95 protein-coding genes, 8 tRNA genes, 3 rRNA genes and 4 pseudogenes (2 of these 110 only partly in view) are annotated in these 115,343 nt (G+C 59.9%); 51 read left to right on the top strand and 59 right to left on the bottom strand.

Features of this window, described 5'->3' with window-relative positions:
* The 4 genes in view from GKKCFE_RS03020 to hemA are tightly spaced (at most 14 nt apart) and all read right to left on the bottom strand, a layout consistent with a single transcriptional unit that may run on beyond the window.
* Positions 1 to 341: the 5' end (the start) of a molybdopterin-synthase adenylyltransferase MoeB gene (locus GKKCFE_RS03020; protein ID WP_139051145.1), read on the bottom strand. Its footprint begins 418 nt before the window's first position; 341 of the gene's 759 nt are visible here — the first part of the coding sequence; it begins with the start codon at positions 339 to 341; its stop codon lies off the left edge, out of view.
* Positions 335 to 1,165, bottom strand: coding sequence for a peptide chain release factor N(5)-glutamine methyltransferase (gene prmC, locus GKKCFE_RS03015; RefSeq protein ID WP_445577465.1), 831 nt, complete (start codon positions 1,163 to 1,165; stop codon positions 335 to 337). The genes GKKCFE_RS03020 and prmC overlap by 7 nt, the downstream gene beginning before the upstream one ends.
* Before the next feature lie 14 nt (positions 1,166 to 1,179).
* Positions 1,180 to 2,262 carry a peptide chain release factor 1 gene (gene prfA / locus GKKCFE_RS03010; RefSeq protein WP_047229398.1) on the bottom strand — a complete coding sequence of 361 codons (1,083 nt, stop codon included), beginning with the start codon at positions 2,260 to 2,262 and terminating at the stop codon, positions 1,180 to 1,182.
* Positions 2,259 to 3,548 carry a glutamyl-tRNA reductase gene (gene hemA, locus GKKCFE_RS03005; protein WP_047229397.1) on the bottom strand — a complete coding sequence of 430 codons (1,290 nt, stop codon included), beginning with the start codon at positions 3,546 to 3,548 and terminating at the stop codon, positions 2,259 to 2,261. Before hemA ends, prfA begins: the two co-directional genes overlap by 4 nt.
* Positions 3,549 to 3,719: 171 nt before the next feature.
* Between hemA and GKKCFE_RS03000 the strand changes: the two genes are divergently transcribed.
* The 8 genes from GKKCFE_RS03000 (at position 3,720) to ychF (ending at position 10,640) form a co-directional block, all read left to right on the top strand.
* Complete coding sequence (locus GKKCFE_RS03000; RefSeq protein ID WP_047229396.1) at positions 3,720 to 5,444, top strand: tetratricopeptide repeat protein; 1,725 nt, start codon at positions 3,720 to 3,722, stop codon at positions 5,442 to 5,444.
* Positions 5,445 to 5,448: 4 nt separating this feature from the next.
* Positions 5,449 to 6,066 carry a lipoprotein insertase outer membrane protein LolB gene (gene lolB, locus GKKCFE_RS02995; protein ID WP_047229395.1) on the top strand — a complete coding sequence of 206 codons (618 nt, stop codon included), beginning with the start codon at positions 5,449 to 5,451 and terminating at the stop codon, positions 6,064 to 6,066.
* Position 6,067: 1 nt separating this feature from the next.
* Positions 6,068 to 6,919: a 4-(cytidine 5'-diphospho)-2-C-methyl-D-erythritol kinase gene (gene ispE, locus GKKCFE_RS02990; RefSeq protein WP_047229394.1), complete on the top strand. Its 852-nt coding sequence runs from the start codon at positions 6,068 to 6,070 to the stop codon at positions 6,917 to 6,919.
* Between the two features lie 36 nt (positions 6,920 to 6,955).
* Positions 6,956 to 7,030 (top strand) — tRNA-Gln (locus GKKCFE_RS02985).
* 47 nt (positions 7,031 to 7,077) lie between these two features.
* Entirely contained in the window at positions 7,078 to 8,019 is a 942-nt protein-coding gene (locus tag GKKCFE_RS02980; RefSeq protein WP_003171603.1) for a ribose-phosphate pyrophosphokinase, read from the top strand.
* 143 nt (positions 8,020 to 8,162) lie between these two features.
* The gene (locus GKKCFE_RS02975; protein ID WP_076386312.1) at positions 8,163 to 8,765 is read left to right on the top strand and encodes a 50S ribosomal protein L25/general stress protein Ctc; all 603 of its coding nucleotides are present in this window, start codon (positions 8,163 to 8,165) and stop codon (positions 8,763 to 8,765) included.
* Between the two features lie 167 nt (positions 8,766 to 8,932).
* Entirely contained in the window at positions 8,933 to 9,517 is a 585-nt protein-coding gene (pth, locus tag GKKCFE_RS02970; protein ID WP_003185374.1) for an aminoacyl-tRNA hydrolase, read from the top strand.
* A gap of 22 nt (positions 9,518 to 9,539) precedes the next feature.
* The gene (gene ychF, locus GKKCFE_RS02965) at positions 9,540 to 10,640 is read left to right on the top strand and encodes a redox-regulated ATPase YchF (protein WP_047229391.1); all 1,101 of its coding nucleotides are present in this window, start codon (positions 9,540 to 9,542) and stop codon (positions 10,638 to 10,640) included.
* A gap of 159 nt (positions 10,641 to 10,799) precedes the next feature.
* Here the strand turns inward: ychF and GKKCFE_RS02960 are convergent, their stop codons facing one another.
* From GKKCFE_RS02960 to GKKCFE_RS02935, 6 genes are all read right to left on the bottom strand, one after another.
* Positions 10,800 to 12,347 (bottom strand): TerC family protein, encoded by a 1,548-nt coding sequence (locus GKKCFE_RS02960; RefSeq protein ID WP_076386314.1) that lies wholly within the window; start codon positions 12,345 to 12,347, stop codon positions 10,800 to 10,802.
* Between the two features lie 374 nt (positions 12,348 to 12,721).
* Entirely contained in the window at positions 12,722 to 13,747 is a 1,026-nt protein-coding gene (locus tag GKKCFE_RS02955) for a sensor histidine kinase (RefSeq protein WP_445577464.1), read from the bottom strand.
* A 9-nt stretch (positions 13,748 to 13,756) separates the two neighbouring features.
* A complete protein-coding gene (locus GKKCFE_RS02950; protein WP_439125483.1) occupies positions 13,757 to 15,217 on the bottom strand; it encodes an RAD55 family ATPase in 1,461 nt (486 codons plus the stop codon).
* The gene (locus GKKCFE_RS02945; RefSeq protein WP_445577463.1) at positions 15,214 to 15,648 is read right to left on the bottom strand and encodes a hypothetical protein; all 435 of its coding nucleotides are present in this window, start codon (positions 15,646 to 15,648) and stop codon (positions 15,214 to 15,216) included. The genes GKKCFE_RS02950 and GKKCFE_RS02945 overlap by 4 nt, the downstream gene beginning before the upstream one ends.
* Positions 15,649 to 15,821: 173 nt before the next feature.
* On the bottom strand, positions 15,822 to 17,984 hold the full coding sequence (locus GKKCFE_RS02940) for a methyl-accepting chemotaxis protein (protein WP_445577462.1): 2,163 nt from the start codon (positions 17,982 to 17,984) through the stop codon (positions 15,822 to 15,824).
* A 533-nt stretch (positions 17,985 to 18,517) separates the two neighbouring features.
* Positions 18,518 to 19,735 carry an MFS transporter gene (locus GKKCFE_RS02935; RefSeq protein WP_445577461.1) on the bottom strand — a complete coding sequence of 406 codons (1,218 nt, stop codon included), beginning with the start codon at positions 19,733 to 19,735 and terminating at the stop codon, positions 18,518 to 18,520.
* A gap of 327 nt (positions 19,736 to 20,062) precedes the next feature.
* Between GKKCFE_RS02935 and GKKCFE_RS02930 the strand changes: the two genes are divergently transcribed.
* The 3 genes from GKKCFE_RS02930 to ggt all read left to right on the top strand — a co-directional run bounded on the left by GKKCFE_RS02930 (position 20,063) and on the right by ggt (position 24,285).
* Entirely contained in the window at positions 20,063 to 22,120 is a 2,058-nt protein-coding gene (locus tag GKKCFE_RS02930) for a methyl-accepting chemotaxis protein (protein WP_322834610.1), read from the top strand.
* A 103-nt stretch (positions 22,121 to 22,223) separates the two neighbouring features.
* Positions 22,224 to 22,300: transfer RNA gene (locus GKKCFE_RS02925), tRNA-Met, on the top strand.
* A gap of 143 nt (positions 22,301 to 22,443) precedes the next feature.
* Positions 22,444 to 24,285, top strand: a complete 1,842-nt coding sequence (gene ggt / locus GKKCFE_RS02920) for a gamma-glutamyltransferase (RefSeq protein WP_107322931.1) — start codon at positions 22,444 to 22,446, stop codon at positions 24,283 to 24,285.
* Between the two features lie 73 nt (positions 24,286 to 24,358).
* Here the strand turns inward: ggt and GKKCFE_RS02915 are convergent, their stop codons facing one another.
* The 4 genes and pseudogenes from GKKCFE_RS02915 to GKKCFE_RS02900 form a co-directional block, all read right to left on the bottom strand.
* Entirely contained in the window at positions 24,359 to 24,583 is a 225-nt protein-coding gene (locus GKKCFE_RS02915; protein ID WP_047229383.1) for a helix-turn-helix domain-containing protein, read from the bottom strand.
* Positions 24,584 to 24,590: 7 nt separating this feature from the next.
* Positions 24,591 to 25,145 (bottom strand): DUF2975 domain-containing protein, encoded by a 555-nt coding sequence (locus tag GKKCFE_RS02910; RefSeq protein ID WP_107322932.1) that lies wholly within the window; start codon positions 25,143 to 25,145, stop codon positions 24,591 to 24,593.
* A 91-nt stretch (positions 25,146 to 25,236) separates the two neighbouring features.
* Positions 25,237 to 25,668 (bottom strand): annotated as a pseudogene (locus tag GKKCFE_RS02905) (methyl-accepting chemotaxis protein); the annotation flags it as partial.
* Positions 25,669 to 25,824: 156 nt separating this feature from the next.
* Positions 25,825 to 26,397, bottom strand: a pseudogene (locus GKKCFE_RS02900) (PAS domain-containing protein); the annotation flags it as partial.
* A gap of 376 nt (positions 26,398 to 26,773) precedes the next feature.
* Here GKKCFE_RS02900 and GKKCFE_RS02895 point away from each other — a divergent pair.
* The 3 genes from GKKCFE_RS02895 (at position 26,774) to GKKCFE_RS02885 (ending at position 30,162) form a co-directional block, all read left to right on the top strand.
* Positions 26,774 to 28,192: a short-chain fatty acid transporter gene (locus tag GKKCFE_RS02895; protein WP_076386741.1), complete on the top strand. Its 1,419-nt coding sequence runs from the start codon at positions 26,774 to 26,776 to the stop codon at positions 28,190 to 28,192.
* A 110-nt stretch (positions 28,193 to 28,302) separates the two neighbouring features.
* Complete coding sequence (locus tag GKKCFE_RS02890; RefSeq protein WP_339489765.1) at positions 28,303 to 29,460, top strand: hypothetical protein; 1,158 nt, start codon at positions 28,303 to 28,305, stop codon at positions 29,458 to 29,460.
* Positions 29,461 to 29,634: 174 nt separating this feature from the next.
* Positions 29,635 to 30,162, top strand: coding sequence for a lysine methyltransferase (locus GKKCFE_RS02885; RefSeq protein WP_160893574.1), 528 nt, complete (start codon positions 29,635 to 29,637; stop codon positions 30,160 to 30,162).
* A gap of 10 nt (positions 30,163 to 30,172) precedes the next feature.
* On the opposite strand, the gene can is transcribed toward GKKCFE_RS02885, so the two are convergent.
* On the bottom strand, positions 30,173 to 30,817 hold the full coding sequence (gene can, locus GKKCFE_RS02880; RefSeq protein WP_047229378.1) for a carbonate dehydratase: 645 nt from the start codon (positions 30,815 to 30,817) through the stop codon (positions 30,173 to 30,175).
* 134 nt (positions 30,818 to 30,951) lie between these two features.
* Here can and GKKCFE_RS02875 point away from each other — a divergent pair, with 134 nt between their 5' ends.
* Positions 30,952 to 31,356: a hypothetical protein gene (locus GKKCFE_RS02875; protein WP_047229377.1), complete on the top strand. Its 405-nt coding sequence runs from the start codon at positions 30,952 to 30,954 to the stop codon at positions 31,354 to 31,356.
* A gap of 280 nt (positions 31,357 to 31,636) precedes the next feature.
* Here the strand turns inward: GKKCFE_RS02875 and rimI are convergent, their stop codons facing one another.
* Positions 31,637 to 32,089: a ribosomal protein S18-alanine N-acetyltransferase gene (gene rimI / locus GKKCFE_RS02870; protein ID WP_047229376.1), complete on the bottom strand. Its 453-nt coding sequence runs from the start codon at positions 32,087 to 32,089 to the stop codon at positions 31,637 to 31,639.
* Positions 32,082 to 32,867: an energy transducer TonB gene (locus GKKCFE_RS02865; RefSeq protein WP_107322935.1), complete on the bottom strand. Its 786-nt coding sequence runs from the start codon at positions 32,865 to 32,867 to the stop codon at positions 32,082 to 32,084. Before GKKCFE_RS02865 ends, rimI begins: the two co-directional genes overlap by 8 nt.
* A 180-nt stretch (positions 32,868 to 33,047) precedes the next feature.
* Here GKKCFE_RS02865 and mksB point away from each other — a divergent pair, with 180 nt between their 5' ends.
* Genes mksB through mksF form a run of 3 tightly spaced genes read left to right on the top strand, consistent with a single transcriptional unit; the run spans position 33,048 to position 37,856 of the window.
* Positions 33,048 to 34,328: an Mks condensin complex protein MksB gene (gene mksB / locus GKKCFE_RS02860; protein ID WP_047229374.1), complete on the top strand. Its 1,281-nt coding sequence runs from the start codon at positions 33,048 to 33,050 to the stop codon at positions 34,326 to 34,328.
* Positions 34,318 to 35,019 carry an Mks condensin complex protein MksE gene (gene mksE, locus GKKCFE_RS02855; RefSeq protein WP_047229373.1) on the top strand — a complete coding sequence of 234 codons (702 nt, stop codon included), beginning with the start codon at positions 34,318 to 34,320 and terminating at the stop codon, positions 35,017 to 35,019. Before mksB ends, mksE begins: the two co-directional genes overlap by 11 nt.
* On the top strand, positions 35,016 to 37,856 hold the full coding sequence (mksF, locus tag GKKCFE_RS02850; RefSeq protein WP_047229372.1) for an Mks condensin complex protein MksF: 2,841 nt from the start codon (positions 35,016 to 35,018) through the stop codon (positions 37,854 to 37,856). Before mksE ends, mksF begins: the two co-directional genes overlap by 4 nt.
* Before the next feature lie 175 nt (positions 37,857 to 38,031).
* Here mksF and GKKCFE_RS02845 read toward each other — a convergent pair whose 3' ends face one another.
* From GKKCFE_RS02845 to GKKCFE_RS02780, 14 genes are all read right to left on the bottom strand, one after another.
* The gene (locus tag GKKCFE_RS02845) at positions 38,032 to 40,335 is read right to left on the bottom strand and encodes an MlaD family protein (RefSeq protein ID WP_445577460.1); all 2,304 of its coding nucleotides are present in this window, start codon (positions 40,333 to 40,335) and stop codon (positions 38,032 to 38,034) included.
* On the bottom strand, positions 40,328 to 40,951 hold the full coding sequence (locus tag GKKCFE_RS02840; RefSeq protein ID WP_047229371.1) for a paraquat-inducible protein A: 624 nt from the start codon (positions 40,949 to 40,951) through the stop codon (positions 40,328 to 40,330). The genes GKKCFE_RS02845 and GKKCFE_RS02840 overlap by 8 nt, the downstream gene beginning before the upstream one ends.
* The gene (locus GKKCFE_RS02835; protein ID WP_047229370.1) at positions 40,938 to 41,597 is read right to left on the bottom strand and encodes a paraquat-inducible protein A; all 660 of its coding nucleotides are present in this window, start codon (positions 41,595 to 41,597) and stop codon (positions 40,938 to 40,940) included. Before GKKCFE_RS02835 ends, GKKCFE_RS02840 begins: the two co-directional genes overlap by 14 nt.
* Before the next feature lie 149 nt (positions 41,598 to 41,746).
* Positions 41,747 to 41,862: ribosomal RNA gene (rrf, locus tag GKKCFE_RS02830) — 5S ribosomal RNA — on the bottom strand.
* Between the two features lie 150 nt (positions 41,863 to 42,012).
* Positions 42,013 to 44,904, bottom strand: a 23S ribosomal RNA gene (locus GKKCFE_RS02825).
* A gap of 247 nt (positions 44,905 to 45,151) precedes the next feature.
* Positions 45,152 to 45,227, bottom strand: a tRNA-Ala gene (locus GKKCFE_RS02820).
* A gap of 27 nt (positions 45,228 to 45,254) precedes the next feature.
* Positions 45,255 to 45,331, bottom strand: a tRNA-Ile gene (locus tag GKKCFE_RS02815).
* Positions 45,332 to 45,396: 65 nt separating this feature from the next.
* Positions 45,397 to 46,933 (bottom strand): 16S ribosomal RNA (locus GKKCFE_RS02810).
* Together the 16S, 23S and 5S rRNA genes with 2 tRNA genes alongside form the textbook arrangement of a ribosomal RNA operon.
* Positions 46,934 to 47,475: 542 nt before the next feature.
* Positions 47,476 to 48,096, bottom strand: coding sequence for a protein-methionine-sulfoxide reductase heme-binding subunit MsrQ (gene msrQ / locus GKKCFE_RS02805; RefSeq protein ID WP_047229828.1), 621 nt, complete (start codon positions 48,094 to 48,096; stop codon positions 47,476 to 47,478).
* On the bottom strand, positions 48,096 to 49,109 hold the full coding sequence (gene msrP / locus GKKCFE_RS02800; protein ID WP_445577459.1) for a protein-methionine-sulfoxide reductase catalytic subunit MsrP: 1,014 nt from the start codon (positions 49,107 to 49,109) through the stop codon (positions 48,096 to 48,098). The genes msrQ and msrP overlap by 1 nt, the downstream gene beginning before the upstream one ends.
* Positions 49,110 to 49,172: 63 nt before the next feature.
* Positions 49,173 to 50,030 (bottom strand): CDP-diacylglycerol--serine O-phosphatidyltransferase, encoded by an 858-nt coding sequence (gene pssA / locus GKKCFE_RS02795; RefSeq protein WP_047229830.1) that lies wholly within the window; start codon positions 50,028 to 50,030, stop codon positions 49,173 to 49,175.
* A 143-nt stretch (positions 50,031 to 50,173) separates the two neighbouring features.
* The gene (ilvC, locus tag GKKCFE_RS02790; RefSeq protein ID WP_003228216.1) at positions 50,174 to 51,190 is read right to left on the bottom strand and encodes a ketol-acid reductoisomerase; all 1,017 of its coding nucleotides are present in this window, start codon (positions 51,188 to 51,190) and stop codon (positions 50,174 to 50,176) included.
* Between the two features lie 45 nt (positions 51,191 to 51,235).
* A complete protein-coding gene (gene ilvN, locus GKKCFE_RS02785; protein ID WP_003205610.1) occupies positions 51,236 to 51,727 on the bottom strand; it encodes an acetolactate synthase small subunit in 492 nt (163 codons plus the stop codon).
* 2 nt (positions 51,728 to 51,729) lie between these two features.
* On the bottom strand, positions 51,730 to 53,454 hold the full coding sequence (locus GKKCFE_RS02780; protein WP_047229879.1) for an acetolactate synthase 3 large subunit: 1,725 nt from the start codon (positions 53,452 to 53,454) through the stop codon (positions 51,730 to 51,732).
* Positions 53,455 to 53,854: 400 nt separating this feature from the next.
* Between GKKCFE_RS02780 and GKKCFE_RS02775 the strand changes: the two genes are divergently transcribed.
* Complete coding sequence (locus GKKCFE_RS02775) at positions 53,855 to 54,277, top strand: DUF4124 domain-containing protein (RefSeq protein WP_409078025.1); 423 nt, start codon at positions 53,855 to 53,857, stop codon at positions 54,275 to 54,277.
* A 7-nt stretch (positions 54,278 to 54,284) separates the two neighbouring features.
* Here GKKCFE_RS02775 and GKKCFE_RS02770 read toward each other — a convergent pair whose 3' ends face one another.
* Genes GKKCFE_RS02770 through mrcB form a run of 3 tightly spaced genes read right to left on the bottom strand, consistent with a single transcriptional unit; the run spans position 54,285 to position 57,668 of the window.
* Complete coding sequence (locus GKKCFE_RS02770; RefSeq protein ID WP_047229832.1) at positions 54,285 to 54,614, bottom strand: YqcC family protein; 330 nt, start codon at positions 54,612 to 54,614, stop codon at positions 54,285 to 54,287.
* Positions 54,614 to 55,333, bottom strand: a complete 720-nt coding sequence (locus GKKCFE_RS02765; protein ID WP_047229833.1) for a tetratricopeptide repeat protein — start codon at positions 55,331 to 55,333, stop codon at positions 54,614 to 54,616. The genes GKKCFE_RS02770 and GKKCFE_RS02765 overlap by 1 nt, the downstream gene beginning before the upstream one ends.
* A gap of 16 nt (positions 55,334 to 55,349) precedes the next feature.
* Complete coding sequence (gene mrcB / locus GKKCFE_RS02760; RefSeq protein WP_047229834.1) at positions 55,350 to 57,668, bottom strand: penicillin-binding protein 1B; 2,319 nt, start codon at positions 57,666 to 57,668, stop codon at positions 55,350 to 55,352.
* A gap of 127 nt (positions 57,669 to 57,795) precedes the next feature.
* Between mrcB and GKKCFE_RS02755 the strand changes: the two genes are divergently transcribed.
* The 3 genes from GKKCFE_RS02755 (at position 57,796) to GKKCFE_RS02745 (ending at position 60,267) form a co-directional block, all read left to right on the top strand.
* Entirely contained in the window at positions 57,796 to 59,352 is a 1,557-nt protein-coding gene (locus GKKCFE_RS02755) for a bifunctional aminoglycoside phosphotransferase/ATP-binding protein (protein ID WP_445577458.1), read from the top strand.
* Positions 59,353 to 59,443: 91 nt separating this feature from the next.
* On the top strand, positions 59,444 to 59,785 hold the full coding sequence (locus tag GKKCFE_RS02750; RefSeq protein WP_047229836.1) for a pentapeptide repeat-containing protein: 342 nt from the start codon (positions 59,444 to 59,446) through the stop codon (positions 59,783 to 59,785).
* Between the two features lie 209 nt (positions 59,786 to 59,994).
* Positions 59,995 to 60,267, top strand: coding sequence for a TfoX/Sxy family protein (locus tag GKKCFE_RS02745; RefSeq protein ID WP_047229837.1), 273 nt, complete (start codon positions 59,995 to 59,997; stop codon positions 60,265 to 60,267).
* Between the two features lie 182 nt (positions 60,268 to 60,449).
* Here the strand turns inward: GKKCFE_RS02745 and GKKCFE_RS02740 are convergent, their stop codons facing one another.
* From GKKCFE_RS02740 to GKKCFE_RS02725, 4 genes are read right to left on the bottom strand one after another with little or no spacing between them, the layout of a single operon-like run.
* The gene (locus GKKCFE_RS02740) at positions 60,450 to 61,337 is read right to left on the bottom strand and encodes a ChaN family lipoprotein (protein ID WP_445577457.1); all 888 of its coding nucleotides are present in this window, start codon (positions 61,335 to 61,337) and stop codon (positions 60,450 to 60,452) included.
* A 21-nt stretch (positions 61,338 to 61,358) separates the two neighbouring features.
* A complete protein-coding gene (locus GKKCFE_RS02735) occupies positions 61,359 to 62,126 on the bottom strand; it encodes a heme ABC transporter ATP-binding protein (RefSeq protein ID WP_445577456.1) in 768 nt (255 codons plus the stop codon).
* Positions 62,126 to 63,109 carry a FecCD family ABC transporter permease gene (locus GKKCFE_RS02730; protein ID WP_445578024.1) on the bottom strand — a complete coding sequence of 328 codons (984 nt, stop codon included), beginning with the start codon at positions 63,107 to 63,109 and terminating at the stop codon, positions 62,126 to 62,128. Before GKKCFE_RS02730 ends, GKKCFE_RS02735 begins: the two co-directional genes overlap by 1 nt.
* A gap of 50 nt (positions 63,110 to 63,159) precedes the next feature.
* Positions 63,160 to 64,038, bottom strand: coding sequence for a heme/hemin ABC transporter substrate-binding protein (locus GKKCFE_RS02725; RefSeq protein WP_445577455.1), 879 nt, complete (start codon positions 64,036 to 64,038; stop codon positions 63,160 to 63,162).
* A 264-nt stretch (positions 64,039 to 64,302) separates the two neighbouring features.
* Here GKKCFE_RS02725 and GKKCFE_RS02720 point away from each other — a divergent pair, with 264 nt between their 5' ends.
* Positions 64,303 to 64,626, top strand: coding sequence for a Rieske (2Fe-2S) protein (locus GKKCFE_RS02720; protein ID WP_047229841.1), 324 nt, complete (start codon positions 64,303 to 64,305; stop codon positions 64,624 to 64,626).
* Here the strand turns inward: GKKCFE_RS02720 and sfsA are convergent.
* Positions 64,576 to 65,316 carry a DNA/RNA nuclease SfsA gene (gene sfsA / locus GKKCFE_RS02715; RefSeq protein ID WP_107322945.1) on the bottom strand — a complete coding sequence of 247 codons (741 nt, stop codon included), beginning with the start codon at positions 65,314 to 65,316 and terminating at the stop codon, positions 64,576 to 64,578. The genes GKKCFE_RS02720 and sfsA overlap by 51 nt on opposite strands.
* On the bottom strand, positions 65,316 to 66,488 hold the full coding sequence (locus tag GKKCFE_RS02710) for a pyridoxal phosphate-dependent aminotransferase (protein WP_139051179.1): 1,173 nt from the start codon (positions 66,486 to 66,488) through the stop codon (positions 65,316 to 65,318). The genes sfsA and GKKCFE_RS02710 overlap by 1 nt, the downstream gene beginning before the upstream one ends.
* 342 nt (positions 66,489 to 66,830) lie before the next feature.
* Here GKKCFE_RS02710 and dksA point away from each other — a divergent pair, with 342 nt between their 5' ends.
* The 15 genes from dksA to GKKCFE_RS02635 all read left to right on the top strand — a co-directional run bounded on the left by dksA (position 66,831) and on the right by GKKCFE_RS02635 (position 86,955).
* A complete protein-coding gene (dksA, locus tag GKKCFE_RS02705; RefSeq protein ID WP_047229844.1) occupies positions 66,831 to 67,274 on the top strand; it encodes an RNA polymerase-binding protein DksA in 444 nt (147 codons plus the stop codon).
* A 233-nt stretch (positions 67,275 to 67,507) separates the two neighbouring features.
* On the top strand, positions 67,508 to 68,398 hold the full coding sequence (gluQRS, locus tag GKKCFE_RS02700; RefSeq protein ID WP_445577454.1) for a tRNA glutamyl-Q(34) synthetase GluQRS: 891 nt from the start codon (positions 67,508 to 67,510) through the stop codon (positions 68,396 to 68,398).
* Positions 68,399 to 68,475: 77 nt separating this feature from the next.
* Complete coding sequence (locus GKKCFE_RS02695) at positions 68,476 to 68,652, top strand: hypothetical protein (RefSeq protein WP_003176118.1); 177 nt, start codon at positions 68,476 to 68,478, stop codon at positions 68,650 to 68,652.
* The gene (locus tag GKKCFE_RS02690) at positions 68,636 to 71,590 is read left to right on the top strand and encodes a sensor histidine kinase (protein WP_160893587.1); all 2,955 of its coding nucleotides are present in this window, start codon (positions 68,636 to 68,638) and stop codon (positions 71,588 to 71,590) included. The genes GKKCFE_RS02695 and GKKCFE_RS02690 overlap by 17 nt, the downstream gene beginning before the upstream one ends.
* Positions 71,591 to 71,612: 22 nt before the next feature.
* Positions 71,613 to 73,043, top strand: a complete 1,431-nt coding sequence (locus GKKCFE_RS02685; protein ID WP_076386346.1) for a sigma-54-dependent transcriptional regulator — start codon at positions 71,613 to 71,615, stop codon at positions 73,041 to 73,043.
* A gap of 716 nt (positions 73,044 to 73,759) precedes the next feature.
* Positions 73,760 to 75,157 carry a polynucleotide adenylyltransferase PcnB gene (locus GKKCFE_RS02680; protein WP_047229847.1) on the top strand — a complete coding sequence of 466 codons (1,398 nt, stop codon included), beginning with the start codon at positions 73,760 to 73,762 and terminating at the stop codon, positions 75,155 to 75,157.
* A gap of 3 nt (positions 75,158 to 75,160) precedes the next feature.
* Positions 75,161 to 75,646, top strand: a complete 486-nt coding sequence (gene folK, locus GKKCFE_RS02675; RefSeq protein ID WP_316912591.1) for a 2-amino-4-hydroxy-6-hydroxymethyldihydropteridine diphosphokinase — start codon at positions 75,161 to 75,163, stop codon at positions 75,644 to 75,646.
* A gap of 402 nt (positions 75,647 to 76,048) precedes the next feature.
* Positions 76,049 to 76,849: a 3-methyl-2-oxobutanoate hydroxymethyltransferase gene (gene panB / locus GKKCFE_RS02670; protein WP_316912590.1), complete on the top strand. Its 801-nt coding sequence runs from the start codon at positions 76,049 to 76,051 to the stop codon at positions 76,847 to 76,849.
* Positions 76,846 to 77,706, top strand: coding sequence for a pantoate--beta-alanine ligase (gene panC / locus GKKCFE_RS02665; RefSeq protein WP_445577453.1), 861 nt, complete (start codon positions 76,846 to 76,848; stop codon positions 77,704 to 77,706). Before panB ends, panC begins: the two co-directional genes overlap by 4 nt.
* A gap of 241 nt (positions 77,707 to 77,947) precedes the next feature.
* On the top strand, positions 77,948 to 78,328 hold the full coding sequence (gene panD / locus GKKCFE_RS02660; protein WP_047229851.1) for an aspartate 1-decarboxylase: 381 nt from the start codon (positions 77,948 to 77,950) through the stop codon (positions 78,326 to 78,328).
* Positions 78,329 to 78,645: 317 nt separating this feature from the next.
* On the top strand, positions 78,646 to 80,310 hold the full coding sequence (gene pgi / locus GKKCFE_RS02655; RefSeq protein WP_047229852.1) for a glucose-6-phosphate isomerase: 1,665 nt from the start codon (positions 78,646 to 78,648) through the stop codon (positions 80,308 to 80,310).
* Between the two features lie 205 nt (positions 80,311 to 80,515).
* Complete coding sequence (gene acs / locus GKKCFE_RS02650) at positions 80,516 to 82,453, top strand: acetate--CoA ligase (RefSeq protein ID WP_047229853.1); 1,938 nt, start codon at positions 80,516 to 80,518, stop codon at positions 82,451 to 82,453.
* A 134-nt stretch (positions 82,454 to 82,587) separates the two neighbouring features.
* Positions 82,588 to 83,604, top strand: a complete 1,017-nt coding sequence (locus GKKCFE_RS02645; RefSeq protein WP_445577452.1) for a class I SAM-dependent rRNA methyltransferase — start codon at positions 82,588 to 82,590, stop codon at positions 83,602 to 83,604.
* Between the two features lie 119 nt (positions 83,605 to 83,723).
* Positions 83,724 to 86,657, top strand: coding sequence for a DUF748 domain-containing protein (locus GKKCFE_RS02640; protein WP_047229855.1), 2,934 nt, complete (start codon positions 83,724 to 83,726; stop codon positions 86,655 to 86,657).
* Between the two features lies 1 nt (position 86,658).
* Positions 86,659 to 86,955, top strand: a complete 297-nt coding sequence (locus GKKCFE_RS02635; protein WP_047229856.1) for a DUF2845 domain-containing protein — start codon at positions 86,659 to 86,661, stop codon at positions 86,953 to 86,955.
* Positions 86,956 to 87,277: 322 nt separating this feature from the next.
* Here GKKCFE_RS02635 and GKKCFE_RS02630 read toward each other — a convergent pair whose 3' ends face one another.
* Complete coding sequence (locus GKKCFE_RS02630) at positions 87,278 to 87,631, bottom strand: BON domain-containing protein (RefSeq protein ID WP_047229857.1); 354 nt, start codon at positions 87,629 to 87,631, stop codon at positions 87,278 to 87,280.
* 319 nt (positions 87,632 to 87,950) lie between these two features.
* Positions 87,951 to 88,397 (bottom strand): pilin, encoded by a 447-nt coding sequence (locus GKKCFE_RS02625; protein ID WP_445577451.1) that lies wholly within the window; start codon positions 88,395 to 88,397, stop codon positions 87,951 to 87,953.
* Positions 88,398 to 88,622: 225 nt separating this feature from the next.
* Between GKKCFE_RS02625 and pilB the strand changes: the two genes are divergently transcribed.
* Genes pilB through yacG form a run of 5 tightly spaced genes read left to right on the top strand, consistent with a single transcriptional unit; the run spans position 88,623 to position 93,246 of the window.
* Positions 88,623 to 90,323, top strand: coding sequence for a type IV-A pilus assembly ATPase PilB (gene pilB / locus GKKCFE_RS02620; RefSeq protein WP_047229859.1), 1,701 nt, complete (start codon positions 88,623 to 88,625; stop codon positions 90,321 to 90,323).
* A 2-nt stretch (positions 90,324 to 90,325) separates the two neighbouring features.
* Positions 90,326 to 91,543 carry a type II secretion system F family protein gene (locus tag GKKCFE_RS02615; RefSeq protein ID WP_445577450.1) on the top strand — a complete coding sequence of 406 codons (1,218 nt, stop codon included), beginning with the start codon at positions 90,326 to 90,328 and terminating at the stop codon, positions 91,541 to 91,543.
* Position 91,544: 1 nt separating this feature from the next.
* Positions 91,545 to 92,414: a prepilin peptidase gene (locus GKKCFE_RS02610; RefSeq protein ID WP_047229861.1), complete on the top strand. Its 870-nt coding sequence runs from the start codon at positions 91,545 to 91,547 to the stop codon at positions 92,412 to 92,414.
* Positions 92,415 to 92,425: 11 nt separating this feature from the next.
* A complete protein-coding gene (coaE, locus tag GKKCFE_RS02605; protein ID WP_139051186.1) occupies positions 92,426 to 93,049 on the top strand; it encodes a dephospho-CoA kinase in 624 nt (207 codons plus the stop codon).
* Positions 93,046 to 93,246 (top strand): DNA gyrase inhibitor YacG, encoded by a 201-nt coding sequence (gene yacG, locus GKKCFE_RS02600; protein WP_047229863.1) that lies wholly within the window; start codon positions 93,046 to 93,048, stop codon positions 93,244 to 93,246. Before coaE ends, yacG begins: the two co-directional genes overlap by 4 nt.
* Positions 93,247 to 93,278: 32 nt before the next feature.
* On the opposite strand, the gene GKKCFE_RS02595 is transcribed toward yacG, so the two are convergent.
* A complete protein-coding gene (locus GKKCFE_RS02595; protein ID WP_076386357.1) occupies positions 93,279 to 93,494 on the bottom strand; it encodes a hypothetical protein in 216 nt (71 codons plus the stop codon).
* Between the two features lie 63 nt (positions 93,495 to 93,557).
* Positions 93,558 to 94,244 (bottom strand): energy-coupling factor ABC transporter permease, encoded by a 687-nt coding sequence (locus GKKCFE_RS02590; RefSeq protein ID WP_047229865.1) that lies wholly within the window; start codon positions 94,242 to 94,244, stop codon positions 93,558 to 93,560.
* A gap of 145 nt (positions 94,245 to 94,389) precedes the next feature.
* On the opposite strand from GKKCFE_RS02590, the gene GKKCFE_RS02585 reads away from it, so the two are divergent.
* From GKKCFE_RS02585 to GKKCFE_RS02570, 4 genes are read left to right on the top strand one after another with little or no spacing between them, the layout of a single operon-like run.
* On the top strand, positions 94,390 to 95,016 hold the full coding sequence (locus GKKCFE_RS02585; RefSeq protein WP_047229866.1) for a DUF1780 domain-containing protein: 627 nt from the start codon (positions 94,390 to 94,392) through the stop codon (positions 95,014 to 95,016).
* Positions 95,013 to 95,540 carry an MOSC domain-containing protein gene (locus GKKCFE_RS02580; protein WP_107322954.1) on the top strand — a complete coding sequence of 176 codons (528 nt, stop codon included), beginning with the start codon at positions 95,013 to 95,015 and terminating at the stop codon, positions 95,538 to 95,540. Before GKKCFE_RS02585 ends, GKKCFE_RS02580 begins: the two co-directional genes overlap by 4 nt.
* Positions 95,541 to 95,592: 52 nt before the next feature.
* Complete coding sequence (locus GKKCFE_RS02575; protein WP_076386361.1) at positions 95,593 to 95,766, top strand: DUF3094 family protein; 174 nt, start codon at positions 95,593 to 95,595, stop codon at positions 95,764 to 95,766.
* Positions 95,767 to 95,826: 60 nt separating this feature from the next.
* Positions 95,827 to 97,125, top strand: a complete 1,299-nt coding sequence (locus GKKCFE_RS02570) for an NAD(P)/FAD-dependent oxidoreductase (protein ID WP_316912584.1) — start codon at positions 95,827 to 95,829, stop codon at positions 97,123 to 97,125.
* 157 nt (positions 97,126 to 97,282) lie between these two features.
* On the opposite strand, the pseudogene GKKCFE_RS02565 reads toward GKKCFE_RS02570, so the two are convergent.
* The 9 genes and pseudogenes from GKKCFE_RS02565 to rluD all read right to left on the bottom strand — a co-directional run.
* Positions 97,283 to 97,882: pseudogene (locus GKKCFE_RS02565) on the bottom strand (methyl-accepting chemotaxis protein); the annotation flags it as partial.
* A 303-nt stretch (positions 97,883 to 98,185) separates the two neighbouring features.
* Positions 98,186 to 98,908 (bottom strand): annotated as a pseudogene (locus GKKCFE_RS02560) (MCP four helix bundle domain-containing protein); the annotation flags it as partial.
* Positions 98,909 to 99,052: 144 nt separating this feature from the next.
* A tRNA-Pro gene (locus GKKCFE_RS02555) sits at positions 99,053 to 99,129 on the bottom strand.
* A 94-nt stretch (positions 99,130 to 99,223) separates the two neighbouring features.
* Positions 99,224 to 99,299, bottom strand: a tRNA-Lys gene (locus GKKCFE_RS02550).
* 5 nt (positions 99,300 to 99,304) lie between these two features.
* Positions 99,305 to 99,381: transfer RNA gene (locus GKKCFE_RS02545), tRNA-Pro, on the bottom strand.
* Between the two features lie 7 nt (positions 99,382 to 99,388).
* Positions 99,389 to 99,464, bottom strand: a tRNA-Asn gene (locus GKKCFE_RS02540).
* A 316-nt stretch (positions 99,465 to 99,780) separates the two neighbouring features.
* A complete protein-coding gene (clpB, locus tag GKKCFE_RS02535) occupies positions 99,781 to 102,345 on the bottom strand; it encodes an ATP-dependent chaperone ClpB (protein WP_047229871.1) in 2,565 nt (854 codons plus the stop codon).
* A gap of 130 nt (positions 102,346 to 102,475) precedes the next feature.
* On the bottom strand, positions 102,476 to 103,201 hold the full coding sequence (gene pgeF, locus GKKCFE_RS02530) for a peptidoglycan editing factor PgeF (protein ID WP_107322956.1): 726 nt from the start codon (positions 103,199 to 103,201) through the stop codon (positions 102,476 to 102,478).
* A complete protein-coding gene (rluD, locus tag GKKCFE_RS02525) occupies positions 103,198 to 104,160 on the bottom strand; it encodes a 23S rRNA pseudouridine(1911/1915/1917) synthase RluD (protein WP_047229873.1) in 963 nt (320 codons plus the stop codon). The genes pgeF and rluD overlap by 4 nt, the downstream gene beginning before the upstream one ends.
* 151 nt (positions 104,161 to 104,311) lie before the next feature.
* Here rluD and GKKCFE_RS02520 point away from each other — a divergent pair, with 151 nt between their 5' ends.
* The 4 genes from GKKCFE_RS02520 to GKKCFE_RS02505 all read left to right on the top strand — a co-directional run bounded on the left by GKKCFE_RS02520 (position 104,312) and on the right by GKKCFE_RS02505 (position 108,610).
* The gene (locus GKKCFE_RS02520) at positions 104,312 to 105,328 is read left to right on the top strand and encodes an outer membrane protein assembly factor BamD (protein ID WP_047229874.1); all 1,017 of its coding nucleotides are present in this window, start codon (positions 104,312 to 104,314) and stop codon (positions 105,326 to 105,328) included.
* A 123-nt stretch (positions 105,329 to 105,451) separates the two neighbouring features.
* A complete protein-coding gene (locus GKKCFE_RS02515) occupies positions 105,452 to 105,685 on the top strand; it encodes a PP0621 family protein (RefSeq protein ID WP_047229875.1) in 234 nt (77 codons plus the stop codon).
* Complete coding sequence (locus GKKCFE_RS02510; RefSeq protein WP_139051188.1) at positions 105,675 to 107,267, top strand: two-component system sensor histidine kinase NtrB; 1,593 nt, start codon at positions 105,675 to 105,677, stop codon at positions 107,265 to 107,267. Before GKKCFE_RS02515 ends, GKKCFE_RS02510 begins: the two co-directional genes overlap by 11 nt.
* Positions 107,264 to 108,610, top strand: coding sequence for a sigma-54-dependent transcriptional regulator (locus GKKCFE_RS02505; RefSeq protein ID WP_274090858.1), 1,347 nt, complete (start codon positions 107,264 to 107,266; stop codon positions 108,608 to 108,610). The genes GKKCFE_RS02510 and GKKCFE_RS02505 overlap by 4 nt, the downstream gene beginning before the upstream one ends.
* Positions 108,611 to 108,705: 95 nt before the next feature.
* On the opposite strand, the gene GKKCFE_RS02500 is transcribed toward GKKCFE_RS02505, so the two are convergent.
* The 6 genes from GKKCFE_RS02500 to GKKCFE_RS02475 form a co-directional block, all read right to left on the bottom strand.
* Entirely contained in the window at positions 108,706 to 109,071 is a 366-nt protein-coding gene (locus tag GKKCFE_RS02500) for a DUF6124 family protein (protein WP_139051190.1), read from the bottom strand.
* Positions 109,072 to 110,054: 983 nt separating this feature from the next.
* Positions 110,055 to 110,291 carry a nucleoid-structuring protein H-NS gene (locus GKKCFE_RS02495; RefSeq protein ID WP_445578081.1) on the bottom strand — a complete coding sequence of 79 codons (237 nt, stop codon included), beginning with the start codon at positions 110,289 to 110,291 and terminating at the stop codon, positions 110,055 to 110,057.
* On the bottom strand, positions 110,292 to 111,467 hold the full coding sequence (locus GKKCFE_RS02490; protein ID WP_139051192.1) for an integrase core domain-containing protein: 1,176 nt from the start codon (positions 111,465 to 111,467) through the stop codon (positions 110,292 to 110,294).
* 329 nt (positions 111,468 to 111,796) lie between these two features.
* Complete coding sequence (thiO, locus tag GKKCFE_RS02485; RefSeq protein ID WP_047230179.1) at positions 111,797 to 112,897, bottom strand: glycine oxidase ThiO; 1,101 nt, start codon at positions 112,895 to 112,897, stop codon at positions 111,797 to 111,799.
* A 55-nt stretch (positions 112,898 to 112,952) separates the two neighbouring features.
* The gene (locus tag GKKCFE_RS02480) at positions 112,953 to 113,354 is read right to left on the bottom strand and encodes a type IV pilin protein (RefSeq protein ID WP_076386375.1); all 402 of its coding nucleotides are present in this window, start codon (positions 113,352 to 113,354) and stop codon (positions 112,953 to 112,955) included.
* A gap of 10 nt (positions 113,355 to 113,364) precedes the next feature.
* Positions 113,365 to 115,343 carry the 3' portion of a pilus assembly protein gene (locus GKKCFE_RS02475; RefSeq protein ID WP_160893360.1) on the bottom strand. It continues 1,123 nt past the right edge of the window, so 1,979 of the gene's 3,102 nt are visible here — the last part of the coding sequence; the start codon falls outside the window, past its right edge — the gene reads right to left on this strand; its stop codon occupies positions 113,365 to 113,367.

The following is a 115,343-nucleotide window of genomic DNA, read 5'->3' as shown; positions in this document are numbered from 1 at the left end:
GACAGACTGTCTTCGTCCATGGCCTGTGGGTGAGGCACCAGGCTGATGTCGGGGTTGAGCGCCGTCAGGCGACGCATCGCCGAATCGACCTTGCTCAGGCCCACACTGTCGGTGTCGTGGATGATCTGGCGTTGCAGGTTGGTCAGGTCGACCGTGTCAAAATCCGCCAGGTGCAACTCACCGACGCCAGCAGCGGCCAGGTACAACGCCACCGGAGCGCCAAGTCCGCCGAGGCCGACAATCAATACGCGGCTGTGCTTGAGTCGCAGTTGCCCGTCGATGTCGACGTGCTGCAACAGAATCTGCCGGCTATAGCGCAACAACTCCTGATCGTTCAGCACGGCAGGCGCCCCAGGCTGATGCGCTCATGCCCACCCAGGTCCTGGCGGCTGTGGACTTCAGTAAACCCTTGGGTTTGCAGCAGATCACGCACCGCGTCGGCCTGATCGTAACCGTGCTCGAGCATCAACCAGCCACCCGTTTCTAGATGATCGGGGGCCTGGGCGATGATTGTGCGCAAATCATCAAGTCCGTCGTGCCCTGCCACCAGGGCACTGGCCGGCTCGAACCGCACGTCGCCCTCCGCCAGATGAGGATCGGTGGCGGCTATATAAGGTGGGTTGCTAATGATCAGCTCAAAACGCTCACCGTCCAAAGCGCTGAACCAGTGGCTGCTCAGTACCGTGACGTTGCGCAGGTCCAGGCGCTGGCGATTGCGTTCGGCCAGGGCCACCGCCTCCAGCACACGGTCGACCGCGGTGACTGTCCAGGCCGGGCGCTCGCTGGCCAATGCCAGGGCAATCGCGCCGCTGCCGGTGCCCAGATCCAGAACCCTCGCCGGTGCGGCCGGCAGCAAGGCCAGCGCGGTTTCCACCAGCAGTTCGGTGTCGGGGCGCGGAATCAAGGTGTGAGGCGCCACTTCCAGGTCCAGGTTCCAGAAGCCTTGCTGCCCGAGGATATAAGCCACTGGCTCGCCAGAACGACGGCGGCGCAGGTATTCAGAGAACAACAACGCCGCTTCGCTTGGCACGATTCGCTCGGGCCAGGTGTGCAGGAAGCTGCGGGGCTTGCCCAGTGCCGCGGCCAGCAGCAATTCGGCATCCAGTCGGGACGTGGGCGAATCCGGCAGCTCGGCGGCGCGTAACAAACTGGCGATGATGGTCATATGTTCACCTGTGCTTACTCGCCAATCGCGGCCAACTGGTCGGCCTGGTATTCGGCCAGCAACGGTTCGATTACTGCGTCGACGCCGCCGGCGAGAATTTCGTCGAGCGAATACAGCGTCAGGTTGACTCGATGGTCGGTGACCCGACCCTGGGCAAAGTTGTAGGTACGAATCCGCTCCGAGCGATCTCCCGAGCCCACCAACAGCTTGCGTTCGCTGGCGATGGCGTTGGCCGCAGCGCTGGTCTGTTGATCATTGAGCTTGGCCGACAACCACGACATGGCGCGCGCACGGTTCTTGTGCTGGGAACGTTCTTCCTGGCACTCGACCACAATGCCCGAAGGCAGGTGAGTGATACGGATAGCCGAATCGGTCTTGTTGACGTGCTGACCGCCCGCACCCGAGGAGCGGTAGGTGTCGACCCGCAGGTCCGCCGGGTTGATCTCGATGGCTTCCTGCTCGTCCGGCTCGGGCAAAACCGCCACGGTACAGGCCGAAGTGTGGATACGCCCCTGGGATTCGGTGGCCGGGACACGCTGCACGCGGTGGGCGCCGGATTCGAATTTCAGCTTGCCGTAGACGTTGTCACCTTCGACCCGGGCGATGACCTCTTTATAGCCACCGTGTTCGCCTTCGTTCTCCGAGAGGATCTCCACCCGCCAGCCGCGACGCTCGGCGTAACGCGAATACATGCGGAACAGGTCCCCGGAGAATATCGCCGCTTCGTCGCCGCCGGTGCCGGCACGGATCTCGAGAAACACATTGCGACCGTCATTCGGATCCTTGGGCAACAACATGCGTTGCAGGTTGCTTTCAAGCTCGAGCAACTGCTCCTTGGCTTCACGGACTTCCTCGACCGCCATTTCGCGCATGTCCGGATCGCTGTCCTTGAGCAACGCCTGGGCGCCTTCAAGGTCGCCCTGCACTTTGAGCAACTGTTTATAGGTGGCGACGATCGGCTCGACTTCGGCGTATTCCTTGGAATACGTGCGGAACTTGTTCTGGTCGGAAATGACTTCACCATCGCCCAGCAGGGCGGTCAGTTCCTCGAAACGGTCCTGGAGAATGTCCAGCTTATTGAGCAGTGACGCTTTCATTGCGATTTTTTATCCGAAAAACTATCCGGTGAACCCTCACCGAGGGCAAAGAGTTCCTGGGCCATGGCCAACGCATCGAGGCGGCCTTCGGCGGTCAGCTTCTTGAGCTGGACACTGGGCGCGTGAAGCAATTTATTGGTCAGGCCGCGAGCCAGTTGCACCAGCACCTCTTCGGCGCTGCCACCGTTGGCCAGCAGGCGCTGGGCCTTTTGCAGCTCTTCGTCGCGCAGGCGTTCGCTCTGCTGACGATAAGCCTTGAGCACATCCACCGCCGCCAGCTCGCGCAGGCGGACCATGAAGTCCTCGGCGCCAATGGTGATCATTTCTTCGGCCGCCTGGGCCGCCCCTTGCCGGCTCTTGAGGTTCTCGGCGACCACTTCGTGCAGGTCGTCGACGCTGTACAGATAAACGTCGTCGAGCTCGCCCACTTCCGGCTCGATGTCCCGGGGAACGGCAATATCCACCATGAAAATCGGCTTGTGCTTGCGCAGTTTCAGGGCGCTTTCCACCGCGCCTTTGCCCAGGATCGGCAACTGGCTGGCGGTGGAGCTGATGACGATGTCACTGTGCACCAGCTCGGCCGGGATGTCCGACAGCAGCACAGCATGGGCGCCGAACTGCTCGGCCAGGGTACTGGCGCGCTCCAGGGTACGGTTGGCAACCACGATACGCTTGACCCCCAGGTCGTGCAGATGGCGCGCCACCAGGGTGATGGTCTCCCCCGCGCCGATCAGCAGCGCCTGGCTGCGTTGCAGATCGCTGAAAATCTGTTTCGCCAGGCTGACCGCGGCAAATGCCACGGACACCGGGTTTTCGCCGATGGCGGTGTCGGTGCGCACCTGTTTGGCGGCATTGAACGTGGCCTGGAACAAGCGCCCCAGCAGAGGCCCGACCGTGCCGGCCTCACGGGCCACGGCGTAGGCCGACTTCATCTGGCCGAGAATCTGCGGTTCGCCCAGCACCAGCGAATCGAGCCCGGAGGCAACGCGCATCATGTGACGAACGGCCGCATCGTCTTCATGCACATAGGCACTGGCGCGCAGCTCTTCAAGACTCAGATCGTGATATTCGGCCAGCCAGCGCAGCACGGTATCGGCCGAAATGTGATCCTGCTCTATATAAAGCTCGCTGCGATTGCAGGTGGAGAGGATGGCAGCCTCGCGGCTCTCGGTGAGTCGGCAAAGCTGCTGCAGGGCCTCAACCAGTTGCTCAGGCGTAAAGGCCACGCGCTCGCGGACGTCTACGGAAGCAGTCTTGTGGTTAATACCAAGTGCAAGGAAGGCCATTCAAGGTCGCTGATAGTGACGTGAAGCCGGCAATTGTCCTACTTCGCCAGATTCAGAACAACCACTCGATATCTATCGCCCTGCCCCGTGCCGTAAATCGACGGGCCGGTTATGTTTGACCGAAGGCTGTGTCATGATGATCCGACCGCAGGTTAGTCGTCCTTTTCCTATATGAATAGATCTTCCGCGTTGCTCCTCGCTTTTGCCTTGCTCGGCGGCTGTCAGTCCATGGCCCCCGTGTCGACAGACGGTACGCCGCCGGTCGAAGACAGCACCCAGGCCCCTGAAAAGCCCAAGGTCTATAGCTCATTCAGCGAAGAAACCATTTTCAGCCTGTTGAGCGCCGAACTGGCAGGCCAGCGCAATCGCTTCGACATTGCGCTGGACAACTACGTCACCCAGGCCATCAACACACAGGACCCGGGCATCTCCGAGCGGGCGTTTCGCATTGCCGAATACCTGGGTGCCGACCAGCCCGCCCTGGATACCGCACTGATCTGGGCCAAAAACGCCCCGCAAGACCTCGAAGCGCAACGCGCCGCCGCCGTGCAACTGGCCCGGGCCGGACGCTACGACGACTCCATGGTGTATATGGAGAAAGTCCTGCTGGGCAAGGGCGACACCCATTTCGACTTCCTTGCGCTATCAGCGGCCGATACCGACCAGGAAACCCGCGACGGCCTGACTAAAAGCTTCGACCGACTGCTGCAGCGCCATCCCGATAACGGTCAGCTGATTTTCGGCAAGGCCCTGCTGCTGCAACAGGATGGTGACATCCAGGGCGCCCTTTCCCTGCTGGAAGACAACCCTCCGCAAGCGGGCGAAGTGGCGCCGATTCTGCTGCGCGCTCGCTTGCTGCAAGGGGCGAACCGCGGCGACGAAGCCCTGCCGTTGCTGGAAAAAGCCATCAGGCAATACCCGGACGACAAGCGCCTGCGTCTCACCTACGCGCGCATGCTGGTGGAAAACGACCGCATGGACGACGCCAAGGTGGAGTTTTCCAGCCTGGTCCAGCAGTACCCTGAAGACGATGAATTGCGCTATTCCCTGGCGTTGGTCTGCCTGGAAGCCAAAGCGTGGGAAGAAGCCAAGGGTCACCTGGAAGACCTGATTGCGCGGGGAACGCATGTCGACTCCGCCCACTTGAACCTGGGCCGCATCGCGGAAGAGCGCAACGATCCCGAGAGTGCACTGCTCGAGTACGCCCAGGTCGGCCCAGGCAACGATTATCTGCCGGCCCAGTTGCGCCAGGCCGATATCCTGATGAGCAACGGCAAAACGGCCGAGGCCCAGAGTCGCCTCGCCGTGCAGCGGGACACCCAGCCGGACTACGGCATCCAGTTGTATCTGATCGAGGCTGAAACCCTGTCGGCCAATAATCAGGGCGACAAAGCCTGGACCGTGCTCGATCGGGCGTTGAAGCAGTACCCGGACGACCTGAACCTGTTGTATACCCGCGCCATGCTGGCGGAAAAACGCAATGACCTGGCGCAAATGGAGAAAGACCTGCGCCTGATCATCCAGCGCGACCCCGACAATGCCATGGCCCTCAATGCCCTGGGCTACACCTTGTCTGATCGCACCACCCGATACGCCGAAGCCAAGGTGCTGATCGAACAGGCCCACCAGCTCAACCCGGAAGACCCGGCGGTGCTCGACAGTCTTGGCTGGGTGCATTTCCGCCTGGGTAACCTCGACGAGGCCGAACGCCTGCTGCGCCAGGCCCTGGAGCGCTTTCCCGACCAGGAAGTCGCCGCGCACCTGGGCGAAGTCCTGTGGGCCAACGGCAAACAGCGCGAAGCCCGGCAGATCTGGAGCAAGTTCCTCAAGGAACAGCCCGACAGCCCCATCCTGCGCAGCACCATCAAACGCCTGACCGGATCAGAGACCCTTTAAAATTATGCTTTTGCGCCACTTCATCGTTTTCAGCTTTATCGCCCTGCTCGCCGGTTGCGCCGGCTTCGGCGCCCGAGAATCCGTCCAGGGCCACGGCAACACGGCCCAATGGCGAGAGCACAAGGAACAACTGAGCGGTCTCGACGGCTGGCAGATCGACGGCAAGATCGGCATACGCGCACCGAAAGACTCGGGCAGTGGCACGCTGTTCTGGCTGCAACGCCAGGACTACTACGACATTCGCCTGTCCGGTCCGCTGGGTCGTGGCGCGGCGCGCCTGACCGGCCGACCAGGCCAGGTTTCGCTGGAAGTGGCCAATCAGGGTCGCTACGAATCACCCTCGCCGGAAGCCTTGCTGGAAGAACAACTGGGCTGGAAGCTGCCCGTATCCCACCTGACCTGGTGGGTTCGCGGCCTGCCGGCACCGGACAGCAAAAGCCGCCTGACCCTCGATGCCGACAGTCGTCTGTCCAACCTGGAGCAGGACGACTGGCAGATCGAATACCTAAGCTACGCCGAGCAAAACGGTTACTGGTTGCCCGAGCGCATCAAACTGCACGGCAGCAACCTGGACGTCACGCTGGTGATCAAGCAATGGCAGCCGCGCAAGCTGGGGCAATGACATGACCGCTGCGCGCCTGACCCTGCCCTCCCCGGCCAAGCTCAACCTGATGTTGCACATCCTGGGCCGTCGCCCGGACGGCTATCACGAGTTGCAGACGATTTTTCAGTTTCTCGACTACGGCGATGAAATCACCTTTGCCGTGCGTGACGACGGCGTGATTCATCTGCACACCGAATTCGAAGGTGTTCCTCACGACAGCAACCTGATCGTCAAAGCCGCGAAAAAACTTCAAGAGCAATCCGGGTGTTCGCTGGGCATTGATATCTGGATCGAAAAAATCCTGCCCATGGGCGGCGGCATCGGCGGCGGCAGCTCAAACGCGGCGACGACTTTGCTGGGGCTCAACCACCTGTGGCAGCTGGGTTGGGACGCCGATCGCCTGGCCGCATTGGGCCTGACGCTGGGTGCCGACGTGCCGGTTTTCGTACGGGGCCACGCGGCTTTTGCCGAGGGCGTCGGGGAAAAACTCACACCGGTAGAGCCCGAGGAACCCTGGTACTTGGTGCTGGTGCCGCAAGTATCTGTAAGTACAGCAGAAATTTTTTCAGATCCACTGTTGACACGTAACTCTCCTCCCATTAAAGTGCGCCCCGTTCCCAAGGGAAACAGTCGAAATGACTGCTTACCGGTGGTAGCAAGGCGTTATCCAGATGTTCGTAACGCTTTGAATTTGTTAGGTAAATTTACCGAAGCAAAACTCACCGGAACTGGAAGTTGTGTGTTTGGGGGCTTCCCAAGCAAAGCTGAAGCTGATAAAGTCTCGGCCCTTCTGACAGAGACCCTTACAGGGTTTGTAGCAAAAGGAAGCAACGTTTCGATGTTGCATCGCAAGCTGCAAAGTCTGCTCTAACGGAATCGAGTGCTGGGCACTCGAAGCAACAGATACAGGGGCGTCGCCAAGCGGTAAGGCAGCAGGTTTTGATCCTGCCATGCGTTGGTTCGAATCCAGCCGCCCCTGCCATTTTCCTATACTCATCCAGGTATACCCTCAGCCTTCAGGTACTGCGCGTGTCCAAGATGATGGTCTTTACGGGGAACGCTAACCCCGATCTGGCTCGGCGTGTTGTACGTCAGCTGCATATCCCTCTCGGTGACATTTCTGTCGGTAAGTTCTCCGACGGCGAGATCACTGCCGAGATCAATGAAAACGTTCGCGGTAAAGACGTCTTCATTATTCAGCCGACTTGCGCTCCGACCAACGATAACCTGATGGAACTCGTCGTGATGGCTGATGCCTTCCGCCGCTCCTCGGCTACTCGTATTACTGCTGTTATTCCTTACTTTGGTTATGCCCGTCAGGATCGCCGTCCGCGTTCCGCACGTGTGGCAATCAGCGCGAAAGTCGTGGCTGACATGCTTACCGTAGTCGGCATCGATCGTGTGCTCACGGTCGATCTGCATGCTGACCAGATTCAGGGCTTCTTCGATATTCCCGTGGATAACATCTACGGCTCCCCGGTTCTGGTGGATGACATTGAAGATCAGCGCTTCGAAAACCTGATGATCGTGTCCCCGGACATTGGCGGCGTCGTGCGTGCACGGGCCGTTGCCAAATCCCTGGGCGTTGATCTGGGTATCATCGACAAACGCCGTGAGAAAGCCAATCACTCCGAAGTGATGCATATCATCGGCGACGTCGAAGGGCGTACCTGTATTCTGGTCGACGACATGGTCGATACCGCCGGCACCCTGTGCCACGCGGCCAAGGCCCTGAAAGAGCATGGCGCTGCCAAGGTCTTTGCCTACTGCACACACCCTGTGCTGTCGGGTCGAGCGATCGAAAACATTGAAAATTCCGTGCTGGACGAGCTGGTGGTCACTAACACCATCCCGCTGTCCGCTGCAGCACAAGCCTGTGCGCGTATCCGCCAACTGGATATCGCACCGGTTGTTGCCGAGGCGGTTCGCCGCATCAGCAATGAAGAATCGATCAGTGCGATGTTCCGTTAAGGGCCCTGCCCTTTCCATTACATCTCGTTGACGAAAAGCGCCCCGCCCCGACATTACCTGCCGGGGCGGGGCTTTTTTGCCCATATCGCCTTTAGCGCTGGTCGCAAGCGCTGGGGTGAATGTGGTTACTTTGGAGATACAACATGAACGAATTTACCCTGAATGCTGAAGTGCGTTCCGACCTGGGGAAAGGTGCGAGCCGCCGCCTGCGTCGTCTCGCAAGCCTGGTTCCAGCTGTAGTCTACGGTGGCGACAAAGCCCCTGAGTCCATCAGCATGCTGGCCAAAGAAGTTGCCAAACTGCTCGAAAACGAAGCGGCCTACAGCCACATCATCGAGCTGAACGTTGGCGGCACCAAGCAAAACGTCGTGATCAAAGCCCTGCAGCGTCACCCGGCCAAAGGCCACGTGATGCACGCTGACTTCGTACGCGTTGTTGCCGGTCAGAAGCTGACTGCTGTTGTTCCAGTGCACTTCATCAACGAAGCTGCTCCGGTCAAGAAAGGCGGCGAAATCTCGCACGTAACTTCCGAGCTGGAAGTTTCCTGCCTGCCGAAAGACCTGCCTGAATTCATCGAAGTCGACCTGGCTGACGCCGAAATCGGCACGATCATTCACCTGTCCGACCTCAAGGCCCCTAAAGGCGTTGAGTTTGTTGCCCTGGCGCACGGCGATGACAAGGCTGTTGCCAACGTCCACGCTCCACGTGTTGCTCCAGAAGCGACTGAAGAAGAAGCTGCAGAGTAATTTCACTCTGTCGCCGGAGTGACCGGAAACATCGCGGACTGGAACGTAGCGAGACAGCGGGCGAGAACGCGAAGTTTACTTAACGGTAGATCCGCCATTTTCGTCCCACTGTCGCAACACCGTTTGAGCGCGACGTTGTTATCCACACTCCAGGAAGGGCCCCTATCGTGACTGCCATTAAACTGATCGTTGGCCTGGGAAATCCAGGCGCTGAATACGAACAGACCCGGCATAACGCAGGGGCCCTTTTTGTTGAGCGCATCGCGCACGCACAAGGCGTCAGCCTGGCGGCCGATCGCAAATATTTCGGCCTGACCGGGCGTTTCTCACACCAGGGTCAGGATGTTCGTCTGTTGATTCCCACTACCTACATGAACCGCAGCGGCCAGGCCGTGGCGGCATTGGCCGGTTTCTTTCGCATCAAACCTGAAGAAATCCTGGTGGCCCACGACGAACTCGACCTGCCTCCGGGCGTCGCCAAGCTCAAGCAGGGCGGCGGCCATGGCGGTCACAACGGATTGCGCGACATCATCGCGCAACTGGGTAATCAGAATACCTTTCACCGCCTGCGGCTCGGCATCGGCCACCCGGGCGTTGCCAGCATGGTTTCAAATTTTGTCCTGGGTCGTGCGCCTCGCGCCGAACAGGAAAAACTCGATGCCAGCATCGACTTTGCCCTCGGCGTGCTGCCGGATATCCTCGCCGGTGAATGGAACCGCGCGATGAAAAACCTGCACAGCCAGAAGGCCTGACTCTACTCCGAGGGGAAACACCATGGGATTCAATTGCGGCATCGTCGGCCTGCCTAACGTCGGCAAGTCCACCCTGTTCAACGCCCTGACCAAGTCCGGTATCGCGGCCGAAAACTTCCCCTTCTGCACCATCGAGCCTAACAGCGGCATCGTGCCGATGCCCGACCCACGCCTGGAAGCGCTGGCGGCCATCGTCAATCCCAAACGCATCCTGCCGACCACCATGGAATTCGTCGACATCGCCGGTCTCGTCGCCGGCGCCTCGAAAGGTGAAGGCCTGGGTAACAAGTTCCTGGCCAACATCCGTGAAACCGATGCAATCGCCCACGTGGTGCGCTGCTTTGAAGATGAGAACGTCATTCACGTCTCCAACAGCGTCGACCCCAAGCGTGACATCGAGATCATTGACCTTGAGCTGATCTTCGCCGACCTCGACAGCTGTGAGAAGCAACTGCAGAAAGTCGCTCGCAACGCCAAGGGTGGCGACAAGGACGCAGTGGTCCAGAAGGGCCTGCTGGAGCAGTTGATCGCCCACTTCACCGAAGGCAAGCCCGCGCGCAGCCTGATGAAGAACATGAGCACCGATGAGAAGCTGGTGATCAAGGGCTTCCACCTGCTGACAACCAAGCCGGTCATGTACATCGCCAACGTCGCTGAAGACGGTTTCGAGAACAACCCGCACCTGGACGTGGTCCGGGCCATCGCCGAAGAAGAAGGCGCCATGGTCGTTCCGGTCTGCAACAAGATCGAAGCGGAAATCGCCGAGCTGGACGATGGTGAGGAGAAAGACATGTTCCTCGAGGCCCTGGGCCTGGAAGAGCCCGGCCTGAACCGCGTGATCCGCGCCGGTTACGAAATGCTCCACCTGCAGACTTACTTCACTGCCGGTGTCGAAGAGGTCCGCGCCTGGACCGTACGCGTCGGCGCCACTGCCCCGCAAGCCGCTGGCGTGATCCACACCGACTTCGAAAAAGGCTTCATCCGCGCCGAAGTCATCGCCTACGCAGACTTCATCCAGTACAAGGGTGAAGCTGGCGCCAAGGAAGCCGGTAAATGGCGCCTGGAAGGCAAGGAATACATCGTCAAGGATGGCGACGTGATGCACTTCCGCTTCAACGTCTAAGAGAGCCCGTGGAATCACACGGACTTCCCTAGACGAAAAAATCCCCGTAATCATGACTGATACGGGGATTTTTTTCGTCTAGGGATTTCCACCGGTGACAGAGGCTCGCCATACGCTTCAAACAAACGAGGCCGCGGATGCGGCCCCAATTCTTCCACGTTAGCTTTTACGCAACAGCACCCTAGTCACTCGACGCTCTTCAACCTCGACAACGGTCATGCTCCACTCTTGCCAATCGAGTTTGTCTCCGATGATCGGCAAGCGGTCCAGCAAGCTCATGACCAACCCGGCGAGCGTCTGATAGTCATCCGTCGCTTTTGCCTGGAAGCCGATGTGTTCGCGCACCTGGCTGAGATTCAGCGCGCCGCTGACCAGAAATCCGTCATCCTGGGCCACGATGTTCGGACCCTCTATTTCACTGGCATCGGGCAGTTCACCCGCGATGGATTCGAGAATATCGGTCATGGTGAGAAGACCAATGAAATCACCGAACTCGTTCACCACGAAGGCGATGTGGGTCGACTCTTTGCGCATCTGTTCCAGCGCGTTGAGAATCGTGAAGTTGTCCAGCAGGTTGATGGCCTTGCGAGCCATGGCTTCCAGATTCGGCTCGTTGCCCGCCAACAGTTCCTTGAGCAACTCCTTCTTGTGGATGAACCCCAGAGGCTCATCCACACGGCCGTCGCGGATCAACGGCAACCTGGAATACGACGAGTGCATCAGCCTGGTGCGGATCTCGTCTGGGGAATCGGCCAGGTCGAGGTGGTCGATTTCCGCACGATGAGTCATGACACTGCGTATTGGGCGCTCCGCCAACTGCAGCACACCACTGATCATGACCCGCTCACGTCGGTGGAAGACCTGTTCGGCTTCGTCGCCTGACAGCATGTCAGCGATCTCTTCACCGACTTCATCAGCCCCCAACTTGTGCCCACCCAGTAAACGCATGACCGCATGGGCAGTGCGTTCGCGCATAGGACGATGCCCCTGCATGCTCTTCTTGCGACGAGAGCGAGCCAACTGGTTGAACAGTTCGATCAGGATCGAAAAACCGATCGCGGCATAGAGGTAGCCTTTCGGAATGTGGAAGCCCAGGCCCTCAGCCGTGAGGCTGAAGCCGATCATCATCAGAAAGCCCAGACAGAGCATGATGACGGTTGGGTGGCTGTTGACGAACTGGGTCAGGGGCTTACTTGCGATGATCATCAGGCCGATGGAGAAAATCACCGCGATCATCATGACCGACAGATGTTCCACCATGCCCACGGCCGTGATCACGGCGTCCAGGGAGAAGACCGCGTCCAGCACCACAATCTGCGCAACGATAGGCCAGAACATCGCATAGGCGGCGTTACCTGTACGCTCGGTGACATGCCCCTCGAGTCGTTCATGCAACTCCATGGTGGCCTTGAACAACAGGAATACACCACCGAACAGCATGATCAGGTCCCGGCCCGAGAACGTCTTGTCGAAGACCTCGAACAACGGCTCGGTCAGGGTCACCATCCAGGAGATGCTGGCCAGCAGGCCAAGGCGCATCAACAATGCCAGCGACAGGCCAATGATCCGGGCACGATCGCGCTGCTCCGGCGGCAGCTTGTCAGCCAGGATGGCAATAAACACAAGGTTATCAATGCCGAGCACCAGCTCCAGCACGATCAGGGTCAGCAGGCCAAGCCATGCCGTCGGATCAGCAATCCATTCCATAAGGGTTATTCAACCTCTCGTAGAGTCGGGGCGAAAGGTGCCAGGGAAAGAAGCTTTATCGAGCGGATAGAGCAAGGCATGACTTGGGAGGCGACACTGTTGGTCTCACTGGGAGAAATCGATGAGAAGCCTACGGATGGGATTTGGATGTCCAGCGATCCAGAAAAACCGGATATACGTTCGGTAACGAAGAGCGGACTTGTAGAGGGCGCGGATTGAAAAAAACGACTGGGAGGCTCCAGAAGGGTGTTCATATAGACCTGAAAATAATTGGGGAAGTGATCCTATAATGTTTCCGAACGCGTCATACGCATCGAATTATTACAGAATCTGACATCCCCGCACGCGGCGGCAGATGGGACGACCGCGCAGCTTCATGGATTTGCCAACGGCAACCTCACCACGAACTCGCTCCCCTTGCCATCCCCCTCACTCTTGCCGACCACTGTGCCACCGTGGCTTTCGACCAACTCGCGCACCACCGTCAAACCAATGCCCAGGCCAACGCCGTTGAAGCCGATGGCGTGAACATCCTGCACAAAGGGTTCAAAAATAAACGGCAGCGCCTTGGCCGAAATACCTATGCCGGTATCACGGATGCTGACCTGCAAGACACTCCCTTCGACGATAACCGACAATTCGACGGTGCCGCCCACAGGGGTGTATTTGACCGCATTACCCAGCAGGTTGCCGAGAATCTGAGCAAGCCGTACCGGATCGCCGTACACCAGCAGGGCACACTCGGGCAGTGTGGCGCTGAACATCAACTTGCCGCTAATCATGGCCGGTTTACAGATATCGATGGCCTCGCGAACGATCTGCACCATATCGACAATCTGGCAATCTAGGCGAAACTTGCCGGTGCTGACGCGGGAGACATCGAGCAAGTCCTCCACTAATCGAGACATGTGCCGGACCTGACCTTCGATCAGCTTCTGCATGCGCGGCAACTCCTCACTGGGCACCCGCACCAGTCGGCCGGCAATCATGCTGATGGGCGTCAGCGGATGACGCAGTTCGTGGGCAACCAAAGCGAGAACGCTACGCTGGCGCTCCAGCGCCCGTTCGGCCGCGTCTTGCAGATGCTGTGCGCTGAGGGCAGCAATGACCAATTGCTCATTGGCCTCGCGCATCTGCCGATACAGTTGTTGTTCTGCCTGCGTGGAAGGTGGCTTTTCAGCCTCGGACTGGGCCGACAGGATCGCCAGGACCAGTTGCTGATTGGCCTCGATCAGTTGCTCGACATGTTGCTTGTCGGCAAGTTGGGTGTTGGCGTCGTTCAGCTCCTTGCGCAGCGCGGCCAGCACCGCACGCGCCTCGACAGTTTTCTGGCCGAGCAGGAACAGCTCGCGAGCGGCCATCGCCTTCGCCTGCTCATTCCCGCCATTGGCCTCATTCATGATGATGCCTCATCCAGTACCTTTGCCAGACATCTGCCGGGTAGGCCGGCCTCCGAGCAAACCTTCCTGATCCGGCAACATGTCACCGATCTGCAAACCGCTATCGTCAATGCTGTAAAGGCGTAACTCATCGGAGTGAGCGCTGGCCCGCACCTTGACCACGGCCATGATGCGCAATAAACGGCTTTGCACTTCAATGTAGCGCTGAACGATGATTGCGTCGGTAAGAAAAGCCGTGCCGTAAGGACTGAAACGCAGATCCGTGTAGCGATCCTCCAACTCCGAGGTCAGCAATACACTGACACCGGCGCTGGTCAACGCGGTGACCATGCGCGACAGCGACTCGCGAAAGTCTTCGCGAAAGGTCGGCGCCAGGGCCAGTTCGAACCCCGACAGCGAGTCAATCACCACCCGCGTGGCGTTCAGGCGAGCAATCTCGCTCAACAGCAACTGCACGATCTCGTCGATGGACAGATCTGGAGCACGGCTATCCACCAGCCCGACTTTGCCGCTTTTAATCAAGTTTGAAAGGGTGGCGTTCTGGGAGTGATTCGGGCGCTGCTCGAACACGGCGATCACGCCGTTTTCACCGTTTCGCGCGCCTTCAGCGAGAAACGATGCCGCGAGAATGCTTTTTCCAGAACCCGACGGGCCAGCAACCAACAGGGAGTAACCGCGCGGCAGGCCACCGCCGAGCATTTCGTCGAGCTGTGGCACACCCATTCCCAAGCGTTTGATGGGGAACTCCAGCGGGGCTTCGATCGGATTGTAGGGCGCAGGGGCAAATACCTTGATTCCCGATGGGGCGATACGGAAAGTGTGCAGACCCGGCAGCGTTGGCTGGCCACGCATCTTCATGATTTCCATCTTGCGCACCATGGAATTGCGCTGAACGCTCTGGCGCAGCCAGATCAGTCCGTCGGCCACGGTGAAAATCGGGTTGGTATCGGTTTCGGTAAAGTACTCACCAATCAGGAAAGTCGTGGCCTGCCAGGTGGTCATCAACATGCCCAGTTGCTGGACGAACTGCGGCAAGTTGTTGTTCGGGTTGTCCTGGGTCTGGCTGGCCAGCACCACCGAGCGGAACGAGTCAACGAACACCAGCGCCGGGGAGTGCGCCTCCACCTCGCTGACAATGCGCCGCAGCACTTCGTCCAGATCCCCGGCCAGGGTATCGTCAGCCAGGTTGACGTAGCGGATCGAATGATTGATCGCGTCGCTATCGAAGAAATCGAACTGCTGCTGATAGCGCAGCATCTTCAGTGGCGGCTCACCCAGCACGGTAAAAAACAGCGCCGGACGTGAGGGGGTCGCCAGGGCAAACATCATCTGGTGCGCGAGGGTGGTCTTGCCGCAACCGGGTGGGCCGGCGATCAGATTGAACGAAAACTCCGGCAATCCTCCGCCCAAGACCTCGTCCAGTCCTGGCACGCCGGTGGCCAAGCGGTTGATAGTCACTTTGCTGCTCATGGCGAATTTTCCTGCGAAGGGGTGTCGCTCAAAGAAGAATCCCACACGCCACGAAGCAAACGTGCGGTAAGCGAGGGTCCGATCAGCGTGGTCAGCAACTCATAGAAAGTGGTCAGCACCATTTCACCGAAAAACAGCGCATCGGCTTCGCTTTGCTCAACAAGCACTGAATTCAGGGCGGTCAGAACCATGCCGGACGGCACCTTGTTGCAGGTGCTGGTCAGGCGCGGATGAGCGGCCCCACACAGATGCAGGCTGCGGCGATACAACGCGACAACCCCTTGCTGACCAATGACAGGCGTCAGGGCCACTTCTATATCCTGCAAAATGGAAACGATCGCGTGGGCGGTCTTTGCAATGTCAGCGTTGGGGCCAACGCGGTGCGCCAGAGAAGCTACGATCTGACGGCTCTCTTCGCTTAGCGTGGACATGGCTAACTGATATCCGATGGGCGAGTATCGATAGTACACCCTCGGGGGCGTTATCGAGACCCTATTGGACAAAGCAATGCAAATGCGGTCATTCAAGAACTGGATTGAACTGTGGCGAGGGAGCTTGGTCCCTCGCACAATAAATCTTGAGTCACGCGTGGCCAGGAAACCCACTACCCCCTTTTGACTTTGAAGCGCCCCAGCACGCGCTGCATCAAAGATGCTCGCTCCGAAAGATCCTTGGCCGCCACCGCGCACTCTTGTGAGTTGGACTGGTTTTTCTGCGTCACTTCATCGATCTGCTCCAACCCGATGCTGGCCTGTTGCAGGCCTGAGGCTTGCTCGCTGGAGGCTTGATAGATCAATGAAACCAGGTTGGAAACAGCACTGGTTCCGCTGACGATGTTTTTCAGCGATTCGGCGGTCCGGCCCGCGATGATCATGCCGCGTTGCGTTTTGCTCGAGGAGTCGGCAATCAATGCAGCCGTCTGCTGGGCGGCCTCGGCGCTGCGGGCGGCCAGGCTACGCACCTCATCCGCCACCACAGCAAAACCACGCCCCAGCTCACCTGCCCTGGCGGCTTCAATAGCCGCGTTCAACGCCAACAGGTTGGTTTGTGCGGCGATATTATCGATGGTGGTGATGATTGCGGTAATGTCTTTGCCCGAATTGTCGATTTCGGCCATGGCGGCAATCAGCTCACTCATCAATTTGTCGCTTTCCCCGGCATCGGCCCGTGATGCCTGGGACTGCTCATCGGCCTTTTTGGCATTGGCGGCGTTGTCCCGGGTCTGTGCGGCCATTTGTGTCATCACCGCGCTGATTTCAGTGATGGACGACGCGGAATTGGACGCCCCATCGGACAATGACTGGCTCAGGTCGGTAACCTGCGCCGAGCTGCCGGTGATCTGGGTGGCGCTGGCCTGAACTTCGCCAATCAGTTGGTTCAGATTACCCACCATCTTCTCCAGTGACCTGCCAAGGGTATCGTGGGGCGAGGACAACCGGACCTCCAGGTCCAGATCTCCCTCGGAAATGCGCTCGGCCACCCTGACCTGCCGTTGCAGGCTTTCAGACATATCGTTGAGCGCGACAGACAACTGGCCCACTTCGTCCTCGGATTTCTGCACCAGGCGACGCGAGAAGTCCCCCAGGCTGATGTTGGCTGCCAAGGCGGCGGCTTCGCGAATTGGCCCGACGATTTTTGCAGCGGCAAACCACAGGGCGACCAGCGCCAGTAGCGAAACGCCAAGGCCAACCGACACCTGCCAGATGCTGTTGCTGATACTGCGCGCCTGTAGCTCCTGCTCCAGGGCAATGGCCTGAGTCATGACCACTGCCTTTGGCAGGCGAATCAGCACCGCCCAGGGTTTACCTGTGCGCCCCAGCTCAATGGGCATCAGCACTTCGATATGCTGGGTGTGCGGATTGAGCAGACCGTCACCACGACCACTCTGGATATCGCGCAGCACTTTCTCCCAAGAGTCAGGCAACAAGGCCTTGATGGGCTGGCCAATCAGGTCGGTACGCTGACTGTCCGCGACCACCAGCCCCTGGTTACTCAGAATCGACACCGTGCCCTTGCCACCGTAGAGATCGGCCGACATCTGCTCGCTGAGTTTCTGGATAAAGTCGATATCGAAGTCAGCGCCGACCACGCCGTAGAACTTGCCATCGGATACGATCGGCACCGACAAAGTGGTCAGCCATACGTTTTTGCCCTGAACCACATAAGGAATGGGGTCCAGCACGCTTTCCTTCAGAGTGTCGCGTGGGCCGCTGTACCAACCCCCTTTGGGTACACCGTTCGGGTGACGATCCGGGGAGTCATACTCGACCAATGGCTGTACTGCCACATGTCCGCCAGCGCTGCGCGTCCAGTAAGGCGTGAAGCGCCCGGTCAACGGATTACTGCCGTCCTGAGCATTGCGCAACACAAGATCCTGACCATCCAACGCGTCCGGTTCCCAGCAGGAGTAAGTGCCATTGAAGTCCGGGTTATCTTTTAGAACGCTGAGCAATACCGTGTTGATCTGCTCACGTCCCAACGCCAAAGGGCTCTGCGAAGCCTTGCTGGAGGCAAAGGTATTGGCCATGGTGCGGGCCGCATCCAGAGCATTTTGCAACTTGGCCTGAATGGCATTGGCACGGGACTCGGCCAGGTTCTGAATTTCCCGGATCGTTGATTCTTCAACCAACGCCGAGACTTCGGTCGCCACGTATTGCTCATTAGCCCTGGCGGTAAAGAGCCCGTAAATAACCAGGCTAATTGATGAAACAAACAGACATACGCCTGCCGTGACACAAATGCGTGCCTGCAACGACTTGAACTTCATATCATCCCCTGCCTGATTATTTTTATTGCCAACGTTTAAGACGACAGCCTCAAACTTGTGCACGACACGGCAAATAACAATCGCTCACGGCTGTTTACGCTGTCCACGAGGCAATCGCCTTGAACGGACGCGGCGATACAACTGCTTTATAAGTATTTGAAGCGTGGCAGGTAGGGGCGTGAGTCACCTCACCCGAGGGGTGAAGGTATTCAGATCAAGAGCCGAAGGCCTTATGTCCCAAGACAATAAGAGCGGCGGGTGGAAAGAATGTGGAAAGCTGCTTTCCGGTCACCCCAGCGGACTCCCTTGAAGATTGCCGCTGCGTCCATTCAATCCATCAACCACAGCAGCAAATTAACATGACCGACTTTTATACAAAATCAAACTTAAGACTTATACAAAACGGTACTTTAGTCGCGGTTCCAAGCAACTAATCAAATCGCTCTGGTGGGCGGGTATTTTTCAATGCTTTGAAATTCAGTTGTTTCGCAACGACCGGCGGGGCCCACTCGCCTCCGCCGGTTGAGTACACGTCAGTTTTTTCTGCTTTTGGGCAGAAAAATCGCCAGGGCTCCAAACAACGGCAAAAACGAGCACAACCAATACACATACTCGATGCCGCGGATGTCGGCCAGATGCCCCAGCAGCGCGGCGCCAATCCCGCCGAAGCCAAACATCAAGCCAAAGAACACGCCGGCAATCATGCCGACGTTACCCGGCACCAGTTCCTGGGCATACACCACGATGGCCGAAAATGCCGAAGCCAGGATGAAGCCGATGACCACGCTGAGAATGCTGGTCCACAGCAGGTCAACGTGAGGCAGGATCAGCGTGAACGGTGCCACGCCAAGGATCGAGAACCAGATCACCGCCTTACGTCCGATCCTGTCGCCTATCGGACCGCCAAAGAAGGTCCCCGCCGCCACAGCGCCGAGGAACAGGAACAGATACAACTGCGACGACGCCACCGACAGGTCGAACTTCTCGATCAGGTAGAAGGTGAAGTAGCTGGTGAAACTGGCCATGTAGAAATACTTGGAGAACACCAGCAAACCCAGCACCGCCAATGCACTCAAGACCCGGCCCCTGGACAGACCGTGAGTAGCCGCCTGGCCTTGCTTGAGCTTGAACAGGTTCAAGTGATTGGCGTACCAGCGGCTGATGCGGTACAGCACGAACAGCGCAAACAGTGCGAACAGGCCGAACCAGGCCACATTGCCTTGCCCGAAAGGAACGATGATCGCCGCTGCCAGCAACGGGCCGAAAGCCGAGCCGGCGTTACCGCCGACCTGGAACGTCGACTGCGCCAACCCATAACGCCCGCCCGACGCCAGGCGTGCGACTCGCGAGGCTTCAGGGTGAAAGGTCGAGGAGCCAATACCGATCAGACCGGCGGCCAGCAGGATCATGGCAAAACTGCCAACCATGGACATCATCACGATCCCGATCAGCGTGCAGACCGTACCGGCCGGCAGCAGCCAGGGCTTGGGGTGCCGGTCCGTGTGATAACCCACCCAGGGCTGCAGCAGCGATGCCGTCAACTGGAAGGTCAGCGTAATCAAGCCAACCTGGGTGAAGGTCAGCCCATAACTGGCCTTGAGCATCGGGTAAATAGACGGCAGTACCGCCTGGATCAGGTCGTTGATCAAATGCGCCAACGCCACGGCACCGATGATGCGCATGACCAAAGGGCTGCTTTGAGGTGTGGCAGGGATAGACGCGGTATCGACCTGGGTATCGCTGATAGCCATGGGAGTTTCCATACGGGGTTTGCACAGGAAGCGGATTCATCAATGTGCCATTTTTCGGTGCAGCAAGGCTATCCCCTTAGCTTGCTATCGACTTGAAATATTGTCAGCGAGCTCGGTAATAGCGCAAAGCCATGGTCTGAATCTTGCCTTGTTAACGGTCTACAACGCGGCCCCTTACAAAGGGGACCGAGAATGGGAAGTTTCGCTACAGAGCCAGCCTACAGAGCGGGCCTGGACAAACTTTCGAGGCCTTTTAAAAGGGCACCTGTTTCGGCACTGTGTCGAAACGCACAAAAATAGTGCAAAGGTGTTCAGGGGAGTATGGGCATGCAGGCTTTTCTATCACCGGGAATCAGGTTGCTGGGGCGTTTCGGCTTTGCCCGCAAATTTCAGTTGCTGTTCCTGCTTTTCATCCTGCCACTCATGGGCAGCCTGTGGATCATCGGCCAGGACTATCGCGACAAACTCAGCCTGATTTCCGAAGAACGCGCCGGGGTTCGCCAGTTGCTGGCCCTGGATAACCTGGACAATCTGCTCGCCGCCCAGCGCAACCGCGCGGCCCGTTGGCGAGCCACGGAAACCAATCGCCAGGCAACACCCGCAACGCTTGCCGCGATGGCGGCTTTCGATGCCGTGCAGCCAGCCCTCAACCAGGCCGCCAATGATCTGGGCAGCACCTTGCAAACCGAAGGTGCCGAAGCCGACACCCTGGCTCGCTTCCAAACGTTGCAAACCAGTCTCAATGGTCTTGATTCGAAAAGCCTGGGCACCGTCGGTTGGTGGCCGGACGGCTATGACCGCTTCACTGCGGCCTTGAGTGCCCTGCAAGCCTTGCGCGAGCAGATCGTCATGGACAATCGCCTGACCCTCGCCTCCTGGCTGGAAACCTACCTGCTGATCCAGATCTCGACCCAGCAGACACCGGACCTGATCGAGCGGGTCGGTCGCCTGGCCAGCGTTGGCCAGGCCTCCGTTGTGTCGGGTCAGTTCACCCTGCAAAGCCGCCTGCAATTGCGCGACCTGCGCAGCCGGATCGGCGATGCCCGGGATCAACTGGTCAAAACCGGTGGAGTACTGCAAGCGCGCCTGCCGAACGAACTGCAAGCCTGGTCCGGACAATTCCAGGACAGCCTCAAGCATCTGGATTCCGGCCTGAAAGTCCTGGATGAAGGGGTCTTCGCCGGCTCCATCAGCCTCAAGCCGGAAGAATTCGAGAAACACATGGATGCGCTCCTGGCGGACTTGGCGACCTTGCGCCAGCAGTCTCTGATGGCTCTGGATGCGCGACTGGACCACTACCACTCCTCGGCCATCCGCCAATTCACCCTGGTGGCCACGGTGCTGGGTTGTCTGCTGTTGGCCGCGCTTTACCTCTTCGTCTGCCTGCAAGCGTCCATCCGCCGCAGCGCCAGTGGCATCACATTACTGGCCGAAGCCCTGCGTGACGGCAACCTCAGTCTGCAAGTGCCGGTGCAAGGACGCGACGAACTGGCGGCCATCAGTACCGCTCTCAACGTTGCAGTGGTGCAGTTGCGCAACAGCCTGTTGGGCGTGGACCACGAAACATTGCAGTTGAGTAATGCCGTTCGCACCCTCAACACGCACTCCAGCGGCGCCCTGGGCGAAGTCGAAGCCCAACAGATGCAGATCAGCCAGATCGCCGCGGCCGCCACGCAACTGGCCGCCACCTCTCAAGGGGTCGCCAGAAGCTGTGAGCAGGCCTCCGACAGCGCCCAGCAGACCCGGCGTATCGCCGCCGACAGCAGCCGCGACAGTCAACGCACTACGGCGAGCATCCAGCAACTCAACCAGCGCCTCAACGAAACCGCCGCCGCATTGGGCCGGGTCAGCGAACAGGGGCAACAGATCCAGATGGTGGTCGACACCATCCGCGGCGTGGCCGAGCAGACCAACCTGCTGGCCCTCAATGCCGCCATCGAAGCCGCTCGCGCTGGGGAACAGGGCCGTGGTTTCGCGGTGGTGGCCGATGAGGTACGCAGCCTGTCGCAACGCACCCAGTCCTCCACCCAACAGATTGCTGGCACCGTCGACAGCCTGCGCGCTACGGTCAACGAAGCGGTCAGCCTGATGGAAGCCGCATGCGGCCAGGCCCAGACCGACGCGCAAGCCGTTACCGGCCTTGGCGAGCGCCTGGGAGAAATTGCCAGCGCCGTGCAGAGCGTCACCGATACCCTGGCGCAAATCGCCACCGCGGTGGACGAACAAGCCAGCACCGCCGACGAGGTCAGCGGCAATATCCAGCAGGTCGACCAGGCGGCCATGCGATTGCTTGAAGGGGCACGCGCCGTGAACCTCGCGGCGGATACTTTGAGCCAGGGCAGCCAGGCCCTGAGCGCCAACACAGGGAGATTTCAACTCGGTTGACGGCTATTTGCGGCGAGGATTGATAAGCGGTTGAAAGCGCTGAGAAATATTTCAGATTTACGCTTGACACATCTTCGTTACCGGCGAATAATGCGCGCCACTTGGCTACATAGCTCAGTTGGTTAGAGCATAGCATTCATAATGCTGGGGTCCGGGGTTCAAGTCCCTGTGTAGCCACCAAGTACTAAAAACGGCTTATCGAAAGATAAGCCGTTTTTTTATGCCTTGATAAAAGCCGTCCCCCAAGTCCGCGCTGATTTGCGCCCGACGCCTCGCATCGCTACAGTCGATCCCTATCCCCTGGCCCACGGATGGAGCGACACATGCTTGCAGATCTGAAACCAAATCTTCATCGCCTGTCAGCCGTTTCGCTGCTGGCTGTCGCCCTGGCACTCGTTGCCTGTAAGGCCCCGCCCTCCTCCACAACCCCAGTATTGCCCGTCGCACCGGAGATCGCCTCCGGCTATCGCACCGACCTGCAGACCCGCCACGCCGACAAGCACATGGCCGCAGCGGCCAACCCGCTGGCGGCCGAAGCCGGGCGGCAGATGTTGCGGCGCGGCGGCTCGGCCATCGACGCGGCGATTGCCATGCAGGCGGTGCTGACCCTCGTGGAGCCGCAGTCCTCCGGGATCGGTGGCGGTGCATTCATCGTGTTGTGGGACGGCAAGGCAGTACGTACTTACGACGGTCGCGAAACGGCACCGGCCGGCGCCACCGAGAGACTTTTCCTGCAAGCAGATGGCAAACCCATGCCGTTTACCGCCGCGCAGATAGGCGGCCGTTCCGTGGGCACTCCGGGCGTGTTGCGGGCACTGGAACTGGCCCATCGCAAACATGGCCGACTTGAATGGGCCACGCTGTTCGAGCCAGCCATCGCATTGGCCGAACAGGGTTTTGCGATCTCGCCCAGGTTGCACTCGATGATTGCGTCCGACGCATCCTTGCCGGGGTCGCCGGACATGGCCGCCTATTTCCTGAACGCCGACGGCAGCCCGAAGGCGGTCGGCACCCTGCTGAAAAATCCCGCTTTGGCCGACGTGCTCAAGCGCATCGCCCGCGAAGGTCCCGACGCCTTGTACAAAGGGCCGATTGCCGAAGAAATCGTCGCCAAGGTGCAGAAGCATGCCAACCCCGGCAGCCTGTCATTGAATGACCTCCAGGGCTACGCCGCCCGGGAGCGTGCGCCGCTTTGTACTGACTACAAGCGCTGGCAAGTCTGTGGCATGGCGCCCCCGTCTTCGGGCGGGATCGCCGTGGCGCAGATCCTCGGGACCTTGCAGGCATTGGAACAGCGCGACCGCCGCACGGCCCTCGCGCCCATGAAACCCGTCAAGACCGATAAACCCGCCGGCATTGAGCCGACGCCCGAAGCAGTGCACCTGATCGCCGAAGCCGAACGCCTGACCTACGCTGACCGCGCCCTGTATGTCGCTGACTCGGACTTCGTCCCCGTACCGGTCAAAGGCCTGGTCGATCCCGGTTATCTGGCCAGCCGCGCGAGCCTGATCGGTCCACGCAGCATGGGCATCGCCAAACCCGGCACACCACCGGGCGTCCAGGTGGCCTACGCCCCGGACCGTTCGCCCCTGCGCATCTCTACCTCGCAAGTGGTGGCAGTGGATGACCAGGGTGGCGCCGTGTCGATGACCACCACGGTGGAGTCAGCGTTCGGCTCACACCTGATGGTCCGGGGTTTCATGCTCAACAACCAGATGACCGACTTCTCGTTCATCCCCGAAGAAAATGGGCAAAAGGTCGCCAACCGCGTCGAACCCGGCAAACGCCCCCGCTCGTCCATGGCGCCGACCCTGATCTTCGATCGCCAGAGCGGTGAACTGCTGGCCGCTGTTGGCTCACCGGGAGGCTCCCAAATCATCGAATACGTCGCCAAGTCAGTGATCGGCCTGCTGGACTGGGACCTGGACGCGCAAGCCGCCATCAATCTTCCCAACTTCGGCAGCCGCAACGGCCCCACCGAACTGGAACAAGGTCAGTTCAGCCCGACGCTGATCCAGGCGTTGAAAAACAAAGGCCATGCCGTGAGTGAAATCGACATGACCAGCGGGACCCAGGCAATCGTCCGAGTCCGTGATGCCCAAGGCAAAACCTCACTGGCCGGTGGAGCGGACCCGCGGCGTGAGGGGCAGGCGCTGGGGGATTGAGCGTCGCGGCTATCTGGCCAGTCTGCGAAGTCGCGTCGCCGGCCATCGCGGGCAGGCTCGCTCCCCCAAGGGGTCAGGCCTTGGGGGGATCGCTCTGCGGTTGGTAAATCAGCAAATCGGCGGGCTGACATTGCAGATGGCTGCAAATGGCTTCGAGGGTAGCCAGGCGAATACCCTTGACCTTTCCTTGCTTCAACAAGGAAAGGTTGGCTTCCGTAATGCCTATCGCGGCGGCAAGGTCCTTGGATTTAACCTTGCGCGTCGCCAGCATCACATCAAGTTGAATAACGATAGGCATAGGGCTCTCAAACAAAAGTCCGGTTTTCTGAATCGACTTCACTGGCCCGGGACAATATCCGGGCAATGATTGCAATGCAGGCTGCAAGAAACAACGCGACAAACGACGGGGCGGTAACGCTGAGGGTAAGCAGACGCTGACCGACCGGTGCATTGATCGTCACCAGCAGGCTGAGAAACGGCTCACACAGGAAATCCAGCAGCACCCACAGCGCCACAGCGCGACCTACCTTCCCCAGGCAAACGGCTGCTTCGCTGGAAAAATACTCGCCTTGGGCATATCGCTGGAACAACTGCCGCAAATGGCCCAGCCCGAACGCCAGGGCCAGCAGCGGTATGCTCGACAACAGCATTGCGCCAAGGCATTGCCAACCAGTCAAGCGCATAGCCTCTGCTGACAAGCTCGACAGCTGTCGCTCGGTCAGGGCAAAGCCCAGACCGTATTCTGAAGCAACGTCAGGAAACAGCCAGACCCCGGCGTTGAGGACCATCATCGTGATAATGAAGACAAGTGTGATGACAGCCATGCGCTGGCTGTACAGGGCGAGACGATTCGAGGACATGGAAGGCTCCACAGAACAAAGGAAGCGCAAACCATAGCGGTGAAATTATCGCAGAACAATAATTAATATGTAAAAAACGATAACATCAAACTCAAGTCGACAACTGATTGGCAAACTGGCTCACGGCATCGACCACCTTCTTCGCGCCATCCTGAATCTCGACGATCACCGTCCCCGCCTCCGCTGCCAGGGCCAGACCCTGTTCGGCCTGGTGCTGGCCGTCGGTCATCAGTGCCACGGCGTTGCGGGCCATGTCCTGGTTCTGGCGAACCACGCCGACGATCTCATCAGTGGCCTGACTGGTACGCGACGCCAATTGCCGCACTTCATCGGCCACCACCGCAAAGCCCCGGCCCTGCTCACCCGCCCGGGCGGCTTCGATGGCCGCGTTGAGCGCCAGCAGGTTGGTCTGTTCGGCAATGCCGCTGATGGTCTTGACGATGGTGCCGATCACCAGGGATTGCTCATTCAGGGCCTCGATGCCTTCGCCGGCGGTTTGCATGTGCCGGGCCAGGTCACGCATCACGCCCACGGCCTGGGTCACCACGGTGGTGCCGCGCTGGGCGCTGTTGTCGGTTTGCAACGAGGTGCTGTAGGCAATGCCGGCCGCCTCGGAGACAGCTTTTTCCTGGTTGACCTGATCAGTGATGTTCGTGGCGAACTTGACCACTTTGTACAGTCGCTCGTTGGCATCAAGCACCGGGTTGTAAGAGGCTTCCAGCCAGACTTCACGGCCGTTGCTGTCCAAGCGTTTGAAGCGACCGGCGACGAACTCGCCGCTATTGAGACGCTGCCAGAACTGCTGGTAGGTGGCGCTGTTGTACTCCTCCGGTTCGCAAAACATGCGGTGATGCTTGCCCTTGATCTGCGCCAGGCTGTAACCCATGGCATTGAGGAAGCGATCATTGGCTGTCAGTACGTGACCGCCCAGGTCGAATTCGATCACCGCCGTTGAGCGCACCAGCGCACCAATGAGGTTTTCATGCTCGCGCGACGCCTCGATGGTACGGGTCAGGTCGCTGGAGTACATCGAGAAATAGCGGATTCGGCCATCAGTCGCCCGAACCGGTTGGAGAATCGAACGCAACCAGGCTTCCTTACCGTTGCCCCGGAGCAGCCGTACGGCGCCGGAGAAATGCTCGCCTCTAGTCAGCGCCGTCTTGAAACGCAACTGGAACTCATTGGATTTCAGGTAAGCCGGCACCAGCTCTTCGACAGACCGGCCGATGAGGTCCTGGGTCTTGTAGTGCATTTCGTCGAGAAAATTCTGATTGACCGTCTGCACCCGCCCTTCGGCATCCAGAGTGAGGGCCAGCATCTCGCGGTCCAAACTCTCCTTCACCTGCACAAGGCTGGACAGTTCCTGGCGAAGAGCCGAAAGCTCCTGCTTCAAGCGTTTATTGAACATGGCATGCTCCGAGAGCAGGAGAGTTAGGTGGCCTGTTCTCTTGCCATCGGCTCGCCGATTTTTTTCTAAAGAGCGCCCCGGGCCGCTTCTGAAAATAATCCTGCGCGCTCGCGAACCCCGATTAGCCTCCCATGGTCACTGGAATGTTCCAGTGTTGGCGCCTGACGCCAAGACCCTGCCGCACCCAATACCCATAACCATAAAAATCGAGGTAATTGCCGTGACCACCGACATACAAGACAGCCGTTCCGCCCGCTTCGCCTTACGCTGTTCCAGTTTTGCCGAGCGCTGGTTCCCTGACTCCTGGGTATTTGCCGCCCTGGCAGTATTGGTAGTCGCGGTGGCGACACTGTTCATCGGCGCCAAACCCACGGCCGCCGCCATGGCGTTCGGCGATGGCTTCTGGAGCCTGATACCGTTCACCATGCAGATGGCCTTCGTGGTGATCGGCGGTTACGTGGTCGCCAGCTCGCCGCCCGCCGTCAAACTGATCGATCGCCTGGCACGCATCCCGAAAAACGGTCGCTCCGCGGTGGCCTGGGTCGCACTGATCTCCATGGTCGCGTCGCTGCTCAACTGGGGGCTTTCCCTGGTATTTGGCGGTTTATTGGTACGTGCCCTGGCCCGTCGCACCGATCTGAAAATGGACTACCGCGCCGCGGGCGCCGCCGCGTACCTGGGCCTGGGCGCGGTTTGGGCACTGGGTTTGTCTTCCTCGGCGGCGCAATTGCAGGCCAACCCGGCCAGCCTGCCACCGTCTATCCTGTCGATCACCGGGGTCATTCCGTTCACCCAGACCATTTTTCTCTGGCAATCGGGAGTGATGTTGCTGGCGTTGATCGTGATCTCGCTGATCGTGGCCTATGCCACCGCTCCCGGCCCGAACAGTGCCCGTGACGCCGCCGCCTGCGGGATTGATCCCAGCTTCAGCATGCCGGCATTGCAGCCTCGCACCCGCCCGGGAGAATGGCTGGAACATAGCCCGCTGCTGACCATTGCCCTGGCGCTACTGGCCGCCGGCTGGCTGTTCCACGAGTTCTCGACCAAACCTGCGATAAGCGCCATCTCCGGACTCAACACCTATAACTTCCTGTTCCTGATGCTTGGCGCGTTGCTGCATTGGCGGCCGCGCAGCTTTCTCGATGCCGTGGCGCGCGCGGTGCCGACCACCACCGGCGTGCTGATCCAGTTCCCGCTGTACGGCTCGATTGCCGCGCTGCTGACCACGGTCAAGGGTAGCGACGCCCAGACGCTCGCCCATCACATATCCACCTTTTTCGTACAGATCGCGTCCCACGATACCTACGCCGTGTTGATGGGCGCCTACTCGGCGGTGCTGGGCTTTTTCATTCCTTCGGGAGGCGGCAAATGGATCATCGAAGCCCCCTATGTCATGCAGGTGGCCAATGATCTGAACTATCACCTGGGGTGGGCGGTGCAGATCTATAACGCCGCCGAAGCGCTGCCAAACCTGATCAATCCGTTCTACATGCTGCCGCTGCTGGGAGTGTTGGGGCTCAAGGCCCGGGACCTGATCGGTTTCTCCTTCGTGCAATTACTGGTTCACACGCCATTGGTGCTGGTGCTGCTGTGGGCGCTGGGGACGACATTGTCTTATCTGCCGCCCGTGATGCCATAAAGCCATAAAAAGGGCCGATATTTTCGTCGGCCCACTTTTTCTTCGCTCCGGTCTGTTTCAGTATGGCTACACCCTGTTCGAGGGGTCCACACGCTGAAAAGGATCTGAGCATGTCCAAACTCGCCGTACTTTCTCTTGCCACCCTGGCCTTCAGTGCCGCCGCCCATGCCGACATCGATGTTCAGTTGGGCAGTACCGAACGCGTCACCCGTCTCTTCGCCTACCCCAACAACTGCAACGTCATTTGTTTTCGCGACTGGACGCTGGAGCAGACCGTTGAGCATTACCTGACCCAAAGCGTGCAGCGTGACGGCTACAGCACGGCCAAGGTCAGCGTCAAAAGCGACAACGATAAGGTCTACGCCAGTATCAGCGGCGTGCCGCAAGACTACGGCAAACCGTTGACTGCGCTGCTGGATGCCGGTGATCTGGCATACAAGGGCGCCACCAAACTCAACAGCGATAACAAGTGGGCCTACGACTGGTACCTGTTCCTGCCTCTGGGCATGGCCCTGGAGAACCGCAAGAGCATTGAGTTGCTGCACTTCCCGCCGGATTACTCCCTGACCCAGGCGCAGGACTACCTGGAATCGGCCACCACCGATCGCTGGGCCACGCTGCTGACCGCCAACGGCATCGCCGCCGAACAGACCCCGGCCTTCCAGACCATTGTCGACATCGCGCCGATTGCGGCGCCATCCAATGCCGGCCAGGCGCTGGGCGGGGTCTACGACTATTTCAATGACTACCAGACCACCATGGTCAAGCAAGTCAGCCAGAACGCCAGCGGCGACGCCCTGCCGATGGTGGCCTTCGGTGCTCCCGTGCGGAACTGGATCAAGACACAGTACGGCCAGACCGTGGACGTGCTGGGTCTGGCGACCATTACGCCGACTGCGGGTGTCAAGGTTCCGGTCCTGGGCTCCAACCACCCGAGCTACATCTGGTATGCCGCCGACCCTGACAGCTACAACGGTGATCAGGCCAAGGCGGATGCGGCAGGTTTGAAAGTCATGGGGCAGGACCTCAGCGCTGCATGCTGGCAAGCCGGCATGGGCAGCAAACCGGGCACCGATCCGAGTGCGCAATTGAATCAATGCACACAGACCTGGCAGGTCACGCAAAAGGAAGAAACCTGTGAGCTGTTCTATACCTCGATCCGCAAGCTGTCTGCGGACGAAGCGGCGAAAAAATGCGCGGAGCCGGCGATCAAATCACAACTTCCACAATTGAAAGTCCCCATGCCAGCGCTGCCTGACGCGGTGTAAACCCCAAGGACTTTCCTGCGTAAGCCTGGGCTCACGCAGGAAAGCGCCTTTGGCTCCTGTCAGAGTCGACAGTAGATGTCGTTTCAAGGTTGCGCGAAGCTAGGCAGGTTTCAATGATCGCTGGCAGGATCGCCAGCGCCAGAAGGCCGAGCGTCCTACGCGACAGGGACCGTCATGACCACCTTCCTTGCAGACAGCGCATCCTCACCGAACGGGGACGGCATCTACCCCGAGAAACAACTCAGCACGCGCATGGGTTATCCATCCAGGCGCGATTTCGAAGTGCGCCAGACGACTAACGGCCGCGGCAATGGCATCGTCGCCCGCAAGCGGTTTGCGCCGTTGGAAAGGATGTGCAGGGTATCGGGACTGATCGTCAGCCGACGACGCCTGCATACACTGCAGATCCTGCCGGACATCCACATGTATGACCCGCGCTTCGCCGGATTGCTGCAGCACTCCTGCAGCCCGAACGTTTTCCTGGACATGAGCGAACTGTGGTTATGGGCGTTGACCATCATCGAGGAAGGTGACTGCCTGACGATGGATTACGCCAGTACCGAGCAGAAATTGTATCGACAGTTCGCCTGCCGGTGCGGTTCGTCCAACTGTCATGGCTGGATCACAGGCTATGACGAACCGCCCAACGAGCGAGGGATGAAATTTCTACGGCACTGGCGTCGCCGCTGTCATCGCGACTGAATGAGCCGAATCAGGGCGCGCCGACCGGACGTAGCCGATACTGCGGCGGCAACTGCTCGAAACCGCTGATCGTCGTGTCCAGGCTTTTCCAGCGGCCGTCCTTGATCCCGTAGATGCAGCCGTGGATCGACAGTTTCTGCCCGCGATGCCAAGCGTTCTGCACAATGCTGGTGTGGCCGACATTGGCCACCTGCTGGATCACATTGAGCTCGCACAAGCGATCCACGCGCTCTTCTTCGGTCGGCAATTGGGCCAACGTTTCGCGATGCTCGTAGTACAGGTCGCGAATCGAACGCAGCCAGCCGTCGATCAGACCCAGTTGACGATCCTGCATCGAGGCACGCACGCCGCCACAGCCGTAATGCCCGGTGACCAGGATATGTTTGACCTTGAGCACGTCCACCGCGTACTGGATCACCGACAGGCAGTTGAGGTCGGTGTGCAGCACCACGTTGGCCACGTTACGGTGCACAAACAGATCGCCGGGCAGCATGCCGACGATCTCGTTGGCCGGCACCCGCGCATCGGAACAGCCGATCCACAGATACTCAGGGGTTTGCTGACGGGCCAGCTTGGAAAAGAAATCAGGATCTTCCTGCTTGATCGCATCGGCCCAGCGCGCGTTGTTATCAATCAGATCTTGTAATTCGTTCATGCTATCTAGCCCTCGAGAATAGTGCGCAACTTTGACAGACGACCGCCCGTCGAGGTCACGTCCAGAATGCCGTTGGAATTCTCGCCACGGCTGTGGGTCCACCCCCAGTAAGCCCCACAGTATGAGGAATTGCCATGAATGATTCACGACGTCCTTTCGACGCGGTCCAGCCGGAACCCATCGACGATAACGAAGACCGCATGGGCTCGATGCATGAACTGGAATTCGACGAACAAGAGCCCAGTGCGAAAATCGGCGACGAACTGCCGGAAAATGAACGCGAACAGTTGATGCCGCGTGAACGCGTGCGTGAAGCCGGGCTGACAGGGGCTTCAACGGATGATCACGACCCCACCGACGACGACATGAGCCCGGAAACACTGATCCGCGAAGACGGTGCCCGGGACGCCCATGAAGCCGGTGACGACAAACGGGCGGACTGGGACCTGAGCGTGGTGGATGAAAATGACATAGGCGGGGGTGACGGGCTCGACGAAGCGGAAATGGCCGATATCGATCCGTTGGATGGCAAGCGGTAAGTGTCGATAGAGCTGACGCCATCGCGAGCAGGCTCGCTCCCACAGGTTCTGCGTCATAACCCAATGTCTTGAGCGATGCAGATCCAATGTGGGAGCGAGCCTGCTCGCGATAGCGGTGGATCAGTTTGCACTGGGGTTGAATGTGCCGCCGTCATCGCGAGCAAGCTCGCTCCCACAGGGTTTTGTGTTCGAGCGCAAATTTGATGCACATCGCCAAGCTCTCTGTGGGAGCGAGCTTGCTCGCGATGACGGCGTTGCGGTTAACCTCGATGTGGCAAGTTCAGTCCACCAAGGTACACGCCATGACCACCGCATCTTCGCGTCCGCCCACCGCAGGGTAGTAATCGCGGCGACGGCCGACTTCATTGAAGCCATAGCGCTCATACAGCCGGAACGCTGTGCGGTTGCTGTCACGCACTTCCAGGAAGCACTCCCGAGCCTCGGCCTTGTAGGCAATGGACATAAGATGCTCCAGCAGCCGCAAACCCAAGCCGCGCCCCTGGTTTTCCGGTTTGACGGTGATGTTGAGCAAGTGCGCTTCATCCAGGATGATCTGCACCACGCCGTGGCCCACTTGCTGCTGGCCTTCGAACATCAGCCAGATCTGGTACTTGCCCAGCCCGTCGAGAAAGATCCCTCGGGTCCAGGGGTGGCTGTAGGCCGCATATTCGATTTTCAGCACAGCGTCGAGGTCCGCCTCGGTCATCGGGCGGAACGATACAGCGTCACTCATTCGATTCTTTCCAACGCGCCATCAGCCGGCGCATGGCTTGCCAGACATCAGCCTTGCGCTGTGGCGTCTCCATTAACAATTCCAGGCCGGGCAACGCCCAGGCCGAGCCCAGGCCTTCGACCTGCAGTTCGCGATTGAACGCTTGAGCATCCACCTCACCAGCAAATTTCACCGCCGGCAGGCCGATCAGCCAAAGGCACACGCAGGGCTCATCCTCAAGCCGCGCCGAGACAAAACCCTGGACAAAATCCCGCGCCGCTTCTGGTCCCTGGTCCATGGTCCCGCGTGACAGCAACGGCCAGCGCACTGGCTCGCCAATGATCTGTGGGCTGTCCGGCAGACCGGCGGCGCGCAGCATGTCCTTGAGCAACAGATACGCCGGATCGCGGCTTTGAAACGGTTCGCCCGTGGGCAGTTCCACCAGTAGCAGGCAACGTCCTGCCCGTAGCAGTTGCAGCGCGAAACGCGGTGGTGCGACGTAAGGTGCCTTGACCGGGGCCGGGGTCTCATCGGCGGCCTCTACCGGTTTGGCGTTGGTGCGGGTCGAAGCCAGGCTCGGGCGCGGAACCTCGATCTTCGGCCGTTCGACCACGGGCGCCACCGGCTCGGCCACCGTCCTGGCCACGGGCGCGCTCACGACCGGCTCGATATCCAGCGGCTCGGGCGTTTCCAGCAGCTCGGGCCGCGACGGGGCGGCAAACGGCAATTCGGTACGCGGCAGCCAGTTGACCACCTGCATGGCGGTCAGATAGGCGCGGCGGCGGGACTCGATAAGCAAGGGTCGGCCACTTGTGGATAACTGAAAGTGGAAGGGATTCTACCGCCCTTCGAGACAGATCGCTTCCCTGTTGAATCAATAGTTGAGCGATTCAACCGACAGTCCGTCTCAGGGGTGAATCGCAACCGGCCTGATGCAGTACAATCGCCCCTTTTAATTGCCAACCCGACGGCCATTGCGATGATCGAACCCAAGCGCGTCTTGCGCGCCCTCGCTGAACACTGGGCATTGCTGGAACCTTTGTGCGAGCACTTCGACCAGGGCACCCTGAGCCTCAACGAATTGCGTTCACAATTGGCCGCCCAACAACTGGACAGCACGCCCCAGGACATCACCAACCTGCTGGACGTGTGGATCCGCCTGGACATCCTCGTACCGGTGGCGAAAAGCCCGAACCGTTTCGAGCTCAACGCCCAGATCCATGACTTCCTCGCCTACCTGCGCCGCGAACACCGCCTCGGCCTGTGCCTGGAAATCGAAGCCTACCTGCGCCACCTCGAGCGCCTGGCCGGTTATATTCAGGACGCGTTCGACATTCGCGACGGCAACGATCTGGCCCGCCAGTTGCGTCTGCTGGACATGCGCGTGCGCGACGTACTCAAGAAACTCGCCAACGACGAACAGGCCCTGGTAGCGGTGGCCGAACGGGCCAAGACCAGCGACCGGCAGATTCCGTTGCGCCAGCGCTACGCCGAAGTACTGGCGACCTGGGATGAATACGTCGAACCGATGATCCAGTTGGTGAACGCCGACGGTGCGTTCGAGCAAGGCGTGCGCAAGGTCGAGAATGTGCTTTTACGCATGCTCACCGAACAGCAGCGCCTCGGCCATCTGGTGGACGACGACATGCTGCTGCGCACCCACGCGCGCATCCTCGAGATGCAGACCAGCGCCCAGTTGACCCTGCGCCATGCCCGCGAATTGCTCCTGCCGCTACGCGAAGAGGCCCGCCGTCACAACGCGGTGACCCGTGGCGCCGCCCTGGCCCTGGCCGCCATTCGGCGCAAAGGCCTCGATGCCGTGCCCCAAGCCGCCATGCCGCTGTTCACCCGTCCGCAAAGCACCTTCCTGGGCAGCGCCAGTCAGGTCGAAGCCTACGTGTACGCCCTGGCCCGTTTCGAGCCGAAACCGGCGCGCTTCCCCAAGTCCCACAAGACCCACAAGGGCGGCGAGGCTCCTCGCGCGCCACGCACCGTACGCGAGATGGTCGAGCGTTGCGAAGACGCGCTGCCAATGCCGGACCTGATGACCTGGTTGCTGGAGCAGGAGCCGGACGGCGCCACCGACGAATTGCTGTACTGGTTCTCGCGTCTGTCGCGGGAAAAACGTTTCAAGCGCGAGCGTCTGGAACGCCGCGACTACCACACTCACGAGCATCAGGTCAGCCTGCGCTCCTTCGCCCTGCTCTCGGCCCGCGACACCGCCGCCGAGGATTCTGCGAGCATCCCCCATGCATCTTGATCTATCCGAACTGTCCCAACTGGCGCCGATTTTTCGCGAGCTGTTCAAGGGTTACCACGTCAGCCGCCGCGACCCGGAGCTGTACGCGCAACTGTCGAACTTCCAGGACCAGTACCGCACGCTGTTCAAGGCCCTGGGTTTCGAACTGGTGTGCGACACCCGTGGTTTCTACTACTTCGTGCCGGACCTCGCCGCCGCTGCGGTGAACAAGACCGCCCAACGCCTGGCGCTGTTCACCTTCATCCTCGTCGAGCACCTGGCCGACCAGGGCCGCGACCCGATTGCCGTGCTCGACGGTGGTAGCCTGGGCCGCGATGAGCTGCCCTCGCTTCTGGAAAAGTACCGCGACCTGTTCCTTCAGGCCGAAGTGCAGACCCAGGAAGAGCTGGAAGAAAAAATCATGCGCCGCATGACCCAACTGGGTTTTGCCGGCGAAGAGAACGGTGTCTACCGCTTCCTGCCACCGATGCACCGTTTCCTCGACGTCTGCCTGTCGGTCCAGCAGGACCGCGACCTGGCCGCCAGCCTGCACAGCGTGCTGCCGTTGCCTGCACCGGTACTGATCGACGAAGACAGCGACGAAAAGTTGCTGCAAACCGATGATCCGCTGGATCTGAGCGAATTCGAAGGTGAAAGCGAAGAAGACGCACTGGCCCGTGCCATTGCCGAAGAACAGGAGACCGACGCATGAGCAAGGAACGCTACGGCATCCGCCGCTTTGCCCTTTTGAACACCGCAGGCTACAGCCTGGGCCTGTTCCCGCTGGAAGAACCGCTGTCGGTGTACGGCGCGAACAACCTCGGTAAATCCGCGTCGATCAACGCCTTGCAGTTCCCGATCCTGGCGCGCATGTCGGACATGAGCTTCGGCAAGTACAGCCTGGAGCAATCCCGGCGGTTCTACTTTGCCTCGGACACCAGCTACATCCTGGTGGAAGTCGCCCTGCCCCACGGCCCGCACGTGATAGGTGTGGTCGGGCGCGGCCCCGGCGGCGGTTTCGGCCACCAGTTCTTTGCCTACGCCGGCAAGCTGGACCTGGCCCATTATCAGAAAGACGACACCTGCCTGCGTCAGAAAGAGCTGTTCACCAACCTGGAGCGCGAAGGCCTCAAAGCCTACGAACTCAAGCCTGATGAACTGCGACGCCTGCTGGTGGGCGGTCATACCTCGATTCCGCTGGACCTGACGCTGATCCCGCTGCGCTCCACCAGCGAGCAAAGCCTCAAGACCTTCCGCGCGCTGTTCATCAACCTGTTGCACATGCGCGAAATTACTGCGGCCAAGCTCAAGCAACTGTTCCTCGACGCGTTCGAGCACAGCCTGCGTTCCGGTAGCGTGGATTACATCGCCGCGTGTGAAGAGGCCTTCCGTGATGTACGACGCATGGAACAGGACTACAACTCCCTGGTGGCTGCCGGTCCGCTGGTGGAGGCCCTGGCCAATGGCGTGAAGCAGCGCGATGTACTGCGCGGCAAACTGCATCGCCTGTCACCGTTGCTCGACTCGCTGCTCGGCACTTGGTCGGACTACGCCAGTGCGCGCAAGGAAGAGCTGACCATCCAGGCCGAACACTACCGTAACGAGCAGGATTCGCTGCAGAACGACCAGCGCGGCGGCACTCAGGAGTTGATGCGCCTGGAACGGGAAATCAGCGGCATCCAGCGCTGGATTGGCGAACTGTCGGTGCTCAAGAACCGCTTTGCCCTGGTGGATGACGTCAAGGTCCTCGAGCAACAACTGCTCGCGGCCAAGGATGCCCACGACGAACTGGCCGGTGCCCTGGCCCAGTCCCGGCAGTTCAGCGCCGAAGACCTGGATGAGCGCCTGCGGGATCTGGAAAAACGCCTGAAGTCGGTCAAGCAGCAACTCGATCACGCCGATAACAACAGCTACGCCCGCCTGCGGGAAGAATTCTCGCAACAGGACGTTGAACGCCTGATGCGCCTGTTCAACAGTGCGCTGTTCAGCCTGCCGCTGGGCGAGCACGGTATCGCGCTGGACGAGAACGGCGAGTGGGTCAAATCCATGGAGCTGATCCTCGACGGCTTCAAAGGTGAGCGTTTCGAAGTACCGGGCCTGTCCATCGACCTGTCCCACATCGAACCGCCGGCCCTGCAAGCCCTGGCCGATCGCGCCGCACTGCGGGACCAGAAAGAACGCCTGGAAAAAGAACTCAAGCAGCTCAAGACCCAGCAAGCTGTGGCCGCCGACCGCGCCGCGAGCAAGACCCAGACCGAGGCGCTGTACCAGCAGGTTCTGGATGCGCAGAAAGCCCTGGAAGACTTCCGCCGCACCCAGACCCTGAGTGCCGAGGAAGGCGAAAAGCTTGAGCAACTGGCGCAGATGGAAGCCGCCCAGGACGAACTCAAGCGCTCCAGCGATGCCTTCACCGAACGTGTCCAGCAGTTGTCCGCCAAGTTGCAACTGGTGGGCCGGCAGATCGCCGACATGGAAGCCAAGCAACGTACCCTCGACGACGCCCTGCGCCGTCGTCAATTGTTGCCAGCGGACCTGCCGTTCGGCACACCGTTCATGGACCCGGTCGACGACTCCATGGACAACCTGCTGCCACTGCTCAATGATTACCAGGACAGCTGGCAGGGTCTGTTGCGGGTCGATGGCCAGATCGAAGCACTGTACGCCCAGGTCCGCCTCAAGGGCGTGGCCAAGTTCGACAGCGAAGACGACATGGAGCGCCGCCTGCAACTGTTGATCAACGCCTATGCCCACCGTACCGACGAAGCCCTGACCCTGGGCAAGGCACGGCGTGCGGCGGTGACTGACATTGCCCGGACCCTGCGCAACATCCGTAGCGACTACGACAGCCTCGAGCATCAACTGGCGTTGTTCAACCGCGAGATCAACAAGCGTCAGGTGTCCAACCTGCAGAGCTTCCGGATCGTCCTGGCGCCGAACAAGGAAGCGCTCAAGCACATCGACCAGATCATCCACAGCGCCGGCCAGTACGAGGAAGGCGAGACCCTGTCGGTGTTCGACCTCAGCCAGAGCGCCGAGCAGGACAACAAGAACGAAGAGGCCAAGGAATACCTGGCCCGCCTGGTGGCGGCCAACCACAACCAGCTCGGCCTCAAGGACCTGTTCGAACTGGCCTTCGAGATCACCAAGGTCAACGGCCAGCCCGTGATCCACACCGATATCGATGGCGCGGCGTCCAACGGCACCACGATGACCATCAAGGCGCTGACCAACATGTATTTGTTGCTGCACCTGATGGACCGCGAACAGGCCGGTCGCGTGCGTCTGCCGTACTACCTTGACGAAGCGGCAGACATCGACGAGAAAAACCAGGCCGCGCTGCTGGAAACCAGCTTGCAGCTGGGTTTTGTGCCGATCCTGGCCAGTGTGAAACCGCAAGTCTGCGCCAGCGTCGCCATCGACCTGGAAGGCGGCAGCGGCCCCAACGGCATCTACATCGACGAGGCGGACTGGAAGTACATCCGCCGTCACGATGCGGTGAAAGCCACGGTGAACGTGCAGGCCGACGAGCCGGAGCTGGATCCGGTTTGAGGTAAATAGCCGGACACAAAAAAGGCCGCGATCCAATGGATCGCGGCCTTTTTTATTGGGCTTTTTAGGATTGTCGCGAGCAGGCTCGCTCCCACAGGTTTAGCGTCGCAATCAGATGACACTTCGTGGGAGCGAGCCTGCTCGCGATGGCGTCAGAACAGACTGATTGCCCTGATCACTTACCCAGCTTGATCTTCGGCGCCCAGGTCAGCCACTCCTCTTCAAACTGATCGAACAAGGGGAAGGTCTGCTCCGGTCGCGCCGGGTTGCCCATCCGCTCGCCATCCGGGGTGGCAAAAGCGATGCCGCCCTGAATCAGCGTCTCCAGCGACTCAGTCCGCACTGTCGCGCCTTTGAACAACCCGAAGTCCATGCCGAAGCCACTGGTATTCCAGAATCGCGTGCCGCTGCGCACCAATGGCGCGTACTTGGGCTCGATCAGGATATGAACCAGCACACGGTCCGCCGTCTGGCCCAATTCATAGCCAGTAACTTTGCCCACGGTAATCTCGCGATACGTCACCGGCACGCCGGTCTTCAACGAACCACGGCGAGCGGCGCTCAACACCAGGCTCAGACCGGCTTCAGGGACGGCGTTTTGCGGTGGGCTGGCGAGGGCCACGAAGTTTTTCTGCGGCCCCAGGTTTTTCACCGGTGGCTGTACTTCGATGTACTGCCCGGTCACCAGCGTCTCCAGGTTCGAGGTCTTCATCAGCCCCAGTTCGGGCTTGACCACCCAGAACTGAGAGCCGACCCGAGCAATACGCTCCGGCACTTCGGTGATACGTGCGGTAAGCAGGATCGATTGCATGTCGGCGCTGAGGTCCACGTCTTCGATCTTGCCCACATCCAGCCCTTTGAAACGAATCGGCGTGCCGCTGCGCAAACCGTCGGCGCGATCGACCTTGATCGTCACCATTGTGCCTTTCTGTTGCGCGGCTTCTCGGTCTGCATGCAGACGGAACCGTGGGATGCGCCTTTTCAACGGCACATTGGGTTCCGGCGTATCGAAAGAAATGCCGCCGGCCATCAGGCTTTGCAGGGATTCGCTCTTGACCTGGATCCCCCCCGTCAAACCACCCGTGAGCGTAATCCCACTGGCATTCCAGAACCGGGTCGATCCGTTGACCAGACCTTCGTATTCCTTCTCGATGTGCACACCAATGATCAACTGCTTTTTCTTGCGGGAGAACTGGTAGCTCTGCACCGATCCAACCTTGACCTGTTTGTAGAGAATCGGACTGCCGACCTCCAGCGAACCCAGGTTTTCAGTGAGCAGGACCAGGTGCAGCCCGGGCGAACGCAAGTCCAGCGGTGGCGCCTTCGGCCTGGCTTCAAATTCGCGCTGCGGCGCGCCTCCCTTGTCGCCGGGACGTATGGCGATGTAGTTACCTTTGACCAATGCCTCAAGGCCCGTAATCCCCGCCAGCGAGATCGACGGCTTGACCACCCAGAACTGGGTGCCGGTCACCAGGTAATCTTCGGCCAGTGGGTCTAGGGTCAATTCAGCGGTAGCGCTGGACAGATCCGGATCGACCTTGAGGTTCTTCAGGCTGCCGACCTGAATGCCTTTGTACATCACCGGAGTACGACCGGACTGTAACCCTTCGAAGTCGCTGAGCTTGACCTTCACGCGGATGCCGGCAGCGGCAGCGTCGAAGTCTTCATAAAGACGAAACGGCAGGCTCGGGTCTGTGGGCGGACTGTCTTTGCGACTCTCCGGCGTGGCGAACGCGATACCACCGGCCACGATGCTCGCCAGGGATTCGCTGCGCACTTTGACGCCCGACAGGTTGGCATCGATGCTGATGCCGCTGGCATTCCAGAAACGCGTGTGTTTACGCACCAGGCTGGCATAAGTCGGTTCGATATAGATTTTGATTTCGACCGTGCTCTGATCCTCCGATAGCAGGTAGCTTTTCACCTGCCCGACCTGAATCTGTTTATAGAACACCGGGCTGCCACGGTTCAGCGAGCCCAGGCGCTCGGCCTTGAGGGTCAGGTGCAAACCAGGCTTGGCGTCCGAGAGCGGCGGCTCTTCGGCCAGGGCCTTGAATTTACGGATCGGCTCCCCTTCCCCCGGGCTGATAGCCACGTAGTTACCGGAAACCAGGGTTTCCAGGCCGGTGATGCCGGCCAGGGTCACGCTCGGCTTGACCAACCAGAAGCGTGTCCCGGTCTTGAGGTATTGCTCGACGTCCTTGTTCATCTCAATGGTCGCGACCACGCCTTTCGAGCTGCCTTCGTCATCGAGCTTGAGGGACTTCACTTTGCCAACCGGCATACCCTTGTAGACGACTTCAGTCTTGTTGACCTGAATACCCTCGCCGCTTTCAAAGCGCACGTTGATCTCGATGCCGGTTTCGTTATAGGCCCGCCAGCCGAGCCAGCCGCCGATAATCAAGGCAATCAGCGGCAAGACCCAAATCGCGGACCAGTTCGAAGCCGGTCGGGTTTTAGCGGTAGGCAAATCAGTCATGGTCGTCATCCGACTCCGTGTTATCCCAAATCAGTCGGGGATCGAAGGTTACTGCGGCAATCATTGTCAAAATCACTACGCTGGCAAAAGCAATTGCACCAAGACCGGCTTCGACACTGGCGAGTCGACCGAAATTCACTACCGCCACCAATATGGCGATCACAAAAATATCCAGCATCGACCAGCGCCCAATGAACTCGATAAAACGGTACATAAGGATGCGTTGCCGCGCAGACATGGGCTGGTGCCGTTGCACGGAAAACAGCAGCAAGGCGATGCCTACCAACTTGAAAGTCGGAACGACGATACTGGCGATGAACACCACGGCGGCAATCGGAATCATCCCGTGCTGAACCAGTTCGATGACCCCGGCCATGATGGTGCTCGGAGCCCCTTGCCCCAACGAGTTGATGGTCATGATCGGTAGCATGTTGGCCGGAATGTAGAGAATCGCGGCAGTGACCAATAACGCCCAGGTCCGCATCAAGCTGTTTGGGCGACGAGGATGAACCAGGGCGCCGCAGCGGGTACAGGTTTGTGTATCGACGTCAGCTTCCTGCCGGTTTAGCTCGTGGCATTCTGTGCAGATCAAAATACCCGCATCAATCGCCCGCATGAGCGTCCTCTCCTGATAACGCTTGCCAGATCTGATGCGGCGACATCACCACCTCCAGCCAGACCTGGACGAGCAACAAACTGATAAAACACGCCAGACCAAGCCCCACGGTAATGGCCGCCATGTCTGCCAACTTGACGATGGCCACCAGCACACCCATGAGGTAAACCTCCAGCATGCCCCAGTCGCGTAAATGGTGATAAATGCGATAGAGCAATAAGCCGTAGCTACGGCCGATATTCCAGCGAATGGTCAGTAACACGGCCAATTGGCAAAGCAGTTTAAGCAGCGGAATACCCATGCTGCACAGAAAAACCACCACCGATACACCTTGCATGCCGGTATTGAACAGGCCGACCACACCACTCCAAACGGTGTCCTGGGAGGATTGGCCGAGCAAATTGAGCTGCATGATGGGTAAAAAGTTCGCCGGCACATACAACAGCAGAGCGGCAATGACCAATGCAAGGCTGCGTTCGACCACATTGTGTCGGTGAGCGTAGAGCTCATACCCACAGCGAGGGCATTCGGCTTTTTCGCCATGGGCCAGCTGGGGCTTGCGCATCAACAGGTCGCACTCATGGCACGCCACCAAGTCATCCAACGGCAGATCTGACAACCGAGGGGCGTCAAACGGATCGGGCATAAAGAGCTCTGGCTCAACTAAGGTGGAGGCTATTCTAGTGCGCTGGCTTGAAAATAACTGTGCAAATTTATTCCGAGCCTCGGCGCAATTTTATTGCGGGCAAAACAAAACCCCTACCTGCGTCAGCAGATAGGGGTTTCGGAATTTAATCTTGACGATGACCTACTCTCACATGGGGAAACCCCACACTACCATCGGCGATGCATCGTTTCACTACTGAGTTCGGGATGGGATCAGGTGGTTCCAATGCTCTATGGTCGTCAAGAAATTCGGTAGCCAGCGCGTGCCTTGCGGTCACGTTCCAGCGAATGGGTATGCGATAGGTTTGTGTGTTGTGCGAACTTTCGGTTCATAGCGTCTTCACACACCGCAATCTGGTGCCCTGTATCGGGTCAGCAAATTGCTTGGGTGTTATATGGTCAAGCCTCACGGGCAATTAGTATGGGTTAGCTCAACGCCTCACAGCGCTTACACACCCCACCTATCAACGTCGTAGTCTTCGACGGCCCTTCAGGGGACTCAAGGTCCCAGTGAGATCTCATCTTGAGGCAAGTTTCCCGCTTAGATGCTTTCAGCGGTTATCTTTTCCGAACATAGCTACCCGGCAATGCCACTGGCGTGACAACCGGAACACCAGAGGTTCGTCCACTCCGGTCCTCTCGTACTAGGAGCAGCCCCTCTCAAATCTCAAACGTCCACGGCAGATAGGGACCGAACTGTCTCACGACGTTCTAAACCCAGCTCGCGTACCACTTTAAATGGCGAACAGCCATACCCTTGGGACCGGCTTCAGCCCCAGGATGTGATGAGCCGACATCGAGGTGCCAAACACCGCCGTCGATATGAACTCTTGGGCGGTATCAGCCTGTTATCCCCGGAGTACCTTTTATCCGTTGAGCGATGGCCCTTCCATACAGAACCACCGGATCACTAAGACCTACTTTCGTACCTGCTCGACGTGTCTGTCTCGCAGTCAAGCGCGCTTTTGCCTTTATACTCTACGACCGATTTCCGACCGGTCTGAGCGCACCTTCGTACTCCTCCGTTACTCTTTAGGAGGAGACCGCCCCAGTCAAACTACCCACCATACACTGTCCTCGATCCGGATAACGGACCTGAGTTAGAACCTCAAAGTTGCCAGGGTGGTATTTCAAGGATGGCTCCACGCGAACTGGCGTCCACGCTTCAAAGCCTCCCACCTATCCTACACAAGCAAATTCAAAGTCCAGTGCAAAGCTATAGTAAAGGTTCACGGGGTCTTTCCGTCTAGCCGCGGATACACTGCATCTTCACAGCGATTTCAATTTCACTGAGTCTCGGGTGGAGACAGCGCCGCCATCGTTACGCCATTCGTGCAGGTCGGAACTTACCCGACAAGGAATTTCGCTACCTTAGGACCGTTATAGTTACGGCCGCCGTTTACCGGGGCTTCGATCAAGAGCTTCGCGTTAGCTAACCCCATCAATTAACCTTCCGGCACCGGGCAGGCGTCACACCCTATACGTCCACTTTCGTGTTTGCAGAGTGCTGTGTTTTTAATAAACAGTCGCAGCGGCCTGGTATCTTCGACCGGCGTGGGCTTACGCAGCAAGTGCTTCACCCTCACCGGCGCACCTTCTCCCGAAGTTACGGTGCCATTTTGCCTAGTTCCTTCACCCGAGTTCTCTCAAGCGCCTTGGTATTCTCTACCCAACCACCTGTGTCGGTTTGGGGTACGGTTCCTGGTTACCTGAAGCTTAGAAGCTTTTCTTGGAAGCATGGCATCAACCACTTCGTCACCCAAAGGGTAACTCGTCATCAGCTCTCGGCCTTAAGATCCCGGATTTACCTAAGATCTCAGCCTACCACCTTAAACTTGGACAACCAACGCCAAGCTGGCCTAGCCTTCTCCGTCCCTCCATCGCAATAACCAGAAGTACAGGAATATTAACCTGTTTTCCATCGACTACGCTTTTCAGCCTCGCCTTAGGGACCGACTAACCCTGCGTCGATTAACGTTGCGCAGGAAACCTTGGTCTTTCGGCGTGGGTGTTTTTCACACCCATTGTCGTTACTCATGTCAGCATTCGCACTTCTGATACCTCCAGCAAGCTTCTCAACTCACCTTCACAGGCTTACAGAACGCTCCTCTACCGCATCACCTAAGTGATACCCGTAGCTTCGGTGTATGGTTTGAGCCCCGTTACATCTTCCGCGCAGGCCGACTCGACTAGTGAGCTATTACGCTTTCTTTAAAGGGTGGCTGCTTCTAAGCCAACCTCCTAGCTGTCTAAGCCTTCCCACATCGTTTCCCACTTAACCATAACTTTGGGACCTTAGCTGACGGTCTGGGTTGTTTCCCTTTTCACGACGGACGTTAGCACCCGCCGTGTGTCTCCCATGCTCGGCACTTGTAGGTATTCGGAGTTTGCATCGGTTTGGTAAGTCGGGATGACCCCCTAGCCGAAACAGTGCTCTACCCCCTACAGTGATACATGAGGCGCTACCTAAATAGCTTTCGAGGAGAACCAGCTATCTCCGAGCTTGATTAGCCTTTCACTCCGATCCACAGGTCATCCGCTAACTTTTCAACGGTAGTCGGTTCGGTCCTCCAGTCAGTGTTACCTAACCTTCAACCTGCCCATGGATAGATCGCCCGGTTTCGGGTCTATTCCCAGCGACTAGACGCCCTATTAAGACTCGCTTTCGCTACGCCTCCCCTATTCGGTTAAGCTCGCCACTGAAAATAAGTCGCTGACCCATTATACAAAAGGTACGCAGTCACCCAACAAAGTGGGCTCCCACTGCTTGTACGCATACGGTTTCAGGATCTATTTCACTCCCCTCTCCGGGGTTCTTTTCGCCTTTCCCTCACGGTACTAGTTCACTATCGGTCAGTCAGTAGTATTTAGCCTTGGAGGATGGTCCCCCCATATTCAGACAAAGTTTCTCGTGCTCCGTCCTACTCGATTTCATGACTAAGAGATTTTCGCGTACAGGGCTATCACCCACTATGGCCGCACTTTCCAGAGCGTTCCGCTAATCTCAAAGCCACTTAAGGGCTAGTCCCCGTTCGCTCGCCACTACTAAGGGAATCTCGGTTGATTTCTTTTCCTCAGGGTACTTAGATGTTTCAGTTCCCCTGGTTCGCCTCTTGCACCTATGTATTCAGTACAAGATAACCATCTTATGATGGCTGGGTTCCCCCATTCAGACATCTCCGGATCAAAGTCTGTTTGCCGACTCCCCGAAGCTTTTCGCAGGCTACCACGTCTTTCATCGCCTCTGACTGCCAAGGCATCCACCGTATGCGCTTCTTCACTTGACCATATAACCCCAAGCAATCTGGTTATACTGTGAAGACGACATTCGCCGAAAATTCGCATGCTCTAAGAGCACTCACAAATTTTACCTTAGCCTGATCCGTTACCAGTGAAAGTAACGTTCAGTCTATCTTTCTATCACATACCCAAATTTTTAAAGAACGATCTAATCAAAAGACTAGAAATCAACATTCAGCACCGTCTTGGTGGAATGCTCATTTCTAAGCTTTAAACGTTGGTGCCAATCTGTAATGGTGGAGCCAAGCGGGATCGAACCGCTGACCTCCTGCGTGCAAGGCAGGCGCTCTCCCAGCTGAGCTATGGCCCCGTATTTCTACAGGGAACACCATGAAATTGGTGGGTCTGGGCAGATTCGAACTGCCGACCTCACCCTTATCAGGGGTGCGCTCTAACCAACTGAGCTACAGACCCAATCGTCTTCTTCAATGAATCAAGCAATTCGTGTGGGAGCTCATGAAGCAGCTGCGGTCGTCGATTAAGGAGGTGATCCAGCCGCAGGTTCCCCTACGGCTACCTTGTTACGACTTCACCCCAGTCATGAATCACACCGTGGTAACCGTCCCCCCGAAGGTTAGACTAGCTACTTCTGGTGCAACCCACTCCCATGGTGTGACGGGCGGTGTGTACAAGGCCCGGGAACGTATTCACCGCGACATTCTGATTCGCGATTACTAGCGATTCCGACTTCACGCAGTCGAGTTGCAGACTGCGATCCGGACTACGATCGGTTTTGTGGGATTAGCTCCACCTCGCGGCTTGGCAACCCTCTGTACCGACCATTGTAGCACGTGTGTAGCCCAGGCCGTAAGGGCCATGATGACTTGACGTCATCCCCACCTTCCTCCGGTTTGTCACCGGCAGTCTCCTTAGAGTGCCCACCATGACGTGCTGGTAACTAAGGACAAGGGTTGCGCTCGTTACGGGACTTAACCCAACATCTCACGACACGAGCTGACGACAGCCATGCAGCACCTGTCTCAATGTTCCCGAAGGCACCAATCCATCTCTGGAAAGTTCATTGGATGTCAAGGCCTGGTAAGGTTCTTCGCGTTGCTTCGAATTAAACCACATGCTCCACCGCTTGTGCGGGCCCCCGTCAATTCATTTGAGTTTTAACCTTGCGGCCGTACTCCCCAGGCGGTCAACTTAATGCGTTAGCTGCGCCACTAAGAGCTCAAGGCTCCCAACGGCTAGTTGACATCGTTTACGGCGTGGACTACCAGGGTATCTAATCCTGTTTGCTCCCCACGCTTTCGCACCTCAGTGTCAGTATCAGTCCAGGTGGTCGCCTTCGCCACTGGTGTTCCTTCCTATATCTACGCATTTCACCGCTACACAGGAAATTCCACCACCCTCTACCATACTCTAGCTCGACAGTTTTGAATGCAGTTCCCAGGTTGAGCCCGGGGATTTCACATCCAACTTAACGAACCACCTACGCGCGCTTTACGCCCAGTAATTCCGATTAACGCTTGCACCCTCTGTATTACCGCGGCTGCTGGCACAGAGTTAGCCGGTGCTTATTCTGTCGGTAACGTCAAAACACTAACGTATTAGGTTAATGCCCTTCCTCCCAACTTAAAGTGCTTTACAATCCGAAGACCTTCTTCACACACGCGGCATGGCTGGATCAGGCTTTCGCCCATTGTCCAATATTCCCCACTGCTGCCTCCCGTAGGAGTCTGGACCGTGTCTCAGTTCCAGTGTGACTGATCATCCTCTCAGACCAGTTACGGATCGTCGCCTTGGTGAGCCATTACCTCACCAACTAGCTAATCCGACCTAGGCTCATCTGATAGCGCAAGGCCCGAAGGTCCCCTGCTTTCTCCCGTAGGACGTATGCGGTATTAGCGTCCGTTTCCGAGCGTTATCCCCCACTACCAGGCAGATTCCTAGGCTTTACTCACCCGTCCGCCGCTCTCAAGAGGTGCAAGCACCTCTCTACCGCTCGACTTGCATGTGTTAGGCCTGCCGCCAGCGTTCAATCTGAGCCATGATCAAACTCTTCAGTTCAAACATCTTTGGGTTTTGAGAAAACCCTAAACTTGGCTCAGCAATCGTTGGTTACATCTTTGATTTCTCGCGGAGTAACTTGTGATGCTGATAATCTGTTGACTAGCAGTCTGACTCCACAAGCACCCACACGAATTGCTTGATTCAGTTGTTAAAGAGCGGTGGGTTGAGCCTTTCGTCTCAACCGAGGCGCGCATTCTACAGCGCCCGGTGTATCTGTCAAGCGGTTATTTTAAGAAGTTTTCAAAGTTTCCTCTGCAACTTCAACCACTTGCGCTTCCGATCTCTCGTTAGCGGGAGGCGAATTCTACAGCGTTACTCGCTGCTGTCAACACCTCTTTTTGACCGCTTTCGATCGAGAAGATCGAATCGTTAACGGAGCCAGGAAAACCGCCCCACCAACTGCTTCCCAAGCTTCGATGACCTGAAGCCCTGCGCTGCCGAAAATCGTTTAACTCATTGAAACTCAAGGAGTTTTTCGTTTCGACTGCGCCGGAAGTGGGGCGAATTATAGACGTCCAGGATTTGCCGTCAAGCGTTAATTACGCTTTTGTTGCAGAAGGTGCTTTGCGTCCAATTAAACGCGGTATCCGGCGCGTAACCACAGGAATTCGAAGCATCAAAAGCACAGCACCTATAAAGGCGTAAATCGACCACTCCTTAAGATCCGCCCGCACAATCCACAACATATGCAGCAATCCAAGGCCCAAGATCGGATAAACCAGGCGATGCAGTTTTTTCCAGCGCGCGCCCAGTCGCCGCTGACTGTAGCGATTGGAAGTAATCGCCAGCGCCAAGAGCCCCAGAAACCCGAGCGCTCCGACGATAATATAAGGTCGCTTGCTCAGCTCGACGCCCAGTTGCGACCAATCGAACCCCAGGATGAACGCCGTATACCCACTCAAATGCAGCACCACATAAGCAAAACACCACAATCCCAGCTGACGCCTGACCGCGATCCACCCTGCCCACCCCGTGAGTTTCTGCAACGGCGTCATGCTCAAGGTGATCAACAACAAAATAAGCGTGCCCAACCCGAGCCGATCCACCAGCACCTTGCCTGGGTCAGGCCCCAACTTATTCATCAACGCTTCGTAGAGCCAGAGCAACGGCCAAACCGCCGCCGCGACAAAGACGCCGATTCGCCAGACTGGAAAACGCATCAGTAGTCCTTCCTCAAGTCCATCCCTGCATATAAAGAAGCGACTTCATCCTGATAGCCGTTGAACATCAACGTATCGCGCACGTTAGGACTGAACAGCCCGCTCGGCAGACGGCGCTCCCGTGCCTGGGTCCAACGCGGGTGATCGACCGTCGGATTGACGTTGGCGTAAAAGCCGTACTCGTCGGACGCAATGCTCTGCCAGGTGGTCTTGGGCTGCTCGCTGACCAGACTGATGCGCGAAATGGACTTCACACTTTTGAACCCGTACTTCCACGGCACCACCAAGCGCAACGGTGCACCGTTCTGATTCGGCAACTCTCGCCCATACATCCCAACCGCCATGATTGCCAGCGGATTCATCGCTTCATCCAGTCGCAAGCCCTCGACATAAGGCCAGTCGATCAAAGCAAACCCTGAGCGCTGCCCTGGCATAGTCTTGGGATCCTGCAGGGTTTCGAAACGAATGTACTTGGCCTTGGAGGTCGGCTCGACCTGCTTGAGCAACGCCGAAATGGGAAAGCCAATCCATGGGATAACCATGGACCAGGCCTCCACGCACCGCAGGCGATAGATTCGCTCCTCCAACTGGTAAGGTTTCATGAAGTCTTCCAACGCATAGCGCCCCGGCTTGCCCACTTCCCCATCGACCACCACGCTCCAGGGCTCGGTTTTCAAGGATCCGGCATTGGCCGCCGGATCACCTTTGCCGGTTCCGAACTCATAGAAATTGTTGTAATGGGTGGCGTCTTTAAAAGGAGTGATGGACTCATCCTTGACCGTAACCGCGCCCCATTGGGTGGACGGCAGCTTCTCGGCAAACCAGGACGGCGCCTTGCCGGGCTCGACATCCGCATAACGCGCAACATCGGCAGCACTGGCCCAACGCGGAAGACCGCTGACGGCAAGCCCCGCCATGGCGGCCCCAAGCATTTGGCGACGGGATAGATAGAGGGATTCTGGCGTGACGTCCGACTCAAGGCAGTCGGACGACTTGGGGATCTTGATCAGCATGACAACTCCGCAGCATTGGAGGGCAGATGCACCAATAGACTGCGGAGTATGAGGGAAATTACATCACTCGGCTTTTTTGTGTCGGCGCAGGCGCAACAGGTATTGAACCGGGCCGGAAGCGGCATAGGCGAGGAATACCAGCAACAAGATACGTGGCGGATCACTGAAGACCACCGCGAACACCAGCACCACCGCCAGAATCGCCACGAACGGCACCCGCCCTTTGAGATCCAGCTCCTTGAAGCTGTTGTACTTGATGTTGCTGACCATCAGCATACCGGACGCCGCTACCAGCAGCGCCACAAGGAACGACATCTTCGATCCCTGGATACCGTAGTCGCTGAAAGCCCAGACAACACCGGCTACGACACCCGCAGCGGCAGGACTCGCCAAGCCGATGAAGTAGCGCTTGTCAGCCGTACCGACCTGGGTGTTGAAACGTGCCAGACGCAACGCGGCACCGGCAACATAGACGAAGGCGACCATCCAGCCGACCTTGCCCATGTCCCCCAGCGCCCAACCGAACGCCAGCAAGGCCGGGGCCACGCCGAAAGCGACCATGTCCGACAGCGAATCGTACTCGGCACCGAACGCGCTCTGGGTATTGGTCATGCGGGCCACACGCCCGTCCAGGCCATCGAGCACCATGGCGACAAAGATCGCGATGGCAGCGAAGGCAAAGTAACGACTCGCCCCGGCGCTATCGCCGGCGCTCAAGGCCGCTTGGGCGCTCATGGAGCTGATGATGGAATAGAAACCGGCGAACAGGTTCGCGGTGGTGAACAGATTCGGCAGCAGATAGATGCCACGGTGCCGGACCTTACGGCCTTCAGCGTCATGTCCTTCTTCGACGTGCTCATCGATGGGCAGCAGGCTTTCGGCGTCAGGAGCCTGGTTGGGCTCGTCGGGGCGTTCGCTCATGGACAGTACCTTGCAACGGTGTGAAAAATTCGACAGGTGTCTGGGACGAGGGTTCGGCCGCAAACGATGCAGCTTTATACCAGAAGCCACCGCCCAAACGAAAAAACGCGGCCAGGGCCGCGTTTTCCGATCAAGCTCGCGACTTAGTTCTTGGCTTTGTCGACGATCTTGTTGGCACCGATCCACGGCATCATCGAGCGCAGCTGCTCGCCAATGATTTCGATACCGTGAGCGGCGTTGTTGCGACGCTTGGCGGTCATCGAAGGATAGCCGGTAGCGCCTTCGCTGATGAACATCTTGGCGTATTCGCCGTCCTGAATACGTTTCAGGGCGTTACGCATGGCCTGGCGGGATTCGGCGTTGATCACTTCCGGACCCGTCACGTACTCGCCGTATTCAGCGTTGTTGGAGATCGAGTAGTTCATGTTGGCGATACCGCCTTCGTACATGAGGTCAACGATCAGCTTCAGTTCGTGCAGGCATTCGAAGTAGGCCATTTCCGGCGCGTAGCCAGCTTCAACCAGGGTTTCGAAACCGGCCTTGACCAGCTCGACAGTACCGCCGCACAGAACGGCTTGTTCGCCGAACAGGTCGGTTTCGGTTTCGTCCTTGAAGGTGGTTTCGATGATGCCGGTACGGCCGCCGCCAACACCGGCAGCGTAGGACAGAGCGACGTTCTTGGCGTTGCCGGAGGCGTCCTGATAGATCGCGATCAGGTCAGGGATACCGCCGCCCTTCACGAATTCGGAACGAACGGTGTGGCCCGGGGCCTTCGGCGCGATCATGATCACGTCGAGGTCGGCGCGTGGCACTACCTGGTTGTAGTGAATCGCGAAACCGTGGGAGAAGGCCAGGGTGGCGCCTTTCTTGATGTTCGGTTCGATTTCGTTCTTGTACAGCGAAGACTGGAACTCGTCCGGGGTCAGGATCATGACCAGGTCGGCGGCGGCAACGGCAGAAGCCACGTCGGTGACTTTCAGACCATGGGCCTCGGCCTTGGCAACGGTGGCCGAGCCTTTACGCAGGCCGACGGTCACGTCAACACCGGAGTCCTTGAGGTTGCACGCCTGGGCGTGGCCTTGGGAACCGTAACCGATGATGGCGACTTTCTTGCCCTGGATGATCGACAGGTCGCAGTCTTTATCGTAGAAAACTTTCATGAATTACCCCTATTTCCGGCCATTCAGGCCATTCGCTAATTTGGTTTAGATGCTCAGTACTTTGTCGCCACGGGCAATCCCGGTGACGCCACTGCGTACGGTTTCCAGAATCGAGGCAGTGCCGATCGATTGAATGAAGCTGTCGAGCTTGTCGCTGGTACCGGTCAACTGAACGGTATAGACGCTGGCGCTGACATCGACGATCTGCCCACGATAAATATCGGTAGTGCGTTTGATCTCGGCGCGCTGGGCACCGGTGGCCTTGACCTTGACCAGCATCAGCTCGCGCTCGATGTGCGCGCTTTCCGACAGGTCCACCAGCTTGACCACCTCGATCAGCTTGTTCAGGTTCTTGGTGATCTGCTCGATGATTTCATCGTGCCCCACAGTGGTCAGCGTCAGACGCGACAGGGTCGGGTCTTCGGTTGGCGCCACGGTCAGGCTTTCGATGTTGTAGTTGCGCTGCGAAAACAGGCCCACTACGCGAGACAGAGCACCCGGTTCGTTTTCCAGAAGCAGGGAAATAATATGTCGCATGATTAGGTACGCTCCGTCTTGCTCAGCCACATATCGCGCATGGAGCCGTCTTTGATCTGCATCGGGTAGACGTGCTCGCTGGTATCGACCTTGATATCGAGGAACACCAGGCGATCCTTCATGGCGAAAGCTTCTTCGAGCCCGGACTTCAAGTCCTTCAGGTCAGTGATGCGGATGCCCACGTGACCATAGGCTTCGACCAGCTTGACGAAGTCCGGCAACGACTCCATGTAGGAGTGCGAGTGACGGCTGCCGTAGCTCATGTCCTGCCACTGGCGAACCATGCCCAGTACGCCGTTGTTCAGGTTGACGATTTTCACCGGCAAACCGTACTGCAGGCAGGTCGACAGCTCCTGGATGTTCATCTGGATACTGCCCTCGCCCGTGACACAGGCGACGTCGCTATCCGGAAAGCTCAACTTGACGCCCATGGCCGCCGGGAAACCGAAGCCCATGGTGCCCAGACCACCGGAGTTGATCCAGCGGTTGGGCTTGTTGAACTTGTAGTACTGCGCGGCGAACATCTGGTGCTGGCCCACGTCGGAGGTCACAAAGGCATCGCCCTTGGTCACTTCGCACAGGGTTTCGATTACGGTCTGCGGCTTGATCACGCTGCCGTCGCCCTTGTCGTAAGGGAACAGGCCACGATCACCGCGCCACTCATCAACCTGCTTCCACCAGCTGGCCACGGACTCCTTGTTCGGAGCCTCGCCGATTTCCTTGAGGATGGCGACCATTTCGCTCAGCACGCTCTCCACAGGACCGACAATCGGCACGTCTGCCTTGATGGTCTTGGAGATCGACGCCGGGTCGATGTCGATATGGATGATCTTGGCGTTCGGGCAGAATTTCGCCGGGCCGTTGATGACACGGTCGTCGAAACGCGCGCCGACCGCCAGAATCACATCGGCATGGTGCATCGCCAGGTTGGCGGTATAGCTGCCGTGCATGCCGAGCATGCCGATGAACTGACGGTCAGTGCCCGGGTAGGCGCCCAACCCCATCAGCGTATTGGTGACCGGCAGGTTGAGCATTTTCGCCAATTCGGTCAGCGGCGCGGAGCCACCACCGAGGATGACGCCGCCACCCGAGTACAGCACCGGACGCTTGGCCGCCAGCAGCATTTCGGCTGCCTTGCGGATTTGCCCGGAGTGACCGCGCACAGCCGGGCTGTAGGAACGCAGCTTGGCTTTCTTGGGGAAAATGTATTCGAACTTCTCGGCCGGGTTGGTCATGTCTTTCGGGACATCGACCACAACCGGGCCCGGACGACCGGATTCAGCCAGGTAGAACGCCTTCTTCATGACCTCCGGGATCTCCGAAGCGTGCTTGATCATGAAGCTGTGCTTCACGATCGGCCGGGAAATACCGATCATGTCGGTTTCCTGGAACGCGTCGGTGCCGACCATGGTGCTGGGCACCTGACCGGAGATGATCACCATCGGGATAGAGTCCATGTACGCCGTGGCGATACCGGTGATGGCGTTCGTGGCGCCAGGGCCGGAAGTCACCAGGACCACGCCGGCTTTACCGGTGGCACGGGCATAACCGTCAGCCATGTGGGTCGCCGCTTGCTCATGACGAACCAGGATGTGGGTCACTTCCGGTTCTTTGAACAGGGCATCATAGACATGAAGAAGAGCACCACCGGGGTACCCGTAGATATATTTGACGCCTTCGTCACGCAAAAAGCGGACGAGCATCTCACCGCCAGATAAAAGCTCCACGTTGTTCACCTCTAAAACGCCAGAATACCGACCCACAAAAAGGGACGGGTCTTAATAGGTTTACTTCTCGGCAGAGCATGAGCGACGGTGGTCGCCGACTACGTCAGCACTGACTGAGCAAGTATTGGGATCGTCCCAAGTGTTGCGGGCCTTTCCCACCCAGCGCGAGGTAACGCGTTGCGGGTGTAACAGGTCGGCGCGGATGTGCGCCTCATGATCTGCCGAGTGGGCCTGCTTCTGGCAGTCCCTCTACAGCGGACTTTGGATTCTTCTGTTTCGCCCTCTGCAAGTCAAGCCGTCAATGTGCTTTATTCGAAGTAAGCGCATGAGAACGCAAGAAAAAACCTTTAAACAGCAACTGTGTTAGCTTCAATTGCGCAACCCATGACAAGGAAACAGCATGCGAATGTTCTTCTTGACGGCCAGCCTGCTGGTTGGCCTGAGCCCGATGTGCATGGCCGGTCAGGTCTATAAATGGGTGGACGCCCAAGGAGTTACCCACTTTGGCTCCCAGCCACCGCCTGAAGGACAGGCCACGACGGTGATCAAGTCCTCCCCTTCCGCCGCCAAGCCAGCAGCCCCCCCGCCTGCCGGGGTCATTGGTGACCAGAAGGCGATTGACCAACAGGTCAAGCAACAGATTGCCGAGCAGCAAGCCCAGCTCAAGGCCTTCTGCGAACAGACTCGGACCAATCTGGCGCAACTGCAGAACAACCCGCGGGTACGCGAGGATGTGGAAGGGGAAATGCGCCGCCTCACAGAAGAGGAGCGGCGCCAGCGCATCGACGAAACCCGCAAGCAGATCGAGGAGCACTGCCAATAAATGGCGGTCAGTTAACGTCGCTGATCAATTGGTCGAACTGCGCCAACAGTCGCTGCAACTCCACGCCTTGCCCCGGCCGCTGGGCATAGACCATTTGAGCCATCTCCAGGATGCCCGAGGCGTTGGGCAGCGGCAGGTCATTTTCCAGGATGGCTTTCATGCGCGGCAGGAAAATCCATTGCAGCCATTGCTCGAAGTCCAGCGTGTCGACCGCGAACGGCTCGACACTGGCCAACGCCTCGGCCGACGGCGAAACGCTGCTCCACCAGCCCTGGACCCGCAACTCGCGCTCAATCAGCAGCAACTGATCGGCGATCTTGGGAAAACGCGTATCCATCAGAGCGAAACCTTGGCCTTCTGACGGGCCAATGCCGCGCCGGCGGAGTCGCCTTGTTTCTCACGGGCCTGAGCGATCAATTCCCACAGGCTGGCCTGAAGCGCCGGACGACCGTTGGCGAATGTCAGGCCACGGCGGGCCAGTTGCTCGGCTTGCGGCGCATCGCCCTGGGCCATGCGCACCTGGGCCAGGCGATAGAGAACCTGGGGTTCACGCGGCGCAACACGCTGGGCTCGCTCAAGGCTGGAGGACGCACCATTGAGGTCACCACCGGCCTGTTGCTGTTGGGCTGTGGTGAGCAATGCCAGTACTGGACCGTCCAATTGTTCATCAGCGGACAGACCTCCCGAACTGGTCGAGGGAATGCTGCTCGGTGCAGAAGGCATGTTGAAGCTGCCCTGGTCGATTGGTGAAGTATCGATAGGGCCCGGCGTGATCGGCCCTGGCGTGATCGGTGTGCTGCTGATCGGTGCCGACGTCGTGGCGCCGCCACCGGGCACCATCACGACGACACCGGTATCGCCCTGGGGAATCGCCTGGACCTGTCCCTGCACCGGCCGCTGCACCGTCGTTTGACGGAAGCCGCCATTGGCCGAGACCCGCTCGCTATTGGAAACGGCAGTGCCGGAATCGACAACCGGAATCGAACCGCGTTGTACGGTAGAGCAACCGCTGAGCAATGCCACGGCCGTAACCGCTGGAATCAACCACTTGTTCACTTGAAACCCTCTTTGCTTAATTCATCCAGTCCTTGACCCAATCCATGACCGATTCGGCGGGGTTTGGAATGCCACAGGCTGCACCGGGTGGTGGTTCGCTGCCGCGAATATACGGCATCTGCACCGCGCCCGGGCAACTGGCGTCGGAGCCTTGACCGGTGCGCGAATCCACCCAGGCCTGAACGATATTGTCTGGTTGCGGCATGTCCAGCGGCAACGGATCGGCCTTGCGCATGAAACTGGTCCAGACCTGCAATGCCCCGGTGGCGCCAGTGAACGGGGTCTTGCCATTGTCGTCACGGCCGAGCCAGACCACTGCCAGCAGGTCCTGGCTGAAACCGGCAAACCAGCTGTCGCGCGAGTCGTTGCTGGTACCGGTCTTGCCCGCCAGGGTCAGGTTACGCGGTAGTACGTTATAAACCGAACTGCCGGTGCCTTCACGCATGACCCGTTGCATGGCGCTCTGGATCAGATAAATGGACGCGGGATCAAAACGCTGTTGGATCTGGAACGGATAGCGCTTGAGCGGCTCGCCGTCGGCGGTAAGCACGCTGCGAATGCCGCGCATCGGCGTGTTGAAGCCACCGTTGGCCAGTGTCTGGTACATGGCTGCCACTTCAATCGGCGTGAGGCCACCGGCTCCCAGCAGCATCGATGGGAATGCCGGGAATTCGCGACTGACACCCAGGCGGGCCAAGGTCTTGAGGACATTCGGCACGCCGATTTCAAGCCCGAGGCGAGCCGTCGACAGGTTGTAGGAATGCGCAAGCCCCTGGTACAGGAACACCGTACCGTGGGAGCGGCGATCATAATTTTGCGGCTTCCACACCTGGCCGTCCGCGCCCTTGACCGAGAACGCCTCGTCGGACAGCCAACTGGTCAGGGTGTACTGGCTCGGTTTTTCCAGGGCGGTGAGGTAGACCGCCGGCTTGATCAGGGAGCCGATCGGGCGGACCGCATCGAGCGCCCGGTTGAAACCGGCAAAACTGGCCTGCCGACTGCCGATCATGGCCTGGACTTCGCCGGTTTCCGGGTTGGTCACCACCATCGCGGCTTCCACTTCATCAGAGCCCTTGCGCCCGGCCAGTCGCTTGAAGGTGTCATTGACCGATGCTTCGGCCTTCATCTGCAGGATCGGGTCGAAACTGGTGAAGATCCGCAGGCCTTCTTCGGTCAAGTCTTCGTCGCGGTAGTCCTCACGCAGTTGACGCTTGACCAGGTCCATGAAACCAGGGAACGAGCTGTCTGCCAGACTGCCACGCTTGGTCACACCCAAAGGCATCTTCTTCGCCGCTTCGACTTGCTCGGCCGTTGCCACGCCTTGCTGTTGCAGTAAGTCGAGTACCAGATTGCGCCGCTCGAGGGCACGCTCTGGATTACGCCGCGGGTTGTAGGAGGACGGCCCTTTCACCATCCCCACCAGCAATGCCACTTGATGCAGCTTGAGCTCGGACAGCGGCTGGCTGAAGAAGAACTGGCTGGCCAGGCCGAAACCGTGAACCGCCCGCTGGCCGTCCTGACCGACGAAGACCTCGTTGAGGTACGCCTCGAGAATCTCCCGCTTGTCGTAGTGCAGCTCCAGCAACAGCGCCATCATGGCTTCGGTAAGCTTGCGGCTGAGGCTGCGCTCGTTGGTCAAATAGAAGTTCTTGACCAATTGCTGGGTCAGGGTACTGCCGCCCTGGCGCATACGGCCCGAGGAGGTGTTGACCCAGATGGCCCGGGCAATCGACTTGGGCGAGACGCCGAAGTGATGGTAGAAATCGCGGTCCTCGACAGCGATCAGCGTATCGAGCAGGAACGGCGGCACCTGGTCGATCTTGATCAGGATCCGGTCTTCAAGGTTCTTGGGGTACAGGCCACCGATCAGCAGCGGTTCAAGGCGCACCACTGACAGCTTCGCATTGTTGGCACCGGTCAGCGCAGCCACGTAGTCGCCGGAGAAACGCACTCGCACCGCCTGCGCCTGCTCCATGCCTTCATAAAATTGGAAACCGCGGGTATTGAGGTCGACGGTATTGCCGTTGACGGACGCAGCACCCGGGCCATTGGCAACGCTTTCACGGCGATAGCCGAGGGCATCGAGCTCGGTCAGGAAATCGTCCCGACTCAGCTTTTGTCCGACGAACAGCTCCAGGGGCCTGGCGTAGACCTTGGCCGGGATGGTCCAGCGCTTGCCGGAGAACTTCTCCTGGACCACGGCATCGAGGTAGACCGCAAAGCCAGCGAGCACGACGAGGCCCACCAGGCTGAGTTTAAGGGCCCAGCCCAGCCAGGGCCGCAAGCGACTGGCGGGTGGTTTCTTGGGGGTACGGGGGGATCGGGTACGAGTCATGGCGGCGGATTATACGCACTTTGCCGCGGTTCAACATGACCACACAACGGCCCCCTCCTGTTTGCGTTAACGCGGCTTGCCGCCATAATGACGGCCTTGAATTTTCCCAGTCTCTGAAGGATCGCCCGTGAGCCAGTCCCTGATCGCTGCCCTGCAAAACCCGGCCCTCTATCCGCATCCCGTCGAAGGGTTCCAGGTCATCGAGACCCACATTTCCTGGGTATTGCTCACCGGGCCGTATGCCTACAAATTCAAAAAACCGGTCAATTTCGGTTTCCTTGATTTCACCAGCCTCGAGGCACGCAAGCATTTCTGCGGGGAAGAACTGCGCTTGAACCAGCGCCTGACCCAGGATCTGTACCTGGAAGTCATGCCGATTACCGGCACCCCGCAAGTGCCGCAACTGGGTGGCGAAGGTCCGGCCATCGAATACGCCCTGAAGATGCGTCAGTTTCCCCAGAGCCAACTGCTCAGCACGCTCCAGGCCAACGGCGAACTGACCACCGCGCACATTGACGAAATGGCCGCGCAGATCGCCCGCTTCCATCTCTCTACGCCCACCGTGCCTGCCGAAAACGCCGCCGGCACCCCCGACAGCGTTATGGCACCGGTGCGGCAGAACTTCGAACAGATTCGTCCGTTCCTCAGTGACAAGGCTGACCTGTTGCAGCTCGAAGCCCTGCAAGCCTGGGCCGAAAGCAGCTTCGAACGCCTCAAACCGCTGTTCACCCAACGCAAAGCCGAAGGTTTCATCCGCGAATGCCACGGTGACATCCACTTGGGCAACGCCACGGTGATCGATGGCAAGGTAGTGATTTTCGACTGCATCGAGTTCAACGAGCCGTTCCGCTTCACCGATGTCTATGCCGACACTGCATTCCTGGCGATGGACCTGGAAGACCGCGGCCTCAAGTCGCTGGCGCGACGTTTCGTCAGCCAATACCTGGAGCTGACCGGCGACTATCAAGGCCTGGAGCTGCTGAACTTCTACAAAGCCTACCGCGCCCTGGTCCGCGCCAAGGTCGCGCTGTTCAGCATGCCGGCCGAAGCCGACCCGGTGCAGCGCGCCACAACCCTGCGCCAATACCGCAACTACGCGAACCTGGCCGAAAGCTACAGCACCATTCCCTCGCGCTTTCTGGCCATCACCCACGGCGTTTCGGCCGTTGGCAAAAGCCATGTCGCGATGCGCCTGGTGGAAGCCCTGGGCGCCATTCGCTTGCGCTCGGACGTTGAGCGCAAGCGTCTGTTTGGTGAGCAGCAAGTGCCCAATGATCCACAAGCCGGCATCTATAGCAGCGGCGCCAGCGACGCCACTTATGCCCGCTTGCATGAAATCGCCAGTGTCATCCTGCATGCCGGCTTCCCAGCAGTGATCGACGCCACGTACCTCAAACACGATCAGCGCGATGCTGCGGCGAAAGTTGCCGAGGCCACGGGCGCTCCGTTCCTGATCCTCGATTGCAATGCGCCACAAGCGGTTATCGAGAGCAGGCTGGCGCAGCGTCAGGCCGATCAGACAGATCCGTCCGACGCAAATCTGGCCGTTATCGCCGCCCAACAGGCCAGCCGCGAAGCACTCACCCCTGCGGAAATCCTGTGCAGCAAACGGGTCCAGACCAATGAAAGCGGCACGCTCGACATCGTGGTCGCGCAGATTCGTCAACGCTTGCCAGGCCTGTAAAAAACTATTTCGGCCGTGGAGTCTGCCCACCCTTCACGGCCGTCAAACAGTGGCACTATACTGGCGTCATAAAACCAACAGGTGATATGAAATGAGCCTACCCAAGCTTCTCAGTACCCCGCTTTATGCTTTGCTGCGCGAAGACGACATTGCCGGTTTCAACAACGAACGGCCACAAGGCCCGGTTGATATGCGTGGCGGCGATTTTCGCGGTCTGGATCTGCGAGAGCTCAATGCCGACGACGTGGATTTCACCGACGCTTACTTCCGCTCCGCGGATTTGCGCGGCATCGATTTTCGCAAGTCGTCCCTGGAAGGTGCCAGCCTGGCCCATGCGCAAATATCGGGCGCCTATTTCCCGGCAGAACTGTCTGCCGACGAAATTCTGATGTCGATGAACTTTGGCACCCGGCTGCGCTACCGCACCCGCTGAATCGGGCCGAATCTGCCGTCAACCCAATTGATCTCCAGCGCCCCTGCCTGCGCTGGACGCTGCATCTTGCCGCGCGCCCCCACCTATCGTGCGTAATGCATTAGAAGCTTTTGCTTCAAATCCCACCAAAGAATCACGTTTTTCCTACTGACCGCTACACTCCTGAGAAGCTTGCCCACTGCACCAGTCGGCCGTCGCAAGGAGGTTCGATGAATGATGAACTGCAACACCTGAAGAACCTGGGCAAGACATCAGCCCAGTGGCTGCATGCCGTGGGCATCCACAGCGCCTCGGATCTGCGCCGCCTCGGAGCGGTTGATGCCTATCGCGCAGTACGCACTCGCGGGTTCCGGGCTTCGAAGGTGTTGCTCTATGCCATTGAGGGCGCATTGATGGATGTGCACTGGAATGACATCCCCGCCGAACGCAAGGAAGCCTTGAACAAACAATTGGACGCCGTTTCGACGCGTCACAAAGCCTGACCATTCTCCTTGTTTGTCGCCACACGGCCTGCGCTTGAAAGTTATTTGGGCCAATCCAAAAAACAACGTTTGACATGGTAATGAGAATCGCTATGATTAGCGCATCCGGTCGCGAGACTGGTCGATATTTGAAAAGCCCTTGGTTCGGACTCTCAGATATCTCCTCATCAGGCTAATCACGGTTATTTGACCCGACTTTTGTCGGGTCTTTTTTTGTCTGGAGGAAATGCGCTGTGTTCACGCATCTGCGCGCAGTAATCCTGAGGGGGAGTGGCCTTGGTGTACCACACGTAATCTGCCATGACCGATGTCATCTCGCTGCCCTCCTCGGCCAGCATCAGGACGGTCGGCGCCTCACTGGCCCCCAAGTCCAGCACATGCAGCGGCACCCCAACGTCTTTCCGTCCATGCCAGGCACCGGCGAACAATAACGCAGGTAATGGCGCAGCCAGCAGACGTTCGGCCATGCGTCGGTCACGTTGTTGCTGGACAGCCAGCATCGCCGGCATCTGAGATTCGGGCAGCAGGCCGCAATGGGATTGGCGAATCTGCTCCAGCAACTGATCCTTCACACTTGCCGCATTCGCACGGGCGCCTCGCAAGTCCGGCGCCTGCCGGTAGACGCGCTGGATCTCGGCGGCGTCCAGATTGGCGGCCAACAACGGATAGCGTTGCGTCAGGGCGAACTCCACGACCGGACCATACAGGCTCCAGTCCCATCCCGGCGACCAATCCAGGGCACCGGGAAGATCAGTTGGCAAGGCAGGTAACTGGCGGACCCCGTCAACGCGAGGCTGCTGGTGGGGTGTCAGCATTTCCAGCAGGAGGCTGCCCTGGGCCCGTTGCGCGGTCAGGGCCTGAAGCAGCCATAGCTGCAGCGCGTGGTGATCCGGATTGTCGTGCTGCTCGCCGACCACCAATCGCGGCGCCCGGGCCAGACGCTCGATCAACGCTTGAGGCGTGACAGCCCGGCCATTGTGCAAATCAAGGATCTGCCCGTCGACCGGGGGCGGCGCGGTGCTCTGACAGGCCGTCAGCACACTCAATGCCAGAATCAGGATCAGGCGCACGTCTACATCCTCAGGCAACCCTCAGCGGGCGATGATCAATGGATGTCCGCGCTCCGGATGGGGTTGCACCAGCACTTCCAGGCCAAACACCGCTTTGAGCGGTTCCGGGCGCAGCACTTGCTGCGGCGTGTCCAGGGCCACCGGCAGGCCAGACGCGAGCAACAACAGGCGATCACAATAACGCGCTGCCAGGTTCAGGTCATGCAGGATCACCAATACGGCCGCGCCGCGATCGGCAAACTCACGCACCGCTTGCAGGATGGTGTGCTGGTGCAGTGGATCGAGCATCGAGGTCGGTTCGTCGAGCAGCAGGGTCTGCCCCGCTTCCCCTGGCCACAACTGTGCCAAGACCCGCGCCAGGTGCACCCGCTGACGCTCGCCGCCCGACAGCGCCAAGTAACTGCGACCGTGCAGATGCGCCGCGTCTGCAGCGTGCAACGCCAAGGCAACGATTTGCTCATCACGCACTCGACCACACTGATGAGGCAGGCGCCCCATGCCGACTACTTCCTCGACGCGGAAGGCAAAATCCAGGGTCGATGACTGCGGCAATACCGCCAGGCGGCGGGCACGCTCGGCGCCGTCCCACTGGGACAAAGGCCGATCATCGAGCCAGACCTGTCCCTGCGCAGGAGGCAATTGACCGCACAGCCCCGCCAGCAAAGTACTTTTACCTGCACCGTTGGGCCCGAGCACGCCCAGCACCTGGCCGGGATGCAGATCAAGATTGACATCAGCCAACACGGTTTTGTGACCCCGCTGGATGTGCAGGTTCTGCGCTCGTAACATCAGGCGCGTCCTCGCAGCAATAAATAGAGGAAGAACGGCGCCCCGATGAATGCCGTGACGATGCCGATCGGCAGTTCCGCCGGAGCCAGCGCCAGACGCGCCACCAGATCGGCGAACAGCAGCAGGCTCGCCCCCGCCAGCACCGAAGCCGGCAACAGAACGCGATGATCGGGGCCGGCCATCAACCGTACCAGATGCGGCACTACCAGCCCGACAAAGCCGATCATGCCCGCCGCCGCCACTGCCGCGCCAACCCCCAGGGCCGTGCAAAACACCAGTTCACGCTTGAGCCCTTCGACATCAACGCCCAAATGGGCGGCTTCGGATTCACCCAGCAACAGAGCATTGAGTGCCCGGGCCCGTCGTGGCAGCCAGAGTGCTACGCCAACGCTGACCAGCAACAGCGGCCACAACCGCGCATAGCTGGCACCATTCAGGCTCCCCAGGTTCCAGAACGTCAAGGTGCGCAGGGTCGCGTCGTCCGCCAGGTAAGTGAACAAGCCCACCGCCGAGCCGGACAGCGCGGTCAGGGCGATACCGGCCAGGAGCATGGTCGCGACATGGGTCTGGCCGTTGCGCCGACCGAGGCGATAAACCAATGCCGTAACCCCAAGCCCGCCGAGGAACGCACACAACGACAACACATAGGGGCCGAACGCTTCGGGCAAGCCACCCAGCGCCGAGCCGCCAACAACGGCGAACGCCGCGCCCAGCGCCGCACCGCTGGACACCCCGACCAGCCCCGGGTCGGCCAACGGGTTGCGGAACAGCCCCTGCATCGCCACCCCCGATAATGCCAATACCCCGCCCACCGCCAGCCCCAGCAGGGTGCGTGGCAGACGGATCTGACCGAGGATCAGTTCGGCCTGCTCCAGACCTTCGGCGGCCACTGGCAAGCCCATCAAGCGCAACGCGGCGCGCAAGGTATCGAACAGCGGCAAACTCACCGGCCCCAGGGCCAGGGACAGCCAGATCGCCAGCAGACACAACAGGCCCAGGCCAATAAACAAGGTGCGCGGTTTGACCAGAGGGGTCATGGTGCCTTGGCCGGTTCGGTCGGGTAAAAACCGGCCGTCAGCTTCACCAGACTTTGCGGCAACCGCGGGCCTAGCCCGCCGACCAACAGTGTCGGGTCAAGCTCGATAACGCGCTCGGCCCTGGCGGCACGGGTGGAGGAAAGAATCGGATTTTCCCTGAACAACGCCGCACGCGCTTCTTCGCCACTCAACGCGCGATCGGCGAACACCAGTACTTCGGGATTCAGGCTGGCCAGGCTCTCCACCGAAAATGCCTTGTAACCATGGTGTGTCGCCAAGTTGTGACCGCCGGCCTGCTGCACCAGCCAATCGGCGGAGGTGCCCAGGCCTGCGACCATCGGCTTGCCGCCGGAGCTTGCGACCAACAGCAACACGCCGGGGGCCTGTTGCTCAAGCTGGATTTTACTCACTCGAGCTTTCTGTTGGCTGATCTGCTGTTGATAACTGTCGAACAACTGCGCGGCTTTGGCCTCGGCGCCCAGCAGTTGACCCAGGTGCCGCAGATTGCCCTGAAGGGTCGACAGGTCGGGCGTGGCCGAGAACAGTTCAACCTGTACCCCGGCGCTGCGGATCTGCGACAGCACCGGTGGCGGCCCCATTTCTTCGGTGCCTACGAGGATCTGCGGACGCAGGCTCAATACCCCCTCGGCCGAGAGTTGTCGCTGATAACCGATGCTGGGTAAATCCCGCAAGGCCTCGGGATGCTGGCTGGTGGTGTCCACGCCCACCAGTTTCGACTCACCGCCCAGCGCGCTGACCCATTCGGACACTGCCCCGCCGGCACTGACCCAGCGCTGCGGCAGTTCAGCCGCCACCAAGCCCTGGCTGGCTAACATGACAACACAGAGCGTGACAACACGGATATTCAGGCGCATCGGGCAGCTTCCTCGAAGAAATGTTCACAGGGCCGGGCATGAACCCCGCAGGCAAAGTATCCTCAGCCCCCTGCGAAGGAGGCGCCATTTGATAATTGTTTTCATTTGGACGTCAAGCATGAACCTTTGGGGGGGTTGCCTCTGTGGGAGCGAGCCTGCTCGCGATTAGCGGTGTGTCGACCCATTGCTGCTGGCTGACCGACCGCTATCGCGAGCAGGCTCGCTCCCACACAAACTCGCCCACTCATAACCATAGAGACCCACATGAAGTTTCTTTGTACCGGCGCCGAATTGCCCGACAACAGCAGTCGCGGTTTCGACCTCGATGGGCGCAAGTTGTTGGCGGTGCGTCGCGCCGGCCAGGTGTATGTCTATCTCAACCGCTGCCCGCACCGCGGCGTACCGCTGGAATGGCGGCCCGATGAGTTTCTCGACCCCAGCGCCAGCCTGATCCAGTGCGCCACCCACGGCGCACTGTTTCTGATTGAAAGCGGTGAATGCGTCGCCGGCCCCTGTGCCGGGCAGTCCCTGGCTGCGTTAGAGAGCCGGGAGGACGAGCAAGGCATCTGGGTCGAGCAGCACCGGTAACGGCCGATCCACCCACATTTGCTCGGGCGTCAGCGTCACCCCGTAGGCCAGCACTTCCACGCCCGCGGCCACAGCGTCGCGCAACGCCGCCGCGTACAGCGGGTCGATTTCCTGTGCCGGGCGCACGGCGTCGATCCCGCTCAGGTTGACACAATACAACTGCACCGCCCGCACGCCGTCCCGGGCCAGGTGAGCGAGTTCGCGCAGATGCCTGGCTCCCCGCTGGGTCACCGCATCGGGAAACGCCGCCACGGTCGTGCCGTCAAAACCCAACGTGACACTTTTGACTTCGACCCAGGCAGAGCCTTCGTCGTAGTCCAGTCGGAAATCGATACGACTGTTTTCCTGACCGTAAGCCACTTCACGCTTGAGCCCGGTAAAACCGTTCAGCTCGCTGATGACACCGGCACGCAGGGCCTCTTCGATTAGCGGGTTGGCTCGCGCGGTATTGATGCAGGCCAACCGCCCCTGGGGGGTTTCGCCTATTTCCCAGGTGCCGGGCAATTTGCGCTTGGGGTCGCTGGAACGACTGAACCAGACTCGCGCACCTTCGGCCATGCAATTGAGCATCGAACCGGTGTTGGGGCAATGAATCGTCAGCAGTTCGCCATGAACGGTCTCGATATCGGCAAGAAAACGCTTATAACGTCGAATCAGCCGGCCTTCTTCCAGCGCAGGTGAAAAAAGCATCAGCCTTGCCAACTCCGCAGTCCGCGCTCGATTCGCTCCACCGCTTCCTGGAGCCGCGGCAAGCTCTGGGTGTAGGCGAAACGCACATGGTGCCCAGCCTGATGGCGACCGAAATCCAGCCCCGGCGTGAACGCCACATGCTCGGTCTCCAGAAAGTGCTGGCAGAACGCAAAAGCATCGCCGCCGAATGCACTAATGTCGGCATACAGGTAAAACGCCCCTTCCGGCTCCACTGCGATGCCGAACCCCAGATCACGCAAGGCCGGTAGCAGAAAGTCGCGCCGCAGCGCGAACTCGGCCCGACGCTGCTCGAATATCTCGATTGTCGCCGGTTCGAAACAGGCCAACGCCGCGTACTGGGCCATGCTCGGCGCACTGATGTAAAGGTTCTGCGCCAGCTTCTCCAGCTCACCAACAGCCGCCGAAGGGGCCACCAGCCAGCCCAGTCGCCAGCCGGTCATGCCGAAATACTTGGAAAAGCTATTAAGGACGAAAGCTTCGTCGTCAACTTCCAGCACGCTCGCGGCATCGGTGCCATAAGTCAGGCCGTGATAGATCTCATCCACCACCAAGTGACCGTTGTGGCCCTTGATTGCCTTGGACAGGCCGGCCAGTTCGTCCCGGCTGAGAATCGTCCCGGTCGGGTTGGCCGGCGACGCGACCAGCGCACCCACGCTGTTCGAGTCCCAATAGCGGTTCACCAGGTCCGGGGTCAGCTGGTAGCGCACGTCCGGGCCTACCGGCACCAATTGAGCCGTACCTTCCACCAGCCGCAGAAAGTGGCGATTGCAGGGGTAACCGGGGTCCGCCAACAGCCAGTGCTTGCCCGGGTCCACCAGCAACGCGCTGGTCAGCAGCAACGCGCCGGATCCGCCCGGCGTGACCAGGATGCGCCGTGGGTCTATGTCCACACCGTAGCGCTGCCCATAGAAACCGGCGATGGCTTCGCGCAGCTCGGGGATGCCACGGGCCGCCGTGTAACGGGTCTTTCCCGCCGCCAGCGCGGCCTGGCCGGCCTGGATGATCGGCTCAGCCGTGGTGAAGTCCGGCTCGCCGATCTCCAGGTGGATGACATCGTGCCCGGCGGCCTGCAGCTCATTGGCACGGGCCAGGAGCGCCATCACATGGAAAGGTTCGATGGCGCGGCTACGCGCACTGTAGGGCTGAGCCATTAGCCTTCCTTCTGGTAAAAAAGAACCGATTCTACCTAACTCTCCGGCCAACCCAGAAACAACTGCGCAAGCGAGCACGAACTCAGGGCCCGGCCGCTTGCAGCAAATGTCTCCAGCGATCGGCTCAGGCTTGACTAGAATCAAGCATTGAGCAGGTTTGTCACTCCACCGGACTGAACTTGACCACGCTTTGCAAGCCCCGGCCACCGCAGGCTCGACAACCGGGAGTAGCGCGGCCCGATTTGATCTGGTAAGTTCGCCCGCTTGCAGCCGCAGGGCCGGCAGGTGTCGGTGATGGAGCAATCCTGCGTAGTGGATTACAAGAGTAGAGGCGGTCCATTCATGCCCACCCAAGCAAAGCAGAATCAAAATCAGTCGCTCAGCGGGTTTGAGCCGTACGTGCCGCAAGCTGGCGAAGAGTACATGGGCGCCCCCATGCGCGCGCACTTCACCAAGATCCTGAACAAGTGGAAACAGGACTTGATGCAGGAAGTCGACCGCACTGTGGATCACATGAAAGACGAAGCGGCGAACTTCCCTGACCCGGCCGACCGTGCCAGCCAGGAAGAAGAATTCAGCCTCGAACTACGCGCCCGCGACCGTGAGCGCAAGCTCATCAAGAAAATCGACAAGACGTTGCAACTGATCGAAGACGAAGAATACGGTTGGTGCGAGTCCTGCGGCGTCGAGATCGGCGTCAAGCGGCTGGAAGCACGTCCGACCGCCGACATGTGTGTCGACTGCAAGACCCTGGCGGAAATCAAGGAAAAACAGGTCGGCAAGTAAATTGCCTGGGCTGTCATCGAAAAACGGAGCGTTCACACGCTCCGTTTTTTGTTTCTGATACTTCCCGCACACCCGGTTCCCTTGTGGGAGCGAGCCTGCTCGCGATAGCGGTGGGTCAGCCACATCAATGCCCACTGATAAGACGCTATCGCGACCAGGCTCGCTCCCACAGAGGGGTGGCTTCGTCAGCAGGATATGTATTCCAACAGCCCGGACCCAGTAACATTCGCTTTATGACCGCCACTGCCCCCTACATCGGCCGCTTCGCCCCCACACCCAGCGGCCACCTGCACTTTGGCTCCCTGGTCGCCGCGCTGGCGTCCTATCTGGATGCCCGGGCCGCGGGCGGGCGCTGGTTGCTGCGCATGGAGGACCTTGACCCACCACGGGAAGAGCCTGGCGCGCAAGCGGCAATCTTGAAGGCACTGCAAAGCTACGGGTTTGAATGGGACGGCGAGATGGTCCGTCAGAGTGAGCGCCATGAGGCCTACGACCAGGTCATCAATCGCCTGCTCAGCCAGGGTCTGGCCTATGCCTGCACCTGCTCGCGCAAACAACTGGAGCCGTATCAGGGCATTTATCCGGGCCTGTGCCGCAACGCCGGTCACGACACCAAAGACGCGGCCATCCGCCTGCGCGTTCCTGAGTTGGCGTATCACTTCAACGACCGAGTACAAGGCCCGTTCCGCCAGCACTTGGGCCGTGAAGTCGGCGATTTCGTGATTCGCCGTCGCGACGGGCTCTATGCTTATCAACTGGCGGTGGTGCTGGACGACGCCTGGCAGGGGGTCACCGATATCGTGCGCGGTGCCGACCTGCTGGACTCCACATCACGTCAGCTGTACCTGCAAGAGCTGCTTGGCTTGCCACAACCGCGCTACCTGCATGTGCCGCTGATAACCCAACCGGACGGACACAAACTCGGCAAGTCCTACCGTTCGCCACCGCTGGCGGCCGATCAGGCCACGCCATTGTTGTTGCGGGCACTGCGCGCGCTGGGCCAACAGCCAGGCCCCGAACGGGTCGACGCCAGCCCCCGGGACCTGCTGGACTGGGGCATTCGCCATTGGGATGCGGGGAAGATACCGCGCACTTTGACCCTGCCAGAGGCGCAAATACGTTGACGGCGCTTGCAGCTTGGCCCCCATCCGTTACCATCGCCGCACGTTTTCGGGCACGCGTTTAAAAAAGAGAGGCCGGGATGTACATCTATCGCTTGGTCCTGCTCCTGGTAGTGGGGATTTATCTGTTCTCCCCGGCCATCATGGATTGGTGGATCGACGCCACGGGTGCCTGGTATCGGCCCTATCTGCTTTGGCTGATCCTGATCGTCGTGACCTTCATCCTGCAGAGCCAAAAAGATGCCGATGAGCTTTAGCCTGACCCAGATGATCCTGATCAGCGCAGCCTACCTGGCAGTGCTGTTCGGCGTCGCCTGGATCAGCGAACGGGGCATGATCCCCCGGGCGATCATCCGCCACCCGCTGACCTACACCCTGTCGCTGGGCGTCTACGCCAGCGCGTGGGCGTTCTATGGCACGGTCGGGCTGGCCTATCAGTACGGCTACGGTTTTCTGTCCAGCTACCTGGGTGTATCGGGGGCATTCCTGCTGGCACCGGTGCTGCTCTACCCGATCCTGAAAATCACCCGCACCTACCAGCTATCATCCCTGGCCGACCTGTTCGCCTTTCGCTTTCGCAGCACCTGGGCCGGCGCGCTGACCACGATTTTCATGCTGGTGGGCGTATTGCCGTTGCTGGCCCTGCAGATCCAGGCGGTGGCCGACTCCATCAGCATCCTCACCCGCGAACCGGTGCAGCACCGGGTCGCACTGAGTTTCTGCGCGCTGATCATTCTCTTCACGATTTTCTTCGGTTCCCGCCACATCGCCACCCGGGAGAAACACGAAGGCCTGGTGTTCGCCATCGCCTTCGAATCGGTGATCAAACTGATCGCCATCGGCGGCGTCGGCCTCTATGCCCTGTACGGCGTATTCGATGGCCCGCAACAACTGGAGCTGTGGCTGCTGCAGAACCAGACCGCCCTCGCCGCCCTGCACACACCTCTGCAGGAAGGCCCGTGGCGCACGCTGTTGCTGGTGTTCTTCGCGTCAGCGATCGTCATGCCGCACATGTACCACATGACCTTTACCGAAAACCTCAACCCGCGCTCGCTGGTGAGCGCGAGCTGGGGCCTGCCGCTGTTCCTGCTGCTGATGAGCCTGGCGGTGCCGCTGATACTGTGGGCCGGACTGAAGCTGGGAGCCAGCACCAATCCTGAGTATTTCACCCTCGGCATCGGCATCGCCGCCAACAGCAAGGCCCTGGCGTTGCTGGCCTACATCGGTGGCCTGTCGGCGGCCAGTGGCCTGATCATCGTTACCACGCTGGCGCTGTCGGGCATGGCGCTCAACCATCTGGTGCTGCCGCTCTACCAGCCGCCAGCCGAGGGCAATATCTACCGCTGGCTGAAATGGACCCGCCGCGCACTGATCGTCGCCATCATCATGGCCGGCTACGGCTTTTACCTGATGCTGGGCGACGGACAGGACCTGGCCAACCTCGGCATTGTCGCGTTCGTCGCCACCTTGCAGTTCCTGCCCGGCGTACTGTCGGTGCTGTATTGGCCCACAGCCAACCGCCGTGGTTTTATCGCCGGTCTGCTCGCGGGGATCCTGGTGTGGCTGGTCGCCATGCTGTTGCCACTGCTGGGCAACATGCAGGGCTTCTATATCCCGTTGCTGAACATGATCTACGTGCTCGACGACACCAGTTGGCACATGGCGGCCATCGCCTCGCTGGCGGCGAACGTGCTGATGTTCACCCTGATTTCACTGTTCACCAACGCCAGCAGCGAAGAGGCCAGCGCCGCCGAAGCCTGCGCGGTGGACAACGTTCGCCGCCCTCAGCGCCGGGAACTGCACGCCGCCTCACCCCAGGAGTTCGCCACGCAACTGGCCAAGCCCCTGGGCGCCAAGGCCGCGCAAAAAGAAGTCGAACAGGCCCTGCGCGACCTCTACCTGCCCTTCGATGAACGCCGTCCATATGCCCTGCGTCGCCTGCGGGACCGGATCGAAGCCAACCTGTCCGGCCTGATGGGCCCCAGCGTGGCCCAGGACATGGTCGAGACGTTCCTGCCCTACAAGGCCGGCGGCGAGAACTATGTCACTGAAGACATCCACTTCATCGAGAGCCGTCTGGAAGACTACCACTCGCGCCTCACCGGCCTGGCCGCCGAACTGGACGCCTTGCGCCGTTATCACCGCCAGACCTTGCAGGAACTGCCGATGGGCGTGTGCTCCCTGGCCAAGGACCAGGAAATCCTGATGTGGAACAAGGCCATGGAGGAACTGACTGGAATCGCCGCCCAGCGCGTGGTCGGTTCACGACTGAGTACCCTGAGTGAGCCGTGGAAAGGCCTGCTGCAAGGCTTCATCGACCTGCCGGATGAGCATTTGCACAAGCAGCACCTGGCCCTCGACGGCCAGACTCGCTGGTTGAACCTGCACAAGGCGGCGATCGACGAGCCGCTGGCGCCGGGTAACAGTGGCCTGGTATTGCTGGTGGAAGACCTCACCGATACTCAGATGCTCGAAGACAAGCTGGTCCACTCCGAACGGTTGGCAAGCATCGGTCGGCTGGCCGCCGGGGTGGCCCACGAAATCGGCAACCCGATCACCGGCATCGCCTGCCTGGCGCAAAACCTGCGCGAAGAGCGCGAGGACGACGGCGAACTGACGGAAATCAGCGGCCAGATCCTCGAACAGACCAAGCGTGTGTCGCGTATCGTCCAGTCACTGATGAGCTTCGCCCATGCCGGCGGCCACCAGCACAACGACGAGCCCGTCTGTCTGGCCGAAGTGGCCCAGGACGCCATTGGTCTGCTGGCCCTGAACCGGCGCAATTTCGAGGTGCAATTCTTCAACCTGTGCGACCCGGATCACTGGGTCGACGGCGATCCCCAGCGGCTCGCCCAGGTACTGATCAACCTGCTCTCCAACGCCCGCGACGCCTCACCTGCGGGCAGCGCGGTGCGGGTCAAGAGCGAAGCCAGCGAACACACGATCGACCTGATCGTCGAAGACGAAGGCAGCGGTATCCCCCAGAACATCATGGACCGATTGTTCGAACCTTTCTTCACCACCAAGGACCCGGGCGAAGGCACCGGTCTGGGCCTTGCACTGGTCTATTCCATCGTTGAAGAGCATTATGGACAAATCACCATCGACAGCCCGGCCGATGTACAAAGCCAACGCGGCACCCGTATACGGGTGACCTTGCCGCGTCATGTCGAAGCGACGTCCGCTGTGAACTGAGACCGTCGAGAGAATCGAATCAATGCCGCACATTTTGATCGTCGAAGACGAAACAATTATCCGCTCCGCCTTGCGCCGCCTGCTGGAACGCAATCAGTACCAGGTCAGCGAAGCCGGTTCAGTGCAGGAAGCACAAGAACGTTTCAGCATTCCAACGTTTGACCTGATCGTCAGCGACCTGCGCTTGCCTGGCGCCCCCGGCACCGAACTGATCAAGCTCGGCCAGGGCACGCCGGTGCTGATCATGACCAGTTACGCCAGCCTGCGCTCGGCGGTGGACTCCATGAAAATGGGCGCGGTGGACTACATCGCCAAGCCGTTTGACCACGACGAGATGCTCCAGGCCGTGGCCCGCATCCTGCGCGACCGACAGACGGCGGCCAGCCATGCGCCGGAACCGGCGAGCAAGGCGACAGCCTCCACTAAAGGCGGCGCCGGCAACCATAACGGCGAAATCGGCATCATCGGCTCCTGCCCGCCCATGCAGGACTTGTACAGCAAGATCCGCAAAGTGGCGCCCACCGACTCCAATGTCCTGGTCCAGGGCGAGTCCGGCACCGGCAAGGAGCTGGTAGCCCGGGCGCTGCATAACCTGTCCCGACGGGCCAAGGCCCCGATGATTTCGGTGAACTGCGCGGCGATCCCGGAAAGCCTGATCGAGTCCGAACTGTTCGGTCACGAAAAGGGTGCGTTCACGGGTGCCAGCGCCGGGCGCGCCGGGCTGGTGGAAGCGGCGGACGGCGGGACGCTGTTCCTCGATGAAATCGGTGAACTGCCCCTTGAAGCCCAGGCACGTTTGCTGCGGGTGCTTCAGGAAGGCGAGATCCGTCGGGTCGGGTCGGTGCAGTCGCAGAAAGTCGACGTGCGCCTGATCGCGGCCACGCACCGCGATCTCAAGAGCCTGGCGAAGATCGGCCAGTTCCGTGAAGACCTGTATTACCGTTTGCACGTCATCGCCTTGAAGCTGCCGGCCCTGCGCGAGCGTGGCGCCGACGTCAACGAAATCGCCAATGCTTTCCTTGCCCGCCAGAGCGCGCGGGTCAACCGCACCGATCTCAAGTTCGCCCCGGATGCCGAGCAGGCCATCCGTCACTACGCCTGGCCGGGTAACGTTCGAGAGCTGGAAAACGCGGTAGAGCGAGCAGTGATCCTCTGCGAGAGCCCGGAAATCTCGGCCGACCTGCTAGGCATCGACATCGAGCTCAGTGACCTGGACGATGACGAGTTCATCGGCCTGGCCCCGCAACAGGGTGGTGCCAACAACTCCAGTCACGAGCCTACCGAAGACTTGTCCCTGGAAGATTACTTCCAGCATTTCGTCCTCGAACACCAGGACCACATGACTGAGACCGAACTGGCGCGCAAGCTGGGGGTTAGCCGCAAATGCCTGTGGGAACGCCGCCAGCGCCTGGGTATCCCACGCCGCAAGACCGGGGTCGCCAGCGAAAGCTGAGGTGCGCGGGTAACACCGCCCAATGTGAAAAAACTGTTACCTCAGCTTTTTCACGTAACAGAAGCCGGGGTTTACGGTAACGAAACCCCGGCTTTTTTTCGCCCCGAAAAAACCAACAACCCCGCCAGCCCCCCGACTTTGCTGGGGTTTGCAAAAGTTGGCACGCACCCTGCTATAGCTTTGGTACAAGAACAATAACAAACCGTGTAAACGACAATAAAAATAAGACGAATCGACTCACGCACAATAAAAACAAGACGGCGAGAGGCGCAGCTAACTGATTCTTTTGGAGAGGCGTTGTATTTGGGGCTTGCCCCACAACCAGGCCGAGAACAATAAAACTGTCCCAAGACAGGTGCCTGAACTGGTTGGATCGATTGATCACTGCAACACAGCGACCAAAGCAATCCGTTTGCTCTTGACTCCCGAATGGGAGTGTCACGCAGGGAAAACCTCGTGGCGCGGGCACTCAACAAAAACAAGAAGCCCGAAATCAATAATAAAAACAGAGCACGCAACTAATTCTGGGGGAGCTTCGGCTCCCCCTGTGGTTTCTGTCGTTCCGTCTCCCCCGCAGCCTACAAAGCTTGTAGCTTGAGGCTTGCAGCTCAAAACTCCTGTGTCCTACACCATCCCTCGACTAAATGCTAGAATCCCCGCCCATCATGCGGTCACTCTTCGTTTTTGGCCGAATATTCCTTCAAACAGTGCATCCCATGCTGAAGAAGCTGTTCCAGTCATTCCGTTCTCCCTTGCGTCGTACGCAACACATTCGCAGCACGCCTGAAGTGCTCAACAGTGGCCAGCATTCGTTGCAAAAGGCCCAGTTCAGCCGTTACGCGGTGAACATCGTCGAACGCCTGCAGAACGCCGGCTACCAGGCTTATCTGGTGGGCGGATGTGTGCGTGACATGCTGCTCAACATCACGCCCAAGGATTTCGACGTCGCCACCAGCGCCACGCCGGAACAGATCCGCGCCGAATTTCGCAACGCACGGATCATTGGCCGGCGCTTCAAGCTGGTCCACATCCACTTCGGCCGCGAAATCATCGAAGTGGCGACATTTCGCGCCAACCACCCGCAAAACGATGAAGAAGAAGACAGTAGCCAGTCTTCGCGCAACGAGAGCGGGCGCATCCTGCGCGATAACGTCTACGGCACGCTGGAAGAAGACGCGCAACGCCGCGACTTCACCATCAACGCCCTGTATTACGACCCGGTCAGCGAACGCATCCTCGACTACGCCAATGGCGTACACGACATCCGCAATCGCCTGATCCGCCTGATCGGCGACCCCAAGCAGCGTTACCAGGAAGACCCGGTGCGCATGCTGCGAGCCGTGCGTTTCGCCGCCAAGCTGGATTTCGGCATCGAAAAACACAGCGCCACGCCGATCCGCGAATTGGCGCCGATGCTGCGGGAAATCCCGTCGGCCCGTCTGTTCGAGGAAGTGCTCAAGTTGTTCCTGTCGGGCAACGCGGCGGACACCTTTGAAATGCTGGTGGACCTGCAACTGTTCGACCCGCTGTTCCCGGCCAGCGCCGAAGCGCTGGAGCACAACCCGACCTACACCCACACCCTGATCAGCGAAGCGTTGATCAACACCGATCTGCGCATCAAGCAGAACAAACCGGTGACCCCGGCCTTCCTGTTTGCCGCACTGCTCTGGCCTGCCCTCCCGGCCCGGGTGCTGCGCCTGCAGGAGCGCGGCATGCCGCCAATCCCTGCCATGCAGGAAGCCGCCCACGAGCTGATCAGCGAACAGTGCCAGCGTATCGCGATTCCGAAACGCTTCACGATGCCGATCCGCGAAATCTGGGACATGCAGGAACGCCTGCCACGGCGCAGCGGCAAACGTGCCGACCTGCTGCTGGACAACCCGCGTTTCCGGGCTGGCTACGACTTCCTGCTACTGCGTGAAAGCGCCGGCGAACAAACCGATGGCCTCGGTGAATGGTGGACTGACTACCAGGACGCCAACGACAGCGAGCGCCGCGACATGATCCGCGAACTCAGTGGTAAGGACGACGGTGCCAGCGGCCCGCGCAAGCGTCGTCGCAGCAGCGGCGCCAAGCGTAAACGTGCCGGTGTCCCGAGCGCTTCGGACGAGTAATCGATGGAGCGCATCTACATCGGCATGGGCAGCAACCTCGCCGAGCCCGCCGAACAATTGCGCAGCGCTGTCCAGGCGCTGGCGCAACTGCCCGACACGCAACTGACGGGCGTGTCAGCGTTCTACCAGAGCGACTCCCTGCTGCCTGGCCAGCCACGCTACACCAATGCGGTCGCGGCGCTGGACAGTCGCCTGGCGCCGCTGGACCTGCTCGATGCGCTGCAAGCCATCGAAACCGGGCAAGGTCGCGAACGCCTGGAGCGCTGGGGTCCGCGCACCCTGGACCTGGACATTCTCCTGTTCGGCGATCGCCTGATCGACGAGCCCCGCCTGAAAGTCCCTCACTACCACATGCATGCCCGGGCCTTCGTACTCTATCCCCTCGCAGAACTGGCACCCGCCGACCTGCGCCTGAGCGATGGACGCCTGCTCAAGGACCTGCTTGCAGCGTGCCCGTTTGTCGGCCTGGAACGCTTGCCCTCCAACTGACGTAGATAGCCTGTGGGAGCGAGCCTGCTCGCGATAGCGGTGATTCAACCAATGCAAATGTCGACTGACACACCGCAATCGCGAGCAGGCTCGCTCCCACAAGATTCGGACCCTACAGTCACTTTCGAGACTCCCCCCCACGCTGAAACGCATCAGTAACCCCGGTAACACCCGGCGGTAACACATCCAATTGACTTCCCGGGTACTCCTCACGACTATAGGCGTCCCGTCGCCGCCAACGCGGCGCTAAAGGGCGCAATCCAGGCCTTACAAGCACCACGCATAGAGGGTGCGCCTGTATAAATGACGAATCATGCGCGTTACTCGCAGTAGTTCAAGGAGGTGTTCTCAGTCAGGGAAACCGATTGAGAACATCCCCTGGCGCCTAATGAGGACTTTTTCATGCCAGCTATTACCCTGACCACGCTGCAAGGTCTCAAGCAAAAAGGTGAAAAAATCACCATGCTGACCTGCTATGACGCAACCTTCGCCCACGCCTGCAATGAGGCCGGTGTCGAAGTGCTGCTGGTGGGCGATTCCCTCGGCATGGTGCTGCAAGGTCACGACAGCACGCTGCCGGTGACCACCGCCGAGATGGCCTATCACGTGGCCGCCGTCAAACGCGGTAACACCGATGCGCTGATCCTTGCCGACCTGCCATTCATGGCCTACGCCACCCTCGAACAAACCATGACCAACAGCGCCATGCTGATGCAGGCCGGCGCCCACATGGTGAAAATAGAAGGCGCGTTGTGGCTGGCCGATTCCATTCGCCTGCTGGCCGAACGCGGCATCCCGGTGTGCGCACACCTGGGCTTGACGCCCCAAGCGGTGAACATCCTCGGTGGCTACAAGGTTCAGGGCCGCAATGAAAACCAGGCCCGTCAGATGCGCGCCGATGCGATCGCGCTGGAGCAGGCGGGTGCCGCGATGTTGCTGCTCGAATGCGTGCCCAGCGAACTGGCGGAGGAAATCACCCAGGCGGTGAAGATCCCGGTCATCGGCATCGGCGCCGGCAGCGCCACCGACGGCCAGGTACTGGTGCTGCATGACATGCTCGGCTTGTCGATCACCGGTCGCGTACCCAAGTTCGTGAAGAACTTCATGGCCGGGCAGGCGACCATCCAGGCCGCCCTGGGCGCCTACGTTGCCGAAGTCAAAGCGGCGACCTTCCCTGGCGTCGAGCACGGATTTTCTGCATGAACACCGTCAAAACCGTACGCGAACTGCGGGCCGCCGTGGCCCGCGCCCGCAGCGAAGGCAAACGCATTGCTTTCGTGCCGACCATGGGCAACCTGCACAGCGGCCATATGGCGCTGATCACCAAAGCGGCGCAGCGGGCCGACTTCGTGGTGGCGAGCATTTTCGTCAACCCGCTGCAATTCGGTGCCGGCGAAGACCTGGACAAATACCCGCGCACTTTGGCTGCCGATCAGGAAAAACTGCTCCAGGCCGGCTGCCATCTGCTGTTCGCTCCAACCGTCGAAGAAATGTACCCCGACGGCATGGCCGGACAGACCCGGGTCAGTGTCCCGCAACTGTCCGAAGGCCTGTGCGGCGCCAGCCGTCCGGGGCATTTCGAGGGCGTGGCAACGGTGGTCAGCAAACTGTTCAACATGGTCCAGCCTGACCTTGCGGTGTTCGGCCAGAAGGACTTCCAGCAACTGGCGGTGATCCGCGCGCTGGTCCATGACCTGAACATGCCGATCCAGATCATTGGTGAGCCGACCGTTCGCGCCGAAGATGGTCTGGCGCTGTCGTCACGCAACGGCTTCCTCAGCCCTGAACAACGCGCGGTGGCCCCCGTGGTCTATCGCAGCCTGAGCCAGATTGCCGAGGCGATCAGGCAAGGGCGGCGGGATTTCCCGGTGCTGGTGGCCGAGCAGGTCAAGCAACTGGAAACTGCCGGCTTGCGTCCTGATTATCTGGAAGTCCGCCACGCCCGTACCTTGCGTCCGGCCACGGCCGAGGATCGTGATCTGGTGATTCTGGTTGCCGCTTTCCTGGGCACCACCCGGTTGATCGATAACCTGCACCTGGACCTCGACGCACTCGCCTGAACACCCTAGCCCAATGGGGGGCCTTGTGGGAGCCAGGCTTGCTCGCGATAGCAGTCTAAAAGTCGGCATATGTGCTGAATTTGACGGCGTCATCGCGAGCAAGCTTTGCTCCCACAGCCTTCGTTTCCACAAGGGATAGACGGTGTTTTACAGACTGCATTCTCACATCTCTTGTGTATTGCTGCCTCCAGAGCCTTCGGGCAAACTGCCCGCCGTTCGGACCCGACCAGAGGAAACATTCATGCACGCCATCATGCTCAAGGCCAAGCTGCACCGCGCCGAAGTCACTCACGCCGTGCTCGACTACGAAGGCTCCTGCGCCATTGATGGTGAGTGGCTGGACCTGTCGGGTATCCGCGAATACGAACAGATCCAGATCTACAACGTCGACAACGGTGAACGCTTCACCACCTATGCGATCCGGGGCGAAGAAGGCTCGCGAATGATTTCGGTCAACGGCGCTGCGGCGCACAAGGCGAAGGTGGGTGACCGGGTGATCATCTGCGCCTACGCCCATTACAGCGAAGCCGAACTGGCCAACTTCAAGCCCCGCATGCTGTACATGGCCCCGGGCAACGAACTGAGCCACACCAGCAACGCCATCCCGGTTCAGGTCGCCTGACCGAACCCTGTGCCGCCCCCTCGGTGTGCAAGCCTGGGGGAGCACGCTTTGCTCCCACAGCGGGCATTCCCCAGAATAGGGATTTTGTGCCAGGGAACATCGCCGCGCTTCCGTCTGTCGGACCAATCCCGCCCCTGTTGTATAAAAAAGTACCGGGAAACGGTCTGACAAAGCCAAGACAGATCGCAACGCGAGGTTTACTGTAGTCGCCCTGTGCCCATAGATCGTGTCGACGCAGTTGTCCGGACGCCCCCTGAGGCCATGCCGGAATTTTTAGTGTACAAAAGGTCGTTCAAGTAAAAAGGAAACCCGCAGCGATGGCGTATTACCGAACCCCTCACGACGTGACCGCTCTGCCTGCCTGGCAAGCGCTGAATGACCACCGCAAAGCCATGCAGGATTTCAGCATGCGCGAAGCGTTCCATGCCGATCCGCAGCGTTTCAATCAATTCACTCTGTCGAGCTGCGGCCTGTTTCTCGACTACTCAAAGAACCTGATCAACGCCCAGACCCGTGACCTGCTGGTGTGCCTGGCCAATGAAGTCGACCTCAAGGGCGCGATCAAGGCGCTGTTCGAAGGCGAAATCGTCAATGCCTCCGAGAGCCGCCCGGCCCTGCATACCGCGCTGCGCCGCCCTGTGGGCGATAAACTGCTGGTGAACGGCGCCGACGTCATGCCCGACGTACACAAGGTATTGAACCAGATCACTGATCTGGTGGGGCGCATCCATGACGGCCTGTGGCGCGGCTACACCGAGAAACCGATTACCGACGTGGTGAACATCGGCATCGGTGGCTCTTTCCTCGGCCCGGAACTGGTCTCCGAAGCGCTGCTGTCTTACGCGCAAAAAGGCGTGCGCTGTCACTACCTGGCGAACATCGACGGCAGCGAGTTCCATGAACTGACCATGAAGTTGCGCGCCGAGACCACGCTGTTCATCGTCTCGTCGAAATCCTTCAACACCCTCGAAACCCTGAAGAACGCCCAGGCTGCCCGTGCCTGGTACCTGGCCCAGGGCGGTTCCGAAGCCGAGCTGTACCGCCACTTCATCGCCGTATCGAGCAATAACGCCGCCGCCGTGGCCTTCGGCATCCGCGAAGAAAACATCTTCCCGATGTGGGATTGGGTCGGCGGGCGCTACTCGCTGTGGTCGGCCATCGGCTTGCCGATCGCCCTGGCCATCGGCATGTCGAACTTCAAGGAATTGCTCTCCGGCGCCTATTCCATGGACCAGCATTTCCAGAGCGCGCCGTTCGAACAGAACATGCCGGTACTGCTGGCGCTGCTGGGCGTGTGGTACGGCAACTTCTGGGGCGCGCAAAGCCACGCGATCCTGCCGTACGACCACTACCTGCGCAACATCACCAAGCACTTGCAGCAACTGGACATGGAATCCAACGGCAAGAGTGTGCGCCAGGACGGCACGCCGGTGTCTACCGACACAGGTCCTGTGATCTGGGGCGGCGTCGGTTGCAATGGTCAGCACGCCTACCACCAGTTGCTGCACCAGGGCACCCAGTTGATCCCGGCAGACTTCATCGTGCCGATCGTCAGCTTCAACCCGGTTTCCGATCACCACCAGTGGCTGTACGCCAACTGCCTGTCCCAGAGCCAGGCACTGATGCTGGGCAAGACCCGCGCCGAAGCCGAAGCGGAACTGCGTGACAAAGGTGCGAGCGAAGAAGACGTGCAGAAACTGGCCTCCCACAAGGTGATCCCGGGCAACCGTCCGAGCAACACCTTGGTGGTCGAACGCATCAGCCCACGTCGCCTTGGCGCATTGGTAGCGCTGTATGAACATAAAGTGTTCGTGCAAAGCGTGGTCTGGGGTATCAACGCGTTCGACCAATGGGGCGTGGAGCTGGGCAAGGAATTGGGCAAGGGCGTCTACAACCGTCTGGTGGGCAGCGAAGAAAGCGCGGCCGAAGACCCTTCGACCCAGGGCTTGATCAACTACTTCCGCGGGCGTCATCGCGGCTGATCCTCAAGTAGTTATCAAGGCCCGCGTTACCTTTGTGGGAGCGAGCCTGCTCGCGATGGCGGTGGATCAGTTGACACAGATGTTGACTGACACAGCGCCATCGCGAGCAGGCTCGCTCCCACAGTTGATTTGTACATGACTTGAACCCTCCGGCTACTCGGCGCATCTTTATGACTTGTCGCAAAAACAAGAATAAGGAACCGTCATGTTCGATATCAGCCAGTACCCCCAAGCCGATGCCGTCCGCCGGGCTGCGCAACTGAGTCAGGACGAGTACACGCGGCTCTACAAAGAATCCATCGAACATCCCAGCGCTTTCTGGGGCGAGCAGGCCACGCGCTTTCTCGACTGGATGACGCCTTGGCAAACCGTCCAGCGCTATGACCTCAAGATCGGCGACGCCACCTGGTTCGCCGGGGGCAAGCTGAACGTCAGCGCCAACTGCATCGACCGCCACCTGGAGACACGTGGCGACCAGACGGCGATCATCTGGGAAGGCGACAACCCCGCCGAATCGGCAGAAATCACCTACAAAAAACTTCATCACCATGTTTGCCGCCTAGCCAACGTGCTGAAAAGCCGCGGCGTGAAGAAAGGCGATCGGGTCTGCATCTACATGCCGATGATCCCTGAGGCGGCCTACGCCATGCTTGCCTGCACACGGATTGGCGCGGTGCATTCGGTGGTGTTCGGCGGTTTTTCACCGGACTCGCTGCGCGACCGGATTCTCGACGCCGATTGCCGCACCGTGATCACAGCCGACGAAGGCGTGCGCGGCGGACGATTCATACCGCTCAAACGCAACGTCGATAAGGCCCTGGAAAGTTGCCCGAACGTCAGCACCGTGCTGGTGGTCGAGCGCACCCAGGGCGAAGTGGCCTGGGTCGAAGGCCGCGACCTGTGGTACCACCAGGCCATGCACGACATGAGCGACGATTGCCCGCCGGAACCGATGGACGCCGAGGACCCGCTGTTCATCCTCTACACCTCCGGCAGCACCGGCAAGCCCAAGGGCGTACTGCACACCACAGGTGGTTATCTGCTGCAAGCGGCGATGACGTTCAAGTACGTGCTCGATTACCGCGACAACGAAGTGTTCTGGTGCACCGCCGACGTCGGTTGGGTCACCGGTCACAGTTACATCGTCTACGGCCCGCTGGCCAACGGCGCCACCACGCTGATCTTCGAAGGCGTACCGAGCTACCCCAGCAGTTCGCGCTTCTGGCAGGTGATCGACAAACATCAAGTCAATATTTTCTACACCGCGCCGACGGCCCTGCGAGCGCTGATGCGCGAAGGTGCCGGACCGTTGCAGGAAACGTCGCGCAAAAGCCTGCGATTGCTCGGCAGCGTCGGTGAGCCGATCAACCCGGAAGCGTGGGAATGGTACTTCAACGTGGTCGGCGAACAGCGCTGCCCGATTGTCGACACCTGGTGGCAGACCGAGACCGGCGGCATCATGCTCAGCCCGCTGGTGAGTGCGCCGCGGCTCAAGCCGGGCTGCGCCACCCGACCGATGTTTGGCGTGCAACCGGTGTTGCTGGATGAAACCGGCAAGGAAATCCATGGCGCAGGCAGCGGTGTGCTGGCGATCAAGGCGAGCTGGCCGGGGCAGATTCGCAGCGTTTATGGCGACCACTCCCGCATGGTCGACACCTACTTCAAGCCCTACCCCGGCTATTACTTCACCGGCGACGGCGCCCGTCGAGACGAAGATGGCGATTACTGGATCACCGGGCGCATCGACGATGTGATCAACGTCTCCGGTCACCGCATCGGCACTGCCGAAATAGAAAGTGCCTTGGTGCTGCACGACAACATCGCCGAAGCGGCAGTGGTCGGTTACCCCCACGACCTCAAAGGCCAGGGCATCTACGCTTTCGTCACGCCGATGGACGGAATCGAGGCCAACGACGCGTTGAAAAAGGAATTGCTGGACCACGTCAGCAAGGAGATCGGCAGCTTCGCCAAACCGGAACTGATCCAGTGGGCGCCGGCACTGCCCAAGACCCGCTCGGGCAAGATCATGCGGCGCATCCTGCGCAAGATTGCCTGCAACGAGCTCGACAGCCTCGGTGATACCTCGACCCTGGCCGATCCAAGCGTGGTGGAGGGGCTGATCGACAAGCGCCTTAATCGCTGAGCGAATGACTCGGTTCCCCTGAGGCATCGAGTCCTTGCGTCGCTGGACTGTGGGAGCACAGCTTGCTCCCACAAATCCCCTCGCCACAGAAACTGCTAAACTCCCGCGCCTCATTTCCTTAAGGCGCGCCCGGCATGTCTTCCTTGAATCAGGCGCTGCGCGCCGCCCTCGATCAGCGTCAGGACCTGCTCGGCCAATTGCACCAGCAAGGCACCGATTGCTATCGCTTGTTCCATGGCAGCCAGGAAGGCGCCCCTGGCCTGACGGTCGACCGCTACGGCCCGCAATTGCTGGTGCAAAGTTTCCATCAGTCACTGGAACGCGATGCCTTGCTGCAATTGCACGGTATCGTCAACGAGTGCCTGGGCCTGGACACCCTGCTGGTCTACAACGATCGCGCCCGGGGCAATTCGCGCGTCGACCGCCAGGACACCGTTTACCAGGCTGACGAAACCGCCCTGCAAGACCTTGTCGGCCGTGAATGGGGTCTGAACTACCGCGTGCGCGGGCGCCATGCCGGGCAGGATCCATTGCTGTTTCTCGACCTGCGCAACGCCCGGGGCTGGGTCAAGGAACACAGCCGTCACAAAAGCGTGCTGAACCTGTTCGCCTACACCTGCGGCGTCGGCCTGAGCGCCGCGGCCGGTGGCGCGCGCGAGGTGTGCAACCTGGACTTTGCCGAAGGCAACCTGGCGGTGGGGCGCGAGAACGGTTTGCTCAACCCTGATCTGCCGCCCATGGATTTCGTGCAATCGGATTACTTCCCGGCCATCCGCCAACTGGCCGGCCTGCCCATCAGTCAGCGACGCGGGCAGAAGCTGCCAGGTTATGTGCGCCTGGAGCAACGCCAATACGACCTGGTGCTGCTCGACCCGCCCGCCTGGGCCAAGAGCGCGTTCGGCACTGTCGACCTCTTGCGCGATTACCAGAGCCTGCTCAAGCCGGCGCTGCTCACCACCGCTGAAAATGGCGTGCTGATCTGCTGCAACAACCTGGCAAAAGTCTCCATGGACGACTGGCGCGAGCAGGTGCTGCGCTGCGCGGAAAAGGCCGGCCGCCCGGTGCGCGAATGGAAAATACTGACACCCGGCAGCGATTTCCCCTCGCTGGACCAGCAGCCGCCACTCAAGACGTTGATCCTTCAGCTCTGAACCAGCGGTTCAACTCCTACGCCGAAAACGGACAAATCTGATAAATCACAGTGGCTTCGGAACCGTAAACGCATGCCATACTCCAAGGCACTCCGAATTCACACCAGATGAAGCCGCACATGCCCAAAGGATTGATTCGCGCTTTCGGCGCCCTGTTGACCGTACTGGCCCTCTACAGCCTGCTGGGTTTTCTGATATTACCCGGTGTCGCCTTGCGGATCGCCAATCAACAACTGGCCGACCATGCAACGGTGCCAGCCCAGATTCAGCGTATCGAGCTCAATCCCTTCAGCCTCGAAGTCACGCTTTGGGGCCTGAATGTCGGCGAACCGGGCAAGGAGCAGGTCGCCTTCGAACGGCTGTACACCAACCTGCAGCTCGACAGCCTCTGGTCCGGCGCCCTGCACCTGACCGATATCGAGCTGGACAAGCCCAAGACCGAGATCATGTTCGCCAAGGACGGTCAGTTGAACCTGTTGGGCCTGTTCAAGCTGCCGGCCAGCGAACCCACCCCGGCCGACCCCGACGCCAAGCCGTTTCCCCTGCGAATCGACCGGATCAAACTGGCCGGCGGTTACCTGCATTTTCAGGACCTGCGTCCCAGCGAGCCCATCGAGTTTCTGTACGACACCCTTGATTTCGAGCTCAAGAACCTCAGCACACTGCCCGACGACAACGCCGACATGACCCTGGTGGCCGTCAGCCCTCAAGGCGGTCGGGTCGACTGGACCGGCAACTTCAGCCTCACGCCGATCGCCTCCGAGGGCAAGATCAAAGTCACCGACGGCCAGATGAAAGTCTGGTGGCCCTACGTACGCGACGCGGTACCGCTGGTGCTGGAAAACGGCGTGCTGAACCTGAGTACCGACTACAAGCTCAACCTGGCCAAGGGCACCGAACTGCTGCTCAACAACGTGGCCGTCAGCGTGGCCCCCTTCTCCATCAAGGCGCCGGATGGCCGTCCATTGGCGAAGCTCGAACGCCTGGATGTGAGTGATACAACCGTCGACCTGGCCAAGCAACAAGTCATCGTCGGCAAGATCCGCAGCCAGAAGCTGGAAACCTGGGCCGCGCGCGAGGCGGATGGGCAACTGGACTGGCAAAAACTCTTCGCCAGTCAGCCGGCCAAACCGCAGGTCAAGGTCGAACCGGCGTCGGCCCCGGCAGCCGCCGATTCGCCCGAGCCTGCCCCCCAGGCACCGAGCAAGCCCTGGCAGGTGCTGTTGAAGGACGTGCAACTGCGCAATTACCAGGTGCACCTGGCCGACCGTCAGGCGCAGCCGGCGGTGGCCCTGGAGGTCGGCCCGCTGAACCTCGACCTGCAGAACTACGACACCCTCAACGGCTCACCCTTTACCCTCAAGCTGGATACCGGGATAGGCAAACAGGGCAAGATCCTGGCTGACGGCGAGGTCAACCTGAACCCGATCACCGCCCGGCTCAAGGTCAAGACCCAGGACATCGACCTGCGGGTCGCCCAGGCCTACATCAACCCGTTCATTCGCCTGGAACTGCGCTCCGGGATGCTCGGCAGCGACCTGGCGGTGGACCTCAAGAGCACCGAGCCGCTGGCATTCGCCGTCACCGGTCGCGCCCAGGTCGATCAACTGCACACCCTCGATACCCTCAGGACCCGGGACTTCATCAAGTGGAAACAGTTGGTGCTCGAAGGGCTCAACTATCAGCACGGCGACAGCTTGTCGATCGACAAGGTCAACCTGTACCAGCCTTACGCGCGATTCATGATCAACCCAGACCGCACCACCAACGTCGATGACCTGCTGATCCCGCAACCGGCCGACAGTGGTACGAACAACAGCCCGGCAAAACCGGCATCCCAGGAGAAACCGCTGGGCATCCACGTCGGCGGCATTGCCATCAACGATGGCTCGGCCAACTTCGCCGACTTCAGCCTGACGCCGAACTTCGCCACGGCCATCCAGCAGCTCAACGGCCAGATCGGCACCATCGACAGCCGCCAGGCCAAGCCGGCCACCGTGGACATCAACGGCAAGGTCGACCGCTACGCGCCTGTCACCATCAAAGGGGCGCTCAACCCCTTCGACCCGATGGCCAGCCTCGACATCGCCACCAGTTTCAAACGGGTCGAACTGACGACCCTGACACCCTATTCCGGCAAATTCGCCGGCTATCGCATCCGCAAGGGCCGACTCAACCTCGACCTGCACTACCGGATCACCAAAGGCAAGTTGCTGGCCGACAACAAAGTGGTGGTCGAGCAACTGCAGTTGGGGGAAAAGGTCGACAGCCCGGACGCCGTGAGCCTGCCGCTCAAGCTGGCCGTCGCGCTGCTGAAGGATTCCGAAGGCAGGATTTCCATCGAGCTGCCGGTTTCCGGCGACCTCAATGACCCGCAATTCAGCGTGATGCCAATTGTCTGGCAAACCCTGCGCAACCTGGTGGTACGGGCGGCCCAGGCGCCATTCAAACTCATCGGTGGGCTGGTGGCCGGGGGTGCCTCGCAAGACTTGGGCAGCGTGTCATTCGCCCCGGGCTCAAGCGAACTGAACCCGGACAACGAAGGCACGCTGCTCAAGTTGTCCGAAGCCCTCGGTAAACGTCCGGAGTTGCGCCTGGAGATCGAAGGCACCGCCGCCCAAAGCAGCGACGGTCCGCTGCTCGCCGCCCAGCGTCTGGAACGCGAATACCAGTACAACTACTACAAGATGCTGCAGCGCAGAGGCGACAAAGTCCCTGCCAAGGCCTCGCTGCTGGAGGTGCCCGAGGATGAAAAGGCACCGCTGCTCGAAGGCATCTATCGCACCCGTCTCAAGACCCAGCCACCGGTCGAATGGACGCAACTGGATAAAAAGGCCCGCACGGAAAAACTGCGCGAAGGCGTGATCTCGTTCTGGAGTGGCAACGAAGTGCTGTTGCGCCAGCTGGGACAGGAGCGCGCCAGCAGCATCAAGGATTTCCTGGTGGACAAAGGGCAATTGGCCGATGACCGTGTGTATTTCATCGACGCCAGCCTCGGTCAGGCCGAAAGCGACGGGCGCGTGATCACCCCCATGCATCTGGATGCCGAATAAGATGAAACGTCTGTACGGGCTTAGCCTGATCTTGCTGCTCGCCAGCGGCCAGACGTCGGCAGCCGATACATTGCGCTGTGGCAGCCAGTTGATCAGCGTCGGTGACCGCTCCAGCGAAGTCCTGCAAAAATGCGGGCAACCCGCGGCGCGGGATGACCTGGGCTACAAACGCAGCGTCAATCGCCGGGAAGAATACCCGGTGGAAGAATGGACCTACGGCCCCAACAGTGGCATGTACCAGTACCTGCGTTTCGAGGGGAATCGGTTGGTGCAGATCACCAGCAAGCGGGGGCGCTGAGCGGTTCTGTCATTCAGTTGAGATGGCGTGGGATGTGCCGCCGCCAATCGCAAGCAGGCTCCCTCCCACATTCGAACGCATCTTGCCGAAGAAGCTCGTCCACTGTGGGAGCGAGCCTGCTCGCGAAATCGGCCAGTCGATTTCCCAGATGGGTCCCTGAATACTTTTCCATTGCGCAATAGAACAGGCCCCCGGCACGAATGCCGGGGGCCTGTAATGGCCACTTCCGTGTGGCCTTCGCATGAACTCCAAAGCAACGGCAAACGTATGTCTCAGCCCGCTTGCCGTGCCTTCTCCCGGTCCAGGCGAGAAGCCTTGAGTCTTACTCGGATTTCAGGCCGTCAGCCGAAACGTCTCGGACGCCTTTGATTTTCTTGGTAATCGCCACGGCGGTGTCTTTTTGCGCGTCGGTCAGAACAGTAGTCGACGACAGCGACACTACGCCTTTATTGGTTTCTACCTTGATATCGGAACCTGGGATGCCTTTTTCAGTGACCAGATCGGCTTTGACCTTGGTGGTGATCCAGGTATCAGAAACATCTTCTTTGGCTTCTGTCACTTCACCAGCAGCCAGCATCATCGGAGCCTGAGTTGCTTGAGTGGTCTCGGCGAAAGCGCTAGCCATGGTCAGAGTCAGGGCGGTGGCAGCTGCGGCAGTGATAGCGAACTTCTTCATACGAGTAACTCCTGTTTTTCTCAAAAACTGCCGGAGGTGTTTCCCGGCAGGGTTATCAGGAGTAGTGCGAAGGCTGTGCCAGTTTTCACGAAGTAATTAATTCGTTTTAAATCAAGCGGTTAAGCGAAGCGGAGGTTTTCGCAATCATGCAAAATGCATGAAGAGGCGATTCTGGACATGCAACTTGCGGGTTTTGGACTCTTTTCTAAGCTTATGAATTACGAAGGGTTTTCTCTAAGGCCCGAGATTATTCCCGCTGAGCGCCCAACCTCTAAAAAAAGGGCCGCCACGCAGCCCAGACAAATCAGGTTCGAACTCATTAACCTCCAGTAGGCGTACCTCCAGTAGCCGCAGCAGCACCACCAGTGCACCCGGCAGGCAGGAACTCCTGAGCAGCCGTGGAACCGCATGTCCAGACGCCCGTCGCAGACCGACTTAAGGTGATTGTTTGACCAGCCACTGGAGCAGGCGCATTACGAAGGACACACGCGATGGAGCCTGTTCCAGCGGAAGCAGTGCCAGAGGCGCTCATCGTGCAGTTGCTGGTAGAGGCAGTTCCCCCGATAAGGTCTAAGGTTGGGTTGGTACCCTGGTTCATAGTGTCCTCGAACGGCACCTTCAACGCGGACGCTTCCGCCAGCCCCGCCGTAGCCTTCGCCCGCGCTTGATACTTGGAATACTGCGGCAACGCAAACGTCGCCAGGATGCCGATGATCGCTACAACGATCAGCAACTCGATCAAGGTAAAACCGTTTTGCTTATTCATAGATAATCTCCAAAGCATGAGGTGGAGTCTCATGACCTGAGGAGGCCATTGCATGGCATGTGCCAACCCTGTCGCGCCCGCTGGCAAGGGACTTCGACCCGCCGCGTCCCTATGTCCTACCCCAACAAGCGCACTATCTGACGTTTTTTGTCACTGCGCCCCGCTGGTTTGGTCTGGATGCTTGACTAGGCTATAAGTCATGAACTGTCCGCGTCCGGGATTCCCATGAATGACATCGCCTTAAGCGGTCTGGCCAAGCAATTGGTGCTGGCCGAACTGATCACCGAGCAAAGTGCGCAGCAGGCGTACCAACAAGCCCAAAGCAGTCGCATGCCCCTGGTCAGTTACCTGGTGCAGAACAAACTGGTCCAGAGTCGCCAGGTGGCGGAAATTGCCTCGGAGCATTTCGGCGTGGCCCTGCTGGACCTCAACAGCCTGGACAAGGAAACCCAACCCACCGGCCTTGTCAGCGAAAAACTGGTGCGCCAGCATCACGCCCTGCCGCTGTGGCGGCGTGGCAACAAGCTGTTCGTGGGCATCTCCGACCCCACCAACCACCAGGCCATCAATGACATTCAGTTCAGCACCGGCCTGACCACCGAAGCCATCCTGGTGGAGGACGACAAGCTCAGCGACGCCATCGAAAAGTTTTTCGAATCCACCAGCACCGGCCTGGAAGGCATGGGCGATGTCGACCTCGACGGCCTGGACATCGAGTCGATCGATGATCACAAGCAAGACTCCATCGCCGGCCAGGACACCGACGATGCGCCGGTGGTGCGGTTCGTCAACAAGATGCTGCTGGACGCGATCAAGGGCGGCTCCTCCGACCTGCACTTTGAACCCTATGAAAAAATCTATCGGGTGCGGGTGCGTACCGACGGCATGCTGCGAGAGGTGGCCCGCCCGCCGATCCAGTTGGCCACCCGCATCGCCGCGCGCCTGAAGGTCATGGCCAGCCTTGATATTTCCGAGCGGCGCAAACCCCAGGACGGGCGCCTGAAAATGCGCCTGTCGAAAAACAAGTCCATCGACTTCCGGGTCAACACCCTGCCGACGCTCTGGGGTGAAAAAGTGGTGATCCGGATCCTCGACCCCTCCAGCGCGCAGATGGGTATCGATGCCCTGGGCTACGAGCCGGACCAGAAAGAGCTGTACATGGCGGCGCTCAAACAACCACAAGGGTTGATCCTGGTGACCGGGCCCACCGGCTCTGGCAAAACCGTGTCGCTCTATACCGGGCTGAATATCCTCAACACTGTGGACATCAATATTTCCACCGCTGAGGATCCGGTGGAAATCAACATGGAAGGCATCAACCAGGTCAACGTGAATCCGCGCCAGGGTCTGGATTTCGCCCAGGCCCTGCGCTCGTTCCTGCGCCAGGACCCGGACGTGATCATGGTGGGCGAGATCCGCGACCTGGAAACCGCCGAAATCGCCATCAAGGCCGCCCAGACCGGACACATGGTGCTCTCCACCCTGCACACCAACAGCGCCGCCGAAACCCTGATCCGCCTGCACAACATGGGCATTCCCGGCTTCAACATCGCCACGGCGGTCCACCTGATCATCGCCCAGCGACTGGCGCGCAAGCTGTGCCCACATTGCAAAAGGGCCATCGAGATTCCCGAAGAAACCCTGCTCAAGGAAGGCTTTCCGCGGGAACGCATCGGCTCGTTCACGATCTATGAGCCGGTCGGTTGCGAACAGTGCAACAACGGCTACAAGGGGCGCGTGGGGGTTTACGAAGTGGTCAGGAATACGCCCGAGCTGCAACGGCTGATCATGGCCGAGGGCAACTCGTTGGAAATCGACCTGCAAATGCGCAAGGACGGTTTTAATGACCTGCGCGCCTCGGGACTGCTCAAAGTGATGCAAGGCATCACCAGCCTCGAAGAAATCAACCGGGTCACCAAGGATTGAACATGGCGGTCAAGGCAATAAAAACCGACGTTTTCACGTGGGAAGGCAAAGACCGCAAAGGCACGAAAATGACCGGCGAACTGACTGGGCAGAGCCCGGCCCTGGTCAAGGCCCAGTTGCGCAAACAAGGCATCAACCCAGGCAAGGTTCGCAAGAAGTCCACCTCGATATTCAGCAAGGGCAAGCGTATCAAGCCATTGGATATCGCCCTGTTCACTCGTCAGATGGCGACCATGCTCAAGGCCGGCGTGCCCTTGTTGCAGGCGTTCGACATCATTGGCGAAGGCTTCGACAACGCCAACATGCGCAAGCTGGTGGACGAGGTGAAACAGGAAGTCGCCGCCGGCAACAGCTTCGCCGCGTCGTTGCGCAAGAGCCCGCAATACTTCGACGAACTGTACTGCAACCTGGTGGACGCCGGTGAACAGGCCGGCGCCCTGGATACGCTGCTGGAGCGCGTCGCGACCTACAAGGAAAAAAGCGAAGCCCTCAAGGCCAAGATCAAGAAAGCCATGACCTACCCCGCGGCCGTGGTGCTCGTCGCCGCCGTGGTCACGGGTATTCTGCTGGTCAAGGTGGTGCCGCAGTTCGAATCGGTATTCTCCGGGTTCGGCGCCCAACTGCCGGCCTTCACGGTGATGGTCATCGGCCTGTCGGAGTTCATGCAGCAGTGGTGGTGGATGCTGCTGGGCGGCGCGGTGGCGGCGTTCTTCGGTGTCAAACATGCACTCAAGCGCTCCCAGGGCTTGCGTGACTGGCGCGATAAATGGCTGCTCAAACTGCCGCTGATCGGCACCCTGATGTACAAATCCGCCGTGGCCCGCTACGCCCGGACCCTGTCCACGACATTCGCGGCCGGCGTGCCGCTGGTGGAAGCCCTGGACTCGGTATCAGGCGCCACCGGTAACGTGGTGTTCAAACGCGCGGTACAACGCATCCGGCAGGATGTCTCGACCGGCATGCAGTTGAATTTTTCCATGCGTGCTTCAGGCATATTCCCGAACATGGCGATCCAGATGACCGCCATCGGCGAGGAGTCCGGCGCGCTGGACGACATGCTCGACAAAGTGGCGAGCTTTTATGAAGCCGAGGTGGACAATCTGGTGGACAATCTCACCAGCCTGATGGAACCGTTCATCATGGTGGTCCTGGGGGTGGTCGTCGGCGGCCTGGTGGTTGCCATGTACCTGCCCATCTTTCAACTCGGCTCTGCGATCTGACATGCCCCTGACTGAGTTTTTCGCGCTGTATCCCCTGGCCTTTGTGCTCGCCGCGTTGTTGCTCGGACTGATCATCGGCAGTTTCCTCAACGTCCTGGTGTGGCGCCTGCCCAAGATGCTCTCGCGCGAATGGCGGCTGCAAGCCCATGACTTGCTGGGCCTGCCCGCCGAAGCCCCTGGCCCGGTCTACAACCTGATGCTGCCGCATTCCCAGTGCCCGCACTGCGGCCACCGCATCCGGGCCTGGGAAAACATTCCGCTATTGAGTTACCTGGCATTGCGCGGTCGTTGCTCCAGTTGTGCCGCGCCCATCGGCCGGCGCTATCCCCTGACCGAACTGGCCTGCGGCATCCTGTCGGCGTTCGTCGCCTGGTATTTCGGCTTTGGCTGGCAGGCCGCAATGGTGATGGTGCTGACCTGGGGCCTGCTGGGCATGAGCCTGATCGATGCCGAGCACCAATTGTTGCCCGACACCCTGGTGCTGCCGTTGTTGTGGCTGGGCTTGATCGTCAACAGCTTCGGGTTGTTCGTCCCCTTGAATCAGGCGATGTGGGGCGCCGTGGCCGGCTATCTGGCGCTGTGGTCGGTGTTCTGGGTGTTCAAATTGATCACTGGCAAGGAAGGCATGGGCTACGGGGATTTCAAGCTGCTGGCGATGCTGGGCGCCTGGGGTGGCTGGCAGATCCTGCCGCTGACGTTGCTGTTGTCATCGCTGGTGGGCGCCGTTATAGGGGTCATTGTGCTGCGCCTGCGTGATGCTCCGACATCGACGCAAATCCCCTTTGGGCCCTATCTGGCCATTGCCGGCTGGATTGCCTTGCTCTGGGGTGGTCAAATAACCGACTTCTATTGGCAGTCTGTCGGTTCCTAATGTCGACTTTAATGAATAGCCCCGCAGAAAAACCCTGGATTCTCGGCCTGACTGGCGGTATCGGCAGCGGCAAAAGCGCGGCGGCCCAGCACTTTATCGACCTGGGCGTGCACGTCGTCGACGCCGATCACGCGGCGCGCTGGGTGGTCGAACCCGGACGCCCGGCGCTGGCCAAGATCGCCGAACATTTTGGCCCCGGCGTATTGCAGGCCGACGGCACACTGGACCGAGCGGCCCTGCGCCAACTGATTTTCGAAAATGCCGAGCAACGCCGCTGGCTCGAGGCGCTGCTGCATCCGTTGATCGCCGAGGAAATCGCTCATCATCTGGCCCAGGCACAATCACCCTATGCGATTCTGGTGTCGCCGCTGTTGATCGAGTCCGGCCAGTACGCCATGACCCAGCGGATCCTGGTGATCGATGTACCGGAACAACTACAGATCGAACGCACCTTGCAGCGCGACAAGACCAGCGAGCAACAGGTCCAGGCGATCCTCAAGGCCCAGTCCAGCCGTCAGGATCGCTTGAGCCATGCCGACGACGTGGTGGTCAATGACCGCGACCTCGCCTGGCTGCACAGCGAGGTCGAGCGCCTGCATCACTTTTACCTTACTTTGCGTGGAGGCCAGTCATGAGCCAAACCCCAACCGTTGATTGCCCAACCTGTGGCGCCCCTGTGGAATGGAGCCCGGAAAACACCTTCCGGCCCTTCTGCTCCGACCGCTGCAAACTGATCGACCTGGGCGCCTGGGCGTCGGAAGAACACAAGATCCCGGTCAGCCCCGATGCCGAGGACGACCTGTTCAGCGAAGAGTTCGAGCCTCGCCACTAGGGAGCCATGAGTTTCCTCACCGCGTTGTCGCTTTAAGGCCGCATGAAACCGTAGTCCTGTTCATCGTCGAGATTCTCCGCCAGGAAACTCAGTTCATCGGCCAGGTCTTCAGCACTGCGCACCGCCTTGCTCTGCTGCACGATCGCACTGAGCAAGGCCCGCAGGCTAAGGCCCGGGTCGAAGCCGATTTCCACTGCCGCGTCCTGGCTGCGCCTGATCTCTTGTCTCGCCCACTCATAAACACTCATGGTTGTGCTCCTGGAATTTTTCCAGAGCATGAAGCGCACCCGGCTGCTCAGCCTTGATGTGAATCAAGGCTTGTCGTCATCCTTCCAGGGGGCCGACAGATAGCGCGTACGGTTGAAGGTCTCCAGCCATTCGGGGCTGAAAACCACCAACGCACTGACCACCATGCCGTTGATAAACGCCTCGGGAAAGATGATCAGCCAAAGGTAGCCGATGAAATCTTCCAGCCAGTAAGGCATGGCGAACACTCCGTCGTACCACAGCAGGCCAAGCCCCACCAGCAGGCACAACAACGCCGAAAGCGCGGCGGCGAGAAATCCCGAACAGAAGATGTACACGAACAGATTGCGCGGTTGGGCGCGTTCCACCAGGATCGCGCAGCACTCGGTGACCAGCACCGGCAGCAAAATCAGCAACGCACCGTTGATACCCACCGCCGCCATGTCCTGGCGTCCCAGCAGCACCAGGGCAAGCTGGGCGCAAAGGCCGCCGAGAATCGCCAGCGGCCAGTCCAGCAGCAGTGTCACGGCGGTCATGCCGATGAAGTGATACGAGACGCCGGTATCGAAATCCCGTCGCACCAGCCACAACATGAACACGGCCAGGACCGTGCCGAACAGCAAGTGCTGGCGACGGCTGTCGGTGAACAGCTCCACCCATGGCGCCCGTGCTACGGCCCAGGCCAGCACCGGCACATAAATCAGCCAGCCGACCGTCAACGTCTGCGCAGACAGCAGTTCGGCACCGATCATGGCGCTACTCCTCTGGCTTGTCCTTGCATCAAAGACTCCATGATCACCTCAGGATTCAAGCCAGCAGTCTACACCCCACCCTTAACCGGCCATAAATCAATGCAACGCTTCCAGCTTGTCGCAATTGAACGCTAAGCTTGGGCTCATGGATGATTCCGATTATTTACGCCTGCTGACCATCGCGGCCGAGCAAGCCAACGCTTTTCTGTCCAATGCCCGCAAATGGGAGCGTGAGCGTTGGGTCTGCCAGCGTCTGCTGCAAGGGCTGAACGTGCCCTATCGCGCTGATGAGTTCGCCCCTGCGGGAGAGCCGCCGGACGTATTGTTTCGCGATGCCAACTTCGAGGTGTTTTTTGTCCTCGACGAAGGCCGTCGCCTCAATGACGAATGGCGCGACGAGCTGCAGCGCCGCCGTAGCGCTTTCTCCCTGAGCCAACTGGTGCGCCGCGAAGCCAAGCCCCGACGCATCCCGGCCAATGAATTCCTGCTGCGCCTGGCCCCGACCCTGCGCAAGAAAGCCCACAACTACACCGAACGCGGCATGGATCTGGGGGAGCTGGACATCATCGCCTTCGCCAGCCTCAAGCGCGAGGTGCTGGACCTCAACAGCCATTTCCCGCCGCCGACCGAATACCTGCGCCAGGGTTGGCGCTCGCTGTCGCTGGTGGGGCCGACGTTTGCCCGGGTGCTGTTCGCCCATCCCGATGCGCCGGATTTCCTGCGCAGCAATCTGGGGCGCAGCATCGTGTTCGATGTCGGGATCAGCCTGTGAGCCCGTTGCAGGAACTGATTGCCGCCGTGCCCCAGCAAGGCCGCGTACGCTGGATAGGCGTGCGACCCCAGGGCCATGCACCCATGATTGAACTCGACGCCGTGGAGGCACGCCTGGAGGCCGGCCTGACGGGCGATCATGCCCGTCCCGGCGTGCGCAATGCCCGGCAAGTCACCTTGATTCAGTGGGAACACCTGGCCGTGATCGGTTCACTGATGGGCCGCCCGGTGGATCAGCCGGTGTTGCCGCAAGAGCTGCGACGCAACCTGGTGGTCAGCGGTATCAATCTGTTCAGCCTCAAGGGCCGGCGCTTTCGCATCGGCCAGGCCATCTTCGAAACCACCGGCTGGTGCCAGCCGTGCGCGCGACTGGAGCGCAACCTCGGCGAAGGGACGTTCCAGGCCGTGCGCGGCCATGGCGGAATCACCGCACGGGTGTTAAAAAGTGGAATCATTCGCCTGGACGACAGCTTGAGTGTCGAACCTGTTCCGGCGAGCGGCTACGCTGCTTTCAATGCCGGATAGCCAGACGCTGTAGCGTCTATACCTTTCGCAACGTCTACCTGCCGAGGCCTTTATGACCAGCCGCCTGAACCCGGAAGACCAGAAGCATGTCGAAGAGTACCTGCAACTGTCCCAGCACCGAGTCGAGCGCCGGCCTTTCCGGCCGTGGATGCTTCTGGTGGTGGTACTGGCCATCACCATCGGCCTGGGCCTGTTGAGCCGACTGATCAGTTACCTGACGCTATGAGCCGCTTGATGCTCGCGCGGGTAACGGCACCGATTTCCTTTAGCCTTGCGAGATATCCCCATGACTCATCGTATTGTCATCGTTGGCGGCGGCGCCGGCGGTCTGGAGTTGGCTACCCGTCTGGGTAAGACTCTGGGCAAGCGCGGCACGGCCAGTGTGATGCTGGTCGACGCGAACCTGACCCATATCTGGAAACCGCTGTTGCACGAAGTGGCTGCCGGTTCCCTGAACTCCTCCGAAGACGAACTCAACTACGTCGCCCAGGCAAAATGGAACCATTTCGGGTTCCAACTGGGGCGCATGAGCGGTCTGGATCGCGAGCGCAAGAGCATCCAGCTGGCCGCCACCTATGACGAGGCGGGCCTGGAACTATTGCCCGCCCGGGAGCTGGGTTACGACACTCTGGTGATCGCCGTCGGCAGCACCACCAATGACTTCGGCACCGAAGGCGCGGCGCAGCATTGCCTGTTCCTCGACACGCGCAAACAGGCCGAGCGTTTCCATCAGCAACTGCTCAACCATTATCTGCGCGCCCATGCCGGGCAAACCGACGTGGTCGAACGCATCAGCGTTGCCATCGTCGGCGCCGGGGCGACGGGGGTTGAACTGGCGGCCGAGCTGCACAACGCCGCCCATGAGCTGGCAGCCTATGGCTTGGACCGGATCAAACCGGAGAACATGCACATCACCCTGATCGAAGCCGGACCGCGGGTCCTGCCGGCCTTGCCGGAGCGCATCGGCGGCCCTGTGCACAAGACCCTGGAGAAACTTGGGGTCAATGTCATGACCAACGCCGCTGTTGGCCAGGTGACAGCCGACAGCCTGATCACCGTCGATGGCAAGGTCATCGACGCGAGCCTGAAAGTCTGGGCCGCCGGGATTCGCGCCCCGGACTTCCTCAAGGAAATCGACGGTCTGGAGACCAATCGCATCAACCAGTTGCAAGTGCTGCCGACCCTGCAAACCACCCGTGACGAGAACATCTTCGCCTTCGGCGACTGCGCCGCCTGCCCGCAACCTGGCACCGACCGCAACGTCCCACCCCGCGCCCAGGCCGCCCACCAGCAGGCCTCGCTGCTGGCCAAGTCCTTGAAGTTGCGGATCGAAGGCAAGGCACTGCCGGAATACAAATACACCGACTACGGCTCGCTCATCTCGCTGTCGCGTTTCTCGGCGGTGGGTAACCTGATGGGCAACCTCACCGGCAGCGTGATGCTCGAAGGCTGGCTGGCGCGGATGTTCTATGTCTCGCTGTACCGCATGCACCAGATGGCGCTGTACGGCATGTTCCGCACGGCCATGCTGATGCTGGGCAGCAAGATCGGGCGTGGGACCGAGCCTCGGCTGAAGCTGCATTGAGTCAGCCGTACTGACATCGAATGATCCACCGTCATCGCGAGCAAGCTCGCTCCCACAGTTGATCGCGGTCATCCTGTGGGAGCGAGCTTGCTCGCGATGGGGGCGGTCCAGTCAATACTTGAGCTCGGGCAGGATCACTGTCCGAGCCATCCATCGATCAAACCTGAAACCGCTGCACCATGGTGCGCAATGAATTCGCCAGTTGCGACAACTCATGGCTGGACGCGCTGGTCTGGTCCGCACCGGTGGCCGAGCGCACCGACAGATCCCGAATGTTCACCAGGTTGCGATCCACCTCCCGAGCCACTTGCGCCTGTTCTTCAGCGGCGCTGGCGATCACCAGATTGCGTTCGTGGATCTCGTTGACCGACGCCGTGATGGTCTGTAGCGCCTCCCCTGCCCGCTCCGCCATTGCCAGAGTGCTGGCGGCGCGACTGGAGCTGGCCTGCATCGAATCCAGCGCCTGAGTGGCGCCGCTGCGCATGCCCTGGACCATCTGCTCGATTTCCTGGGTCGATTGCTGCGTGCGATAAGCCAGCGCCCGCACCTCATCGGCCACCACCGCAAATCCACGACCGCTTTCGCCAGCCCGGGCCGCCTCGATGGCCGCGTTGAGGGCCAGCAGGTTGGTCTGCTCGGCGATGGCCCGGATCACGTCCAGCACCTTGCCGATATCCTGCGATTGGTTGGCCAGGGACTGCACCAGGCCGCCAGTCACCTGCACATCACTGGCCAGGGCGCCGATGGCGTCGACCGTGTCGCTGACCCGCTGCTGCCCAAGGGACGCCGACTCACTGGACTGACGCGTGGCATCGGAGGTGGAAACCGCATTGCGCGCGACTTCCTCCACGGCGGTGGTCATCTCGGTGACGGCGGTGGCGGCCTGTTCAATTTCGTTATTCTGCTGTTGCAGGCTGTGGGTGCTATCGACCGTGACCGCGTTCAGCTCATCGGCGGCGGTCGCCAGTTGGGTAGCTGAGCCGCTGATGCCCTGCAAGGTTTCACGCAGGTTCTGCTGCATGGTCGCCAGCGCCTTGAGTAAGCGGCTGACTTCGTCGCTGCCGTGGGTCTTGATCGGTCGGGTCAGGTCACCTCGGGCGACGTTTTCGGCGGCATTCAACGCCTCGCCCAAAGGCTTGACGATACTGCGAGTAAGCAGCATGGCCAGGGCCACCGTCGCCAAGGCGGCGAGCACAATGAACAGGCTGACGATCATCCGGGAATTGACGTAGTGTTCCTGGGATTTCTGGCTCTCGATGGAGACTTGTCTGGAGAACAGTTCCGCCAGATCGTTGAGCTGTTTGCCGGAACCGTCCACCACGGTCTTCATGTCCACCAGCAGCAGCTTGATCAACTCGTCCCGACGCCCCTGCTCTGCCAGGGCGAAGGATTGGGCGATGCCCGTGCGGTAAGCGGCAAAGGTTTGCTTGAACTGGTCATAAAGCGCCTTGCCTTCAGGCGTGATGACGAGCTTTTCGTAACTGAGGATTTTTTCGCTCAGTTCTTTGTCGCGGGTGTCCATTTGCCCACGGTACACCGGGATGTTCTTCGGGTCCTGGTCCAAGGCCATGCGCAGAGAAATGGTGCGGATGCGCAACATCAATTCACGGATCTCGTCACCGCCGCGAATACTGGGCAACCACTGGGTTTCTACCGCGACTTCACTGTCACGGATACTCGACATCTGTCCTAGCGCAAACACCCCGAGCAACGCCACCAGCACGGCGATCAAAGCGAAACCCAACGCGGCACGGGGGGCGATATTCAGTTGACGAAGAACCATGGGGAGCGCCTTTTTTATTTTGGCCTGAAGTGGGGCCATGCCCCTGTCGGTGGGTTATCGGCAGGTTGTACGATGACTTAAGGCAATCTGCTTTATCGCAGGCAAAAAAAATCCCCGTATCTTTCGATACGAGGATTTTTAATATGGTCGGGGTAAGGGGATTCGAACTCCTGACATCCTGCTCCCAAAGCAGGCGCGCTACCGGACTGCGCTATACCCCGGTAAAAAAAAGGCGACCTTCGCAAGTCGCCTTCCTCGATCAGCGCTTTTGGCCTCTGATCTTAAGATTCGATTCCAGCGAACTGGTTTCAAAAATGGTGGGTCGTGTGGGATTCGAACCTACGACCAATTGGTTAAAAGCCAACTGCTCTACCAACTGAGCTAACGACCCAAAAATGGTCGGGGTAAGGGGATTCGAACTCCTGACATCCTGCTCCCAAAGCAGGCGCGCTACCGGACTGCGCTATACCCCGATTGAAATGGCTCCGTGACCAGGACTCGAACCTGGGACCCAATGATTAACAGTCATTTGCTCTACCGACTGAGCTATCACGGAACTGATATTTCAAGTTACTGCTATTTGAAGCTACAACATTGAAGCCAGCTTCAACCTCTTCTACCCGTTCGCATCGCTGCGTTCGTGTGTCTGAGGCGCGCTATTCTACAATCTTAAAAACCTCTGTCAACCCCTTAAATTGCTTTCAAGACAATGATTTGCAACTTATTTTGGGTTGCTTCTCACAGAGAAGTGGCCCTTGGGGGTGACGTACTGCGGGGCGCACTTTACAAGCCTTTTCCTTTGAGTTCAACGGCCTGATGAAAAAAATGGCCTCGCAGTGCGAGGCCATTCCAATCACCCGATCCGCAGGCTTTCAGTTGAAGACGATTTCGTCGTTCTCCACCGTGCCGGTCACGGTTTCGCCCGGCATGAAGCGCCCGGACAGAATCAACTGTGCCAGCGGGTTTTCGATCCAGCGCTGGATGGCACGTTTGAGTGGCCGCGCGCCATAGACCGGGTCGTAACCCACCGCGATCAGCTTATCCAGCGCCTCGTCACTCAATTGCAGCTTCAGCTCGCGCTCGGTCAGGCGGCTGCGCAGACGTCCCAGCTGGATCTCGGTGATGCCAGCGATCTGATCACGAGCCAGCGGCTCGAAGATCACCACTTCGTCCACCCGGTTGATGAACTCCGGCCGGAAATGAGTGGAGATTGCATCCATCACCGCCGCGCGTTGCGCCTCACGATCACCCACCAGTTCCTGGATCTGCGCCGAGCCCAGGTTGGAGGTCATCACGATCACGGTATTGCGGAAGTCCACCGTGCGTCCGTGGCTGTCGGTCAAACGACCATCCTCCAACACTTGCAGCAGAATGTTGAACACATCCGGGTGGGCCTTCTCGACTTCATCGAGCAGGATCACCGAGTACGGCTTGCGTCGCACAGCCTCGGTCAGGTAACCGCCCTCTTCATAGCCGACATAGCCCGGTGGTGCGCCGATCAGCCGCGCCACGGAATGTTTCTCCATGAACTCGGACATGTCGATGCGCACCATGGCCTCTTCGGTGTCGAAGAGAAACTCGGCCAGCGCCTTGCACAACTCGGTTTTACCGACACCGGTCGGGCCGAGGAACATGAACGAGCCACTCGGACGGTTAGGGTCCGACAGCCCGGCTCGAGACCGGCGCACGGCGTTGGAAACCGCCACTACCGCTTCTTCCTGACCGATCACGCGCTGGTGCAGCAGGCTTTCCATCTTCAGCAGTTTGTCGCGCTCGCCTTCGAGCATTTTCGACACCGGAATGCCGGTCCACTTGGAAACCACTTCGGCAATTTCTTCTTCGGTGACCTTGCTGCGCAGCAACTGGTTTTCGCTCTTGCCGTGCTGGTCGACCATTTGCAGACTGCGCTCCAGATCCGGGATCACCCCATACTGCAGCTCGGCCATGCGGTTGAGGTCGCCTTTACGGCGGGCCGCTTCCAGTTCCTGGCGGGACTGTTCGATCTTTTGCTGGATCTGCGCCGAGCCCTGGACTTCGGCTTTCTCCGAATTCCAGATTTCCTCGAGATCGGAGTACTCGCGCTCGTGGCGCACGATCTCTTCCTGCAACCTTTCCAGGCGTTTCTTCGCCGCTTCGTCGCTTTCTTTCTTCAAGGCCTGGGATTCGACCTTGAGTTGAATCAGGCGCCGCTCCAGACGATCCAGCACTTCCGGTTTGGAATCGATTTCCATGCGGATGCGGCTGGCGGCTTCGTCGATCAGGTCAATGGCCTTGTCCGGCAACTGACGGTCGGTGATGTAGCGATGGCTGAGCTTGGCCGCCGCAATGATCGCGCCATCGGTAATCGCCACCTTGTGGTGAACCTCATAGCGTTCTTTAAGGCCACGCAGGATGGCAATGGTGTCTTCTTCGCTGGGCTCTTCCACCAGCACTTTCTGGAAACGCCGCTCCAGCGCCGCGTCCTTCTCTATGTATTGGCGGTACTCGTTGAGCGTTGTCGCGCCAACGCAGTGCAACTCACCACGGGCCAGCGCAGGCTTGAGCATGTTGCCGGCGTCCATCGAGCCTTCGCCCTTGCCCGCGCCGACCATGGTGTGCAATTCGTCGATGAACAGAATGATCTGCCCTTCCTGCTTGGACAATTCATTGAGCAAGGCTTTGAGCCGCTCTTCGAACTCGCCGCGGTACTTGGCACCGGCGATCAACGAACCCATATCCAGGGACAACAGTCGCTTGCCCTTGAGGCCATCCGGCACTTCGCCATTGATGATGCGCTGGGCCAGTCCTTCGGCGATGGCGGTTTTACCCACGCCAGGCTCACCAATCAGCACCGGGTTGTTCTTGGTGCGACGCTGCAGCACCTGAATTGTGCGGCGGATTTCGTCGTCACGGCCGATCACCGGGTCAAGCTTGCCTTCCTCGGCACGCTTGGTCAGGTCGACGGTGTATTTGTCCAGCGCCTGGCGGGACTCCTCGTGGTTGGCGTCGTTTACCGCTTCGCCGCCACGCAGGTTGTTGATGGCATTTTCCAGGGCCTTCTTGCTCACGCCCTGGCCGAGCAACAGCTTGCCCAGCTTGCTGTTCTCGTCCATGGCGGCAAGCAGCACCAGCTCACTGGAGATGAACTGATCGCCCTTCTGCTGGGCCAGGCGGTCGGCCTGGTTGAGCAGGCGCGCCAGATCCTGGGACATGTTCACGTCCCCTGTCGGATTCTGGATCTTGGGTAGCTGGTCGAGCTCTTTGGCCAGCTCTTTACGCAGGCTGCTCACGTCAAAGCCCACCTGCATCAGCAGTGGCTTGATGGAGCCGCCCTGCTGCTCGAGCATGGCTTGCATCAGATGCGCCGGCTCAATGCCGGGATGGTCCAGGCCGACAGCCAATGACTGGGCATCGGACAGGGCCAATTGCAACTTACTGGTTAAACGGTCAATACGCATGGGTCACCTTCCTTTTGAGCAGGCCGGACCTTAAAAACATCCTGAATGAAGAAACCTGCCAGATACCGCTATAGATGTGGACGATTCTGGAAGATTCAAGCAGTGCGCTATTGATACAGATCAGAGAAGTCTAGCGGTCGAGCCAGATCAGGGAGGCGAAGCGACCGGTACGCGAGTTGCGCCGATAGGAAAAGAAGCGTGGGTCGGTCACCGTGCACTGGCCGCCCCCATAGACCGCCGTGACACCGCGCGCCGCCAGCCGTTGGCGGGCCAGTGCATAAATATCGGCCAGGAACTTGCCGGCAGTGTCGCCAGGCACGAAGGCGTCTGCCGCCCTAGGCAGTTGCGCCATGAACGCTTCACGCACCTCTGGCCCCACTTCAAAGGCTTGCGGACCGATGGCCGGGCCGAGCCAGGCGAGGATTTCGTCGGCCGGGACCTGGAGACTGTCGAGAGTCGCTTCCAGCACGCCGTTGGCCAGCCCGCGCCAACCGGCATGGGCTGCCGCGACGCGGGTGCCGGCACGGTTGCAGAACAGCACCGGCAGGCAGTCCGCCGTCATCGCCGTGCAGGCGATACCCGGTGTGGCGGTCCAGCTGGCATCGGCGATGGCCACCTGAGCCGGATCAGCCTCGACCACGGTAATACCGTGGACCTGCTGCAACCAGGCCGGACGGATGGCAAATCGATCGGTGAGGCGACGACGGTTCTCAGCGACGGCCGTGGGCTCATCGCCCACATGGTCGCCCAGGTTGAGGCTGTCGAACGGAGCCAGGCTGACGCCGCCGGTACGGGTAGTGACGCAGGCCTTTACCCAGGCCGGCGCGGGCCAGTCGGGTATCAGCCAGTCATTCATCCGATGAACGCCTCGCGGTCCTGCTTGAGCAACGTCAGCAGCCAGACGAAGTCATCCGGCAGCGGCGATTCCCAGCTCATGCGCTTGCCGGTGGTCGGATGATCCAGCTCCAGGAAACGTGCATGCAGCGCCTGGCGCGGGAAGTTTTTCAACGACTCGACCATGGTGATGCTCGCGGCCGGCGGAATGCGGAAACGTCCGCCATAGGCCGGATCGCCCACCAACGGGAAGTTGATGTGGGCCATGTGCACGCGGATCTGGTGGGTACGACCGGTTTCCAGCTTGACTCGCACATGCGTGTGGGAACGGAAACGCTCCAGCACACGGTAGTGGCTGACCGCCTGCTTGCCGCCTTCCATCACGGCCATGCGCTGGCGCTGCTGGCCGTGACGGCCGATGGGGGCGTTGATCTTGCCACCGGCGGTGACCACGCCGATCACGATGCATTCATAAATGCGGCTGACGCTGCGACTTTGCAGCTGTGTGACCAGTTGTGTCTGCGCCTGAATGGTCTTGGCCACCACCATCAGACCGGTGGTGTCCTTGTCCAGGCGGTGCACGATGCCCGCGCGGGGCACGTTGACGATGTCCGGCACGTGGTGCAACAAGGCGTTGAGCAGGGTGCCATCGGCATGACCGGCGGCCGGATGCACCACCAGGCCCGCAGGCTTGTTGATCACCAGGATGTCGTCGTCTTCATAGACGATGTCCAGGGCAATGTCCTGGGCGACCCATTCTCCCTGGGCCTCCTGCTCGGCAGTCAGTTCGAGGATGGCGCCGCCATGGACGATGTCGCGCGGGCGGATCACCGCCCCATCCACAGTCAGGCGGCCGTCCTTGATCCAGGCGGAAAGGCGCGAGCGCGAGTGCTCGGCGAAGAGTTGTGCGGCGACTTGATCGAGGCGTTGGCCGCCCAATTCGGACGGCACCTCTGCGCGAAGTTCTATTTTATCGGACATGCTCGGACTAGGCGTCGGCACAGCCTTTGGTTTCGGCTGCGCGCTTGTGGTTAAATACGGCGTCTTTTGCCCCGAGGCTTCTCAACGGGGCGCTCATCATAACAGGACGGCCCCGCCCAAGACAGCGGCCGTCATAGGGACGCAAGCCGCCATGCAAGTGAAACACCTGCTGCTGATCGCCATCCTCGCATTGACTGCTGCTTGCTCGTCGAAGGAAGTCGTAGACGAAAACCTGAGCGAAGTCGAACTGTACCAACAGGCGCAGACCGACCTGGACAACAACAGCTATACCAGCGCCACGGCCAAGCTCAAGGCCCTGGAGTCGCGGTATCCGTTTGGTCGCTATGCCGATCAGGCCCAGCTGGAGCTGATCTACGCCAACTACAAGAACGCCGAGCCGGAAGCTGCGAAATCCGCCGCCGAGCGCTTCATTCGTCTGCACCCGCAGCACCCGAACGTCGATTACGCTTACTACCTCAAGGGCCTGACCTCCTTCGACCAGGACGTCGGCCTGCTGGCGCGCTTCCTGCCGCTGGACATGACCAAGCGGGACCCGGGCGCCGCGCGCGACTCCTACAACGAGTTCGCCCAGCTGACCAGCCGTTTCCCCAACAGCCGTTATTCGCCGGACGCCAAGCAGCGCATGATCTACCTGCGCAACCTGCTGGCCGCCTACGAAATCCACGTGGCTGACTACTACCTGACCCGTCAGGCCTACGTCGCTGCCGCCAACCGTGGCCGCTACGTGGTGGAAAACTTCCAGGAAACCCCCTCGGTGGGCGACGGCCTGGCAGTGATGACCGAAGCCTACCAGCGCCTGCACCTGGACGACCTGGCCGCCACCAGCCTGGAAACCCTCAAGCTCAACTACCCGGATCACCCGTCCCTGGAGGATGGTCAGTTCACTCCACGAGTTGACGAGGCCGACAACCGTTCGTGGCTGAGCAAGGCGACCCTGGGCCTGATCGAATCCCGTCCACCTCTGCCGCCGGGCGAAACCCGCGCCAACCAGGACGTTCAGCGCCAGTTCCAGGATGCCAAGGAAGCCATTCCAAACGAGCTCAAGCCCAAGGACGAAAATGGCGACGTGCTCGAAGAAGAAGAGCCTGAGAGCGAATCCAGCGATCGCTCCTGGTTCAGCTACATGACCTTCGGCCTGTTCGACTGAGGCCAGGTGTCAGCAAAAGGGAGGCCCGCGGGTCTCCCTTTTTTGTGCCTGGATTTTATAGCGCTGTGCGCCGTTCCTGTCCTTGGCTAAACTGCCTGATCATTAGCCAAAAAGCCGCCCATCATGCTTCGTTTACTGTTCTGGATCGCCCTGATTGCCGCCGCGATATGGTTGTGGCGCAAGTTCAAGGGGACCTCTGCCGCGCCGAATTCCCCTCGGGAACAGGACGCACCACCCATGGTCCGTTGCGCCCATTGCGGCGTGCACCTGCCGCGAGATCGGGCACTGGCCCTCGAACAACAGTGGTATTGCAGCCAGGCTCACCTCGAGCAAGGCCCGGGCACTCGTGACCGCTGAGCAAGCCTCAAGCCCTCGCGTCAAACAGGCGCAGCGCCTGCTGCGTCTCTATCACCTGTACCGTCTAAGCATCGGCATCACCCTGGTGCTGCTGATCTCCAGCAACATGGACAACCGCCTGCTGGAGTTCGCCAACGACGATTTGCTGCGCAGCGGCAGCTGGTTGTACCTGGTGCTGAATATCCTGCTGGTGGTGTTTCTTGAAAATACCCGCCGCCCAGCCCGGCTGTTCGGCCTGGCTCTGACCGACGTGCTGTTGTTGTCGTGGCTGTTCTACGCTGCCGGCGGCGCCCCCAGCGCCATCGGCAACCTGCTCATCGTCTCGGTGGCCATCGGCAATACGTTGTTGCGAGGCCGAATCGGCCTGTTGATTGCCGCTGTCGCCACGCTGGGCATCGTCGGATCGAGCTTCTTCCTTGACCTCAGCGATTCGAGCCGTCCCAGCAGTTATCTGCAGGCCGGTACCCTGGGGGCCTTGTGTTTTGCCGCCGCGCTGCTGGTGCAAGGCCTGACCCGACGCCTGGAAGCCAGTGAAATCCTCGCCGAACAACGGGCCAGCGAAGTAGTCGGCCTGGAAGCGCTCAACGCACTGATCCTGCAACGCATGCGCACCGGCATCCTGGTGCTCGATCGCCAGCGCCGGGTGCAATTGGCTAACGAAAGCGCATTGAACCTGTTGGGCATGCACGACCTGGTCGGCCAGCGGCTCGACGACTGCTCCGGCGCCCTGGTGGAGCGGCTGCAGCTGTGGTTGAACAACCCCAGCCTGCGTCCGCAAAGCCTGACCATTAACGGCACCGGCCTGACCTTGCAACCGAGTTTCATTGCCCTGGGGCATCACGATCAGCATCAGATCCTGGTCTTCCTCGAAGACCTGGCCCAAGTGGCCCAGCACGCCCAGCAGTTGAAACTCGCCTCCCTGGGGCGCCTCACCGCCGGTATCGCCCATGAAATCCGCAACCCGTTGGGGGCGATCAGCCATGCGGCTCAATTGCTGCGCGAGTCCGAGGAACTGAACAGCGCGGATCGGCGTCTGACGCAGATCATCCAGGATCACTCCCAACGAATGAACCGCGTCATTGAAAACGTCCTGCAACTGTCCCGCCGCCAGCAGACCACGCCGCAGCGCCTGGATCTGCGGATCTGGCTCGACCAGTTCGTCCGACAAGCCCGGGAAAACGCGGCTGGGCATCAGCACTTGCACCTGAGCATCGACCCGGGTGACTACCTCACGCTGATGGACCCCGATCAGTTGACCCAGGTGCTCGACAACCTCCTGCGCAACGCCTGGCGTCACAGCGCGATGGCCCATGAAGAGGCCGAGGTCTGGCTGAAGCTGTTCATCGATCCCCACAGCCAGCTGTCCACGCTGGACATTATCGACAACGGCCCCGGCGTGACACCGGACCAGCAAGCGCATTTGTTCGAACCTTTCTTCACCACCAGCAGCCAGGGCACCGGCCTTGGGCTCTATCTGTCCCGTGAGCTGTGCGAAAGCAACCAGGCCCGCCTAGACTTCAAACCACGCCAAGGCGGCGGCTGCTTTCGCATCACTTTTGCTCACGGACGGAAACAGATTTGACTACGCGCTCACGGCAACGAATCCTGATCGTCGATGACGAACCGGACATCCGCGAACTCCTGGACATTACCCTGGGCCGGATGAAACTCGACACCCGCAGCGCCGAGAACCTTGCCCAGGCCCGGGCCCTGCTGGCTGAAGACACCTTTGACCTGTGCCTGACCGACATGCGCCTGCCCGACGGCACTGGCCTGGAGCTGGTGCAACATATCCAGCAACGCTACCCGCAATTGCCCGTGGCAATGATCACCGCCTACGGGAGCCTGGAAACCGCCATCGACGCCCTCAAGGCCGGCGCCTTCGACTTCCTGACCAAACCGGTCGACCTGGGACGGCTGCGTGAGCTGGTCACCAGCGCATTACGCCTGCCGTCGGTCGCCATCCCGGCGGCGTCCATCGAGCGCTGTCTGCTGGGCGACTCCCCGCCGATGCACAACGTCCGCAAACAGATCGAAAAACTCGCTCGCAGTCAGGCGCCGGTCTACATCAGCGGGGAATCGGGTTGCGGCAAGGAACTGGTCGCCCGGTTGATCCATGAGCAAGGCCCGCGTTCCGCCCAGCGTTTTGTGCCGGTCAACTGTGGGGCGATTCCCACGGAGCTGATGGAAAGCGAGTTTTTCGGCCATCGAAAAGGCAGCTTCAGCGGCGCCATCGAAGACAAACCCGGACTGTTCCAGGCCGCTCACGGCGGGACCTTGTTCCTTGACGAAGTGGCCGACCTGCCCCTGGCGATGCAAGTCAAATTGCTGCGGGCCATCCAGGAAAAAGCCGTGCGGGCCGTTGGTGGCCAGCAGGAAGAAGTGGTGGATGTACGAATTCTTTGCGCCACCCACAAGGACCTGGACGCCGAAGTCACCGCCGGGCGCTTTCGCCAGGACCTGTACTATCGACTCAACGTCATCGAACTGCGCGTCCCGCCGCTGCGCGAACGCCGCGAAGACATCGAATCGCTCGCCAATCACACCCTCCAGCGCCTGGCCGCCAACACCGGCAGCCCCGCGGTCAAGCTCCATCCCCAAGCCCTGGACGCCCTTCGAAACTACCGCTTTCCGGGCAACGTTCGGGAACTGGAAAACATGCTCGAACGCGCCTACACCCTTTGCGAGCACCAGTTGATCGAAGCCCACGACCTGCGCCTGGCCGAGGGCATCAGCACCGCCGACGCGGGCAGCCCCGACCTGATGCGGGTCGATAACCTGGAAGACTATCTGGAGGACGTCGAACGCAAACTCATCCTCCAGGCTTTGGAGGAAACCCGCTGGAACCGCACGGCGGCGGCCCAGCGGTTGAAGTTGTCGTTTCGGTCGATGCGGTATCGGTTGAAGAAGTTGGGGTTGGATTGAGGCGCGGTCCTGAAGCCCCTACTTAACCTGTGGCGAGGGAGCTTGCTCCCTCGCCACAGGTTCGGCGTTCGCCTTGGCTGATTTGCACCCCTTCTCTAGCCCTCCGGCACTGGTACCCGTTCGTCCAGAACACGATTGGCCAGTAATTCACTCAACTCAATCAACTGCTGTACCCCCAAGGCGATATGCCGTCGCGAGCCTTCAAGCTCGAAGGCCAGATCGCTGACGGTTGCGTTGGCTGAGGCCAGGGTTTCGCTGAGGTTGGCGAGGAGGCATTCGGTGTCGATGCCGTCCACGACGGTGAATAGCTGGTTTGAGGCGGGTTTCTTTTTGGCTTCGGGCTTTGGGCCGAGGTAATAGTCGAGGGCGCGCTTGGCGGCTTCATCAAGCTGTTTTGGGTTAAGGCTGGAGTATGGGGACTCGTTATTGGTTTCTGAAGCGGATGGAGATTTGTCACACATTGCGGTACTCCAAAGGAAGGAATGGATTACCAAGTTTGCGGGCCGCGACGCCCGGTCGCTGAATTGGCAGCGACGGGAAAAGGTTAACGAGAGACCTTCCCACCCGGCAACCGCCAGAACTCGTCGGAAAATTCGGCTCGAATTAGGGGCCTTGTCCGACCATTCCCACAAATTCTGGTTGGCTGTGAAGGCGCTATTGTGAGTGTGTATATCCATTTCTGCGGTAACGGCTACTTAGGGTTCCGCCCTTACGGCGGGTCACTTTCGAAAAGCGCGAAAGTAACCAAAGCGCTCATGCCCCACCACTCGGCACCTCGCTTAGGCTCGGTGTGCCCTCACTCCGGCATTGCTCCGTGGGCCCGCCGCGAAGGGCCATCCATGGCCCAGCGCGGCTATCCCGGCATCCATGCCGGGATGCCCACTCCACAATGCCTGCGTTCGGCCAGCGTGGTTAACGGGGCGCCGAGATCAACGTCCTCCGCGAGGCGGCCTGACAGCCGGCCTGGTTTTGGGCGAACGCGTTTCTCCTGTGGGAGCGAGCCTGCTCGCGATAGCGGCACCTCGGTTGCATCGAGGGTGGATGGGCTGACATCGCGAGCAGGCTCGCTCCCACACTGGGATAGGGCTACGCCCGCAAGAGACAGGTCGGCTGTCAGACCGCTTTCGCGAGCAAGCTTTGCTCCCACAGGTCCGGCTCAACAGATCCGATGGGTGTACACCCGCAAGAACAGGCCGGCTGTCAGGCCGCCTCGCGAGCAAGCTTTGCTTCCACAGGTCCGGCTCAACATGTCTGATGGGTGTACACCCGCAAGAACAGGCCGGCTGTCAGGCCGCCTCGCGAGCAAGCTTTGCTCCCACAGGTCCGGCTCACAGGTCTGATGGGTGTACACCCGCAAGAACAGGCCGGCTGTCAGGCCGCCTCGCGAGCAGGCTTTGCTCCCACAGGTCCGATGGGTGTACACCCGCAAAAAACAGGCCGGCTGTCAGGCCGCCTCGCTTTTGATTTTGATCTGGGGCGCCCCGTTAACCACGCTGGCCGAACGCAGGTATTGTGGAGTGGGCACCTCGGCATGGATGCCGAGGTAGCCGCGCTGGGCCATGGATGGCCCTTCGCGGCGGGCCCACGGAGCAATGCCGGAGTGAGGGCATGCCGAGCCTAGGCGAGGCACCGAGTGGTGGGGCATGTACGGGACAACCACATGGGTTACAAAAAAGTGCATTCACATAGGTGACACTTTGATTGAAACATAGCCATTCTTTGCGTCCCTAGCGTTGACGTGACCTAGGATCACCGGACCGAAGATCACATTCCATACCCCATCTTTGATCATCTCCATTCCAATGTTTTGATGCCTGAGCAGATTCCCCACGTATATCCGCAGACCCGCTCGATTAATGATTCCGCAACTATCAGCCAGGTAACACTCAACGTGGCTCGCATAGCCCATTTCCGGTAGTTTTTCCGGGTAAGCTCGGGTTGAGGGTGTATAGCAGGAGGCCGGGGTTTTCTGGCCGAGCGCCTCGTGTCCCCGCTCGTGATTGTAGTGCTGCATAAATCGATCAAAGTGTTTTTGCTGAGCCTCCCAGGCAATGGCTGGCGGTTTGGGAAAAGTACTTTTCAATGTTCGGTGCATGCGCTCATGACGCCCATTTTGATCTGGCCGACCGGGCTCAATTCGCTCAGGAATAATCCCAAGGCGCAACCACCAGATCGACAACTGCGATAACCCTGCACGACCCGTACTGGCAAACGGCACGCCGTTATCGGTGCGGATACGTTCAGGCATCCCGTATTCACGAAAAACGCGCTCGAAGGTTTGCTGGGTCTCCTTGAGATTGGTATTGGCCATGCTCTCGCAGGCAAGCAAGAAGCGACTGGCATGATCCATGATCGTCAGTGGATAGCACCAAACGCCCGCCCCGGTGAGAAATTGGCCTTTGTAATCTGCGCTGAAGAGCTGATTAGGCGTTTCTGCCTTACGCAAAGGCTTGGGGTAGACAGCAACACGCTGGCGTAACGGTCGAGACAGAATCAAGTCCGCTGCCTTAAGGATGTTGTAGATGGTCGTTTTCGACGGCGGATCCTGCCCCGGAAAGCGTTTCATCAGGTCGTTCTGGATCTTTTTAGGACCCGGAACTGTTTCGCCAGTAGAGCGAAACTCAATGATTGCCTGCCTCACAACCAATGGCACCACATAGGTTTGGTTGTGCCGTCGGCGGCTACGTTCGTCGAGCCCACTGGGACCCTCCAGTTCATAGCGCTCGACCCATTTGTAGCCAGTCTTTCGGCTGATCTGATAGTCCTGGCACAGCTGGCTAAAGCTGTGCTTTTCAGACAGATACTCAGCGATGAACATCACTTTGAGGTCCATAGGTTTCAGCTCTCTCCAGGGCATGGTCAGATCCTCGCGAAATCGACCCTGCCAGTTAAAAACTGTTACCTATGTGCGTGAACTGATTTGTAACCCATGTGGGTGAGTCATACCGGCAAGAGCGTTTTGGTTACTTTTGCGCTCTTCAAAAGTGACCCGCCGTAAGGGCGGAACCATAAGTAGCCGTTACCGCAGAAACGGATATATACCCAACCAACAAAACCCTGGCCGGCTGTCAGGCCGCCATCGCGAGCAGGCTCGCTCCCACAGTTGGATCCGGGTACAACCGTGAGAGACAGGCCGGCTGTCAGGCCGCCTCGTCACCAAGCTCACCCCCAAGCCAAAGCCGAACCCTACAACCGCCCCGCCGGCGCATACGGCGCAGGATCAATCACCGGCTCACGCCCCAACATCACATCAACAAACAACCGACACGACGCCGGAGCCAACACCAACCCATTGCGATAATGCCCACAGTTCAACCACAACCCCGAGAACCCCGGCACTTCACCAATATAGGGAATGCCCTCCGGCGATCCAGGCCGCAACCCGGCCCAATGCCCGACCACCTCGGCGTCCGCCAGCGCAGGAATCAGCTGCTGCGCCGACGCCTTCAAACTATCGAGCGCAACATCGGTCGGGGTCTTGTCGAAGCCTTCGCGCTCCAGCGTACTGCCCACCAGAATATGCCCGTCGCGACGCGGAATCGCATAACGGCCCTTGGCCAGGACCATGCTCGATAGAAAATCCGACGCACATTTGTACAGAATCATCTGGCCCTTGACCGGCTCGACCGGCAACTTCAGCCCCAGAGTCTTGAGCAATTCACCGCTCCAGGCGCCCGCCGCCAGGACCACCTGATCGCCAAGGATCGGCCCCTCGGAGCTGTTAACCCCCACAATACGCCCACCGTCGCGGATGAACCCGCCGACCTCGCATTGCTCATGCAGCGTGACATTGGGTAGCGCCAGCAACGCAGCCTTGAGGGACTTCACCAACCGGGGATTGCGCACATTGGCCACATCGGCCATGTGGATCGCCCGGGAGAAACCCGCGCCCAGTACTGGCACCGCGTCATGGACAGCCGAGATTTCCACAGCCCGCAACGGGCGCCCTTCCCGCTCGGCCCAGGCCAGTGCTTCGGCCTGATCGTCCAGGTCCAGCCAATACAGACCGGTGACATGCACCTGCGGATCAACCCCCGTGGCCGCGAACAGACGCTGGGCCAGCTGTGGATAAAAGTCCTGCGACCAGTGGGCCAGTGCGGTGACCGCCGGGCTGTAGCGCCAGGGGTACAGCGGCGAAACAATACCGCCGCCGGCCCAGGACGATTCCTGGCCGACACTGGAGCGGTCCAGCAGCACCACGCGCTGCCCTTCGGACGCGAGATTGAACGCCGTCAGCAGGCCAATGACTCCGCCGCCGACAATCACCACTTGCTGTTGCCTGGTCATGTTCTATTTCAACTCACAAGACAAAGGGCGCAGGACAGCGCCCGAAAAAATAAACTCAGCGACCCCAGCAATCCTTGGCAGTCAGCCCGGCAGCAGCGTTGATGATGCTTCGCGCGCCCGTGTTGTTGATGGTGAAATCACCGCACTTGTCGGTGGCCATGGACGAGGCGCTGTTGCGCACGGCAGTCAGGGTGAAACTCTGATCCATGAGCGTCTGGGTAATGGTGTAGAAATCATTACCGCTGCTCAGCCCGGTCGCGTTGGTGTAGACATTGTTCTTGGAGTAATGGCGCTCAAGAATCTGCGCCTGCTCCGATAGCAGCCCGGCGATTTCGGCCCTTCGGCCCTTTTTCATGTATTCGGTCAGGCTCGGATAGCCGACGGTGATCACGATACCGATGATGGCGATCACGATCATGATTTCGATCAAGGTGAAACCCCGGTTGGATCTGCGCATACCTTATCTCTCATTGTATTTGCCGCCACATGATGCGGCGGCTGCCGCCGACGGATTTCCCCAGCAGGTCGGTGATACCGCCACCGGAGTCGTTCACGATCATGTTGGTGGCCCCGTTGGCACTGACGACAGCGCTCAAGGTCGGGATCCCGCCCGTGAAAATCACTCCGCTGGAGACCGTGTCGAGGCTGTTGAGCATGCCGTCACCGTTGGTGTCGAGCACCGCGTAGTTGAGCATCTTACCGTTGAACGCATCCACCTCGATCAGTTTGCCAGTACCAAAGCTGGCGCAGGGATCGGTGGTGTCCACCGCGGCCGTGGTGAAAACCACGCGCCCGAGCACCAGACTGGCCGGGTTGATCACCCGTTCCCCAGTCAATGCGTTGTTGTACACCAAGGGCAGATACCAGCCATTTTTTGCAGGATACGTCACGTCGGTCTGGCTGGTCGTCACGAATTGCCCGGTGCTGCCTGAGAACACCCCGGTGATCGACTGGGCTTGCAGGCTCGAAACCGGGATTTGTCCGGTACCGCCGACGGCGTCCCAGATCGAATAGAACCCCTGCAGATCCTTATTGAGCTTGTCCACCGCTTCGTTGAATTTGCCCGTGCCGAAAAAAACCTGGGTCCCGCCCTGAGGGTTTTCCGCCAGCAACGGCTGGACGGTGATGGGCTGGGTTGCACCACCGGGCGCGGTGAACAACGGCTGCCCGGCAAACGCAACGCCCCAGGCGGTGGGGGAAGTGCCGCTGAGGTCGAATTTCCACATCCGCCCTTTCAAATCGCCACCGTACGCGGCCTGCACCACGTTCTGGGAATTGACCCGAAGCTTGACCGACGACAGGCCGTTACCCGTCTCGCTGTTATTGACCGTGATTTTCCTGATCAGCGAGCCATCACGGATATCCACCACATACAGCGCCGCTACGCCGGTGTTGCTGCCATAGCCATTGGCGATGAACGCGGCCCAGCGACCATCGGCCAGGCGCGCGACTTCGGGACGCGCATAGGCGTAGCCCAGGTCATTGAAGGCGTTGGCCGTATTGGCGACGGTCGGTGCGCTGATTTCCCACAACGCCCGGAGCGCATTGCCTGCCGCTGCGTCGAACAATTGCACCGCATAGAACGCTTTGCCCCCGGCTCCGGTCCCGCCCAGGGCAACGGTCTTCCAGGCATTGCCCAATTGCGCATCGAATACGCCGATCTGCCCATCCACCAGGAACTTGTGACTCACGCCGTTGATGTAATTGGTGTCAGCGATGTCCCGCAACGAGGGCAGGACGCTCGAGGGCATATAAGCGTAACGCCGCGTGCCGTTTGCGCTGTTGATGACGCTGAAGAAACCATCGTTGGCATTCACCACGAGATTGGCGTTCATGTTCGCCGCCTTGGTTGCCAGGTAAGTGCTGTAGCTGGTGTCGTTCAGCAGGTCCGAGGCGGTCTGGTCGTTCGGCGAGGCCAGGAGCAGTGGCGAGTTGATAATGTCCCCCAGCAACGCGCTGCGCACCTTCAGCCCGGTTTTATTGACACCTTTGCTCCATTCCACCAGATCGCTGCCGGTGATCCCCGTGGGCAGGCCCTGGCTGAGGCTGGTTTGCTGGGCCGGTGAAAAGTTGCCGTAGGCCAAGGTTACCGGCGTGTTGGTCGCGGTGTTCCAGGACTGATAGGTCGGTGCCGTGGCACCCGGCACGATGCTGGTGTTGGTGGTCCATTGCACGGCCGCCGTATCGACCGTCCCCGCCGAGGTAAAACCGAATGCGCGGATGGTGCCTCGCCAGTCCTTGGGGTCATAGGTGGTCTGGTAATAGCTGGAGGTGGTGGACAACGTTGCACCGTTGGTGGTGCCGCCGCCCCCCGATCCGGCCTTGGAGGTGATGTCACTCAAGGCCGATGACAAGGCCGAGTTCAGGCCTTCGCTGTCGGACGCTGGATAATATTTACCCGCGCCGTAGCGAGCGGCGTCGGACAGCATCGTATTGGTGACGGCAA

The sequence above is a fragment of the Pseudomonas sp. E141 genome (assembly GCF_052659885.1).
This window is presented reverse-complemented; position numbering and strand designations above follow the sequence as displayed.

Coding starts and splice junctions, on each gene's coding strand:
- prmC (WP_445577465.1), bottom strand. CDS start 1,165: ATGACCATCATCGCCAGTTTGTTACGCGCCGCCGAGCTGCCGGATTCG.
- prfA (WP_047229398.1), bottom strand. CDS start 2,262: ATGAAAGCGTCACTGCTCAATAAGCTGGACATTCTCCAGGACCGTTTC.
- hemA (WP_047229397.1), bottom strand. CDS start 3,548: ATGGCCTTCCTTGCACTTGGTATTAACCACAAGACTGCTTCCGTAGAC.
- GKKCFE_RS03000 (WP_047229396.1), top strand. CDS start 3,720: ATGAATAGATCTTCCGCGTTGCTCCTCGCTTTTGCCTTGCTCGGCGGC.
- lolB (WP_047229395.1), top strand. CDS start 5,449: ATGCTTTTGCGCCACTTCATCGTTTTCAGCTTTATCGCCCTGCTCGCC.
- ispE (WP_047229394.1), top strand. CDS start 6,068: ATGACCGCTGCGCGCCTGACCCTGCCCTCCCCGGCCAAGCTCAACCTG.
- GKKCFE_RS02975 (WP_076386312.1), top strand. CDS start 8,163: ATGAACGAATTTACCCTGAATGCTGAAGTGCGTTCCGACCTGGGGAAA.
- ychF (WP_047229391.1), top strand. CDS start 9,540: ATGGGATTCAATTGCGGCATCGTCGGCCTGCCTAACGTCGGCAAGTCC.
- GKKCFE_RS02960 (WP_076386314.1), bottom strand. CDS start 12,347: ATGGAATGGATTGCTGATCCGACGGCATGGCTTGGCCTGCTGACCCTG.
- GKKCFE_RS02955 (WP_445577464.1), bottom strand. CDS start 13,747: ATGAATGAGGCCAATGGCGGGAATGAGCAGGCGAAGGCGATGGCCGCT.
- GKKCFE_RS02950 (WP_439125483.1), bottom strand. CDS start 15,217: ATGAGCAGCAAAGTGACTATCAACCGCTTGGCCACCGGCGTGCCAGGA.
- GKKCFE_RS02945 (WP_445577463.1), bottom strand. CDS start 15,648: ATGTCCACGCTAAGCGAAGAGAGCCGTCAGATCGTAGCTTCTCTGGCG.
- GKKCFE_RS02940 (WP_445577462.1), bottom strand. CDS start 17,984: ATGAAGTTCAAGTCGTTGCAGGCACGCATTTGTGTCACGGCAGGCGTA.
- GKKCFE_RS02935 (WP_445577461.1), bottom strand. CDS start 19,735: ATGGCTATCAGCGATACCCAGGTCGATACCGCGTCTATCCCTGCCACA.
- GKKCFE_RS02930 (WP_322834610.1), top strand. CDS start 20,063: ATGCAGGCTTTTCTATCACCGGGAATCAGGTTGCTGGGGCGTTTCGGC.
- ggt (WP_107322931.1), top strand. CDS start 22,444: ATGCTTGCAGATCTGAAACCAAATCTTCATCGCCTGTCAGCCGTTTCG.
- GKKCFE_RS02915 (WP_047229383.1), bottom strand. CDS start 24,583: ATGCCTATCGTTATTCAACTTGATGTGATGCTGGCGACGCGCAAGGTT.
- GKKCFE_RS02910 (WP_107322932.1), bottom strand. CDS start 25,145: ATGTCCTCGAATCGTCTCGCCCTGTACAGCCAGCGCATGGCTGTCATC.
- GKKCFE_RS02890 (WP_339489765.1), top strand. CDS start 28,303: ATGTCCAAACTCGCCGTACTTTCTCTTGCCACCCTGGCCTTCAGTGCC.
- GKKCFE_RS02885 (WP_160893574.1), top strand. CDS start 29,635: ATGACCACCTTCCTTGCAGACAGCGCATCCTCACCGAACGGGGACGGC.
- can (WP_047229378.1), bottom strand. CDS start 30,817: ATGAACGAATTACAAGATCTGATTGATAACAACGCGCGCTGGGCCGAT.
- GKKCFE_RS02875 (WP_047229377.1), top strand. CDS start 30,952: ATGAATGATTCACGACGTCCTTTCGACGCGGTCCAGCCGGAACCCATC.
- rimI (WP_047229376.1), bottom strand. CDS start 32,089: ATGAGTGACGCTGTATCGTTCCGCCCGATGACCGAGGCGGACCTCGAC.
- mksB (WP_047229374.1), top strand. CDS start 33,048: ATGATCGAACCCAAGCGCGTCTTGCGCGCCCTCGCTGAACACTGGGCA.
- mksE (WP_047229373.1), top strand. CDS start 34,318: ATGCATCTTGATCTATCCGAACTGTCCCAACTGGCGCCGATTTTTCGC.
- mksF (WP_047229372.1), top strand. CDS start 35,016: ATGAGCAAGGAACGCTACGGCATCCGCCGCTTTGCCCTTTTGAACACC.
- GKKCFE_RS02845 (WP_445577460.1), bottom strand. CDS start 40,335: ATGACTGATTTGCCTACCGCTAAAACCCGACCGGCTTCGAACTGGTCC.
- GKKCFE_RS02840 (WP_047229371.1), bottom strand. CDS start 40,951: ATGCGGGCGATTGATGCGGGTATTTTGATCTGCACAGAATGCCACGAG.
- GKKCFE_RS02835 (WP_047229370.1), bottom strand. CDS start 41,597: ATGCCCGATCCGTTTGACGCCCCTCGGTTGTCAGATCTGCCGTTGGAT.
- msrQ (WP_047229828.1), bottom strand. CDS start 48,096: ATGCGTTTTCCAGTCTGGCGAATCGGCGTCTTTGTCGCGGCGGCGGTT.
- msrP (WP_445577459.1), bottom strand. CDS start 49,109: ATGCTGATCAAGATCCCCAAGTCGTCCGACTGCCTTGAGTCGGACGTC.
- pssA (WP_047229830.1), bottom strand. CDS start 50,030: ATGAGCGAACGCCCCGACGAGCCCAACCAGGCTCCTGACGCCGAAAGC.
- ilvC (WP_003228216.1), bottom strand. CDS start 51,190: ATGAAAGTTTTCTACGATAAAGACTGCGACCTGTCGATCATCCAGGGC.
- ilvN (WP_003205610.1), bottom strand. CDS start 51,727: ATGCGACATATTATTTCCCTGCTTCTGGAAAACGAACCGGGTGCTCTG.
- GKKCFE_RS02775 (WP_409078025.1), top strand. CDS start 53,855: ATGCGAATGTTCTTCTTGACGGCCAGCCTGCTGGTTGGCCTGAGCCCG.
- GKKCFE_RS02770 (WP_047229832.1), bottom strand. CDS start 54,614: ATGGATACGCGTTTTCCCAAGATCGCCGATCAGTTGCTGCTGATTGAG.
- mrcB (WP_047229834.1), bottom strand. CDS start 57,668: ATGACTCGTACCCGATCCCCCCGTACCCCCAAGAAACCACCCGCCAGT.
- GKKCFE_RS02750 (WP_047229836.1), top strand. CDS start 59,444: ATGAGCCTACCCAAGCTTCTCAGTACCCCGCTTTATGCTTTGCTGCGC.
- GKKCFE_RS02745 (WP_047229837.1), top strand. CDS start 59,995: ATGAATGATGAACTGCAACACCTGAAGAACCTGGGCAAGACATCAGCC.
- GKKCFE_RS02735 (WP_445577456.1), bottom strand. CDS start 62,126: ATGTTACGAGCGCAGAACCTGCACATCCAGCGGGGTCACAAAACCGTG.
- GKKCFE_RS02725 (WP_445577455.1), bottom strand. CDS start 64,038: ATGCGCCTGAATATCCGTGTTGTCACGCTCTGTGTTGTCATGTTAGCC.
- GKKCFE_RS02720 (WP_047229841.1), top strand. CDS start 64,303: ATGAAGTTTCTTTGTACCGGCGCCGAATTGCCCGACAACAGCAGTCGC.
- sfsA (WP_107322945.1), bottom strand. CDS start 65,316: ATGCTTTTTTCACCTGCGCTGGAAGAAGGCCGGCTGATTCGACGTTAT.
- GKKCFE_RS02710 (WP_139051179.1), bottom strand. CDS start 66,488: ATGGCTCAGCCCTACAGTGCGCGTAGCCGCGCCATCGAACCTTTCCAT.
- dksA (WP_047229844.1), top strand. CDS start 66,831: ATGCCCACCCAAGCAAAGCAGAATCAAAATCAGTCGCTCAGCGGGTTT.
- gluQRS (WP_445577454.1), top strand. CDS start 67,508: ATGACCGCCACTGCCCCCTACATCGGCCGCTTCGCCCCCACACCCAGC.
- GKKCFE_RS02695 (WP_003176118.1), top strand. CDS start 68,476: ATGTACATCTATCGCTTGGTCCTGCTCCTGGTAGTGGGGATTTATCTG.
- GKKCFE_RS02690 (WP_160893587.1), top strand. CDS start 68,636: ATGCCGATGAGCTTTAGCCTGACCCAGATGATCCTGATCAGCGCAGCC.
- GKKCFE_RS02685 (WP_076386346.1), top strand. CDS start 71,613: ATGCCGCACATTTTGATCGTCGAAGACGAAACAATTATCCGCTCCGCC.
- GKKCFE_RS02680 (WP_047229847.1), top strand. CDS start 73,760: ATGCTGAAGAAGCTGTTCCAGTCATTCCGTTCTCCCTTGCGTCGTACG.
- folK (WP_316912591.1), top strand. CDS start 75,161: ATGGAGCGCATCTACATCGGCATGGGCAGCAACCTCGCCGAGCCCGCC.
- panB (WP_316912590.1), top strand. CDS start 76,049: ATGCCAGCTATTACCCTGACCACGCTGCAAGGTCTCAAGCAAAAAGGT.
- panC (WP_445577453.1), top strand. CDS start 76,846: ATGAACACCGTCAAAACCGTACGCGAACTGCGGGCCGCCGTGGCCCGC.
- panD (WP_047229851.1), top strand. CDS start 77,948: ATGCACGCCATCATGCTCAAGGCCAAGCTGCACCGCGCCGAAGTCACT.
- pgi (WP_047229852.1), top strand. CDS start 78,646: ATGGCGTATTACCGAACCCCTCACGACGTGACCGCTCTGCCTGCCTGG.
- acs (WP_047229853.1), top strand. CDS start 80,516: ATGTTCGATATCAGCCAGTACCCCCAAGCCGATGCCGTCCGCCGGGCT.
- GKKCFE_RS02645 (WP_445577452.1), top strand. CDS start 82,588: ATGTCTTCCTTGAATCAGGCGCTGCGCGCCGCCCTCGATCAGCGTCAG.
- GKKCFE_RS02640 (WP_047229855.1), top strand. CDS start 83,724: ATGCCCAAAGGATTGATTCGCGCTTTCGGCGCCCTGTTGACCGTACTG.
- GKKCFE_RS02635 (WP_047229856.1), top strand. CDS start 86,659: ATGAAACGTCTGTACGGGCTTAGCCTGATCTTGCTGCTCGCCAGCGGC.
- GKKCFE_RS02630 (WP_047229857.1), bottom strand. CDS start 87,631: ATGAAGAAGTTCGCTATCACTGCCGCAGCTGCCACCGCCCTGACTCTG.
- GKKCFE_RS02625 (WP_445577451.1), bottom strand. CDS start 88,397: ATGAATAAGCAAAACGGTTTTACCTTGATCGAGTTGCTGATCGTTGTA.
- pilB (WP_047229859.1), top strand. CDS start 88,623: ATGAATGACATCGCCTTAAGCGGTCTGGCCAAGCAATTGGTGCTGGCC.
- GKKCFE_RS02615 (WP_445577450.1), top strand. CDS start 90,326: ATGGCGGTCAAGGCAATAAAAACCGACGTTTTCACGTGGGAAGGCAAA.
- GKKCFE_RS02610 (WP_047229861.1), top strand. CDS start 91,545: ATGCCCCTGACTGAGTTTTTCGCGCTGTATCCCCTGGCCTTTGTGCTC.
- coaE (WP_139051186.1), top strand. CDS start 92,426: ATGAATAGCCCCGCAGAAAAACCCTGGATTCTCGGCCTGACTGGCGGT.
- yacG (WP_047229863.1), top strand. CDS start 93,046: ATGAGCCAAACCCCAACCGTTGATTGCCCAACCTGTGGCGCCCCTGTG.
- GKKCFE_RS02595 (WP_076386357.1), bottom strand. CDS start 93,494: ATGAGTGTTTATGAGTGGGCGAGACAAGAGATCAGGCGCAGCCAGGAC.
- GKKCFE_RS02590 (WP_047229865.1), bottom strand. CDS start 94,244: ATGATCGGTGCCGAACTGCTGTCTGCGCAGACGTTGACGGTCGGCTGG.
- GKKCFE_RS02585 (WP_047229866.1), top strand. CDS start 94,390: ATGGATGATTCCGATTATTTACGCCTGCTGACCATCGCGGCCGAGCAA.
- GKKCFE_RS02575 (WP_076386361.1), top strand. CDS start 95,593: ATGACCAGCCGCCTGAACCCGGAAGACCAGAAGCATGTCGAAGAGTAC.
- GKKCFE_RS02570 (WP_316912584.1), top strand. CDS start 95,827: ATGACTCATCGTATTGTCATCGTTGGCGGCGGCGCCGGCGGTCTGGAG.
- clpB (WP_047229871.1), bottom strand. CDS start 102,345: ATGCGTATTGACCGTTTAACCAGTAAGTTGCAATTGGCCCTGTCCGAT.
- pgeF (WP_107322956.1), bottom strand. CDS start 103,201: ATGAATGACTGGCTGATACCCGACTGGCCCGCGCCGGCCTGGGTAAAG.
- rluD (WP_047229873.1), bottom strand. CDS start 104,160: ATGTCCGATAAAATAGAACTTCGCGCAGAGGTGCCGTCCGAATTGGGC.
- GKKCFE_RS02520 (WP_047229874.1), top strand. CDS start 104,312: ATGCAAGTGAAACACCTGCTGCTGATCGCCATCCTCGCATTGACTGCT.
- GKKCFE_RS02515 (WP_047229875.1), top strand. CDS start 105,452: ATGCTTCGTTTACTGTTCTGGATCGCCCTGATTGCCGCCGCGATATGG.
- GKKCFE_RS02500 (WP_139051190.1), bottom strand. CDS start 109,071: ATGTGTGACAAATCTCCATCCGCTTCAGAAACCAATAACGAGTCCCCA.
- GKKCFE_RS02495 (WP_445578081.1), bottom strand. CDS start 110,291: ATGCACTTTTTTGTAACCCATGTGGTTGTCCCGTACATGCCCCACCAC.
- GKKCFE_RS02490 (WP_139051192.1), bottom strand. CDS start 111,467: ATGCCCTGGAGAGAGCTGAAACCTATGGACCTCAAAGTGATGTTCATC.
- thiO (WP_047230179.1), bottom strand. CDS start 112,897: ATGACCAGGCAACAGCAAGTGGTGATTGTCGGCGGCGGAGTCATTGGC.
- GKKCFE_RS02480 (WP_076386375.1), bottom strand. CDS start 113,354: ATGCGCAGATCCAACCGGGGTTTCACCTTGATCGAAATCATGATCGTG.